Here is a 111,969-nt window from a genome sequence, read left to right on the forward strand (position 1 = left end):
ACCGCCGTGGTCGCCTCGAACAGCCGCAACTCCACCTGGTAGTTGATCTGCGGGGTCAACCGGGCCTGAGCCCAACCGGCGGCGATCGTCAGGCCACCGCGCGCCGACACCGCTGCGGCGGCCACGATCAGCGCCGGCGCGGCCGAGCGGACCCGGTCCGGGGTGGGGCCGGCGGCGAACAGCTCGCGCAGCACGCTGGTCGTGGCGAGCAGGCCGAACGTGGTCATCACCCCGGCGGCGACGTTCAGGCCGATGGAGGCGACAGTGTCCCGACGGCTGGTGGCCCAGGCCAGCGCGACCGCCTCGTGGACCAGGCGGGGCAGCCGGCGGGCCACCGCCCAGAAGCTGGTGTGCGCGAACTCCCTCGCGTGGTGCATCCAGACGGCGTCCTCCAGCTCCGGCAGCACTGAAGGGTCGCCCGGCTGATCGTCGTCCTGGGGAGCGGTGCGCTGGCGGGCCATCGACTCCACGGACCCTCCTCGGGACGGGATCAGAATGCCGCCCGACACTACTGCGCGCAACCGCCTGATGTCTTCAGGTAATGGGCGCGCCGTGCGCCCCTGCCAATGGCGTGTCGATCCGTTCCACGCAGGTGTGCCGCGGGTGGGGTCAGGGGGTCGGGGCCGGGCCCTCGGTGACCGGCAGCAGCACCCGGAAGGTGGTCCGTCCGGGCTCGGTCTCCACCCGGATGTCGCCGTGATGCTTGTGCACCACGATCCGGTACGAGATGTCCAGCCCCAGCCCGGTGCCCGCGCCCACCGGCTTGGTGGTGAAGAACGGCTCGAAGATGCGGGGGCGCACCTCGGGCGGGATGCCGGGGCCGGTGTCGGTGATCTCCACCGCCAGCAGGTCACCGACGCGGCCGGTGCGGACGGTCAGCACGCCCTTCTCCCCCATCGCGCCCAGCGCGTTGTCGATCAGGTTGGTCCACACCTGGTTCAGCTCGGCGGCGTACGCCGGGACCGGCGGGAGGCTGCGGTCGTACTCGCGGATCAGCTTGACCTGGGCCGGGATCTTGCCCTTGAACATCACGAGCGTGGCGTCGAGCAGGTCGTGCACGTCCACCACCCGGTGCGGCGCGCGGTCCAGCTGGGAGTACTGCTTGGCGGCACCGACCAGGCCGGAGATCCGGGTCACCGCGTCGCCGATCTCGCGCATCAGCAGCTCGGTGTCGACGGTGTAGGTGAGCCAGCGGACCGCCGCCTCGAGGTCGGCCGGGCCGACCGCCGCCTTCACCCGCCCCAGCCAGGTCGCGTCGAGCCCACCACCCACCAGGATGGGCGCCAGGTCCCAGGCGCCGCTCACCCCGTGCTCCTCCAGCCAGTCGGTGAGCGTGTCCTCGGCGTCGGCGGTGGCCATCGGGGTCAGCTTCGGCGCGGTGGCCACCCGGGCCACCGCCTCCTCCTGCAACGCGACGAGGCCTTGCAGCGTCCGGCCGTCCAGCCGGCCGTCAGCGATCATGGCGAGCTTGTGCCGCATGCCGGCGACCCGGTCGCGCAGCACCGAGGTGGCCCGCACCGCAGCCGCGGCCGGGTTGTTCAGCTCGTGGGTCAGCCCCGCCGAGAGCGAGCCGAGCGCGAGCAGCCGCTCCCGTTCGCCGACGATGGTCTGGCTGTCCCGCATCCCGAAGAACAGGCCCTCCAGCAGGTGCATCGGCATCGGGAACCAGGACCGCAGGGCGTGCGCGAAGTCCTCCGCCGGCAGCACGAAGAACTCCGCGTCGGTCACCGCCCGCAGACTGTTGCGGTAGACCTGCTCGACCTGGTCTCCCAGGTACGCCTGGGTGGCCCCGCCGTACACCCCGCGCTGGTCGGTGCGGCTGGTCTCGACGTCGTCGCCGCGCACCTGCCGGCTCAACGCCACCGCGCCGCGCAGCAACACGAAGAAGCAGGTGGCGGCCTCGCCCTCGGCGTACACCAGGGTGCCGCCCGCGCGCTGCTCCACCCGGCCGTGCTCGGCCAGCCAGTCGAGCTGCCCGTCGTCGAGGGCCTCGAACAGGAACAGGGTGCGCAGCTGCGCGGGTGTCAGCCGGTCGGTCTCGATGGTCACTCGGACTCCTTCGTTCGCGACTGCGGGGCTCGCAGGCCCGGCTCACTCCTCGCGCTCACTGGGCCTCCAGGTAGCGGTGCACGAGCGACACGGCCATGGCACCCTCGCCGACGGCCGAGGCGACCCGCTTGACCGATTCGGCCCGCACGTCACCGGCGGCGAACACCCCCGGCAGGCTGGTCTCCAGGTGGTACGGGTCGCGCGACAGCGACCAGCCGGCCGGGCGCCGCCCACCGGTGATCAGATCCGGACCGGTCACGATGAAGCCGCGCCGGTCGCGAACCAGCACCCCGTCCAGCCAGTCGGTCCGAGGCTCGGCGCCGATGAAGATGAACAGCCAGGACGTGTCGACCGAGCGGGCCTCCCCGGTGCGGGTGTCGCACAGGGTGAGCCGTTGCAGGTGGTCCTGCCCGGTGCCGCCGACCACCGCGGTGTGCGGGTGCACGGTGATCCGGTCGATGCGCTCCAGCTGGTCGATCAGGTATCGCGACATCGAGGCGGTCAGGTCGGCGCCCCGGATCAGCAGGTGCACCCGGGCCGCGTACCGGGAGAAGTGCACGGCGGCCTGGCCGGCCGAGTTTGCCCCGCCGACGATGTAGACGTCCTGGTCGACGCAGCTGGGTGCCTCGGTGGCGGTGGAGCCGTAGAACACTCCCCGGCCGGTGAAGTCCGCCAGCCCGGGGGCGTCGAGCACCCGGTAGGAGACCCCGGTGGCCAGCACCACGGTGTGCGCGGCGATCTCGCTGCCATCTCCGAAGCGCAGCAGCCGGGCGCCGCCGGCCTCGCTCAGACCGACCACCTCCCGGGCGCTGAGCAGCTCCGCGCCGAACTTCACCGCCTGCCGCCGGGCCCGGTCGGTCAGCTGCGCGCCGGAGACGCCGTCCGGAAAGCCCAGGTAGTTCTCGATCCGGCTGCTCTGGCCGGCCTGCCCGCCGGTCGCCCGCCGCTCGACCAGTACGGTGCGCAAACCCTCCGAGGCGCCGTACACCGCGGAGCCGAGGCCGGCCGGGCCGCCGCCGATCACCACCAGGTCGTAGAAGTCGGAGGCCGGCACCACGGTCAACCCGGCCAGCCCGGCCAGCTCGGCCTCGCTCGGAGCGATCAGCGCCTTGCCCTCGGCGGTCACCACCAGCGGCACGTCCGCCTCGGTGGCCCCGGCGGCGTCGAGCAGCCGGGCGCCCTCCGGGTCGTCGGCCAGCAGCCAGCGGTACGGCACGAGGTTGCGCGCCAGGAAGTCGCGGACCTTGAACGACGGCGCCGACCAGCGGTGCCCGACGACCCGGATCTCGCTGGTCGCCGCGTCCGGGGTCGCCGCCCACGCCTCCAGCAGGCCGTCCACCACCGGATACAGCTTCTCCTCGGGCGGGTGCCAGGGCTTGAGCAGATAGTGGTCCAGGTCGACCACGTTGATCGCCTCGATCGCGGCGTCGGTGTCCGCGTACGCGGTGAGCAGCACCCGGCGTGCGGCCGGGAAGATGTCCATCGCGGCCTCCAGGAACTCGACGCCGGTCATCTCCGGCATCCGGTGGTCCGCCAGCAGCAGCGCCACCTGCTCGCCGCGCAGCTTGACCTCCCGCAGCGCGTCCAGCGCCTCCGGCCCCGAGGCGGCTCGCAGCACCCGGTAGCGGTCGCCGTAACGGCGACGGATGTCCCGGGCCACCGCCCGGGACACCACCGGGTCGTCGTCGACGGTCAGGATCACCGGGTTCGCCATGGCGCCCATGAAACCACCTGCCGGGGGGTCCGCCGCACGGGGCGGGGGCCGGGGCGGCGATACAGGGTTGGCCAGGCGTCGGGCGGGTAAGCCGGGTCGCCGCGCGGGTGGCCGCACACCGACGACCCGCCGGCAGCCGCGCACACCTCCGGGGGGCCCATGGCGGACGCGTCGACGACCGGACCGACCTCGGACCGGGTCGTGGAGCTGCGCGTGCACGGCGTCTCCGGGGCGGGGGCCGACCAGGTGCTCGACCGGCCGCACGTCCACCAGGTCGCCGGGGACCGCAGCGGCGGGTTCTACCGCCCACGTGCGGGCTATCCGGACGCCACCGGTACCGGCGGGGTGACGCTGGAGGCGTACCGCTGGAGCGACCTGCCGTCCGGGACGGCCGTACGGACGCTGTCGCTGGTGTTCCTGCTGCCGTTCATGCTCTGCAACGTGGCGCTGTGGATGCGCCCGCCGACCCACGCCTCGAAGCACGGCATCGTCGCGCTGTGCCGGGTGCTCGCGCTCACCCTCACCATGCTCTACGTGCTTTCCATCGTCGGGGTGGCGTTGGACCTGATCGCCTGGCGCTGCATGGGCACCCCGTCCTGTCTGGTCGGGCGGAGCTGGCTGTCCTGGCTCGGCGGGCGCTCGCCCGGGTTGCGCCTCGGTGTGCTGGCGCTGGTGCCGGTCGCCGCCGTCGGAGTCGTCTGGTGGCTGGGCGCCCGCCCCGGCCGATCGTTCGACGCGTTCCGGACCCGGTCGCCCGCAGCCGCCGGGCACCCCCGGTTGAGCGCGGTCGGCCAGTGGGATGGCGCGCCGCTGGTGAGCCGGCTGCGCTCGGTGCACGTCGCCGGCGCGTTCGCCACGCTGGACGGCAGCCTGCTGGCCGCCCGGGCCAGCGAGGGCGTCACATGGGTGATGGCGGTGCTGGTCGTGGCCACTGGGGCGGTGCTGCTCGCCTGTCTGGTCCTGCTCTCGACGGTGCAGAGCATCGATCAGCCCAGCCCGTCGGCCCGGGTCGACGGGCTCACGCGCGGGCTGCGCACGATCGCCTGCGGCCTGACCATCCTGGTGATCGTGCACACGATCACCAGTCCGGTGCCGTGGCCGCAGGGCCGCGAGCTGCCCGGATACGGAGCGCTCGTGGCCTGGCTGTTCGCCAGCCAGACCGCGCTGCTGGCCGTACTCGCCGCGTTGGTGATCTGGCGCCGGGGCGGTCCGTCGGGCAGCTCGCCGGTGCGCGCGCTGGGCGCGCCGACCTTCGTCACCCTGGCCGCCGGCCTCGCCGTGGCGTTCTCCGCGGAGCTGGTCTACCGGGTGTCGGATCTGCTGGACCGCGACGGGCAGACCGCTGATCGCCTGGCCACCAGCCCGCCTCTGGCGTACAAGTGGGCGATCTTCGGATTCTTCATCGCGGTGCTGAGCGCACTGTTGGTCGGCGGCGTGGTCACGGTGCTGACCCTGCGCCAGCGCAGGCGGGCCGCGGAGGCGATCGTGGCCGCCGACTTTCCGCACGCGCCGCCGGAGGCGGCGGAGCGGCTGCGCCAGGTCGAGCAGGCGGTGGCCCGGGCGCGGTTCACCGAGCGGCTGCCCCCGCTCACTGTGGTGTACGCCGGGCTGGCCGCGCTCGGCCTGGCCGCCAGCGTGCTCGGCCTCCTCCAGCTGTATCCCGGTGACGTGATCCAGCGCTACGTCCGGGTGCCCGCCGACATGGTCAACTTCCTGATCGGGATGGGCAGCTACGCGATCGCCGCGATCGTGCTCGGGCTGGTGATCGGCGGTATCTTCGCGTACCGGACGGCGCAGTTCCGCCGGTACGTGGGCGTTCTCTGGGACCTGGGGACCTTCTGGCCCCGGGCGGCGCACCCCTTCGCCCCGCCCTGCTACGCCGAGCGGGCCGTGCCGGAATTGACCCGGCGCATCACCTATCTGGTCGACGAGGGCGAGTCGGTGCTGCTGGCCGGGCACAGCCACGGCTCGGTGCTGCTCGCCGCCACGGTGCTGCAACTGCCGCCACGGGTCACCGACCGGGTCGCCCTGCTGACCTACGGGACGCCGCTGCGGCGGTTGTACTCGCAACTGTTTCCCGCGTACGTCGACGACGAGGTGCTGCGCGAGATCGGCGAGCGGGTCGGCTGGCGCTGGGTGAACCTGTGGCGGGATACCGACCCGATCGGCGGTTGGATCTTCGCTCCGCACCGCCCCGGGGACCACGGCACGCGTACCGGACCGGAGGCGACGGTGGATCGCCGGTTGATCGACCCGCACGACGTGGTGCCGCCGCCGTACGACAGTGTGCCGCCGCCGATCCTCGGACACTGGCCGTGCGAGTCGGACGAGGCGTTCGTAGCCCTGGAACGGCACCTGGTCGAGCGGCTGCGCGCGGACCGGCGGCGGGCCGACTGAGCCGGCGGCCGGATATCGTCGTCGGGTGACCGCCTCCAGGCAACCCGAACGCCGGCTCATCGCCTCGAACAAGAAGGCCCGGCACGAGTACACCGTGCTCCGCACGTACGAGGCGGGCATCGTGCTGGTCGGCACCGAGGTGAAGTCGTTGCGCGAGGGGCGGGCGTCGCTGGCGGACGCGTTCGCCCACGAGCGCGACGGCGAGCTGATGCTGTACGGGCTGCACATCTCCGAGTACGGCTACGGCAGCTGGACCAACCACACCCCCCGACGCACCCGCAAGCTGCTGCTGCGCCGGGCCGAGATCGACCGGATCCTAGAGAAGGTCCACGAGGGCGGGGTGACCCTGGTGCCGCTGTCGATGTACTTCGACAACGGCTGGGCCAAGGTCGAGCTGGCCCTGGCCCGGGGCAAGCGCTCGTACGACAAGCGGCAGACGCTGGCCGAGCGCGACGCCAACCGGGAGATCGCCCGGGAGATGGGCCGGCACCTCAAGGGCCACCCCCGCCGAGTCTGACTCCGAGTTCGACTCTGCGTCAACGACCTCAGCGGCGCGCTGTGCGGGGCACGAGGACGAGGACGGCAACGCCAAGTGCGGTGGCGCCGACAGCCCACCACCAGAAGAATCCCGAGAAGACCGAGGCGATCAGGAGCCCCATGCCGAGGCCGGCCAGCAGGCCGAGTCCGAACAAGGCCCGAGGGGACAGGGCGAGGTACGGCAGGCGCCGCACCACGAGCACTTCCAGCCAGGTGCCGCCCAACGCCAGCAGTGCCGCGCCGACCATGTCTACGGCGGACAGTCCGTGACCTTCGCTGAGGGGCACCAGGACGCTGCCCTCGCCAGTGGCGGGAACGAAGAGGATGAGCACGCCGCCGACGATGAGCAGTGCGGTGATTGCAACCTGCCTGCGTGGTGCGTCCCTGACCTCTTGCGACATCGATACAGTCTCGGTCATCGGCCATGCTCTCCGCAGGAGCCGTATCGGCGAACATCTCATGCGTCAGGCCCACCCGCTAGCGTGGGCGTGGTGGCAGCAGAGGCAGCGGGAGCCTTTCGTCGGACGGCGATCGAGCGGTCAGATCAGCGCGTCGCATGGGAACGGGCGGACCAGGCCTTCTTCGCCGCCGGAGCGTGTCACATCCTCGCCTGGGTCTGTCGAGATTCGTACCCGGACCGATCGATCGACGTGGCGGCGGTGCGCTTGGCGGGCGAGCTCCAGGTCTTCCACGCCTACGCGGTCTGGGATGGCTGGGCGTTCGACCATTCCGGCTGGAATCCGGAGCCGCAGTTGCTGGCTGTCAACGCAGACTTCGAGGGCCACCCGCTGGAACGCGTCAGGATCACGGTCGATCTGGCTGAATTCTGTGCGGAGTACCACCACCGTATGGCAGACCAGTATTGGCGTGACCCGCTCCCACGTGCTCGTGAGTATGTGGGCCGATACATCCCGCCTTGGGCATAGCACCCGGCAGTCGTTCACGGGCGCCCTGGTACCAGCGGCCGATCAGGATGGGTCACCGTGGCGCCTCGGCTGGCAAGGTCGGCGACGTCAGGTGGCCCCGAGCAGGTCCCACCGGTTGCCGGCGATGTCGAGGAAGACCGCGACCCGGCCATAGGGCTCGACCCGCGGTTCCCGGACGAAGGTGACACCGGCCTCGACCATCCGCCGGTGAACGGCGTCGAAGTCATCGACGCGGAGGAAGAACCCGACCCGGCCGGCTACCTGGTTACCGATTGCGACCCGTTGCTGCTCTCCGTCGGCGCGAGCGAGCAGGATCCCGGTCTGGGCGCCCGGCGGCCGGACGACGACCCACCGTTTGGGTCGCCCGTCATTGGTCAGCGATGGGGAGTCCTCGACGAGGTCGAAGCCGAGTACGTCGGTGAAGAACGCGATCGCGGGATCGTACTCGTCGACGATCAGGGCAACCAGGTCGATCTGCACCACGGCAGCGTACGCGGGACAGCGTCCTGCTGGCCGCCCCCGTGCGCCGACAGCGGCAGATCACTACACCTGACCTTCGTCGACACCCAGCCACGGGTGAGCCAATGCGCCCGGCAGCTATCCGAACGCATTGACATCCACAGGATTGGATACCGGCCGTCTTCAGCCGGTGACGTCGGCGGCGATCAGTTTCCTGATCAGAAGGGGGGTGCGTCCTCGCCCATCAACGCCAGCACGACGCCTCCCTTCCCGCTCTTGAGGCTCTGGACCACGACCTTGCCGGTGCTGCCGTCGGGCAACTCCAACGTGAAGGTCTTCCCCACCGCGTTCTTGGGGCCGTTGCCGGCGCTGTTTGCGGGTCGGAAGTCGCCTGCCCACGGCGGGGTGCCACCCTTGCGGGCGGGCTCGGCGAAGAGCGCGGCGGTGCCGGGGGTCCTGGTGCCATCCGAGGAGAGAAGGACTGAGGCGCTGCGATAGGTAGCCATATGCGCCAAGGCTATCCCGGACCGCGCTAGTTTGCGCCACCGACCGACAGCCCGCCGGCTCGGCCGACGTCTCGCCACCACGTCCGCACTTGCCCGCACCAGGCCCAGACGCTCCGCAGGTTTGCGGCGCGCACGATCGGCGGCACGTCCGGATGTCTGATCGGGGTGTATCGGTGTTCAGCCGGTACTGGCCCGCGAGCAGTAGGTCACGTGCGGGGGCGGCTGGTGATGCCGTCCAGGATGGTGCTCAGGTTGTGGTGGAAGGTTTCCTCGGCGTTGAGGTGGGCGCCGTCGATGACGAGCCGGGCGACGGTGGGGTATCGGCCTGTATCGAGCATGCGTGTTAGGTAGGGTCCGAGGGCGGCCTGCCAAGCGGACACGTCGGTGCCGGTTGAACGGGCGGCGCGTCGCTCGGTGATCTCCCTGCGGAGCGCTCCGACGATGAACGCGTTGAGGGCGCCCAAGGCGCGCTGGAGATCGTCGATACCGCGCACGCCAGGGGCCTGGCTGAGCGCCGCCGCGGTCGATTCGCCCACGGCCAGCGCGTGAGGTCCTAAGTGTGGCCTTGCGCCGAGCAGGTCGGCGAACCACTCATGATCGAGAGCGGCATCGCGGGTCCGGTGAACGATGGCCAGCACCGTGGCGCGCCACTCGGCGTGCTGGCCGGCCTCGGCGATCTGGGCATACACGGCGTCGACCATCAGATCGAGCAGTTCGGATCTGTTGATCACGTAGTCGTAGAGCCGCATCGGACCGACACCGAGCTCTTTGGCGATCTTGCGTACCGACAGCCCGTCGAGGCCGTGTGCGTCGGCGAGCCGGATCGCGGTGGCGGCGATCTTCGCGCGGCTCAGCGGCACGGGCGCCGCCCGCGGCTGGGGCTCGGGCCGTTCCCAGACGGGCAGCGGTGCGCTACCGTACGGCGTATCCATGAGATACAGGGTACGGTAACGGAGATGACGATGCGAATTGCGATCGCCGGAGGTGGCCTCGGCGGCCTTACGCTGGCGCGGATCCTGCACCGGCACGGCATCGACGCGGTGGTGTACGAACGCGAGGCAAGCCGATCCGCGCGATCACAGGGCGGAATGCTCGACCTGCACCCGGAGTCCGGGCAACAGGCCCTGGCCGATGCGGGCCTCACCGGCCGATTCCGGTCCGAGGCACGGCCGGAGGGCGAGGAACATCGCATCCTCGACCCGGCCGGACGCACCCTCGTGCACCACAAGCCACAACCCGGCTCATTCGCCGGACGCCCCGAGATCGACCGCACCGCACTGCGTGATCTTCTGCTCGATTCGCTCCCCGGCGACGCGGTGGCCTGGCAGCACCGGGTCGTCGCGGCGACGCCACGACCCGACGGAGGCTTCGGGCTGACGTTCGATGGCGGCCACAGCGCCGACTGCGACGTCCTCATCGGCGCGGACGGTGCACGCTCGGTCGTCCGATCGCTGCTGACCGACGCGACACTGTCCTCCGTGGCCACCTTGGCCGAGCTCAGCATCAGCGACGCCGACCGGCGCCACCCGGATCTCGCCGAGCTGGTCGGCCCCGGAAACCTCTGGTGCATCGGCGTGAGCCAGATCCTGGCCGCGCAACGCCTCGGCGACGGCAGCATCCGAGTCGGGATCTCCCTACCCGCTGACGATCGTCACCTGGACATCTACCGCAGCAAGCGCGCTCTGCTGGACATGTTCGCTGGCTGGGACCCCAGCCTCACCGCACTCATCGAAGCCGGCGACAGCCCGCCGACCCCACGCAGGATCGAGGCGATGCCCACCCGCACACGCTGGACCCACCAGCCGGACGTCACCCTCATCGGTGACGCCGCGCACCTCATGCCGCCGGTCGGCGAAGGTGCCAACCAGGCCATGCTCGACGCCGCCGAACTCGCCGCCGAACTCGCCACCAACCCCGCCGACCCCGACTCGGCGATCCGGACGTACGAGGAGGCGATGTTCATGAGAATCCACCCGATCGCCGAAATGTCCGCACGAGTCCAGGCAATGATGCTGTCCCCCACCGCAGCCGACGACATCGTCCGCTTCTTCACGCCCACCGAGCCGGCACCGGCAGATTGACAACGCGCGACGCAGCCGGCCTCAACCTTGTAAACGGTCCTGCCCTGGACCGGCGGCTGGGCCGGGCCCGATCAGCGAACGGGACGTGTCAACGTCCGCTTCACTCGCGCCGACTTCGCGAAGTAGACGATGCCCACGACGCTCGGCAACGAGTCGATGACCGTGCCGATCGATGACTTCATCCCCAGCACGTTCCAGGCCACGAGACAACCGATCGAAATCGCGCAGTACAGGTGGTTCTGGAGGATCGCCGCCCGACGCTTGGTGCAGATCAGCCACAACAGAACGAGGATGTAGACGGCGAGGAGGCAGTTCGTCACCACGTAGAAGACGATGTGGCTGTCAGGCCCGAGGTCCGTCATCCCCACCAGGGCCGGGTTCGCGTCGATGACCAGGGTCGCGATCGTCAGACCGATGCCGTGGATGAGCAGCAGCACAAGAACCACCACGTACCCGACCAGGAGGCCCCCGAGGCGCGGGGCCGACGATCGGGCCGGTACCTGCGCCGCGGCATCGTCGGTCGAGTGTTGGTGGTGGAGCGTTCCCTGACTCGGCGGTCGTTCGACAGGTATCACGGGCTTGACGGTAAGAGCTGACGCCCCGGCGCACCATGGTGCTAGGCCCTCGTATCCGACCTCGGGCCAGCCCGACCCGGCCAGGTGTGTTCACAGCGGGTAGCCAGCGAGCCAGGCACCTTGACACGGCATCAGGTGACGCCACGGCGTGGCCCGCCAGGCGAGCGTATGACACCGGTCGCAACTGCGGTCGAAAGGACCCCTGAGAGTACGCAGACGCAGCCCGGCCCGGTCTTTTCTGCTCGCAGGTGCGGAAGCTAGGGTGGGCCGGTGACGATGTTTCGGATCGGCGAGGCGGCCGACCTGCTCGGGGTGAGCGCCGACACGATGCGCCGCTGGGTGGACGCCGGGCGCCTGGCCGCCGGGCGCGACGAGCACGGCCACCGGGTCATCGACGGCGCCGACCTGGCGGGTTTCGCCCGCGCCCAGGCCGCCGACCCGGCCGCGGGCGCCGAGCTCTCCTCCGCCCGCAACCGGCTGCGCGGCATCGTCGTCGACGTGCGCAAGGACACCGTGATGGCCCAGGTCGACATCCAGGCTGGCCCGTTCCGGATCGTGTCGCTGATGAGCCGGGAGGCGGTCGACGAGCTGGACCTGCGGGTCGGCTCGGTGGCCGTCGCGGTGATCAAGTCGACGACGGTGGTGGTGGAGAGGTCCGCACCCGCCGCGCCGGCCAGGGGAAGGTCGGGCGGATGAGGGCGCGGGCGATGCGCACGGCGGTGGCCGCGCTGGTGGCGGTGGCCGGGCTGGCCGGCTGCGGCGGAGGCGACGACCCGGCGCAGGGCAGCACCGGGGACGGCCGGGTCACCGGCACGGTGACCGTGTTCGCCGCCGCCTCGCTGACCGATTCGTTCACCCGCATCGGCAGGGACTTCGAGGACGCGTACCCGGGCAGCAGCGTGACGTTCAACTTCGCGGGCAGCTCGGCCCTGGCCAACCAGATCAATCAGGGCGCGCCGGCGGACGTGTTCGCCTCGGCCGCTTCGCGGAACATGACCACGGTGACCGAGGCCGGCAACGCCGACGGGACGCCGGGCACCTTCGCCCGCAACCAGCTGGTGATCGCGGTGCCCCGGGGCAACCCGACGGGGGTGACCGGGCTGGCCGACCTGACCCGGCCGGGCGTGAAGGTGGCGCTCTGCGCCGAGCAGGTGCCCTGCGGCGTGGCTGCCCGGACGGCGCTGGACGCGGCCGGGGTCGCGTTGACGCCGGTCACCCTGGAGCAGGACGTCAAGGGCGCGCTGGCCAAGGTGAAGCTCGGCGAGGTCGACGCGGCACTGGTCTACCGCACGGACGCGCGCGCGGCGACCGCCGACGTGACCGGCGTCGAGTTTCCCGAGTCGGCGCGGGCGGTCAACGACTACCCGATCGTGGCGCTCAGGGACGCGCCGAACCGGGCGGGCGCGCGGGCCTTCGTCGCCTACGTCCGCTCGGCGCCGGCGCAGGCGGTGCTCGCCGAGGCCGGGTTCCAGGCCCCGTGAGCCGGGTCCTCGACACCGCCGTGCCCCGGCGGCGCGGCCGGGTGCCGGCGCTGCTGCTGATCCCGGCCGGGTTGGGGCTGCTCTTCCTCGTCCTGCCGCTGGCCGGGCTGGTCGTCCGGGCACCGTGGACGACGCTGCCGCAGCGGCTCACCGAGCCGGGAGCGCTGACCGCGCTGCGACTGTCGGTGCAGACCGCCACCCTCGCCACCGTGCTCTGCCTGCTGCTCGGGGTGCCACTGGCCTGGCTGCTGGCCCGGGTCGAGTTCCCCGGCCGACGGCTGGTCCGCGCCCTGGTCACCGTGCCGCTGGTGCTGCCGCCGGTGGTGGGCGGGGTGGCACTGCTGCTGGTCTTCGGCCGGCGCGGGCTGCTCGGCGGCTGGCTCGACGCCACGTTCGGCGTCACCCTGCCGTTCACCACCGCGGGCGTGGTGCTGGCCGAGTCGTTCGTCGCCATGCCGTTCCTGGTGATCGCCGTGGAGGGTGCGCTGCGGGCCGCCGACCACCGGTACGAGGAGGCCGCCGCGACGCTGGGCGCCGGCCGGTGGACCACCTTCACCCACGTCACGCTGCCCCTGGTGGCGCCGGGGCTGGCCGCCGGGGCGGTGCTCTGCTGGGCCCGGGCGCTCGGCGAGTTCGGCGCCACCATCACCTTCGCCGGCAACTATCCGGGCCGGACGCAGACCATGCCGCTCGCCGTCTACCTGGCGTTGGAGACGGACCTAGAATCCGCGATCGTGCTCAGCCTGGTGCTGCTCACCGTCTCGGTGGGCATCCTGGCCGCGCTGCGGGACCGCTGGATGACCGGCCCGTGACCGCGCCGCTGCTCGACGCCCAGCTCGTCGTCGATCGGGGCGCCTTCCGGCTCGAGGTGCCGTTGCGGGTGGCGCCCGGCGAGGTGGTCGCCCTGCTCGGGCCGAACGGCGCCGGCAAGACCACCGCGCTGCGGGCGCTGGCCGGGCTGCACCCGCTCACCGCCGGGCACGTCACGCTCGGCGGCGTCGACCTGGACCGGCCGGCGAACCGGCGCTGGGTGCCCACCGAGCGTCGGCCGATCGGCGTGGTCTTCCAGGACTACCTGCTCTTTCCGCACCTGAGTGCCGTGGACAACGTGGCCTTCGGCCCGCGCCGGCACGGCGTCGAACGGCGGGCGGCGCGGGCCACTGCCCGGGACTGGCTCGGCCGGGTGGGGCTGGCCGGGCAGGCGCGCCGCCGGCCCCGCCAGCTCTCCGGCGGGCAGGCGCAGCGGGTGGCGCTGGCCCGGGCACTGGCCGTCGAGCCGTCACTGCTGCTCCTGGACGAGCCACTCGCCGCGCTGGACGCCCGTACCCGGTTGGACACCCGCGCGGAGCTGCACCGCCACCTGTCCGCGCACCCGGGCGCGACGGTGCTGGTCACCCACGACCCGCTGGACGCGCTGGCGCTCGCCGACCGACTCGTCATCGTGGAGGGCGGGCGGGTGGTCCAGGAGGGCGACGGCCCGAGCGTCACGGCCCGGCCGCGCACCGACTACGTGGCCCGGCTGGTCGGGCTGAACCTCTATCGGGGGCGGGCCGAGGGGCACGGCGTGCGGGTCGCGCCGGAGCTGACCCTCACCGTCGCCGACCGGCTGGACGGCGAGGCGTTCGTCGCGTTCCGCCCGGCGGCCGTGGCCCTGCACCCCGCCCGGCCGGACGGCAGCCCGCGCAACACCTGGGCGGGCACGGTGGCCGGCGTCCAGCGGCACGGCGACAACGTGCGGGTGCAGCTGGACGGGCCGATCGGGGTGGCCGCGGACGTCACCCCGGCCGCCGCCGCCCAGCTGCGGCTGATCCCCGGCCAGCGGGTCTGGGTGGCGGTCAAGGCCTCCGAGACGCACGCCTACCCGGCCACCGGCTGATCCCGGCCCGGCTGCGATCAGCCGACGACGCGGGTCGGCGTGCGCGGTGGGCCGCCGGCCAGAACCGGGGTCAGCCGGCGAGCAGGTCGGCGTGCGCGGCCCGCAGCCGGGCCAGCGCCGGGTCGCTGCCCGGAACGACGCGGCGGTCCAGCTCGGCCCACACCTCGGCCAGCGCCGCGCGGACGGCACCCAGCTCGGCGGCGTGCCGGTGACTGCTGCGCCGGTGCTGCTCGTCGAGGCGACGGGCCCAACCGGCGGTGACGGCGGCGAGGCGGTCGGCGTCGGCGCAGGCCTGTGCGCCACTGCGGGCGGCGGCGGCCGGGACGATCGCGGCGACCGGGCGGTGGTCGCCGTCGCGGGTGACGACGGTGACCGCGTCGGTCAGCTCCGCCAGCGCCACGAGCTGGCTGAACCGGGTGCGCGCCTCGCGCAGCGGCACGGAGCGCGGCGGGTCGGGGTGCGGGGTGAGTGCGGGGACGGCCATGGATGCATGGTGCCGCCCGGGTACGACAGAACCCGCCGTCGTCAGTGGACGGTGGGTTGCGGGACGGCCGGCCCGGCCAGCCACTCGTCGGCGAGCACCGACCAGACCTCGAGGTCGATCCGCCCGTGCGGACCCGGGTAGACCTGGCGCAGCGTGCCGTCGTGGCGCAGGCCGAGACGGCGGGCGAGCGCGATGCTGCGGGCGTTGTCGGCGTTGGTGCGCCACTCCACCCGCTGGATGCCGCGCTCGCGTACCGCCCAGTCGACGATCCGGCGGACCGCCGGCGCGACCATGCCGCGCCCCTGCGCCGAGGGCTCCACCCAGCAGCCCACCTCGCAGACGCCCAGCGCGGCGTCGAACGACACGAACATGACCCCGCCGACCAGCGTGCCACGCCACCACAGGCCCCAGATGCCGCCGGCGTCACGGGCCCAGCGCTCCGCGTACCGTTGGAGCACCGCCCGGGCCGAGGGCAGGTCGGTGGCGACGAAGGACGGCGACACCCAGGGCTGGATGTGCTCCCTGGCCCGGTCCAGATTGGCGAGGAACTCCTCTGCCCGCCACGGGTCCAGCGGGCGCAGCTCGACCTCCTCGGTCAGCGGCAGGGCGAACACCGGGCCTCCACTCAAATGCGTTTCCATGGACGGGAAGCAGACTCGCACAGGCCCACCGGCCGGCCCCGTCGCGGGGGCACGGTCGTACCGGCGCTCAGCCCGGCAGGTGGGTACGCAGCGCGGCGAACTGGGCCACGGTCAGGTACGAGGGGTTCGCCGCCTGTGGCTGGCGGAACACCTCCAGGGCGGCCAGCCGGTCGTCGGCGCGCAGCAGCCGCCGGGGCACCCGGTCCTGCTCGGCGAGGATGGGCAGGTCCAGCGGCACCGACCAGGGTTGTGCCGGCGGTCCCGGCTCGGCCGCCCCGGTGACCCGGCCGACCCCCCACACCCCGTACGGCAGCCGGGAGCGGCTGCCGCTGGCCCAGAACACCACCGGCTGCCCGGCGCGCATCAACCGCGCCCGGTAGCCGGGGCGTACGCACCAGCTGGTCACCCAGGGCTCGCGGGCGAACCGGGAGGTCAGGTCCACGGTGTCGGCGTTGCCCTTGATCAGCCAGGCGCCCAGGTCGTCGAGGCGCACCCGTGGCTCGGTCATCTGCCCATCCTGCCCCGCCGCCCGGCGAGCCAATCAGATGATCATGTGGGTCCAGTAGCTGAGCCAGAGCACGAACAGCGCGCCCTGCACCAGGGCGAGGGCCGCGGTCAGCCACACGTCGACGCTGGCGCGGCGTGCCCAGCGGGCCAGTACCAGGGCCACCGGGAAGGCGGCGAGCAGGTAGCGCAGCAGGCTCTTGTAGACCGGTGGACCCATCGACAGCGGCACCAGCACCATGAGCACGCCATATACCAGGTAGGCCAGCTCCCGGCGGCGGAACCCGGCGACGAGCACGGCCAGCACGGCCACGGCGAACCAGACCCGGGCCGCGTCGCGTGGCTCTCCGGCCAGCCCGCCCAGCAGCACCGGCACCGGGTTCTGCACCCTGATCCCCCACCCGGTCTGCTGGGCGTGCTGGTAGGCGAACCAGTCCCCGCCTCGCCACCGGCAGAACGCCATGAAGGTGAACCAGCCGGCGGGCAGCAGCAGCAACGGCCAGCCGATCCGCAGGTACCCGAGCAGGGCGCGTGGGCCGAGCCGCCAGTCGTGCTGGCGCAGCAGCACCAGCGCCAGTGGCAGGGCGACGACGAAGCCGACCGAGCGGCTCATCGCCAGGAAGTAGCCGAGCACGCCGACCAGCAGCCACTGGCGGCGCTCCGCGTGGTAGAACGCGGCCAGCGCGAGGCAGACGAAGAGCGACTCGGTCAGCGCGGCCTGGAACAGGAACGCGGTCGGCAGCAGCACCAGGTAGCGGGTGAACCGGCGGGCCGCGTCCGGGTCGCCGAGCAGCAGCTCGGCCAGTCGGTAGCCGTACCAGAGGGCCAGCAGGAAGGCGACGTTGCTGATCAGGAGCAGGGCCAGCGCGTTGTCGCCGCCGAGCAGCGCGCCGACCGGCCGGGCCAGGAACGGATAGAGCAGCGGGAAGCCGAAGTCCCGCCACGGCCCGGTCAGCGGCAGTTCGCTCAGCCGTAGGTAGAGCATCGCGTCCCAGGCGAACCAGAGGGAGATCCACCGGTGCCCGGAGATCTCCCGCTGCTGCGTCCACATCAACGTCTCGTCGGCCGGCGGCGCGCCGGGGATGTCGTCCCAGGCGTGCAGGGCCAGGAGCCCGACCAGGGTGAGCAGCAGCTTCGCGCCGAGGAACAGGCCGAGCACGTACGGCCAGGGCGCCGGCACCCGGCGGGCCAGCCCTGCGCCGGCCCGGCCGGCCCGGGCCAGCCGGGCGGCGAGCGCCGTCGCGCGCTCCCGGCCGCTCCGCCACCGGCGCATCCGCCCGCTCCCCCGGTCCGCCCCGGCCCACCCTCCGCGCGGGGGCGCCGCCCTTCCCGTTGTACGCCGCCGCGCGCCCCGCCGGAGCCGAAACCGTCACATAACGGGGCCCCCGCGAGGGTGAAGTCCGCCGCAGAACGGGTACGCGCCGCGCCTCAACCACAGCGGCGAGCAGGGAGCGCGGCGGCATGAGCGAGCAGCACAGCACGGTGGTCATCGGTGCGGGGCCGGCAGGTCTCACGGCGGCGTACGAGCTGCTCCGGCACGGCCTGCCGGTCCGGGTTTTCGAGGCCGACGAGGTGGTCGGCGGCATCAGCCGGACCGTGGAGCGCGACGGGTGGCGGTTCGATATCGGCGGGCACCGGTTCTTCACCAAGGTGCCCCGGGTGGAGGCGTTCTGGCACGAGATCCTGCCGGACGAGGACTTCCTGACCCGGCCCCGGATGAGCCGGATCTTCTACCGGGGGGCGCTGTTCAACTACCCGCTCAGCGCGGCGAACGCACTGCGCAACCTGGGGCTGCCCGAGGCGACCCGCTGCCTGGGCTCGTACGCCCGGGCCCGGTTGCGCCCGCCCCGGGACCAGTCGCACTTCGAGGGCTGGGTGTCGGCCAGGTTCGGCTGGCGGCTGTACTCGATCTTCTTCAAGACGTACACGGAGAAGGTCTGGGGGATGCCGGCCGATCGGCTGCAGGCGGACTGGGCGGCGCAGCGGATCAAGAACCTGTCGCTGGCCAAGGCGATCCGCAACGCGTTGCTGCCCCGGCGGTACCGCACGGACGTGACCAGCCTGATCGAGCAGTTCCAGTACCCGAAGTACGGGCCGGGGATGATGTGGGAGCGGTGCGCCGAGCAGGTGCGCCACCGTGGCGGGGACCTGTCGACCGGCACCTGGGTCACCGCGGTGCACCGGGACCCGGCGCGACGACGGGCGATCAGCGTGACGGTCAACGGAGTGGGCGGGCAGCGCACCGAACCGACCGACCATGTGGTCTCGTCGATGCCGATCTCGGAGCTGGTGGCCGCGCTGCGCCCGGCGCCGCCGCCGGAGGTGCTGGCCTGCGCCGCCGACCTGCGCTACCGCGACTTCCTGACCGTCGCGCTGGTGGTGCCAGCCGAGTTCTCGTTCCCCGACAACTGGATCTACGTGCACGACCCGGGAGTGCGGGTGGGCCGGATCCAGAACTTCGGCTCCTGGTCGCCGTACCTGGTCAAGGACGGCCGCACCTGCCTGGGCCTGGAGTACTTCGTCTTCGAGGACGACGAGATGTGGCGTACCCCGGACGCCGACCTGGTGGCGCTGGCCACCGCGGAGCTGGAGCGGCTGGGGTTGGCCCGGCCCGGCGCGGTGGAGGCCGGCTACGTGGTGCGGATGCCGAAGGCATACCCGGTGTACGACGAGCGCTACCAGCACAACGTGGACGTGATCCGGGCCTGGTTGGCCGAGGAGGTGCCGAACGTGCACCCGGTGGGGCGCAACGGCATGCACCGCTACAACAACCAGGACCACTCGATGATGACCGCCATGCTCACGGCGGAGAACATCGCCACCGGCAGCGCGCACGACGTCTGGTCGGTCAACGTGGAGCAGGACTACCACGAGCAGTCCACCGGCGGCGACGGGCACCGGGGCACGGGCCGGGACGCGCCGGTCCTGCCGAGCCGGATCACCACGGACCCGATCACCGCGCCCGAGGGTGTGCGCCCAGCCGGCGACGGCGGCCGGTCGGCGCAGGCGCCGCTAGCCTGACGAGGTGTTCGACTGATCGACACGCGGCTAGCCTCGGCGACGCCGTGACGTCAGGTCCGCCGCCGCTGCCCGCCATTGCGGATAGTCGAATGCGAATCCGGCGTCGGAGAGTCGACCCGGGGCGACCCGCCGGCTCTTCAACAGCAGTTCGGTGTCCGACCGGAGTGCGAATGCGCCCACCTCAGCCATCCATCGTGTGGCCGGCAGGCCGACCGGCATCCGCCACGCCGAACGCAGCGCCCGCATGAACTCTCCCTGCGGCAACGCGCCGGGTGCGGCCAGGTTCACGGCGCCGGTCAGGTCGTCGCGTTCGAGCAGAAACCGGATGGCACGGACGAAGTCGCGGTCATGGATCCAGGAGACATACTGCCGACCGCCCGCGACCGATCCGCCGAGTCCGAGTCGCGCAAGCCAGCTCAGCACGTCGAACACGCCACCCCGGTCGGGGCTCATCACCATGGCCGACCGCAGCGCAACCTTGCGCGTGTCGGGAGTTGCCGCCCGCTCCTGAGCGTCCTCCCAATTCTGAGCGATCTTGACGCTGTACGCCCAGTACCCTGGCACACCGTGCTCGCCACCGCCGATCAGACCGTCGTACTCGTCGTTGGCGGCATCGAAGCGGTGCGCATAGATCGTCGCCGTGCTCATCTGCAACCACAGCCTGGGTGGCCGGGCCGCCTCGGCGATGGCCTCACCGATCACCCGCGTCGACTCGATCCGTGAGCTCATCATCGCCTCGAGATTTGCCGACGTGTACCGGCAGCTCACACTGCGCCCGGCCAGGTTGACAACCACATCGCTGCCGTCGATCTGCTCGACCCACGGACCAAGCGTGGAGCCGTCCCAACGAACCTGACGCGCGCCCCGAGGTGAGCGCGTCAACAGCACGACATCGTGGCCCGCCGCGGTCAACGCTCGATCCAGGATCGTGCCGACCTGACCGGTCCCGCCGGGAATGACGACCTTCACGATCCCTCCACATCGGAAACTCTGTTTGAACATGTTCAACAATGCCTCGGAGCGTACGACCGGACCGCCGAGCCGTCAAGATCCACACGGAGTGGACGGCGGCGAGCCGGACGCGGGCGATGACGCCAGCCGGCCCGCTGACGCGCAGCAGTTCCAGGACGCCGGGCCAGTCGGTGAGGCCGTACGGACTGACGATGCGGCTGGCGCCTTTGTTGAACAGCGCGACGGCGTTCAGGTCGGTGAGTGCCACCGGACGGCGTACCAGACGCGCCCCACTTTCCCTTACGTGAGGTAACGGCTTCCCCCTCGAAGGGGATCGATCTTCGTCCCGTATCGCCGACCGTGGAGGTATCGCAGGGCCGCGACACCGTGGCCGGATCGGGAGGAAGAACATGCGCAGAACACTCGGATGGGGAATGGTCGCGGCGACCGTCATCGCGGTGGCGGGGGCGCCGGCCGGGGCCGCTGGCAGCAGCCCGGCACGGCTGACCGGCTCGGCGGAGTTCGCCCTTCCGTACGGGCAGGACGACGACGTGCGATCGTTCGCCTTCGACGTCCGGTCGGTGCCGTACAGCCGACCGATCCCGCTTCCCGGCGGGGAGAAGGGCTCGCCGGCAGACGCGACCGGTACGGTGCGCGTCGCGCACCGGCTGGCCACGCAGGAAATCACCGTACGGTTCGAAGCGGCGGTCGACTGCATGATCACGAGCCCTGGTCATGCGACCCTGACCGCCATCGTCACCCGCGCGGACGAGCAGGCCAGCGACTTCCTCGGCAAGCGTGTCGGATTCAGCGTGCAGGACGGCGGTCGCAACCGGGACCGGGTCGGCTTTACCTGGTCGGCGAGCGCCGACCAGAACGAGGCGGGCCAGTGGGGTCCGTCCCGGATCGGTACCTGCCTCGCGCCGGCTGCGTTCGCCACCGTGACGCACGGGGACTACCGGGTGCGGCACGCCGAGCTGACGGCCCCGCCGGCCGACAACTGACCCGGCGGAGGCGGCAGCAGGACCACGGCGGGGCGAGAAGATCGCCCCGCCGTGGCGTCACTCAGACCGGTCCGACGACCCCTTCTTCCCGCCGTCCGTTGAGCGGCGGGCGTAGGAGATAGTGGCCGCAACCAACAGCACCGCCCCGGTGAAGAAGTAGGTGTTGATCCCGATACCGGCCCAGAACTCACCCGTGGAGATGTCCTGAGCCCCTACGAAGCCGCCGCGCCGGATACCCGTGACCATCAGCAGACTCTCGGCCATCCCTGGAACGCCCCTGAGGACGAGCAGGACGCTCCCGAACCACAGCGGTACCAGGATCAACCACTGAGGCAGATGCCGAGCCCACGGGCGGACCGTAGCTCTGACAACGGCTGCCCCGACGGCCGACATCGAGATGAGTACGACGTTGAGGACTGTGTAGGCCGTCATGCCCCACGGGCCGCCACCGGTCGGATCGTCACCGGGAAAGAACACCAGGAGCACATGGGACACAACAAAGAAGATCAACCAGGCCAGGGCGCCGTACGCCCAGCGAGGACCTCTGAAGACGGACATGCCAGCACCCTCGTACGACCAGCGCGACGACGCCTCCCGCCCACGGCGGGTTCGACTCCCCCGACAGAGGGAGAGGCCGCCGCGTCTTAGCTGGAGGCGTCGGCCAGGACAGCCGGTAGCACCTGCGGGCGCCACTCGCTGAACGGGACGATGCCGGCTCGGCGCGGTCGTAGCGCATGGTGGTGGCGGTCTGCACGGCGGGCGCGAAACGGCTGGCACATAAGGTCGGCTCGACACGGCGACGTTCGCGAGACTAGGACGGGCAGGACATGGACCAAGGCACCCGCGACGAGATGCTCGGCCGCCTGACTGAGGCAGTCGGGTCCGTCGCAGTCGCACACCCGACGCGGGTTGCCATCGACGGACCGCCCGCCGCAGGCAAGACCACGCTCGCCGACGAACTGGCCGTCGCCTTGCGCGACCAGGGCCGCGACGTCATCCGCGCGACGATCGACGATTTCCTCTTCCCCCGGGCACAGCGCTATCCGCGCGGCGAGTACTCCGCCGAAGGCTGCTACTTCGACACCCACGACTACGATGCGCTGAACCGGGTTCTGCTCGATCCGCTCGGCCCGGGCGGAGACCGACGCTTCCAACACGCGGTCTACGACCGCACCACCGATACTGCCCTGTCCCCGCCGGTCACGACCGCCCCCGCCGACGCCGTGCTGGTCTTCGACGGCGTCTTCCTCATGCGCCCAGAACTGATTGATCGGTGGGATCTGCGCATCTTCGTGTCGACCACGCTCGAGAAGACCGTGGATCGTGCCGTGATCCGAGAGCGCCAGCTGTCACCTCGGGCCGACGTCGAACGACGCTGGCGCGAGCGTTACATCCCCTCCCAACAGCTCTACTTCGCTACGGTCCGCCCGACCGATCACGTCGACATCATCGTGCACAACGACGAGCCCCAGCAGCCGGTCTGGGAGACCCAAACACACTGACCGTTTGCGGTGGTTGGTTACTGGGCTCTCGTGATCGCGTCATGGGCCAGGGCGTCTCGGGCTATCACGAGCCCAATCCTCCACCGATCCCAAGCAGCACCGGCGGCGTCCTCGATCGCCACCCCCGGCGCTGCACCTCCTCGGCGTCGGCCAGCGGCGGTCGCTGTTCCGGGGCACCTGCGGCCGCCACTCGGTGACCGGGACGATGCCCGGTTCGGTCGATCCGGTCGACACTTCGGCCCTCCGACACATCCGACGGTCCTGCCACGAGACCTCCCCGGGTCGAGTGGACCTCAGCGTCGGACGGGCACGGACCGGGGCAGAACCTCTACACGGTGGTCACCGCGCAGTACACCGACGGCGGTGCGGCCGGCGGCGTACCGGCCCTGACCGGCTCGACCCGGGCGCAGTTGCAGCCCAAGAGCAAGGAAGCCGAGCACTTCACCGCCCATTCGGGCCTCACGGTGAACGACCGGCCGACCGCCCGTGCCGGCGAGCGGCTCGGCGACGTCGACCACAACGACTGGGCGGCGTACGGGCCGGTGGACCTGCGCAACATCGGCTCGGTGACGCTCGGGGTGACCAACGGCGGGTTCGGCGGTGACATCGAGATTCGGGCCGGCTCACCCACCGGCACGCTGATCGGCAGGGCCACCATCGGATCGACCGGCGGGTGGGACAACCTGGTCTCCCCCACCGTCACGCTGACCAACAGGCCCGCCGGCACCACCACGCTGTACGCGAAGTTCGTCAACGCCGCCCAGGTCGGTGGCACCCCGGACCTGCTCTCGCTGGACTGGCTGCGGTTCAACGGGTCCGGCGTCAAGCAGGAGCCCGGCGGGGCGCTCTCTCTCGCCGCCAGCCCCGGCAGCGGCACCGCACCGCTGATTAGCACCCTGACCGCCACCGCGACGGTGCCGTCCGGGCAGAGCATCACCGACTACGCGTGGGACTTCGGCGACAACAGCGCCGTCACGCACGGCGCGACGCTGCGGTCGACCGGCCAAAGCTACCCGCGCAAGGGGACCTTCACCGCCCGGGTGACGGTCACCTACACCAGTGGGGAGACCCGCTCGGCCAACCTGACCATCACGGTTAACTGATCAGTGGCCCCGACGGTGGGGCGGTGCCCATCGGCACCGCCCCACCGCCAATACTGGTTACTGCCAGGAGCTCTGTTGCGTGTAGACGAGGTTGCCGGGGATGACCGTGCCGTTGGTGTTCAACTCGGTGTAGGCCCAGAAGTCGCCCTCGGGCAGCGGCTTGTTCGGTTTCAGCGTGAATCCCTGCGTCGTACCGCGCTCCACCGTGGAGGGGAGCGTCAGCGTGGCGCCCGAATACTTGGCGTTTCGACCGATGATGGCGTGACCCAGTTGGAAGTCGACGACCGGGCCACCGGGCAGCTGTGCGAACACGTACGCGGTGTAGCGCCCCGGCTCGGGCAGGAACTTGTATGCCTGCTCCGCGCTGGTCCAGAACCTGTCACTGCTGTAGATCAGGGTGTCGCCCTTGTACAGGTAGAGGTCGAGGTTCGTGTTCGGGTCGTCGGTGTTGGCTTCGACAATGATGCCGGCGGTGTTCGCTGGCACGGTGAAGTCGAACTTCTTCACCCCGGCCGCGCCCGGGTCGAACACGCCGCCATAGACGCCAGCCGGCATCGAGTACGACGTCCGCTGCATCGGCGTGTAACCGGTGCTGCGAGCGGCAAGTGGTCCGGTGAAGCCAGGCTGGATCGAGCCGGACGCGCCGTTGGTCATCCGCCCGAACTCCTCCCCGTCGTCGCCGTACGGTCGGGGCGTGATTCCCCACGGACGGGCGGCGACCGGGATCCGGGCGCTGTGCGCCTTGCCGCGCCAGGCGATCGACCCGGTCACGTACCGGTCCCAGGGCGCGCTGCCCCGGCGCAGGGTGATGGTCACCGTCGCGGACCGACCCGGCTCCAGCGTCACCGATGCCGGCGTCACGGTGACCTGCATACCGTTCAGGCCGGACACCGACGAACGGTAGGTCTCCCGCGCCTCGCCCACGTTGGTCAGGGTGCGGGTGAGGGTCACCGGGCGGGTCCCGTCGTACTCGCGCAACGAGATGGCCGGCAGGTTGAGACCCTTGCCGTCGGGTTGGGCCGTCTCGCTGAACTCGATCAGGTCTGCCGCCGTCGGCTCGATGACCAGTCCGGGGTCGGTGGCCCCGGCCAGATTGATGAAACCGCTGCCCTGGTCCAGGGCACTGCTGGTGCCGACGGTGTCGGTGGCGGTGGTCCGCAGCGCCGATGCGACCGCGCCTGGTGACCAGTTCGGATGCGCGGCACGCAGGACGGCCGCCGCTCCGGCCACGTAGGGCGAGGCCATCGAGGTGCCCGAGTACGCGTCGTACTGCCGCCCGAAGTTGCCCGGCGGTGCGACTGCGGCGATGATGTTCGAACCCGGCGCGACCAGGTCCGGCTTGAGGATGCCGGTGGCCACCTTGTCCGGGCCGGTGGAGGAGAAGTCCGCGACGCTGGGTACGCCCGGAACGCTGGAGCCGTCACCGCCGAGCCGCAGAGACACCTTGGCGTCGGTGGGGTGGCGCATCAGATAGTTGAACAAGGTGCCGGCCTGCTTCTCGGTCGGCAGGTAGACCACCGGGAAGTTGTAGATCGAGTTGATCCGGTAGTTGCCGACGGGGTCGAAGGACACCATCGCCGCCCCGCCCTTGGCCTTGACCTCGGCGGCAGAACCGAACGTGTCGGACAGCGCGCAGGCGACGACCTTGCCCGTGATCTTGGCAGGGTCGAGGCTCCCCGGTTCGCAGTACACCGCGCCCAGATCTGGCGAGCCGGCCTGCTCGCCGAAGACCATCGGACGCGAGTCGCCACCGGGCAGAGCGTCCAGCGAGCCGCCGACGAGCTTCGTGCCGTCGCCCAGCTTGACGGTCGCCTCGTCGAGGTTCGTCACCGCCGCGCCAACCGTGGTCACCCAGGGCGCCGCGTTGCTGATCGCCCCGCTCACGATTCCGGTGTTTCCGGCCGACGCCGCCACGAAGACTCCCGCCAGCGTGGCGTTGAGGAAGGCGATGCCGATGGGGGTGTTGGCTTCCCAGTCGCCGAGATCGCTGCCGATCGAGAAGTTCAGGACCTGCACGCCGTCGGCGACGGCCGCGTCGATGCCGGCGATGATGTCGGCGTCGTAGCCCATGCCGGCCCAGAGCACCTTGTAGACGGCGATCTGTGCGTCCGGCGCCACCCCGGAGATGGGACCGAAGCCGCGACCGTCGATCGTGACGTTCGACATCGGCAGACCGGCCGCCGTGGACGCGGTGTGCGTGCCGTGCCCGTTCATGTCGCGGGCGGACAGGACCTCGCCCTCGGGCAGCGAGCCGCCGTTGGCGAGCCACGAGTCGGCGAAGTACCGGGCGCCGACGATCTTGCCGTTGCAGTGCTCGGCCACGAAGGACACACCGGTCTGGCAGGTGCCGTGCCAGCTCGCGGGGGCGGGCATTCGCTTGGCGAACGACGCGCTCTCCGGCCAGATGCCGGTGTCCAGGACGCCGACCACGGTGCCCGCACCCGTGCCGGGGCCGGGCTTGACCGGCGTGCCGGCGGGGCCCGATGCCGCCGGCTGGTCCAGCTCACCAGGAGTGGTGGCGGTCGGGGTGCCCGCGGTCGAGGTGGTAGGCGTCGCGGTGGGCGGAGTCGTTCGGGTGCCGAGCGCCCGGGAGGCGGTGACGGCGCGGACGCGTTTGTCCGCCCTCAATGTAATCGCCTGCTTGGCGGTCAGCTGCGCCGAGAACCCGTTGAAGGCGGTGGTGTACATGGCGTTGACCTGGATCCCGGCCGCGGCAGCGACGGCGCTGCGCTGCGCGTCGAGGTGTGCGCGGTAGGCCCGTGACGGTGCCGACGTGACGTCCAGCCGGTGACCCGCTTCCGGGCGGGTTCGCGCCAGCCCGGACACGCCGCCGGCATACGAGGTCAGGGGATCCTCGGCCAGTTCGACGATGTACTGGCCCGAGCCGTTCTCGTCGATGGTGGCTCGTTGGCTGGCCGAGGTCTTGCCGTCGGGTCGACGATCGGCCCCGTCGGTCAGGGTGACCCTCTTGTCGTCGCCGGGGGCGAAGTAACTGACGGCACCGCCGTTACCCGATGGCCCAACGGGGGCCGCCGACGCCGGTCCCGCGACACCGGTCGCGCCGATGACCACGGCGAAGACCAGGGTTGGTATCGCTAATCTTCGCAGCTTGATTCCGCTCGTGCTGGTTGCCACGAGACTCCTCTCGATTGCTCCCTTGGGGAGCTGTCCTGATCGATCGCGACCCGCCTATGGGAGCGCTCCCCACCCAAGCCGTCGGCGGTTGATCGACGGCTTCGCAGTGGTACGGATCGCTGATGCGTATAAGATCACATCGCGTCAGCCGCACGTCAGAGCCGCACCCGGGACATCGGTCCGGCAACCGCCGCTAGTGTCCTGAGTCGTTAATTCGCCGGCAGTACGTGGCGAGGCTGTTGAGGATGTCGTCGGCGGTTCTGGTCCACACGAAGGGCTTCGGGTCGGCGTTCCACGCGTCGATCCAGGTGCGGACGTCCGCTTCGAGTTCGGCGAGGCTGCGGTGGCTTGACCTGCGGAGCTTGCGGTCGGTCAGTTCGGCGAACCAGCGCTCGACGAGGTTGAGCCAGGACGCCGAGGTCGGCGTGAAGTGCAGGTGGAACCGGGGATGCGCGGCCAGCCACCGCTGCACCGCGGGCGTCTTGTGGGTGGCGTAATTGTCCAGGACCAGGTGCAGATCCAACTCTGCGGGCGTGTTCGCGTCGACGACCTTCAGGAACTTGAGGAACTCCTGATGGCGGTGCTTGCGGTGGACCTGCCCGATGACCGTGCCGGTCGCCGGGTCGAACGCGGCGAACAGGCTGGCCACACCGTGGCGGACGTAGTCGTGGGTCTGCCGGGCGGGGACCGTGGGCATCATCGGCAGCATCGGTCGGGTCCGTTCCAGGGCCTGCATCTGCGACTTCTCGTCCACGCACAGGACCATCGCCTTGACCGGCGGATCCAGGTACAGGCCCACCACGTCGCGGACCTTCTCTACGAACAACGGGTCAGCCGAGAGCTTCCACGTGTCCACCAGATGCGGCTTGAGGCCGAACGCCCGCCAGATCCGCGACACCGCGGTCTGCGACAGCCCGGTCTCCTTGGCCATCGACCGCGTCGACCAGTGACTGTCCTGGTTGGACGGCTGCTGCTCCAACGTGCGGACGATGACCTCCTCGACCCGGTCGTCGGTGATCCGACGGGGCGCCCCAGGTCGAGGCTCATCGGTCAACCCCTGCAACCGGCGGTCCAGGAACCGGCTACGCCACTTGCCCACCATGTCCCGCGAGACACCCAACCGCTCCGCGACATGCGTGTTGACCAGGCCATCGGCGCACAACAACACGATCTTCGACCGCAACGCCAACGCCTGCGATGACTTACCCCGCCGCGCCCACCGAGTCAAACACGCACGCTCGTCATCACTCAGTTCCACCACACCACGCGGACGACCAGCCATCCCGACAGCCTACTATCTGCCGACGAATTAACGACTCAGGACACTAGGTCGCGTTTCCCAGCCGCCGCCAGAGCAGGGTGCACGCCCCGGCCAGGGCCAGACCGAGCAACGGAGCGACGCCCACCCCGGCGAGGGTGCAGGCGACCGCCAGCAGCGCCGGCGGCACCCAGCACCAGGCGGGCACGGTACGCGGCGCACGACCGCGCCGACGGGCGGCGGCTTCCGCGGCCATCGGCACCACCAGCACCGGCAGCGCGGCGGCCAGCAGGGTCAGCCAGGGCAGCACGAGGCGGTCGAAGCGCGCCACCGCCAGCACCCCGCCGAACACCGCGATCGCGAGCATGGCCGCGCGGGCCGGGACCCGCGGCGCCAGGCCGCGCATCGCCAGCGCCCCGGAGTACGTGGTGGTCAGCGCGGCGGCGAACACCGCCACGGCGACGAACAGATTCGCGTACGCGGCCAGCCCCGACCCGGTGGCGAGCAGCGCGACCACGTCCGCGGAGCCGGTCCGCAACCACAGGCCGGCGCCGGCGAGCACCCCGAGCAGCGCAGGCCCGATCAGCAGCCCCACGCACCAGGCCAGGTCCCGCCGACGGGCCAGACCGACGCTGAAGTCCGGCGCGCGCAGCGCGAAGACCGCCGCGTACCCGATCAACGCGGCGGCGTCGGCGAGCCCACCGGTGGCGACGCGGACCGGCGCGCCCGGCGGCGGCAGCACGGTCAGGCACCACCCGACCAGCACCACCGCGCTGAGCGTGGTGAGCACCGCGACCCGGTTGCCGAGCCGGGCCGGAGCCCAGGAGACGACGAGGACCGCCACCTCCAGCAACGCCGGCCCGGCCCAGCCCGGAAGGTGCGTCAGCGCGGCCAGCGAGGCGCCACCGAGCCCGACGTTGAACCCGTTCCAGCCGACCATCGACACGGTCAGCACGGCCGCCAGCAGCAGCCGCGAAGTCTTTCCCAGGTACGCGGGCAGCACCGCGGTAAGCGTTCCGCCGTCGCCGAGCGGCCGGCGCAGCCCGATCCGGCCCTGCCCCCAGAGCAACGCGGCCATCAGCACGCCGCCCACCAGCAGCCCGGCCACCGGGACCGCGCCGCCGTGCCTGGCCGCCATCGCCGCGCCGAGTACCAGGGTGGCCGGCGCGGTGCCGATGCCCAGCCAGGCGCCGACCGCCGCGGGCCACCGCCGTTCGGGAGCCTCAGACAACGTGGTGCAGGTAGCCGGCTATCGCGGCGTCCAGCACCTCCGCGCCCGGGCGCGCCCACACCTCGGCGGAGAAGACCTCCACCTCGATCGGGCCGAGGTAGCCGGCCGCGTCCACCGCCTCGCGCAGCCGGCGCAGCTCGATGCAGCCGTCGCCGGGCAGCGCCCGGCCGAGCAGCACCCCCTCCGGCAGCGGGGTCACCCAGTCGCAGACCTGGAAGGCGGCGATCCGCGAGCCGGCCCGCTCGATCTGCGCGTACACAGTGTCGTCCCACCAGACGTGGTACGCGTCCACGACCACGCCCACCACCGCCGGATCGAAGCGCTCGGCGATGTCCAGCGCCTGGCCGAGGGTGGCGATCACGCAGCGGTCGGCGCAGAACATCGGGTGCAGCGGCTCGATGGCCAACCGCACCCCGGCCGCCGTCGCGTGCGGGGCCAACTCGCCGATCGCGTCGGCGACCCGGCGCCGAGCGCCGTCGACGTCCCGGCTGCCCGCCGGCAGCCCGCCGGACACCAGCACCAGCTCGGGTGCGCCTAGGGCGGCGGCCTCCTCGATGGCCCGCAGGTTCTCCGCACGCCAGTCATCGGCCTGGAAGAAGCCGCCCCGGCACAGCGAGGTGACGGTGAGGCCGGCGTCGCGGACCAGCTTCGCCGAGCGGGCCAGCCCGTGCTCGGCCGCCGGCTCCCGCCACAGCCCGATGCCCGGCACGCCGGCCGCCACGCAGCCGGCCACCACCTCGGGCAGCGGCCAGTGCTGGGCGGTGGCCTGGTTGAACGAGAAGCGCTCCAGACTCATTGGCCGACCCCGGCAACGGTGAACAGCGCCCGCGCTCGGGCGGCGGCCAGGTCGGCGTCGGGCAGCAGCCCGGCGGCGTCGGCCAGGGTGAGCAGGGTGGCCAGGTGCGCCGGGGACCGGCCGGACTGCGCGCCGCCGACCATGGTGAAGTGGCTCTGGTGCCCGGCCAGCCAGGCCAGGAACACGATCCCCGTCTTGTAGTGCCAGGTCGGCGCCGCGAACAGGTGCCGGGCCAGCGGCACGGTCGGCCCGAAGATCTCGTCGTACGCGGCCAGGTCGCCCCGGTCCAGGGCGGCCAACGCGGCGGCGGCGGCCGGCGCGATGGCCGCGAACACCCCGAGCAGCGCGTCGGAGTGGCCCACCTCGTCACCCCGGATCAGCTCCGGGTAGTGGAAGTCGTCGCCGGTGTAGAGCCGTACCCCGGCCGGCAGCCGGCGGCGCAGCGCGACCTCCCGCCCGGCGTCCAGCAGGGACACCTTGATCCCGTCCACCCTGGACTGGTGTGCCTTGATCAGCTCGATCACCGTGTCGGCGGCCAGGTCCAGGTCGACCGCACCCCAGTAGCCCGTCAGCGCCGGGTCGAACATCAGGCCCAGCCAGTGCAGCACCACCGGCTCCTCGGCGGCGGTCAGCAGGTCGTCGTACACCCGCAGATAGTCCTCCGGGCCGCGGGCCGCGGCGGCCAGGTGCCGGCTGCACATCAGCACCGGCCGCGCGCCGGCCGCCCGTACGTCGTCGAGCTGCTCCCGGTAGGCCGCGGTGACCTCGGCCAGGGTGGCCGGGCCGGTCGGCAGCTGGTCGGTGCCGACTCCGGCGACGATCCGTCCGCCCACCGCGCGGGCCTCGTCGGCACTGCGCCGGATCAGTTCCCGGGTGGCCGGGTAGTCCAGCCCCATCCCCCGCTGGGCGGTGTCCATCGCCTCGGCGACCCCCAACCCGTACGACCAGAGGTGCCGCCGGAAGGCCAGCGTGGTGTCCCAGTCCACTGCCGCCGGCGCGCCCGGCACGTTCTCCGCGCCGGGATCGGCCACCACGTGCGCGGCGGCGTACGCGATCCGGCTGGTCGCCGGGGCGGCTGGCCGGGGGAACCCGCTCCCCCGGCCAGCCGGTGCCGCCGCCCGCCGGGCAGCACCACCTCGGCAGTCATGAGTTCAGCTCCGGCACCTCGACGCGGACTCCCTCGCGGGCCGAGCGCAGCCCGAGTTCGGCGAGCTGCACGCCGCGCGCGCCGGCCAGGAAGTCCCAGCGGAACGGCTCACCGGCCACCACGTGCCGCAGGAACGCCTCCCACTGCACCTTGAAGCCGTTGTCGAACTCCTCGTTGTCGGGCACCTCGGTCCACTGCGCCCGGAAGTCCTCGGTGACCGGCAGGTCCGGGTTCCAGACCGGCTTCGGCGTGACCGCCCGATGCTGCGCCCGGCAGCGGCGCAGACCCGCCACGGCGCTGCCCTCAGTGCCGTCGACCTGGAACTCCACCAGCTCGTCGCGGAACACCCGCACGCACCAGGACGAGTTGAGCTGAGCGATCACCCCGCCGTCGAGCTCGAAGATGCCGTACGCGGCGTCGTCGGCGGTGGCGGGGTAGGTGCGGCCGTCCTCGTCGACCCGCTCGGGAACGTGGGTGGCGGTCACGCAGGAGACGGCGGCCACCCGGCCGAACAGCTCCTCCAGCACGTAGTGCCAGTGCGGGAACATGTCGACCACGATGCCGCCGCCGTCCTCGGCCCGGTAGTTCCAGGACGGACGCTGGGCCGGCTGCCAGTCGCCCTCGAAGACCCAGTAGCCGAACTCGCCGCGCACCGAGAGGATCCGGCCGAAGAAGCCGCCGTCGATGAGCCGCTTGAGCTTGCGCAGCCCCGGCAGGAAGAGCTTGTCCTGCACCACGCCGGTGCGTACCCCGGCGGCGTCGGCGGCCCGGGCCAGGTCGAGCGCGGCGGCGGTGTCCTCGGCCAGGGGCTTCTCCGTGTAGATGTGCTTGCCGGCCTCGATCGCCTGCCGGATCGCCTTCTCCCGCTGCTGGGTGACCTGGGCGTCGAAGTAGATCTCGACGTCGTCACGGGCCAGCGCCGAGGTGAGGTCGGTGGTCCAGTCGGTCAGCCCGTGTCGCTCGGCGAGCTCGCGGAGTTTCGTCTCGTTGCGTCCGACCAGGACCGGTTCCGGCCAGATGGTCGTGCCGTCGGCCAACGTCACCCCGCCGGACTCGCGGATGGCCAGCAGCGAGCGGACGAGGTGCTGCCGGTAGCCCATCCTCCCGGTCACGCCGTTGACGATGATGCCGATCGACCTGCGGGTCATGATGTTCCTTCCGTCGTGCTGGTCGTGCCGATGCGGGCTCAGTGGTTGGCGGCCGCGCTGCCGAGCAACCCGCGCAGGTCGGTGGCGAGCCGGTCGAAGCGGGGATCCGACATCACCTGCGCGTAGTCGCGGTGCGCCGGCAGGTCGACTGGAAAGGTGCGGATGATCCGGCCAGGCCGGGCACTCATCACCACGACCCGGGTGCCGAGGAAGACCGCCTCGGCGATGGAGTGGGTCACCAGCACCACCGTGGTGCCGGTCTCCCGCCAGATCCGGTGCAGCTCGGCGTTCATCTGCTCCCGGGTCAGCGCGTCCAGGGCACCGAACGGCTCGTCCATGAGCAGCACCGGCGGGGAGTGCAGCAGCGCGCGGCAGAGCGCCACCCGCTGCTGCATACCGCCGGACAGCTCGTGCGGCAGCGCCTTCTCGAAGCCGGTCAGGCCGGTCATCTCGATCAGCTCGTCCGTCCGGCGGGCCGCCTGCGCCCGGTCCATGCCGCGCATCTCGGCCTGGAGCAGGATGTTCGCCCGCGCGCCGCGCCACTCCAGCAGCGCGGCCTTCTGAAAGACGAAGCCGATCTCCTTCTGCGGGCCGCGCACCGGGCGGTCCAGCAGCGACACGTCGCCGCTGGTCGGCCGGACCAGCCCGGCGATGATCTTCAGCAGCGTGGACTTGCCGCAGCCGGACGGACCGACGATGGTGACGAACTCCCCCGGCTGGATGTCCAGCGACACGTCGTCCAGCGCGGTGGTCTGCGACCGTCGGGAGCTGAACCGGACGGTCAGCCCGGACATCCCGATGGCGGTGCCGGCCTGCGCCGGCGCGGCGGTCACCCGGTCACCCCTGGGCCGCGTAGGAGGCGTCCCAGTACGCGTTGGGCGCGCCCGGGTCCTTCAGCTCCGCGTAGCGGGACATCAGGTCGATGGTCTCGGTCCACTGGGCCTCGGTGTTCACCCCGGGCGGGCCGTCGGCGCCGATCAGCGGCAGGTTGAGGGTGAGCTGCTTGGTGAGCACCTCGGGTGCCGGCTCGTTCTCGGCGAGCGCGCTCATGGCGCTCACCGCGCCGGCCGGATCGCGCGCGGCCTCGGCCCAGGACTTCTGCGTTGCCCGGACGAACTTGCGGGCCAACTCCGGGTCCTTTTCCAGGGTCTGGGTGTTGGCGATCAGACCGGTGCCGAGCAGGTTCATCCCGTAGTCGGCGAAGAGCAGCACGTCGACCTTCTTGCCGGTCTTGCTCTCGATGGTGGGCGCCTGGTCGTGGAAGAAGCCCATGATGGCGTCGACCCGGCCCTCGGCCAGCGCGGCGATCTTGCCGGCGGCGTCCACGTTGACCACCTTGACGTCGTCCTTCTTGAGGCCGTTCTTCTCCAGCCAGGCCGGGAAGGTCGCGTAGAGCGCGTCACCGGGGGTGCCGCCGACGGTCTTGCCCTTGAGGTCCGCCGGGGTCTTGATGTTCTCCTCGGTGAAGAACTCCACCGAGGAGGGGCCCTTCTCCAGGTACGCGCCGAGGCTGCGCACCGGCATCCCGCTGGCCACGGACTTGAGCAGCACCGGGCTGTCCGCCCAGCCGAAGTCGGTCTGCTTCTGGGCGACCTGCTTGACCGTGTTGCCGGAGCCGTTGCCCGGCAGGATCTTCAGGTCGATGCCCTCGGCGGAGTAGTAGCCCTTCTGGAGCCCGTAGTAGAACGGGGCGTGCTCGCCGTAGGGCACCCAGTTGAGGGTGAGGGTGACCTGCTTGCTGCCGTCGGCGCCGGTGCCGCCGTCGGAGGAGTCGTCCCCGCCGCAGCCGGTGGCGGCGAACAGCAGGGCGGCGGTGGCCAGGATGGTGGTGGCGGTGCGTTTCATCGGTGCCTCCGTGATGGGGTCGGTCAGGAGGTGGTGAGTGGTACGCCGGCCCGACGGCTGGCGTGCCAGGGAATGAGCAGTGCCTCGGCGATCTCGACCAGCACGAACAGGACGATGCCGATGGCGGACATCAGGATCAGGTCGGCGAACAGCAGCGGGGCGTCGAGGTTGCCGTTGGCCAGCAACAGGACGTAGCCGAGCCCTTCACTGGCGCCGACGAACTCGCCGACCACGGCGCCGACCACCGCGAGGGTGACCGCCACCTTGAGGCCGGCCATCAGGTGCGGCAGCGCGTTCGGGAAACGGATCTTGCGGAAGGTGCGCCACGGCCCGGCGCCCATCGTGGCGGCGAGGTCGAGCAGCTCCGGGTCGGTGGAGCGCAGCCCGGCCACGCCGGAGATGACCACCGGGAAGAACGCGATGAGCACCGCCAGAATGATCTTCGGGGTGAGGCCGAGACCGAACCAGACCACCAGCAGTGGGGCGATGGCGATCTTCGGGATGACCTGTGCGAACAGGACGATCGGGTAGAGCGCCTTGTCCAGGGTGCGCGAGTAGGCGATGGCGACCGCGGTGGCCAGCCCCAACGCGGCGGCCAGCACGAAGCCGAGCACCGTCTCGTAGAGGGTGACCATGGTGTGCCGAGCCAGCTCGGACCACTGGCCGGTCATGGTGGTCCAGACCTGGCCGGGGGTGGGCACCAGGTAGTTGGGCACGTATTCCCGGGCGGCGACGAACCACCAGGCGGCGAAGAACGCCGCCAGCACCAGCGCCGGGCGCCACAGCGAGTCGGCGAAGGCGACTGCCCGCCGGCCGAGGGTCGGTCGTGGCGGTCGGCCGCCCACGCCGGGCGGCGGGCCGACCACGGTGGACGGGGTGGCCGCCGCTGTGGCGGATTCACCGGCCGCCGTCGCGGCGGCGGCCTTCCGGCCCGCCGTGTCCAGAGCGTTCTCGGTCACGCGGAACCTCCTCGGGGCCCGGCACGGCACCCGCGGACCGGGCCGGTCGGCGTATCAGGCAAACGCTTTCCAGGAGCGTAGGCGGCCCCTCGGCACCAGGCAAGGCCTTTCCCCGATCTGTTTCCGCCGCGCCGGCGACCGGCTCAACCTCGGCCCCGGGACCGTCCCGAATGGATGGTCAGACGGTGGCCGGATAGGTGTCGAGCAGGCCGCACATGCCCAGTCGGCCCCGCTCGACCGGCTCGCCCACCGCGTACACCCCGGCCTCGCCCAGGTGCCCGGGATCGCCCCGGTCGAGCGCGTCGAGCTGCTCGCCGGTGCCGGCGGCGGCCCGGCCCGCGCCGGCCGCCCACCGCTCTCGCCAGCGCGCCAGCAGCGGCCGGCGCAGCGCCAGCGCCGCGGAGTGGAACGCGGCCAGCGCCGTCGGACCACCGGCCCGCAGCGCCTGAAAGCCGGTCACCGCCAGATCCCGCCGGCGGTACGCGGCGGTCACGTCGGCGCCCGGCGCTCCCCCGCCAGGCAGTGCCGCGGCGGCGGCGTACGCGGCCGGGTCGGCCAGCACCTCGGGCGGGAAGGTCAGCACCGCGTCGCCGGCCTCGGGCAGACCGCTGTTCTGCATCAACACCACGATGGTCAGTCCGCCACCGTTGACCAGGCGGTGCACGGTGCCCGGCTCGAACCAGACCACCGCGCCCGGTCGCAGCGGGGTCTCCCGGTAGCCGGCGGTGGTGAGGGTCTGCACCGCGCCCTCGCCGCCCGTCACCACGTACCCCTCGGTGCAGCAGAGGTGCACGTGCGGGGTGCCGCCGACCACGCCGTCCGGCGCGGCGGTGTCGTAGACGCGGAGCCGGGAGACCCCGATCCCGCCGGGCAGCGGGGCCGACCGGTCAGGCATCGAAGTACTCGTCGGTGTCGTCGGCCGCCGGCAGCGACACCAGCAGCACGGTGAGGTCGCCGATGGCCCGGTGCCGGCAACCCGGCTTGATCAGGAACGCGGACATCGGCCGGGCCGGGTGGCGCACCCCGTCCAGCTCGACCTCGCCCTCACCGGCCAGCACGATGTAGTACTCGGTGGCGATCCGGTGGTGGTGGGTGACCGCGTCCTGCACCTGGAGCAGGTGCACGCTGGCCTGGCCGTCGCTCTCGGCGATGAAGCCCCGGCGGGTGGTGCCGCAGGAGCAGCGTCTGGTGGGAAGGTCGTCGAGTTGAAGCACCGCGAAGCGTTCGGACATGGCCGGGCCTCCCTGCGGGAAAGGGCTTTCTCTGCGGTACCGTGACGCTAGCCGGCACGGCGAAACGCCGTCAACAGACCGAGGGGGCGGGCCATGGCCACCCTGTCCGACGTGGCGCGGCGCGCGGGCGTCTCGCCCGCCACCGCCTCCCGCGTGATCAATGGCAGCAGCAAGCCCGTCACCGACGAGCTGCGCGAGCGGGTGCTCGCCGCCGTGGCCGAGTTGCAGTACGTGCCGAACGCGCACGCCCAGTTGCTGGCCCGCTCGCACCGCAGCGCGGTCGGCGTGATCGTGCACGACGTCTCCGACCCGTACTTCGCCGAGATCACCCGCGGGCTGCAACGCGTCGCCACCGACCAGGGCCGGCTGCTGATGATCTGCAACAGCTACCGCGACCCGGACCGCGAGTTGGAGTACGTGGAGCTGCTGCGCGGCCACCAGGTGGCGGCGCTGATCCTGGCCGGCTCCGGCTATCACGACGACGCGTTCACCCGGCAGCTCAACGAGAAGCTCGCCGCGTACGAGGCGACCGGTGGGCGGGTCGCGGTGATCGGCCGGCACGAACACTCGGGTGACGCGGTGATGCCGGACAACCGGGCCGGCGGCTACCTGGCCGGTCGGGAGCTGTGCGAGCTGGGACACCGGGCGATCGGCGTCGTCGCCGGCCCGCGCATCCTCACCACCACCACCGACCGGCTGGCCGGGCTCCGGCAGGCCCTCGCCGAGCAGGGTTGCGACGTGCCCGCGCGGCGCATCCGGTACGCCGAGTTCGACCGCGACGGCGGCGCCGAGGCCACCGCCCGGCTGCTCGACGCCGACCCGGAGCTGACCGCGATCGTGGCGCTCAACGACTCGATGGCCATCGGCGCGCTCGCCACCCTGCGGGCCCGTTCCCTGGCCGTGCCGCAGCGCGTCTCGGTGGTGGGCTTCGACGACATGCCGATCGCCCGGGACGTGACTCCGGCGTTGACCACCGTGCGGCTGCCACTGGTCGACATGGGGGTCCGCGCGATGTCCCTGGTGCTCGGCGCGGAGGCGCCGGCGCCCCGGGTCGAGGTGCTCCCCGCCGAGCTGGTCCGGCGGGACACCGCCGGCCCCGCTCCGCAGTCCACACGGGACACCGCCGGTGCGGTGCCGCGTCCGCGTCGGGTTGACGACGCCTCGTGACCGTGACCAGCCCGACACAGCGTCCGCTCACGACGGACGACGTGACCTACCTGGTCCGTGCGTCGTTCGGCCCGCACACGCGGGTACGCGACAGCGGCCCGCTGACCGGCGGCGGCTACGCCACGGTCTGGTGGGCGTTGCTCGACGACGACCGTCGCGTGGTGCTGAAGCTGGCCCCGCCCGCCGGTACGCGCCTGCTGCGCTACGAGCGCGGGCTCTGCGCGGCCGAGGCACGATACTTCCGGCTGGTCGCCGAGCGGGCGCAGGAGGTGCCCGTTCCTCCGGTGCTGCACCACGGCACCGACCCGGCGTACGGCGAGTGGCTGGTCACCGGGATGCTGCCCGGCCGGTCGCTGCGCGAGCTGGCCGAGGCCGGCGCGGCGGTCGACGACGGCCCGGCGCGGTACGACCTCGGGGCGGCCCTCGCCGCGCTGCACCGGGTCACCGGCGACCGGTTCGGTTATGACGGCGACCGGGCCGACGGGTCGACCTGGCGGGCCGCCTTCACCGCGATGCTCGACGCGCTGCTCGCCGACGCGGCCGACTGGGACGTCCGGCTGCCGGTCACCGCGGACCGGCTGCGCGCGCTGGTCGGGCGGCACGCCGGCGTGCTGGATGAGGTGCGCCGCCCGGCGCTGCTGCACTTCGACTGCTGGGACGGCAACGTGCTGACCGCGCCCGGCCCGGACGGCCGGCTGCGACTCCGCGGGCTGGTGGACGGCGAACGGTTTCTGCACGGCGATCCGCTGCTGGACCTGGTCTCGCCGCTGCTCTACCGGCGGGTCGAGGACGAGCCGGAGCATCCGCTGCTGCGCGGCTACCGTGCCGCGGCCGCCGAGCCGCTGGTGCTGGACGACGCGTCCCGCCGCTGGCTCAGCCTCTACCGGCTGCACCTGTACCTGCTGATGACGGTGGAGATGCCGAGCCGCGGGATGACCGCGCTGAGCCATCCCGGGCGGCACTCCCGGCTGGCGACCCTGCTCGACGAGGAGCTCGCCGCGCTCGACCAGGAGTGACCTCGGCATAACGGATTGTCCCGGGCCCGTCCCGGGCTTAACCTCCCCCGGTGCAGATTCGGGAGTTCGTCGACCAGGACTGGTCGCAGGTGTGGCCGATCATCGAGGAGGTGATCCGGGCACAGGAGACCTTCCCCTACGACCCCGCGATGACCGCCGAGCAGTCGTACGGCATGTGGGCGGAGGCGGCGCCGGGGCGGACCGTCGTGGCGGTCGACGGCACGCGGGTGCTCGGCACCGCGAAGATGGGCACCAACCGTCCCGGGCCGGGCTCGCACGTGTCCACCGCGAGCTTCATGGTTGCCGCCGACGCGCGCGGGCGGGGCGTGGGCACCGCGCTGTGCCGAGACGCGGTGGCCTGGGCGCGCCGCCAGGGGTACGCCGGGATGCAGTTCAACGCCGTGGTGGAGAGCAACCGGTCGGCGGTCGAGCTGTACCGCCGGGAGGGCTTCGAGGTGGTCGGCACGGTGCCGGGCGCGTTCCGTCACCCCACCCTCGGCCGGGTCAGCCTGCACGTCATGTACCAGGAGTTGTGACCGGACCTGCGGGTGCGGCGGAACCGCTGGCGGGTACGTGGCACTGCCAGGTGCCTGTCGAGCTGCCCCACTTCTGGGGCCGCTCGACAGGCACGGTGGGACAGGCCGGCTCGACGGATGACCGGGGTGGAGCCGCGGCTAACCGGCCTTTCCCGCCGGAATCGGGACGGGCAACCGACGCGGCTCCGCGCCGGCTCGGCGGATCGGGGTGAACAGCCCGCCGATCGCGACCAGCAGACACCCCGCCCCCGCCACGATGGCGACCGCCGCGACGCCGTAACGGGCCGCGGCCCAGGTCAGCGCGACTGCGCCGGCCGGCCCGAGGGCGTAGTGGGTGCTCCAGAACGCCGAGGTGACCCGGCCGAGCAGATGGTCGGGAGTGATCTCCTGGCGCAGGGACATCGAGCAGATCCCGCCCACGCTCAGGCAGCACAGGTACACGCCGGTCAGCGCGGTGACCATCGGCACGGTCGTCGCGAGGCCGACGCCCGCCACGGCGAGACCGCAGACCGCATGTGCGCCGATCCAGGTGACGCCGAAGCCGCGCCGGCGGCGCAGCGGGGCAACCAGGAGCGCCCCGGCGATGGTGCCGACCGCCGCCAGGCCGAGCACCGTGCCGACGGTGCCCTCGGAGCCGCCGAGGTCGTGCGTGACGTGGTAGATCAGCACGTCGGTGAAGCCGTAGGTCAGGAAGATGAAGACCGACAGCAGCACGGTCAGCGCGCGGAGCACGGGGTGACGCCACAGGAACCGCGCCCCGGCCAGGAACTCGACCAGCGGCCGCTGCCGGGTCACCGGCGCGGCGTCGTCGGCCTGGACGGGTCGCAATCGGATCACCCACAGGCCGATCGCGGAGAACGCGAAGCTCGCCGCGTTGACGACGATCGCCACCGCCGGGCCGAACCGGGCCGACACCACGCCGGCCAGCAGCGGGCCGACCACCGCCGCCGCCGCGTACGTCGCCTGCAACCGGCCGTTGGCCTCGGTGATCCGATCCCGGTCGACCAGGTTGCGGACCGCGGTCACCGCGGCGACCCGGAACACCATCCCGGCCGCCTCGCAGATCGGCAGCACGACGAAGAGCAGCCACACCTGCGGCCCGGCGAGCCAGGCCAGTGGCACCAGGCCGTAGAGCACCAGCCGGGCCAGGTCCGCCGCGATCATCAGGGTCCGCCGGTCGTACCGGTCGACCAGCACACCGCCGAAGATCCCGGCGACGACGGACGCCGCGCCCGCGACGGCGGTGAGCAGACCCATCCGGGCCACCGACCCGGTCGCCTGGAGCACCAGCAGCGGCACCGCGAGGTACGCGAACGAGTCGCCGGCCGCGGAGAGCGACTGCGCGATCCAGTACGTGCCGAATGTGCGGTCCCTCCAGAGCGGAGGCCGGACCGTACCGACAGGTCGGCTCATGGCGACGAGGGTAGTGGGTGTGACCGCCCGGCATCGGCTGTGCCGGGCGTCACACCAACCCATGTCACGAATCGCCGGGCGACGCGCATCTCGTGGTCGTCACACAACGAGAGAGGCCCGACGATGAGCACATCACACGAAGCCGGCACGGCCACCACGCACCGCGTGCTGATCCTGGGCGCGGGGTACGCGGGCATGGCCGCGGCGATCCAGCTCGCGGCCCGCACGAAGCGGCGCACCGACGTGCAGGTGACCCTGGTGAACGCGCAGGAGCGGTTCACCGAACGGTTGCGGCTGCACATGGTGGCGACCGGTCAGCACCTGCACGAGCGGGACATCCCGGCGCTCCTGGCCGACGCCGGCGCCCGGTTCGTCCGCGGGTGGGTCACGGCGGTGGACGCGCACGCGAAGACCGTCCGGATCGACGACAGCCGGGTGCTGCACTACGACACGCTGGTGTACGGGTTGGGCAGCGTGGCCGACACGACGCTGGTGCCCGGGGTCGAGGACCACGCGTACACCCTGGACAGCGCCCAGGACGCGGCGTCGCTGGCCGACCGGCTGGCGCGGCTCGCCGACGGCACGGTGGTGGTCGTCGGCAGTGGGCTGACCGGGGTCGAGTCGGCCGCGGAGATCGCCGAGCGGTACCCGCGGCTGAACGTGGTACTGGCGGGCCGGCAGGAACCGGGCGCCAGCATGAACCCCAGGGCCCGGGATTATCTGCGGGCCGCGCTCGATCGTCTCGGTGTCCAGGTGCACAGCGGGACGGCGGTGACCAAGGTGCTGCCCGACTCGGTCGAGCTGGCGGGCGAGACGAGCATCGCGGCCGATGTCGTCCTGTGGACGGGCGGCACTCGCGTGTCACCGCTGGCGGCCGCCGCGGGCCTGACCGTCGACCAGCGCGGTCGTGTCGTCACCGACGCCACACTGCGGTCGGTGTCGCACCCCGACGTGTACGCGATCGGCGACGCGGCGGCGATCCGCCAGGGCTACGGCAACATGCACGGCACCTGCCAGAGCGGCATGCCGACCGGCGTGCACGCGGCGGTGTCGATCGCCCGCGCGCTGGACGGCAGGCAGCCCAGGCCGTTCCGGTTCGGCTACTACCACACCCCGGTGAGCCTGGGCCGGCATGACGCGGTCGTGCAGTTCACCCACCCCGATGACAGCCCGCGCCGAGTGTGTCTGACCGGCCGCGCGGCGGTCTGGTACAAGGAGACGGTGAGCGCATCCCCCTGGCCGACCTACCTCCGCATGGTGAAGCTGCCCTCCTCCGGCGCGTTCTGGCCGCACGGTGGGCGCTTCACCCGGCTCCGGGACGCGCGGTGACCCGCCCGCAGTCGGACGCCGACCAGGAGATCTTCCACCGCCATCGCAACCTGCTGTTCTCGGTGGCCTACCGCATCCTCGGCTCGGCGGCCGACGCCGAGGACGCCGTCCAGGACGCGTGGATCAAATGGTCCGGGGCCGACCGCTCCCAGGTGGCCGACCCCAAGGCGTACCTGGCGCGCATCGTCTCGAATCTCGCGCTGCAACGTCTGCGCTCCAGCCAGCACCGACGCGAGACCTACGTGGGGCCGTGGCTTCCCGAGCCCGTCCTGACCGAAGGCGACACCGCGGACGCCGTCACCGACGCCGAGTCGGTGTCGATGGCGATGCTGGTGGTGTTGGAAACGCTCAGTCCGCTCGAGCGGGCGGTGTTCGTCCTGAAGGAGGTCTTCGACTTCAGCCATGGCGAGATCGCGGTGGCGGTGGAACGCTCCGAGGTCGCCGTGCGCCAGGCCGCGCACCGCGCTCGGGAGCACGTGCGCGCCCGGCGCCCACGCTTCACGGCGGACCGGTCGCAGCAGCGTGGGGTGACCGAGCGATTCCTCGCCGCGGCGACCGGCGGCGACATCAACACCCTGTTGGAGTTGCTGTCGCCGGACGTCACGTTGTGGACCGACGGCGGCGGCAAGGTCCGCCAGGCTCTGCGCCCGATCGTGGGTGCGGAGACGGTCGCCGCCTGGTTCGCGGCCATCGGCACCGTCACCTACCAGGGCGTCCGGCCCGACGACATGCGCGCCACCCTGGTTGAGATCAACAACGGGCCGGGCCTGGTGTTCAGCGGGGCCGGCCGGGTGATCGCCACCGTCACCTTCGACATCGACGCCGACGGCCGCATCACCACCATTCACAACGTCGCCAACCCGGACAAGCTCCGAGCCGTCGGCGACGGCACCACCCACGACCTCGCCACGAGCTGAGCCGGCCGCGGGAAGGATCCCGCGGCCGGCTCCGGGTCGGTACGAAACGTGGTCAGCGCTGGCGCAGCGGTGCCAGCGCGGTGCTCCAGGCCACGACCTGGTCGAGGGTGACGCCGAGGGCGTCCCGCTGGTGCTCGTTGGGCTTGAAGACGCTGAAGTTCTCGAAGTCGGTGAAGAGCGACAGCGCGACCTGGGACCGCACGTCGGCCATCTGGAGCTCACCGGAGATCAGCCGCAGGTGCTCGACGGCGCGCGCGCCGCCGACCGAGCCGTAGCTGACGAAGCCGACGGCCTTGTTGTTCCACTCGGCGTAGAGGAAGTCGATGGCGTTCTTCAGGGCGCCCGAGGTGGAGTGGTTGTACTCGGGCGTGACCATCACGAACCCGTCGAACGACGCGATGGTCTCGGCCCAGCGCAGCGTGTGCGGCTGGGTGTACTGGCCCATCGCCGGCGGGTACGCCTCGTCGAGGTGCGGCAGCTTGTAGTCGAGCAGGTCGATCAGCTCGAACTCCGCGTCGGAGCGCTGCTTGGCGACCTCGAGGACCCAGCGGGCGACGGCTTCGCCGTTGCGGCCCGGGCGGGTGCTCCCGAGGATGATCCCGATCCTGGTCATGGTTGCGCCTTTCAGAAGGTCCTTGCCTGGCGACGTGAACGCTAGCCAGTTGTTGCTTGGTCAAGCAAACTCTTCCTCCATGTCGAGGATCACAGCACGGGTCGGCAGTTGCTCGGTCAAGCAACTAGGATGGGGGTATGTCCGGCAACTCCGCAGAACCCCTTCGCCCCCTCAACCCCGACGAGGAGGCGCTGGTCCGCTCCCTGGGCCAATTGATGTTCGTCCTGCCTCGGGCCATCGACGCCGACATGACCGGCGACCGTCAGCTACCGCTGACCGAGTACACCGCCCTCCGGGTCCTCTCCGAGGCGCCGGGCCGGCAGCTACGGATGAACGAACTCGCCGCGGAGTGCCAACTCTCGCTCAGCGGGATGACCCGCACCATCACCCGGTTGGAGACGCAGGGCCTGGTCGAGCGGGTCCGCAGCGAGCAGGACGCCCGCGGCTGGAACGCCGTTCTCACCGCCGCCGGCTTCACCCGGCTGGAGGAGTCCTGGCCGAGCCACCTGGCCGCCGTGCGGCGGCGGTTCCTGGACCACCTCGAAGGCTTCGATCTCGTCCAGCTGGCCCGCGCGTTCCGGCAGATCGGCACGGCCGACTGAGCCGAAGCGCGACCGGTGTCACCGGGCCGGCGCGTAGCGGGCCAGCGGATTGGTCAGCGTGCCGACGAACTGGAGGGCGGCCGACGGGTCGGCCAGGTCGATCATCTGCTGGTTGTCGCGCAGTTGCAGCCGGTTGAGGCAGGACAGCGCGAACTCCGGGGCGAACAGGTCGTAGCGGCGGGCCCGCTCGGCCAGGTGCGGCACCCGGTCCAGGTAGTCGGCGGCGCAGGCCACGACCGTGCGCCAGAACACCTCCTCGGCCAGCACGCCGGCCTCGACCAGCACCGCGTTGAGGTGACGCAGGAAGCAGTCGACCACGTCGGTGAAGATGCTCAGCAGCTTGGTGTCGTCGGGCACCTCGACCCGGATCCGCTCCACCGCGGGCGGCAGCTCGACCTCGGCGCACATCACCGCGATCTCCTCGGCGATGTCCTTGAAGATCACCCGCTCGACGGTGTCCCGCTCGTCGAGGACCAGGATGACGTTCTCGCCGTGCGGCATGAAGGCCAGATCGTGGGCGTAGAAGCTGTGCAGCAGCGGGGTCAGGTAGGCGTCCAGGTAGCGGCGCAGCCACACCTCGGGCGCCAGCCCGGACCGGGCGATCAGCTCCGCCGCCAGCGAGCCGCCGGCACTGTCCACGTGCAGCAGCGCGGCCATGGTGGTCAACCGTCGGCCCGGGGCCAGGCCGGGCACCGGGCTCTCTCGCCACAGCGCGGCCAGCATCTTCCGGTACGGCGAGGTGCGGTCGGTGGCCGCCTCGTACTGCCGGTGCCGGTAGCCCACCGCGGCCCGCTCCCGGATGATCGTCAGCCCGGTGCCGGTCAGCACCTCGTCGCCCGCGATCAGGTCGGCCAGCCAGTCGTTGATGGCCGGGGTGGCCGCCATGTACGCGGCCGACAGCCCGCGCATGAAGCCCATGTTCAGCACCGAAAGCGCGGTCTTGACGTAGTGCCGGCCCGGCGCGGTCACGTTGAAGAACGTACGGATGGACTGCTGGGCGAGGTGCTCGTCGGACCCGGGGCCGAGGTGCACGAGCCGGCGCTCGGCCAGCTCGCCGGCGAAGGTGACCGCCAGCTTGTTCCACCACTGCCACGGGTGCGCCGGGATCAGGTGGTAGTCGGCGAGGTCCAGCCCGAGGCCGGCCATCGTGGCGGCGAACCGGGCCCGGGTGTCCGGGTCCAACTCGCTCTCGATCAGGGTGTCGTAGTCGAGGTCGGCGGCGCTGCTGAACGTCGAGTGGTCGCGGTGCGCGGCCAGCCATTCCAGCCGGACCGGGGCGGCGGCCTCCGGGGCGTACCGGTGGTACTCGTCGACGCCGAAGCCGAGCCGGCCGTTGTTGGCCACGAAGCAGGGGTGACCCTCGGTCATCGACGTCTCGATGGTCTGAAAGTCCGCCTCGGCCAGCTCGGCGGCGCTCGGCGCGGGCCGAGCCAGCTTGTACGCGGTGCCGGCGAGGGTGGAGGTGATCTCCTCCAGGTAAACCGGAAGCACCCGCGCGGAGAGCCCGAGGGAGTCGCGCAGCTCGACGATCAGGTCCACCGCGTCGGGTGGGACCGGCGTGCCGTCGCGGTGCCGGGTGATGCTGTCCGCGTCGATCTGCCAGTGCGCCAACGCGAGCACCCGCGCGGCGAACCGGTACGTGACCGTGCCGTCGTCGCTGCGCACCTCGTACCACCGTCGGTCGTCGCCGGCGCCTGGCACGGGCACGGGGGTGATCAGCCGTTCGTGGGTGAACTCGGCGAGCGCCTTGCGGACCAGCAGCCGGTTGGCCCGGGCCCAGAGCTGCGGGGTGAGATGCCCGACCGGGTCGTCGGCGGCCGACCTGGCGGCGGAGGACGGCTGGGTGGGGACGGCGGTGGCGGTCACGCCGGGGCTCCTTCGGTTCGGGTGGCGGCGGCGGGGTCGGCGGCGGCGCGGTCGATGGCGGCGTGGAACTGGGCCCGGGTGCAGACGCTCAACAGCGCCTCCTTCTCGGACTTGGCGACGGCGCCGACGACCTCGAAGCCGACGGCGGCGTTCAGCGCGTGCACGGCGGTGTTGCGCACGTCCGGCTCGACCACCACCCGGCGGGTCGCCGGGTCGGCGAAGAGCCAGGCCATGACGGTGGTGATGACCGCGCGGGTGAACCCGTGCACCGGGGCGTCGGTGGGTGCGCAGAGGAAGTGCATGCCCACGTCGGCGGGCTGGGCGTCGTACAGGCCGACCAGCTCGACGTGGGCCGGGTCGTAGCGTTCGGCCAGGAAGGCGGGCCGCCCGTCGCACAGGCCGAGGTACGCGTCGTGGTGCGGGTGGGCGGCGATCCGCCGGTACTCCTCGGCCACGCCGGCCGGGTCGGCGTCCTGCATCAACCAGAACGCCGCCTTCGGGTGGGTCACCCAGGAGTGCAGCAGCGCGGCGTCGGCGTCCGGGTCGAGGGTACGCAGCGCGAACTCACCGAGCCGATCGTCGACGCGGGTGAAGACGACGGTCACGACGCCACCCCGGCGGGCGCGCCGAACTCCTGGAAGGTGATGCTCTTCTCGATCGGGTAGTGCTCCCGGCCGAGCAGCTCCCGGATGACCCACGAGTTGCGGTACGCGCCCATGCCCAGGTCCGGTGAGGTGATGCTGTGCGTGTGGGTGCCCGCGTTCTGCAGGAAGATGCCCCGGCCGCTGTGGTCGATGCTGTAGTTGCGGGCCACGTCGAACCGGCCGTGCGCGTCCCAGCGGATCCGGTCGCGCACCGGCGTGAGGAATTCCGGCACCCGGTAGTGGTAGCCGGTCGCCAGCACCAGGCCCTCGGTCCGCAGGTCGAAGTCGCGCTCCTGCTCCACCTGGCGCAACCCCAGCGTGTACGCCCCGTCATGGTGGTCGGCGCTGGTCAGCTCGGTGTTGGTGAGCAGCCGGGTGTTCACCGGACCGTCGACGCTGTGCGCGTAGAGCAGGTCGTAGATGTCGTTGATCAGGTCGGCGTTGATCCCCTTGAACAGGCCCTTCTGCTCGGACTCCAGCCGGTAGCGGGTCGCCTCGGGCAGCGCGTGGAAATAGTCCACGTAGTCCGGTGAGGTCATCTCCAGGGTGAGCTTGGTGTATTCGAGCGGGAAGAACCGCGGCGAGCGGGTGACCCAGTTCAGCTGGTAGCCGTACCGGTCGAGGTCGCCGAGCAGGTCGTAGTAGATCTCGGCGGCGCTCTGCCCGCTGCCCACCACGGTGATGCTGCGCTTGGTGCGCAGCGCGTCCCGGTGCTCCAGGTAGCGCGAGTTGTGCACCGCGTCCCCGGGCAACCCGGCGACCGCGGGCGGCAGGTGCGGTGGGATGCCGGTGCCGAGCACCAGGTGCCGGGCACGGTATTCCACCGTCTCCCCCGCGGCGGTGTTGACTCGCACCACGTACCGCTCGTCGACGGGGTCGTACTCCACGGCGGTGACCGTCTGGCCGAAGCGCAGGTTCGGCAGCTTCGCCGCCGCCCACCGGCAGTAGGCGTCGTACTCGCTGCGCAGCGGGTAGAAGCTCTCCCGGATGTAGAACGGGTAGAGCCGGCCGATCTCCTTCAGGTAGTTGAGGAAGGAGTACGGCGAGGTCGGGTCCGCGAGGCTGACCAGATCGGCGATGAACGGGGTCTGCAACCGGGCCGACTCCAGCAGCATGCCGGGGTGCCAGGCCAGGCTCGGCCGGGCCTCCAGGAACACCCCGTCCAGCTCGTCGATCGGCGCGGTGAGGCAGGCCAGGCCCAGGTTGTACGGGCCCAGCCCGATGGCGATGAAGTCGTGGGTGGACATCCGGCCCTCCAGGCGCGGGTTCGGGATCACCGGCATCAGCCGACGTGGCAGGTCAGGTCGGCGGCGGTGTGCTCATGCACGTACCGGCCGGCGTGGGCGGCGATCAGTTCGAGCACGTGGTCGACGTCGTCGACGGTCGTGGCCGGGTTCAGCAGGGTGAACTTCAGGAAGTGCCGGCCGTCCACCCGGGTCCCGGCGACCACTGCGGCGCCGGAGGCGGCCAGCGCCTCCCGGGCGTGCAGGTTGGCCGCGTCGGCCAGTTCCCGGCCCGGGCCGGTGGGCAGGTAGCGGAAGACCACCGTGCTCAGCTCGGAACGGGTCACCACCTCGAAGCGGGGATCCTCGCTGACCAGCTGCCAGGCGTCGGCGGCCCGGTCGACCACCTCGTCGAAGAGCGCGCCGAGCGCGTCCGGGCCCATCACCCGCAGGGTCAGCCAGAGCTTCAGCGCGTCGAAGCGGCGGGTGGTCTGCATGCTCTTGTCGACCTGGTTGGGGATCCGCTGCTCCACCATCCGCGCCGGGTTGAGGTAGTCGGCGTGGTAGGTGGCGTGCCGCAGCACCCGCCGGTCGCGGACCAGCAGCGCGCTGGAGCTGACCGGCTGGAAGAACGACTTGTGGTAGTCCACCGTCACCGAGTCGGCCCGTTCGATGCCGTCGAGCAGGTGCCGGCGGGTCGGCGAGACCAGCAGCCCGCAGCCGTACGCGGCGTCCACGTGCAGCCACACGCTGGCCGACGCGCAGACCCGGGCCAGCTCGGCGATCGGGTCGATGGAGCCGAAGTCGGTGGTGCCGGCGGTGCCGGCGACCGCCATGACCACCAGCCCGGCCAGCCGGCACCGGGCGATCTCGTCACGGACGGCGGCGGGCCGGATCCGTCGCTGCGGATCGGTGGGCACCGCGATCACCGCGTCCGGAGCCAGGCCGAGCAGCTTGGCCGACTTCTGCACGCTGAAGTGACCGGCCGCGGAGGTGAGCACGCGCAGCCGGGGCAGCAGGTCGGCGCGGGCCGCCGGGGTGGTCGCGGCGAGGCACGCCTCCTCCCGGGCCAGCAGCAGCGCCTGGAGGTTGGACTGACTGCCTCCGCTGGTGAAGACGCCGTCGGCGTTCGGGCCGAGGCCGATCCGCTCGGCGGTCCAGTCGATCAGACGCCGTTCGATGAGGGTGGCCCCGGCGCTCTGGTCCCAGGTGTCCAGGGAGGAGTTCACCGCGGTGAGCACCGCCTCGCCGAGCAGCGCCGGGATGGCCACCGGGCAGTTGAGGTGGGCGAGGTAACGGGGGTGGTGGAACCAGACGGCGTCGCGCAGGTAGACGTCCTCCAGCTCGTCCAGCGCGGCGTTGGCGTCGCCCAAGGGACGGTCCAGGTCGACGCGGTCGACCACGGGGGCCAGCTCGGCCGGGGTGATCCCGGTGCCGGGCCGGTCCACGGCGGCCATCCGGCGGGCGACCCGATCGACGCCGTCGGCGAGTGTCCGCCGGTACTGCTCGACCGAGTCGCCGTGCAGCAGGTGGGCCCGCGCGGCGGCCGCCGCCGATGGCGGCGCGATGATCTCGACGGGGTACGTCGGCACGGTCACGGGATGTCCTCCACGTTCTCGACGATGGGCAGCCGGAACCCGCCCCCGGCGCGGTCGCGCCGGGGGCGTGCTGCTTTCGGATGGGTCGCCGGTCAGGCGGTGGCGCCGGCCGGTGCCTCGGCGCGCAGGTCGTCCTCCGAGAGCCCGCCCCGCCGGTAGCCGGCACAGGTCACCCGCCGGCCGACGGGGCTCGCGGTCACGGCGTCAGCTGACCTTCTTCGCGTTCCGGATGGCGGTGGCGAGGTTCTCCAACAGCGGCGCGGAGCCGGCGTACGAGAAGCGGGGCACCGTGTCCCACGGGGTCACCTGGTTGGCCTTGACCGCCGGCAGCTGCTGCCAGGTGGGCTTCGCGGTGAGGTCCTTGGGCTGCAACGCGGTGCTGCGGTTGTCCAGCAGGATCAGGTCGGCCGGGAACTTGCCGGCGTTCTCCCAGCTCAGCGCCTCGAAGTAGTCGCCGGCTTCGAGTTTGGTGGGGACCACGATGTCCACGCCCAGCTCGGCGAAGTACATCAGGTCGGTGCTCACCCTGGGGTTGGAGACGTAGAACAGGTCGGGGCTGCCGGAGCAGGCCATGACCTTGATCCCCGGGTTGGCCTTCACCGCCTGGCGGACCGCCTCGGCACCGGCCTCGAAGCGGGCCTTCGCGTCGGTGACCTTCTTGGCAGACAGGTCCGCGCCGAGCGACTCGGCCAGCGCGGCGTACCGCTCGATCGGCTTGGTCATCGGCACCCGGGCGGTGGTGATCGCCACGCTCGGCGCCAGCGGCAGGATCTTGGCCTTGCTCTCGTCCGGCACGTACCAGAGCGCGTCCGGGTCGTACATGTGGGTGACCAGCAGCTCGGGGCGCAGCGCCGCGTACTTCTCCAGGCTGAACTCGCCCCACACGTTGCCGAGGATCTCCACGGCCTCGATGTTCAGGTCGCCGGCCTGCGGTTCGGCCGTGCCGTCGGCGCGCTTGGTCTCACCGAACACGCCAACGAGGTGCTTGTCGAGACCGAAATCGATCAGGGCGGCAGCCACCCCCGTGAAGGCCACCACGCGGGTCGGACGAGCCGCCGCCTCGACCTTCTGGTTGCGGTCGTCGGTGAACGACCACGGGCCACTTCCGGTGCTGGCAGCGGGTTTCGCGGTGTCGTCCTTGCCGCAGCCGGCGAGCAGGGTGGCCAGCGTGGCGACGCCACCGGCGGCCAGCAGGCCGCGACGGGAGAGGCGACGGGCGGACAGGGCATCGGGCATGGCGGTGTCTTTCGATCAGTGGACGGCCGGGGTCGACCAGGACAGCGGGGTTAGGTTAGCCTAACCTCGTTAGTTGTCAACAGCGGTACGTCGTGTCGCCACACCCCGGAGCCCACACTGGACGCCACACCCTCCGCCACCAGACCGGCACGACCCGTACCGGTCGATGTGGCGGCACCACCCCCCGGACCACCGCCGGCGCGACGCGGTCGCCAGGCGGCCCGCGCCGCCGGCCTGATCGGCGCCGTGGCGCTGCTCGGCGCGGTCCTGCTGCTCAGCATCGCGGTCGGCGCGAAGGCAATGCCACTCGGCGACGTCTGGTCCGGGTTGCTGCACCGCGACGCCGCCGAGTACGCCGTGGTGCACCGGATGCGCCTGCCGCGCACCCTGCTCGGGCTGATCGCCGGCGCGGCCCTCGGGGTGGCCGGCGCGGTGATGCAGGCCCTCACCCGCAACCCGCTGGCCGACCCCGGGCTGCTCGGCATCAACGCCGGCGCCTCCGCCGCCGTCGCCACCGCCGCCGCCTTCCTGGGCGTCACGGCCATCGGCGGGTACGTCTGGTTCGCGCTGCTCGGCGCGGCGGTGGTCACCGCGCTGGTCTACGCCGTCGGTGGCGGGCGCGGCGCCACCCCGGCCCGCCTCGCGCTGGCCGGCGCGGCGCTGAACGCCACCCTCTACTCGTACGTGAGCGCGGTGATGCTGCTGGACACCGCCTCGCTGGAGCGGCTGCGGTTCTGGACGGTCGGCTCACTGGCCAGCGCGGACTCCGTGACCGTGACCCGGGTGCTGCCGTTCATCCTGGTCGGCCTGCTGGTCGCGCTCGGCGCCGCCCGCCCGCTGAACGCCCTCGCACTCGGCGACGACGCCGCGCGCGCCCTGGGCGCCCGACCCGCGCTGATCCGGGCCGCCGTGATCGTCGCGGTCACTCTGCTCTGCGGCGCGGCGACCGCCGCCTGCGGGCCGATCGTCTTCGTCGGGCTGCTGGTGCCGCACCTGGTCCGCGCCCTGACCGGCCCCGACCTGCGCTGGCTGCTGCCGTACTGCGCGGTGCTCGCGCCGGTGCTGCTGCTCGGCGCCGACGTGCTGGGCCGGGTGCTGGGCCGACCGGGTGAACTCCAGGTCGGCATGGTCACGGCCGTGCTGGGCGGCCCGCTCTTCCTCTGGCTGGTCACCCGCGGACGGGTGGCCCACCCATGACCGTCATCCGCACCCCCCGACTCTCCCTGCGCTTCCGCCCCCGCGCGCTGGTCGTCGGCGCCGGTGCCGCACTGCTCGCCGCCGGGCTGGGTCTGGTCGCCGTGGGCAGCGGCGACTACCCGATGGGCGTGGCCGACGTGCTACGCACGCTGACCGGCGGCGGCACCCCCGCCGAGCAGTTCATTGTCGGCGAGCTGCGGCTGCCCCGGCTGGTCACCGCCCTGCTGGTCGGCGCCGCTCTGGCGCTGGCCGGCACCGTGTTCCAGTCACTGGTCCGCAACCCGCTGGGCAGCCCGGACGTGCTCGGCTTCACCCAGGGCGCGTCGACCGGTGCGCTGGTGGTGGTCGTCCTCGGCGGCGGCAGCCTGGCGCTGGCCGGTGCGGCCGTGGCCGGCGGGCTCGGCAGCGGCCTGCTGATCTACGCGCTCGCCTGGCGGCGCGGCGTGCACGGCTACCGGTTGATCCTGGTCGGTATCGGCGTCGCCGCGATCCTCACCGGGGTCAACGGCTACCTGCTGACCCGGGCGCCACTGATGGACGCCGCCCGCGCGGTGCTCTGGCTCACCGGCAGCCTGGACGGGCGGGGCTGGGCCAACGCCGGGCCGCTGCTCGCCGTCACCGCCGTGCTGGCGCCTTTGCTGCTCATCGCCTGCGCCCCGGCGCTGCGCATGACGGAGTTGGGCGACGACACGGCCGGCGCCCTCGGCGTGCCGGTGCGCCGGCTGCGCCTGGTGCTGCTCGCCGCCGCGGTGCTGCTGGTCTCGTTCGCGGCGGCCGCCGCCGGGCCGGTGTCCTTCGTGGCGCTCGTCGCGCCGCACGTGGCGAAGCGGCTGACCCGCGCGCCCGGCCCGAACCTGGTGCCGTCGATGACGGTCGGCGCGGCACTGCTGGTCGGTGCCGACCTGCTGGCCCAGCGGGCCTTCACCGGGCACCAGCTTCCGGTCGGTGTCGTGACTGGGGTGATCGGCGGTGGCTACCTGGTCTGGCTGCTGGCCATGGAACGCCGGGCGGGTCGGCTGTGAACACCCGCGACGCCTTCGAAGGAGCACCCATGCACCCCGGCAGTTCACGGCTCGGCGGCACCGCGCTGACCCTCGCCTACGACCGGCGCACCATCGCCGAGGACCTGACCGTGGCGGTGCCCGACCGGTCGTTCACGGTGATCATCGGTCCGAACGCCTGCGGCAAGTCGACTCTGCTGCGCGCTCTGTCCCGGATGCTGCGCCCGACCGCTGGCGCGGTGCTGCTGGACGGGCGGGACATCCACGACGTACCCGCCCGGAAGGTGGCCCGCACCCTCGGCCTGCTGCCGCAGACGTCGATCGCGCCGGACGGGATCAGCGTCGCCGAGCTGGTCGCCCGGGGCCGGTACCCGCACCAGGGGCTGCTGCGGCAGTGGTCCCGGGAGGACGAACGGGTGGTCGAGGAGTCGATGACCGCAACCGGGGTCGCCGACCTCGCCGACCGGTCGGTGGACGAGCTCTCCGGCGGCCAGCGGCAACGGGTCTGGATCGCCATGGCGCTGGCCCAGCAGACCCCGCTGCTGCTGCTCGACGAGCCGACCACCTACCTCGACATCGCCCACCAGATCGAGATCCTGGATCTCTGTGCCCGGCTGCACGAGGAGCAGGGGCGGACGCTGGTCGCGGTGCTGCACGACCTGAACCACGCCGCCCGCTACGCCACCCACCTGATTGCGATGCGCGACGGGCGGGTGGTGGCCGCCGGCGAGCCGGCCTCGGTGGTCACCGCCGACCTGGTGGCCGAGGTGTTCGGGCTGCCCTGCCGGGTGATCGACGACCCGGAGACCGGCACCCCGCTGGTCATCCCCGCCGCCCGGCACCGGGCCACCGTGCCCGCCCCGGAGCCGGCGTGACCGCCCGGCGGTTCCGCGACCGGTGGGGCGTGCCGCACCTGCGGGCCGACGACCCGCTGGCCCTGGCGGCGGCGCAGGGCCGGGTGACCGCGTACGACCGGGCCTGGCAGATCGAGGTGGAACGGCACCGGGCGCAGGGCACCAGCGCCGCGTTCCTCGGCGTTGACGCGCTCGGCTGGGACCGGTTCGCCCGGCAGGTCCGGCTCGACGACACCGCCCGCCGCTGCCACGCCGCGCTCGACCCGGCGACCGCCGCCTGGGTGGGCGCGTACGTGACCGGGGTGAACGCCGGCCTCGCCGCCGGGGCCGCCCGGGCGCCCGAGTTCGCCGCCACCGGGCTGGCCCCGGGCCGGTGGCAGCCGTGGACGCCGCTGGCGGTCTGGCTGGGCCACCACATCGTGTTTGCCGGGTTCCCCAGTAAGCTCTGGCGCGAGCACGTGGCGAGCCGGCTCGGCCCGGCCGCGATCGGCCTGTTCGCCACCGACGGTCCGGCCGTCGCGGGCAGCAACGGATGGCTGCTCGCGGCCGAGCGGACCGGCACCGGGGCCGCGCTGCTCGCCGGCGACCCGCACCGGTTCATCGAGGATCCCGGCGTCTACCAGCAGATCCGCTTGGCCTGCCCGGAGTACGACGTGGTCGGTCTGGCGATGCCGGGCGTGCCGGGCATCGCGCACTTTGCGCACACCGGCGCGGTGGCCTGGGCGATCACCAACGCGATGGCCGACTACCAGGACCTGTACGCCGAGCGGCTGCGCCGGCGGGGCCCGGTGGTCGAGGCGCTCGGCCCCGACGGCTGGCGACCGGTACCCACCCACGTCGAGACGATCGAGGTGGCCGGGGCGGACCCGGTCGAGGTCGAGGTGGTGGAGACCGAGCGGGGCCCGGTGATCGCCGGCGCGCCGGACGAGTCCACCGCCGTCAGCCTCCGCTACCCACCCCGCGTCCGCGCCGAGCTCGGCTTCGCGGCGCTGCCGGAGCTGCTGCGCGCCCGGAGCGTGGCGGACGTGGACCGGGCGCTGCGGCACTGGGTGGAGCCGGTCAACGTGGTGCAGGCGGCGGACACCGCCGGCGGGCTGCTGCACCGGGTCGCCGGCGCGGTGCCGGTACGGGATCCGGCGAACGGCCGGGGGGTGGTCCCGGCCTGGCGGGCCGAGCACGCCTGGCGCGGCTGGTACGCGCCGCTGCCCCGGGCCGAGGTGGTCGGCCGCGCGGTGATGGCCAACGAGCGGGGGCTGGCGGCACCGCTCGGGGTCGAGTTCGCCCCGCCGCACCGGGCGCGCCGGATCGCCGAGTTGCTCGACGCCGGCCACGACTGGACCGCCGAGCGGCTGGCCGCCGTGCACACCGACACGTACCTGGCGTCGGCCGGTCCGCTGCTGACGGTCCTGGCCGGGGTGACCGGGCTCGGTCCGGATGCCGGCGCGCTGCGTGAACGCCTGCTGCGCTGGGATCGGCGGATGGCCGCCGACAGCACCGACGCCGCGGACTTCGCCATGCTCCGGGCTGCCGTCGTACGCCGGCTGGCCGCCCACCCGGCGCTGGCCGAGCTGGCCGAGCCGCCGGCGTACCCGGAGGTGTTCGCGCCCTGGTTGTCCCTGACGTCGCGGGTCGGCTACGCGCTGGAACAACTGCTCGGCGCCGCCCGGCTGCCCGGCCTGGACGTGGCGGCGCTGGTCCGCGTGGCGGCCGAGGAAGTCGCCGGCGCGGCGGACGGGCGGGCGCCTTGGGGGGACCTGCACCGGTTGGCGCCGTGGCGGGCGCTGCCCGACCCGGACGCCGGCCCCGGCCCCCGCCTCGCCGGCGATCACGACTGCGTGCTGGCCACCTCCAGCGTGCCCGGGGTGACCCACCGGTGCTTCCGCGGGCCGGCCGCGCGTTTCGTCTGGGACCTGGCCCGGCGGGAGGACAGCCGCTGGGTGGTCCCGCTGGGTGCCTGCGGGGTGCCCGGCGACCGTCACCACGACGACCAGAGTCCAGCCTGGTTGGCCGGGGAGCTGTTGCCGGTGACCACGGACTGGGAGCAGCTCACCGAGGAGCGAGATGAGCACTGACGCGACGATGGCCGACTCACACCACTGCCGGCGGAACATCCCCGGTTTCGGGGTGGTGACCATCCGGCCGGTTCGGCCGGACGAGGACGTCGACCTGCTGCACGACTGGGTGACCCAGGAGCGGGCGCGGTTCTGGGGGATGCGCGACGCGAGCCGTGAGCGGGTGCACGAGATCTACGCGTACCTGGACTCGCTGGCCACCCATCACGCGTACCTGGTGCACCGCGACGGCGTGCCGGTGGCGCTGGCGCAGACCTACCAGCCCGAGGCCGACCCGGTCGGCGAGCGCTACGACGTGCTGCCCGGCGACGTCGGCGTCCACCTGCTGATCGGACCACCGGTGACGGTCGAGCGGGGCTTCACCGGCACGCTGTTCGGCGCCATCCTGGATTTCGTCCTCGCCGACCCGGGCCGGTTGCGGGTCGTGATGGAGCCGGACGCCCGCAACGACAAGGCCATCGACCGGCTGTTGCGCACCGGGTTCCGGTCCGGCCCGCTGATCGACCTGCCGCAGAAGCGCGCCCGGCTGCTCTTCCTGGATCGACCGGCGGCCACCGGCTGACGCCGGGCAGCGACCCCGGATCAGCGGGCGGGCACTCGGCGGGCGACCAGCTCGGACAGCCGGTCCAGCTGGTCGGGGTCGGCCAGCGCCGAGCCGACCGCCACCACCCGTACGCCGGCGTCGAGGAACGCACCGGCGTTGCCGGCGTCGAGGCCGCCGGTGGCGACGAAGCGCAACTGCGGCAGCGGGCCGGCGACCGCCCGGAACCAGGCCGGCCCGAGGGAGATCGCGGGGAACGCCTTGAGCCAGGTGAGGCCGTGTCGCAACGCCTGCTGCGCCTCGGTCGGCGTGGCCACGCCGGGCAGGTGCGGCAGGCGGCGCGCGGCGGCGGCGTCGGCGACCGCGAGATCCAGGCCGGGCGCGACCGTGAACGCGGCCCCGGCGTCGGCCGCCGCCGCGACCTGCTCCACGTCGAGCACGGTGCCGGCGCCGACGATCCGGCCGCGTTCACCGCCCGCCTCGACGGCCGCGCGCAGCGCAGGCACCGCGTCGGCGGTCGCCACCGGCACCTCCACCACGCCGATGCCGAGGTCCCAGGCCCGGCCGGCGAGCCGGACGGTCTCCGCCACCGGCAGGCCCCGCAGGATCGCCATCACCCGGGCCGTGCCGAAGACCTGGTCGAAGTCCGCTGTGGTCATGGTCCACTCCATCCGAGATCGCGGGACAGCAGGTCCAGCGGCGACCAGGCCTCGACGGGGGCGTCGAGCAGCTGGTCGAACCAGGCCCACGGCGGCACCGGGGCGTTGTCGCCGCTGCTGCCCAGCGCCTGGGCCGCGACCAGGTGCCCCAGACGCAGCCGCCGTACCGTGTCGACGCCGCGCAGCAGCCCGGCGAGGTAGCCGGCGGCGAACGCGTCTCCGGCGCCGACCGGCTCCACCACCGCCACCTGGGGCGCCGGGACGAAGATCGGATCGGCGTCGCGGCGCAGAGCGGTGGCCCCCACCGCGCCGTCCTTGACCACCACCGTCTCCGGCCTCGGCAGCAGCCGGCGCACCGCCGCCGGGTCGGCGGTGCCCCACAGGGCGTCCGCCTCGTCCTGGCCTACGAAGACCAGGTCGCTGCGGTCGGCGAGGTCGCGCAGCACCGACGCGGCCCGGTCGGCCGGCCAGAGCCGGGCCCGGTGGTTGACGTCGAAGCTGACCAGCGCGCCCGGCAGCGGCCGGTCGGTCACCGCGTGCTCGGCCAACGCTCGGCAGGAGGCGGAGAGCGCGGCGGTGATCCCGGACAGGTGCAGCACCCGGGCGCCGGCCAGCCGCTCGTCGGCCAACGCGCCGGGGTCCATTCGGGAGGCGGCCGAGCCGGCCCGGTAGTAGTGCACCTCGGTCGCCGCCGGGCCCGGGTCCTTGACGTACAGGCCGGTGGGGGCCGCCGGATCCACGGTCACCAGATCGACCCGGACGCCGGCGGCGGCGACGTGTCGCACGACGGCCCGGCCGAAGGGGTCGTCGCCGACCCGGCTGACCCAGGTCGCCCGGTGCCCGAGCCGGGCGAGGTAGCCGGCCACGTTGGACTCCGCGCCGCCGACCGAGACGGCGACCCGCTCGGCGTGCTCGAGCGGCTCGCCCGGCGCGGGGCAGAGCACCACCATGGTCTCCCCCACCGTGGCCACCTCGACCGACGGGGAACCGGCCGGGGTGGACGCGGGGTCGGGTCGGGCGTCGGCGGTCGGCACACGTCCTCCGGGCGAGGGTTCGGGGTGCGCCGAGCCTAGGCGCGCCGCGCAGGACCAGCAACCCGTTGCGCTCCGCGCGACGAGGGTCAGGGCAGGGTCAGCCCGTACGCGGCCAGCACCTCCCCGATCGGCTGTAGTAGGTGGTGCCGCCGGACGTGCAGTTGCCGCTGCCGCCGGAGAGGATGCCGATGATGGTGCCGGTGGCCGCCACGTAGAGCGGCCCGCCGCTGTCCCCCGGCTCCGCGCAGATGTTGGTAGCGGATCAGGCCGTAGACCACGTTGCCGCCGGCGTAGTTGACGGTCTGGTTGAGGCCGGTCACGGTGCCGCAGCGCACCCCGGTGGTGGCGCCGCTGCGGCACACCGCCTGACCGACGTACGCGCTGCCGGCGCCATAGATCGTCAGCAGGCCGGGGTACGTGTAGACCGCGCTGGGATGGGCGATCCGACCGGTGTAGCGGATCACGCCGTAGTCGTTGCCGGGAAAGCTGGTGGCGGTGCGGGTGCCGAGCACGGTGGTCTGCGAGCTGTCCGCGTACCAGGTGCTGGCGACGGTGGTGCAGTGCCCGGCGGTGATCACCTACTAGGTGCTGCCGCTGCGCACGTTAGCGCCGAGCGAACAGCGGCTGCCACCGCCGTAGATGCCCTGTCCGGCGGCGACCAGGGTGCGCAGCGTTCCGGGCTCCCGGCGCAGCAGCGCGCCGGCCCGGTCGGTCACCGTCCGCAGCACCGCCATCCGGGCGGGGGGCACGGTGTCGTCGACGGTGAGGGTCATCCGGCCGGTCGCCTGGTCGAGGCCCCAGGCGGTGCCGGGCGTGCGTACCTCGGCCAGCGCGGCGGCCGCGGCGGCCGCGGCCGCCGGATCGGCGGTGGACGCGGCGGGGAGGGCCCGGTCGGGGACGGCGGCCTGCGCCGCGCCGGGCGCGACGAGCAGGAGTGCGGTCAGGACGAGGGCGACGAGCGGGGAGCGGCGCATCCGAACCTCCGAAGAGGTCGAAGTATATGGATGCCGACTAGCATCACCCGGCGGCTGACGCCATGGCAACCTCGGGCCGAGCATGGGGCCGGCCGCGGTGCGGCACGGGAATCGCCGATTGCGGGACGGGCCGCGCGAGCGCCGCCGATAATTCCGGAGGACACGGCGGGAGGCCGGGCATGACCACCGGAGAAACCCCGGCGCTGGTACGCCGTCTCGACGGGTCGACCCGGGCCACGCTGCTAGAGCTGCTCTTCGACGTGGTCTTCGTGGCCGCGCTCGCGCTGGTGTCGAATCTGATGGCCGAACGCGAGTCCTGGGCCGACGCCGCCCCGGTGCTGCTGATGCTGACAGCGATCTGGTGGACCTGGTCGGTCACCTCGACTACGACCGAGTTCTACGACCCGCAGCAACGCCCCATCCAGGCCATTCTGACGGTGGCCATGGTCGGGTCGGTGGGAATGGCGGCAGCACTGCCGATGGTCGCCACCGGGCACGCGCTGGTCTTCTCGATCGCGTACGTCACCACGCACCTGGTTCGCGGCGTCATCCTGGTCACCACGTTGCACCGGCTGCGGCACCGGGCGGCCGAGCAGCGTGCCGCACGGTTCCTGTTCTGGTTCGTGGTGTCCAGCGTCTTCTGGATCGCCGGGGCGATCACCGGCACGGCGAACTGGCGGCTCTGGACCCTCGCGATAGCCATCGACGTGATCTCAGCCGCGCTGCGGTACCCGACGCCCTGGCTGGGCCGGGTGCCTCTCGACCAGTACGAGCGGACCACCGGGCACCTGGGCGAGCGGTACCAGCAGTTCGTCATCCTGGCCCTGGGTGACATCATCCTGATCCCCACCCTGACGGTCAGCCGGACCGATTTTGATCGTCTCCAGTTCAGCGCGCTGCTCTGCGCGTTCGCCACCATGCTGCTGCTCTGGCAGATCTACGTCTTCCGGGCCGGTGAGTTGCTGAAGGCCGGGGCCAAGACGAGCCGGCCGGCCCGCGTGGCTCCGTACACCCACCTGGTGATGCTGGTCGGCGTGGTCGGCACGGCGGCCGCCTTCGACCTGGCCGTCGCCCGGCCGGACGGAACGACACCGGTGCGCTGGCTGATGCTGATCATCGGCGGGCCGGCACTGTTCGTGATCGGCCGCATCCTGTTCACCGTGCTGGTCTCCCACTCCGTGCCGTGGCGGCGAATGGTGTGGCTGCTCCTGCCCCTGTTGGCACTACCGTGGGCCGGCGGCTGGCCGCCGGTGCTGGTGAGCGCCGTCGTGGCGCTCGGGCTGGCCGGTCACGTCCTGATCCCCGGCCATCCCCGGGAGACCACGCCGGGCCTGCGACTGCGGCGGCGCGGCGAGTGACCGCGACCGCCAGTCGAGGTGTCGACCGGCCCACTCGGCGAGGTCCCGGGCGCAGGCGTCGACCGACTCCCGCCAGCTCCGGGCCGCGCCCTCCCCCGCCTCGTCGCTGACCTGCTTGACCAGCCGGCACGGTACGCCGGCCTGACTGGCGGCCCAGGCGATCGCGTACCCCTCCATGTCGACCAGGTCGGCGCGCTGCGCCAACCGGTCGCGCGCGGCGTCGTCGGCCACGAACGTGTCGCCGGTGGCCAGCACGGCGCCCTGGGTGGCCAGCGGAAGCGGCGCCCCGTAGGTCTGACCGGTGAGCGTGCGCAGCAGGGCGGTGTCCAGGTCGTGCTGGAGCACGGTGGCGACCTCGTGGATGCCGGTCCACCCGGGGCGCAGCGCCCCCGCCGTGCCCAGGTTCAGCAGCAGCGCGGGGCGCGGGCCGGCGGCCAGCACCGCCGCCACCGCGCTGGCGGCGTTCACCTTGCCCATCCCGGTGAGCAGCACCGGCAGCTCCGGCGGGAGGTACCGGGCCTCCTCCTCGACAGCGAGCACCACCAGCGGACGATCGGCCCGGACCGTACCCCGAAGAATCACCGCAGCATCGTACGGGCCGCCCCGACGGCCGGAACGGCGACGTCGGCGGACGTGCGCCCAGCCATCATTCAGCTGGCTCGCAACGCCTGCTCAGCCGGATGCGGCAGGCTGGCCCGGCGAGCCACCGGACCCGTCCGGCTACGCTGCCGCCGACCGCCGGCGACGGCGCCGGACGACGGCGGTCCGGTCCGCCGACGGAGAGGTGACGACGGTGTACGACGGGCAGGAGTTCCTCCGCGACAACCGCTGGTGCCTGAGCAGACGAGCGCTGCTGACCGGGGCCGGTGCGGTCGGCGCGGCCGGACTGCTGAGCGCCTGCGGCGTCGGCGACTCCCCCACCGGTCAGGCGGCTGCCGCCCCCGGCACCGTGCTGGCCCGCACCGGCGACGTGCCGGTCGGCGGCGGCACGGTCGTCGACGGCGTGCTGGTCGTCCAGCCCGAGGCCGGCACCTTCACCGCGTACGACGCGACCTGCCCGCACCAGGGCGTACGGGTCGGCGCACCCCGCGACGGGGTGATCACCTGCCCCGCACACAACTCCACCTTCGCGGCCAACGACGGCGCCCGCCTCGCCGGCCCCGCCACCCGAGGTCTCACCGAGATCCCCGTCCGCATCGACGGCACAAACATCATCCGAGCCTGACCACCCTCCCCACCCGCGCTCCCCCGCCCCCCACCCGCGCGATCTTGCACTTTCGGTCGCCCTATTGTCCGGTTGACCCGATCTTCCCGGGCACCGAGTGCAAGATCGCGGGCGGCTACTCGTCGGCGAAGCTGTACAGGACGAAGTCCTTGTCCGCGCCGCAGGCGATCACACGGATGTTCCACGAGCAGGACGCGCTGCGGACGTCCTGGAGCTCGCCCAGCTCGTCGACCCCGCCCGACTCGGCCCACACGCCGGCCAGGACGCGGTTGTCCGCCACCGTGCTGGGCGCCTTGGCGAAGACCAGCAGGTTGCCCTCATCGAGGCGGACCGCCACGCCGCGGCGGTCGCGCAGCACCGGCTTGCCCTCGGCGTCGAAGAGGGTGACCGTCGACTCCGGACTCTCCCGCTGCGCCAGCAGCTGGGCGCCGAGCGGGACCAGGCCGGTCGCGCCCGGGGCCGACCACCGAACCGGGCTCTCACCCTCGGTCGCCGCCACCACCTCGGTGCGCTCGGCCTCGCTGTTCGGCACCTCCAGCAGGCACGCCCGCCGCTCACCGCAGGCCACCAGCTCCTTCGGGCGGCGCTGATCGTTCCCGGCCCGGTAGAGCACCACGGGTGTGGCGTCGGAGTTCAGGTCGTACGCCAGCAGCTGGTACCCGCCGTCGTTGGCGGCCACGTAGAGCCGGTCCTCGTGCGCCACCACCAGATCGTCGAGGTCCGCGACGTTGCCCCACTGGCGCAGCACGGAGCCGGTGGCCATGTCGAGCAACCGCGCCGACCGGTCCGCACCGATCTGCACGAGTCGCCGCCCCTTGCTCGCCCACGGGTTCCGTGGCGTGCCGTCGAGGAAGGCGGGCCCGCCGGCGGCCTCATCGGTGCCCACCGGTCGGACGACGGTGCGGGCGCCGTCGTACTGATCGCGGGGGTTGGGCTCGGTCCACGTCTCGTGGCCGTCGCTCAAGCGCAGGCCGACCAGTCGGTCGCCGGCCCGGTCCACGAGCACCGCCACGCCATCGGCGAAGTACACGCTGTCGTCGCCACGGATTGCCCGGTTCCAGCGCTGCGCGCCCAAGAGACCATCGAGGACGGCCAGCTGCCGGGGGTTGCTGTCGCCCGGCGCGTCGGCGATGACCGCGACCGCGCCCGGGACGGCCACCAGCCCCGCCCAGTCGTCGGCGGTGATATCGGTCGGCTCGCGCCACAGCTCCTCGCCGGTGCCGGTGTCGACGGCGATGACCTCCAGCCGGTCGTCCGGCAGCGGATACCCGAGGTACGCCCGGTCCTCGAGCACCGCCGTCCACATGCCGCTCGGCCGCTCGGCGCCGGCATGCGGCCGGGACAGCTCACTCAGCTGCCGGAACTCCAGGTCGGGGTAGCGGTCGCGGAGGAAATAGAGCGTCCCCGCGGTGGCCACCCCGGCCAGGGCGAGCACCGCGCCGAGCACCACCCATCGGGCCCGCCGCCAGCGCGTCCCGAGGGCGGAGGTGGGCGTCGGCGGCAGGGTGGCACCGGACCCGCCGACCAGGGTGGCCGGTACGCCCGCCGACTCTGGCACGGTCGGCGTCGGCGTCCCCGGCCAGCCCGGCCCGGACGGCCCCGCGGGCAGGGTCGACACCGGCCCGTGCTGCGACGGCACGGTCGGCGCGCTGGAACCGCCCCCGGCCGGAACGGTCGGCGCGGTCGAATTGGCACCGGCCGGAACAGTCGGCGCGGTCGAGCCGGCTGCGGCCGGAACGGTCGGCGCAGTCGAACCGGCTGCGGCGGTCGAGGTCGCCGCGAACGTGGGTCCGGCCGGTGAGGCAGGCGCTTGCACCGGTACGGCTGGTGCGGCCGGCGCCTGCGCCGGTACGGCCGGTGAGACCGGTGCCGGCGGCGCGGATGCCGCGGGCGGGGCGAGCGGCGGTCCGGCGTACGCCGGCACGGACAGCTGTCGGCGCAGCGGCAGGTCGGTCAGCGCCCCCTCGGCCACCGGCATCTCCGGCTGGTCCAGCACCGTCGGGGCCACCCCCAGCTCGGCGTGCAGCATCCGGGCCACCAGCGGGATCCGCGACGAGCCGCCGACCAGGAACAGCCCGGCGAGCTGGTCGGGGCTGAGCCCGGCGGCGGCGATCACCTCCCGGGCCCGGTCGACCGCGCGGCGCAGCAGCGGCGTGGCCACCCGCTCGACATCCGCCCGGGTCAGCCGCACCGCCTCGGCCACCCCGGGTACGGCGACCGGCGCCACGGTGGACCGGGACAGCGTCTCCTTGGCGCCTCGGACCTCGTCCCAGAGCCGGACCTGGTCGCGGCGCTGCGCCGGATCCGCCGGGTGAATCAGCCGGGCCCACTGCGCGGCGTCACCGACCAGCTCACCGACCCGCTGCACCAGCGCCGCGTCGAGATCCAGGCCACCGAGGTCGGGCAGACCACCGTCGGCCACCACGCTGAAGCCCGAGTCACCCCACGGGTCGGCGCCCTCGTTGCGCAGCACCGCGACGTCGAGCGTCCCGCCGCCGAAGTCGAACACCGCGATCGCGCCGCCGACCGGCACCGGCCGGTGCAGCACCTGCGTGTAGTAGCGGGCGGCGGCCACCGGCTCACGCAGCAGCCGGGTGCCCGGCGGTGTCGGGCCGGCGAGGGTGTGCTCGGCCGCCTGCGGCCAGCCGGCCCGCATGAGTGCGTCGCCGAGCACCTGCCGCCGGGTCGCGTCCCAGGCCGCCGGGCAGGTGACCACGGCCGGGGGCAGGAAGCCGACGGTGCCCACCGCGGCCCGCGCGACCGCCGCCAGCACCGCGGCGAGCAGCTCGGCCGGAGGGTACGAGCGGTCGCCGAGCAGCACGCCCGGCTCGTCGACCCGGCGCTTCGGGTTCGCCTCGAACCGGGCCGGATCGGCCTGCGCCAGCCGCCGGGCGTCCCAACCGGCGTGCAGCGTGCCGTCCGGATGGGCGTACACGGCGGACGGACTGACCGGCTGACCGTCCATCAGCAGCGGACGGGTCCGCCCGTCCGGCCAGCGCAGTACCGCGACCGTGTTGGACGTACCGAGGTCGACGCCGAGGGCGAAGCCCTCGTGCTGGCCTGCCATCTGCCCGATACCTCCGCCACGACGAGGGGAACTGAGCCCCGCATCGTACGCAGCCGGTGCCGACCCGCTGATCACTCGGTCTGGCTCGGGCCGAACCGACCTCCTCGCGAGCGCTCAGACGGTCGTACTGCGGCCACCGCGCACGGCGGTGACGGTGACCTCCAGGCTCCCGGCCTGAGGCCAGTGTCCTTCCGGCGAAGGGGAGACCGGAGGAACCCGACCGTCGGTAGTGCCACCCAGCGTTCGTACACCGAGAGGAAACTTGGCACGCCGTTGAGGTCCTTGCAGTAGTACAGACCGGCCTGCCTGTCGCCGCTGCTGTGCACCGGCGCCAGGTCCAACGGCTGCGCGTTCCAGCCCGCGGCCCGGATGGCCGGCTCGTACATCTCGGCAAGCTTGTCCTGGGCGAAGCCCACCTCGAGCGCGAAGAACAGGCTGACCGTGGTGGTGGTGACGCCGGGACCCACGTCGACGGGCTGTCCCTCGATCCGAGTGCTCCTGCCTTCGCCCACCTGCCGGCAAGCTTTCTCGACCACGGGTGAGCCGACCGCGAGCGCCTCCGGCGGGCGGAAGGCGAAGACCGGTTCCGCCAGGTAGGCGGCGAGTAGGTCATCTTCGTGGGGAGGTGGCTGACAGCCCTTGGCGACCGGAGCCTCATCGGGGCCACCGCTACAGCCGGACACCATGGCGAGCAGGCACAACGCAGCAACGACACCGGACCGAACCGCTCGCGAAGCCATTCGCAGGGACCCAATCATTCGGTGTGCCCCCGGTCTCACTGTTCGACATTCCATCCAAGCGCCAACAATCGGCTAATCAATCGGTTGACATTGAGTGTCCGAAACATCCACAACTCGCCGTGATCAGCGACCTCGAACTCCAAGCCAGTATTTCGCCATCGGCGGATCGCAACCAGGTTGTCGCTTGTGATCACCAAAGTCCCCGCCCAGATCTCTGTGAACGTGATGGAGGTCTGGCCTGCCCGTAGCCTCGCCATCGGCCAGCCAGAGTCGGCGCGAACACCGCCCCCGATTGTGGGGACGACCCGGATACCGCCGCGCACCGAGAACCCGTCCGCACCCATGAACCCCTCGCCCCTTCCGCATCAAGACAACCTTCCTGATCATCGCTGATCGCAATCAAGGCATCCGATCATCCGTACGGCCGGGAAGGCGGTCTCGTCGATCAGCACTGTTGCTGGCGACGAACCGTCGCCTCGGCCAGGATCCCTGCAGGGGATGGCGGTCACCGGGGACGTAAGGGAACCGCAAGATCTGCCGGCTCAGCCCGCCGGTGACGCTGGCTAGGCTGGCCGGGGAGGTGGCCGGTGGCGCAGCGGGTACTCGTGGTCGACGACGACCGGACCGTCAGCGACGTGGTCTGCCGATACCTGGAGCACGCCGGGTACGACGTGAGCCACGTCGGCGACGGGTTGGCCGCGCTGGACGCCGTGCGGGACCACGCGCCGCACCTGGTGGTGCTGGATCTGATGCTGCCCGGGCTGGACGGGTTGCAGGTGTGCCGGCGGCTGCGGGAGCGGCCGGACGGCGTACCGATCATCATGCTGACCGCGCGCGGCGACGAGGCGGATCGGGTGCTCGGCCTGCAACTGGGCGCCGACGACTACCTGGGCAAGCCGTTCTCGCCGCGCGAGCTGGTGCTGCGTGTCGGTTCGGTGCTGCGCCGGGCCGGCGAACCGGCCGGGACCGCTGCGGAGCTGCTGGTCGACGCGGGCCTGGAGGTGGCGACCGGGCCGCGGGTCGCCCGGCTGCACGGCCGCGAGCTGGCCCTGACGCTGCGCGAGTTCGATTTGCTGGCGCACCTGATGCGGCAGCCGAGGCGGGCGTTCCGCCGCACCGAGCTGCTGGAGCGCGTGTGGGGCTGGAACTTCGGCGACCAGTCCACCGTGACCGTCCATGTGCGACGGCTGCGGGAGAAGATCGAGGACGATCCGGCGGAGCCCCGGCGGATCGTCACCGTCTGGGGCGTCGGCTACCGGTACGAGCCCGCCGATGCGTGACCTGGCGCTGATCTTCGGCGCGGCGCTCGCCGCGGCGCTCGGCGTCGGCCTGGTCGGCGCGTTGACCCTGCGGCTGCTGCGCGACCGGTCGATCACGGTGCACGTGTGCGTCCTGCTCACCGTCACCGTGGCCGCCGTGGTGGCCGGGGTGGTGGTGGTCGCCCAGGCGATGTTCCTGTCCCCGCACGATCTCCAGGTCGTGCTGCTCACCGTGGCCGCGGCGGCGGTGGTCAGCCTCGGCGTGGGCTGGTACTTCGGGCGCCGGCTGGCCGTGGCCGCGGTCTGGGCGGACCAGGCCCGGGAGCGGGAACGCCGGGTCGAGAAGGGTCGTCGGGACCTGGTCGCCTGGGTGTCGCACGACCTGCGGACGCCGCTGGCCGGGCTGCGGGCGATGGCCGAGGCGCTGGAGGACCGGGTGGTCGACGACCCGGCGACGGTGGCCGAGTACCACCGGCGGATCCGCGCGCAGACCGACCGGATGACCCGCCTCGTCGACGACCTTTTCGAGCTGTCCCGGATCAACGCCGGGGCGCTGCGGCTGACGCTGTCCGCGGTGCCGCTCGGCGAGGTGGTCTCCGACGCGCTGGCCGGCACCGCGCCCCTGGCCGAGGCCCGCCGGATCAAGCTGGTGGCCGCTGAGTCGGGCTGGCCGACGGTGCTGGCCAGCGAGCCCGAGCTGGCCCGGGTGGTGGGCAACCTGCTGCTCAACGCCGTGCACTACACCCCCAGCGACGGCACGGTCCGGGTGGACGCCGGAAGCGAACGCGACGCCGCCTGGCTGGCGGTCGCCGACACCTGCGGCGGCATCCCCGAGGACGACCTGCCCCGGCTGTTCGATGTGGCGTTCCGGGGGGAGCCGGCGCGTACGCCCCGCTCGGGCGGGGAGGGCTCCGGCGGGCTGGGGCTGGCGATCGTCCGAGGGCTGGTCGAGGCGCACGGCGGTCGGGTGGACGTGCAGAACGTCGTCGGCGGCTGCCGTTTCGTGGTCCGCCTCCCGGCGGCCTGACCTGCGTCCACGGGGCGCGGGCGGTCAGGTGCGGTCGGATACCAGCGGGTGGTCGGCGGTCAGCTCACCGAACCAGCGTTGGCCCCGGCGGAACAGCTCCCGCACGGTCAGGCCGGCGGCGCGGGCGACCGGGTGGACGGCGTGTGTGTCGAGCCGGGCCCAGCGGAACGCCGGGCCGAGCAGCAGCCGACCGGCCCGGTGCGCGGCGGCCACCCGGGCCTGGCCCTGCCACAGCCCGGCGCCGGGCGGCTCCAGCTCGACCAGCACCGTGCCGCCGGGCGCGAGCAGCGCACCGCACCGACGCAGCAGCGCGATCGGATCGCCGCCGATGCCGATGTTGCCGTCGAGCAGCACCACGTGCTCCCACCGGCCCTCAGCGGGCAGCGGATCGAACAGGTTGCCATGCAGGGCGACCGCACCCCGGGCGCGGGTCAGCCGCACCGCCGTCGGGGAGACATCCACACCGACCGCCGTCAGCCCGGCCCGGGCCAGCGCCACGGTGAGCCGACCCGGACCGCAGCCGAGGTCGAGCGTCGGCCCGGCGCACCGGGCGACCACCCCGGCCACCGCCGGCTCGGCCGGGCCGTGCCAGCGGTCCACCGGCAGCCGGCTACGGACACCGTCACCCTGCACCAGCCACCGACCGCCGGCCGGCCGGTCGGCGAGGGCGGCGCCGAAGGCATCGTGGAGCAGTGAGCCCCCGGGCCCGGTGACCCGGACTGCCGTGTCGACCGGGTTCACCGCCGGTCCCCCGGCACCAGGGCGAGTCGAGCCGCCGCGACCTGCCGGGCGAACCGACCCTCGGGCACCTCCATCGCCACCGCGAGGGCGTCGGGCCACTCGTCGACGTCGCGCAGCACCGGCAGCGGCGCGACGCGCAGCCCCCGCCCGGTCAGCGCAGCCCAGGTGTCGTGGCCCGTCGCGGGTGTCGACATCGGTACCTCGCGCAGCACGTCCGCGTACCGGGGATCACGCAGCCCCAGCGACCACCAGCCGCCGTCGCGCGCCCGCCCGAGCACCGCGTCGGCGGTGCACAGCCGGCGTACCGCCGCGCTCAGCCGGGCCGGCGTCAGCTGCGGGGTGTCCATCCCGATCTGGAGCACCGGCCGGCCCGGGTACGCCGCCACCACCTCGGCGTACGCGTTGGCGAGCCGGTCGGCGAGCCCGGTGCCGCGCTGGTCCAGCACCGGCCAGCCGGCCAGCGCGGCGGTCAGCGCGGCAGCGTCCTCCGCCTCGGTCAGCCGGCCCGCGCAGGCCAGCACCGGGGTCACCCCGGGGGTGGCACGGACGGCGTCGAGGGTGTCGCGCAGCGCGGCGGCGGCGATCCGGGCAGCCTGCACGGCGGTGGCCGGAGGGCAGAGCCGGGTCTTCACCGCCCCGGGCACCGGCGCCTTGGCGACCACCAGCAGGACGGTCACCGGGGGCCGCCCATGGTGCGCAGCACGCCGGCGAAGTCGCGGGTGGCGCGCAGGGTGCCCCGGACCGAGCCGGAAACCTTGGACCGGGTACCGGCGGTCCGGGGCGCGTAGGTCACGTCCAACTCCTGGATCCGCCAGCCAGCGGCGGCCGCCCGGATCAGCAGTTCGAGGGGGTAGCCGAAGGCCCGGTCGGCGACGCCGAGGGCGAGCAGCTCGTCAAGGCGGGCCACCCGGATCGGGCTGAGGTCCCGCAGCGGTACGCCCCGGCGCCGCAGCAGCGCCGCGACCAGCGCGGTGCCAGCCCGGGCGTGCCACGGCCACACCCCGGCGCCGACCGGTCGCCGCCGGCCCACGCTGAGATCCGCCGTCCCGGCCGCCACCGGCGCCACCATGGCGGGCAGCTCGCGCGGGTCGAAGGAGCCGTCGGCGTCGAGGACACACACCAGCTCACTGTCGGCGGCCTCCAGGCCGGCGTGCACGGCCGCGCCGTAGCCGCGCCGGGGCTCGTGGACCACCCGGGCACCGTGCCGGGCGGCCACCTCGGGCGAGCCGTCCCGGGAGCCGTTGTCCACCACGATGGCCCGGTAGCCGGGCGGCAGCGCGGTGAGCACGCCGGGCAGGGCGGCCGCCTCGTCCAGGCAGGGCAACACCACGTCGATCTGAGTCGGCATACCGCCGACGCTAGGGCGGCACCGGGCCGGCGGAGGCCGGAATGTGCTTACCGAACGCTTACCACCTGGGCATTTCTTACCGTCCGGTGACGGGCCGGCGGTTCCGCCGACGGAAAGCCGGCTGCCGCCGTACCGTCCGGTGGTCATGACCTCGACCACCGCTCCCGCCGCCGCCCCCGGGCGGACCCCGACCCGCCGATGGCGTGGGGACGTGTTGGTGTTGGGTGTGGAGCTGGCGCTGCTCGCCGCGGCGGTGCTGGTGGGGGCGCTGCTCAACGCGCGCGGCGCCGGCCTGCACGCCGACGCCGCCCCCCTGTACGCGACCTGGCGGCCGCACCTCGGCTGGGGCAGCCCGGCCGCGCTGCTGGTCGCGGTAGCGGTGGTGGGCTGGGGTGCGCGCTGGGCCCGTACCGCGCGGTGGAGCGTCCTGCTGGTCGCCGCGTGGCTGGCGGCGGTGGCCTGGACGCTGTCGTTGGCTTTGGTGGACGGCTGGTCGGCGGGGCTGACCCGGCGACTCACCCCGCAGGCGGAGTACCTGCACGAGGTTCCCCGGGTCACCGACATCCCGGCGATGCTGGCCGGGTTCACCGGCCGGATCCTGGACTTCCAGCCGGACGCCTGGTCCACCCACACCGCCGGGCATCCCCCCGGCGCGCTGCTGATCTTCGTGTGGCTGGACCGGGTCGGCCTGGGCGGGGGCACCGCCGCCGCGCTGGCCTGCGTGCTGGTCGGGGCCACGGTGGCGGTGTCTGTGCCGGTGACCCTGCGGGCGCTGGGCGCCGCCGACGCGGCCCGCGCGGTGACCCCGTTCCTGGTGCTGCTGCCGGGTGCGGTCTGGGTCGGCGCGTCCGCCGACGGCATCTTCGCGGCCGTGGTCGCGGCCGGCCTGGCCCTGCTGGCGGTCCGCGGCCGGGCCACGGCCGCGGCCGGCGGGGCGCTGCTCGGCTTCGCGCTGCACCTGTCGTACGGGTTCCTGCTGGTCGGGGTGCTCGCGCTGGCCGTGCTGGCGCTGCGCCGTACCCACCGCTGGGGCGCGCTGTTCGCCGCCTGCGCCGGGGTGCTCGCCGTGACGGCGATCTTCGTGGCGTCCGGTTTCGAGTGGTGGGAGGGGTACCGGCTGGTGGTCGAGCGGTACTACCAGGGCTGGGCGGCCGACCGCCCGTACGGCTACTGGGTGTGGGCCAACCTGGCCGCCCTGCTGCTCAGCGCCGGGCCGGTGCTCGGGCCGGCGCTGCGCCGGGTGCTGCTGGCCGCCCGGTCGCAGTGGCCGGCCCTGCGCGCCGCGCTGCCGGGTCGCGCGCCCGCGCCGCTGGCGGGGCCGGCGCCGGGTGGCCCGCGCTTCGGTCCGCGCGCGGCGGCGAGCGGGTGGCGGGCCGTCGGCCGGCTGGCCACGCCGGCGGCAGCGGCGGTACGCGCGGCCGGGCCAACCGTAGTGCTGCCGCTGGCCGCCGTGGTGGCGGTGCTCGGCGCGGACCTGTCCGGGCTGAGCAAGGCCGAGGTGGAGCGGATCTGGCTGCCGTTCATCGTCTGGCTGCTGGTGGCCACCGCCCGGCTGCCGGCCGGCTCGCGGCGCTGGTGGCTGGCCGGGCAGGCGGTCACCGCGCTGGCGGTGAACCACCTGGTCTGGACGGTTTCCTAGCCCCGGGGTGAGGCGCCTCGGACGCTGCTACGCGTGGGGCTCCGAGCAAGCGCGACGAATCGGCGCGGTCGCGGCAGCGACGGGTGTGGCGGGTCCGGCAACCGCGACCTGCGCGGCGGGCCCGGCCGCCGTCGACCCGGGCTGGACGCCCCCGACGAGCCTGTCCCGGTTGAGCGTTATGACTGTGAGTCATATTTATGGCTCAGAGTCATAGCGCTCACTGGTGTTACCGCCGCCCGGCCGGCCAGAGCGGCGGCGAGGGCGACAGCCGGTCAGCCCACCAGCGCGGCCGGTTCGCGCAGCGGGTCGGTGGCGAAGTTGGCCACCCCCTCGGCGAAGCCGACCCGGGCGGTGTAGCCGAGCAGGTCGACGGCCCTGCGCGGGTCGGCCACCACGTGCCGCACGTCGGCCGTTCGGGCGCCGCCGACCACCTGCGGCGCCGGTCCGCCCATCGCCTCGGCCAGGGTGACCGCCAGCTCCCCCACGGTGTGCGGCTCGCCCGAGCAGACGTTCACCGGCACCAGCGTGGCCGGCGGCGCGGTGCTGGTCAGCGCCAGCAGGTTGGCCCGCGCCACGTCGGTCACGTGCACAAAATCGCGCCGCTGCCGGCCGTCCTCCAGGACGCGGGGGGCCTCGCCGGCGGCCAGCGCGGACCGGAAGATCGACGCCACCCCGGCATACGGGGTGTCGCGGGGCATCCGGGGACCGTAGACGTTGTGGTAGCGCAGCGCCCAGACCGCCCCGCCGGTCTGCCGGGCCCACGCCGCGGCCAGGTGCTCCTGGGCGAGCTTGCTCGCCGCGTACGTGCTGCGCGGCTCCAGCGGGGCGTCCTCGGGGACCAGCGCCGGGTCGAGCCCGAGGCCGCAGTGCGGGCAGCTCGGGTCGTACCGGCCCGCCTCGACGTCCTCGGCACGCCGGGGTGCCGGACGCACCGTGCCGTGGCCGGGACAGGTGTAGCGCCCCTCTCCGTAGACGACCATCGAACTGGCCAGCACCAGCCGGCCGATCCCGGCCCGGTGCAGCGCCGCCAGCAGCACCGCCGTGCCGTAGTCGTTGTGCGTGACGTAGTCGGGGGCGTCGGACGGGTCCAGGCCGTGCCCGACCATCGCCGCCTGGTGGCAGACCGCGTCCACCCCCGCCAGCAGCCGGTCCAGCAGCGGGCCGTCGCGGACGTCGCCGCGTACCACGTCGTGCCGGCGCGACCAGACGGGCAACTCCCCGCCGTGCGCCTGCGGCAGCAGCGCGTCCAGCGCCACCACCTCGTGCCCCTGCTCGATGAGCAGGTCCACGACCTGCGACCCGATGAACCCGGCCGCGCCGGTGACCAGTACCCGCATACCCGCTCACGCTAGGGCGGACCAATGCCGGGCGGGTCGGTTCGGCCGACCCGTAAGGAGTTCGCAACAGCTCGGCGGGCACGAACGCCCCGGTAAGCGTTCGGTAATGCGGCAAACCCGACCGAGCCGTACCCGCGCGTTCTAGCCTGCCCGCAGTGCACCCGCCGATGACGGCGGCCCGGCGCCCCCGGTCGGGGCGCGGGCGACGCACGACGGCGAGGAAGGAGCGGCGGTGTTGACCAGCAGGCCCGGTCCGAGCACCGGTGGGACCGACGCGCCCGCGCCGGACGCGGACGGCTACGGCGCGCCCCGCCGGTTGTGGCGGGCCCTGGACCGGAACCGGCCACCCGGTGTGGACGCGGCCGACCGGAGCTGGCGCAGTCCGTTGCGCGGCCCCTGGCTCACCGCTGTGTACGGGTCGGTGCTGCTGGTCGCGCTGCCCCTGGTGATCGTCACCGGGCTGCTCGACTACGCCGCCTACGGCCCCCGGTTCGACCAGGCGTTCCCGAGCAACGTGGGCTGGCTGCGGCTGCCCACCTTCGACTGGCCGACGCGGCCGTCCTGGCTGTTCCGGGTCACCCAGGGGCTGCACGTGACGCTCGGGATCGTGCTCATCCCGGTGGTGCTGGGCAAGCTCTGGTCGGTGATCCCGAAGCTGTTCAACTGGCCGCCGGCCCGCTCGCTGGCCCAGGTGCTGGAACGGCTCACCCTGCTGCTGCTGGTCGGCGGGATCCTGTTCCAGATCGCCACCGGCCTGCTCAACATCCAGTACGCCTACCTCTTCGGCTTCGACTTCTACACCGCCCACTACTTCGGCGCCTGGATCTTCACCGGCGCGTTCGTGGCGCACGTCGTGCTCAAGCTGCCCCGGCTGATCACCGCGCTGCGGTCCCGCCCGCTCGGCGCGGAGCTGCGTACCCCGCGCGCCGCGACCCGGCCCGAGCCGCCCGACCCGGACAAACTGGTCGCCGCACGGCCCGGGCCGGCGACGGTCAGCCGGCGCGGCGCGGTCGGTCTGGTCGGCGGTGGCGCGCTGCTGCTGGCCGCGCTGACCGTCGGGCAGAGCCTGGACGGGCCGCTGCGCCGGACCGCGCTGCTGCTGCCCCGGGGTCGCCAGCCCGGTCCCGGTCCGAACGGCTTCCCGGTCAACCGCACGATCGCCGCCGCCGGCGTACGCCCCGAGCAGACCGGCCCCGGCTGGCGACTGATGCTGCGCGGCAGCGGCCGGACGGTGACCCTGGACCGGCCCGGGCTGCTGGCCATGGCGCAGCACACCGCCGCGCTACCCATCTCCTGTGTGGAGGGCTGGTCGACCCGGCAGACCTGGACCGGCGTACGGCTGCGGGACCTCGCCGCCCTGGTCGGGGTCGCCGACCCGGCCGCCGCACGGGTGTCGTCGTTGGAGCGGGCCGGGCTGTTCCGGACGGCGGTGCTCGCACCCAACCAGGTCCTCGACCCGGACTCGCTGCTCGCCCTGCGGGTGAACGGCGTGGACCTCTCCCCCGACCATGGCTACCCGGCGCGGGTCATCGTGCCGGCACTGCCCGGGGTGCACTGCACGAAGTGGGTCGCGGAGATCGACTTCCAGGGCCGGGCCGATGACTGACCTGGGGGCTCGGATGCGCGACGGCTACGGCGCCGGGCCTCGGCACCTGATCGTGGTGACGGCCGCCATCGTGCTCGCCGGCTGGGTGGCGCTGCGGCTGGCCGGGGAGGCGACCGCCGGCCGGATGCTGCTCTGGTTCCTCGGCGCGGTCATCGCCCACGACCTGGTGCTCTTTCCGGCGTACGCGACCGCCGACCGCGTGCTGCGCGCGCTGGTGCGGCCCCGGGCGGGCAAGCGGGTCGCCCTGCTCAACCACCTGCGGGTGCCGGCGCTCGCCAGCGCCCTGCTCTTCCTGGTCTTCGCCCCCGGCATCCTGCGGCTGGGCGAAACCACCCACCTCGCCGCCACCGGCCAGGACCAGCACCCCTACCTGGTGCGCTGGCTCCAACTCACCGTCGCCCTGTTCCTCCTCAGCGCCCTGGCATACGCCCTGCGCGCTCTCCCCCGCCGGCGTCAGTCATCCGGGAAGCGGTCGGAGAGGGCGTAGCGGAGCAGGACCACGTCGCCGATCTGGCGGGCCTCGGCCAGCCTCGCCCGGCGGCCGGGGTGCCAGGGGAAGCGACCCTCGCCGACGAACCGGGGCGCCCGGCCGTCGCCGACGAAGAACGGGGCGACCACCAGGTGCAGTTCGTCGGCGAGGCCGGCGGTGAGGAACTGGGCGTGCACCGTCCCACCACCCTCCACCATCAACCGCCGCACGCCCCGGGCGGCCAGGTCGGCCAGCAGCCATCCGGGGTCGACCGGCTCGCCGGCGTCCACCACCGTGGCCAGCCGGCGGAGCCGTTCCCGGGTCTTCTCCAGCGCGTCGGTGGCGCAGTAGACGAGTCGGTCCGCGTCGCCGGCGGTGAAGAACCGGGCCGTCGGATCGAGGTCGCCCCGGGCGGTCAGGGTGACCTTGACGGGCGAGGCGGGCCGCCCGCACGCCACCCGCTCGGCCCGCCGCCGGGCCGAGCGCACCAGCAGCCGGGGATCGTCGCGGCGGACGGTGCCGGCGCCGACCAGGATCGCGTCGCAGCTGGCCCGGACCGCGTCGACCCGATCCAGATCGTCCGCGTTGGACAGCAGCAGCCGCTGGTCGGAGGCGTCGTCGATGTACCCGTCGATCGAGGTGGCGCAGCTCAGCAGCACGTACGGCCGCGCCAGCGCCGGCCGGCAGCTCACCGGGGGACGGGCCGGTCGGTGGTACGGCTGGCCGGCGCGGGCGGCGGCGCCACCGCCTCCGCCGCCTCGGTCTCCGCAGCCTTGGCCGCCTTCGCCGCGAGGTAGTTGGCGTTGGCCGGGGAGAGGTAGATGCCGGTGGGCACCCGCTCGGCGACCACCACACCCATGCGGCTCAACTGCTCGGCCTTGTCCGGGTTGTTGCTGAGCAGCCGGATCCGGGGCACGCCCAGGGTGGCCAGCATCTGCGCGGCGACGCTGTAGTCCCGCTCGTCCTCGCCCCGGCCGAGCGCGACGTTGGCCTGGTACGTGTCCAGCCCGGCGTCCTGGAGGGCGTACGCGTCGAGCTTGGCGTACAGGCCGATGCCCCGGCCCTCCTGACGAAGGTAGAGCAGGAAACCGCCGCTCTCGGCGATCCGCTGCACGGCCTCGCGCAACTGCGGCCCGCAGTCGCAGCGCTGGCTGCCGAACACGTCGCCGGTCAGGCACTCGCTGTGCGGACGGACCAGTGGCGGCTCGCCGTCGGCGGCGAGCCGGTCCAGCGCACCGGCCCAGTCGCCGAGGCCGAGGGCGAGGTGCTCCCGACCGTCCACAAGGCCCTTGAACGTGAACACCCGGGTGGTCGTGGTGTAGCCGTCGGGGAACGTCAGCGGCACCGTGACCTGCGTACGGACCGTGACGACCGGCAATGTTTCGGGCATGGGACTCCTTTGTCCGGCGTCACCGCCGTGCGGCGACGCGTACCGTCTCACAACCGGATCAACAGCCGCCGCCGGGAGCGGCTTCCCGGGTGGCGGCAGGAATCCGGGCCCGCCGGGCGAGCAGCACCGCGGCGCCGGGCAGGCTGGCAACCAGCACCAGTGCACCGTAGACGGTGGCGGTGGCGACGCCCTCGGTGGCGCTGAGCCCGGCCGCGCCGAACGCCCACGCGGCCACACCCTCGCGCGGGCCGAAGCCGGCGACGTTCAACGGCAGGCCCATGGCGAGCAGGGCGAGCAGGGTGAGCGGCAGCAGCCGGGTCAGCGGGGCGTCCGAGCCGGCGGTACGCGCCGCCACCAGGAAGGTGGCGAGGTGACCGGCGACCATCACGGCGGAGGCGATCAGGACGCCGAACCACGTCCGCCGGGCGAGCAACCCGGCCCGGACGTCCGCCACGGCGGTCCGTAGGGCCCGCGCCCACCGCGACCGGCCGGTCTGCGGCAGGACCCGCGCCAGCAGCACGGCGGCCAACCCACCCGCGACCAGCAGCGCGGCGGCGGCCGGCAGGTACGGCCGCACCGGGGACGGGAACGCGGCGAGCACCACCAGCGCGACGCCCACCAGGACCACCTGGCCGGCGGTACGCTCCCAGACCACCGCGCGGATACCCCGGCTGACGTCACCGGCGTCCCGGCCGTGGCGTAGCGCCCGGTGCACGTCGCCGAGCACCCCGCCGGGCAGGGTGGCGTTGAGGAACACCGCCCGGTAGCAGTGCGCCACCGCTGTCGCCAGGGGCAGCCGCACGCCCAGGCCGCCGGCGACCAGGCTCCACCGCCAGGCCGCGCAGACCGTGGTGAGCACACCGATGAGCAGCGCCGCGGCCAACGCCGGCGCGTCGATCAGCCGCACCCCGGCGAGGAACGGGCCGCCACCCACCTGCCACAGCAGGGCGGCGAGCAGGCCCACCCCGCCGACCACCCGTGCCCAGGCCCAGAACATCGGCGCCGGTCCTCCCCTGAAGATCGTCCACTTGCCCTAGTGCACGTACCGGGAGCGCGAGCGGTTCATCCGCCGGCCAGGAGGTCCCGGTGCTCGACCAGCACCCCGAGCCGGCCGGCCGCCGCGTCGGCCAGCCGGCGCTGGGCGTACGCCCGGGCCGGGCCGGCCAGTTCCGGGCGCTGTTCGCAGGCCGCGCCCAGCCAGCCCCGGAACCACTCGGCGGTCAGGTCGGCCTGGTCCGGGCCGAGTCGCCACGGGCTGGGCCGTTCCCGGACCGGGACGCCCCGGCGGGCGAACGCGGCGGCGGTGGCGGCGACGGCGTCCGGGCCGAGCAGCCGCCGGCCGTCGACGGTGCGCCGCTGGTGGTCGTTGAACGCGGCCTCGATCGTCGGGTCCAGCGGGTCGGCCGGGGTGAGCCGGACCCGCCCGGTGACCGAGATCGCGAACAGGGTGGGCCGGCCGGCGTCGGCGCAGGCGCCGACCACCCGCTCGACCTCCTCCGCGGTCAGCATGTCCAGCAGCGCGGACGCGGTGACGAGGGCGCCGTCGGCCAGGTCGGCGGCGGTGAGCCGGGTGAGGTCGCCGCACCGGGTGCTGACCGTGACCGGTGCGCCGTCGGCGGCGGTGACCCCGGCCATGCCCTCCGCGGCCCGGGCGAGCAGGTCGGCGTCCCGGTCGTGCAGGACCCAGTGCTGCGGGCCGGGCAGCCAAGCCGCCAGCCAGCGGCACATCGAGCCGGTGCCGCTGCCCAGGTCGTGGATCAGGGCCGGAGCGTCGCCGACCAGCCGGGGTCGGATCACGTCCACCAGGTCCTCGGCGCGGGCCGCCGCGTCGGCGGGCTCGCGCAGCCGCAGCCAGTCGGCGAACGGCAGGGTCTCCTCGACGGTCATGCCGCCACCTCCTCGAGCACGGCAGCCAGCAGCGCGGTCGTCACCGGCCAGTCGGTCAGGGTGTCCCGCCGGGCCAGGGCGGCGTGCCGCAGCCGGGTACGCAGGGCGTCGTCGCCCAGCCAGCGCATCAGCGCGCCGGCCAGCGCGGCCGGGTCGTCCGGCGGGACCAGCAGCCCGGGCCGGTCACCGCCGGGGGCCCGGCCGAGCGCCTCCGGCAGGCCGCCCACCTCGGTCCCCAGCACCGGCAGGCCCCGGGCCAGCGCCTCGGTGACGACCATCCCGTACGTCTCGCCGCGCGACGGCAGCACCAGCAGGTCGGCGGCGGCGTACGCGGCGTCCAGCGCGGCGCCGGTCAGCGGGCCGGCCAGCCGGACCCGGTCGGCGATGCCCGCTCCGGCGAGCCGCTGACGCAGCCGGTGCACCAGCTCCGGCTCGCGGGCCAGCGTGCCGGCGCAGACCAGCGTCCACGGCAGCCCGGCGAGCGTGGACAACGCGTCCACCAGCACGTCATGTCCCTTGTGGCGGGTGACGGCCGCGACGCAGAGCAGCCGGTCGCCGGCTACCGAGCCGGGCGCCGGCGGGGCGGGCATCGCCCCCGGCGGCGCGGCCCGGACCCGGTCGGCCGGCAGCGGGTGGCGGGCCAGCAGCCGGCGGCGCGTCCACTCGCTGGTCGTGACGACGGCCCGGGTCGTGGCCAGGGCGCGGGCCTCGGCCTCGTCGTCCAGCGGCAGGTGCACCAGGACGACCAGGCGCAGCCGTCGGGCGTGCGGGACGAGCAGGTCCGGAACGGTCGAGGCGATCAGGCCGTCGAGCAGCACCACGGAGTCGTCCGGCGCGGCGGCCAGCAGCCGGGCCAGCTCCACCCGGTCGGCCGGGTCGGGGTACGGCCAGGCGCCGGGCACCGGATGTTCGTGGACCGACCAGCCCCGCTCGCCGAGCCCCCGGCAGATCCGCCGATCGTAGGAGTTGCCGCCGCTGGGCGTGGCCGGGTCGTCGATGTCGCCGGGCAGGACGACATGCACCGCACGGCCGGGCGAAGCGGGCCGGTCGACCGGCGTCGCCCGGCCCGCCCCGATCACAGCGACCGCTCGTAGCTGGCCCAGGCGACGTGTGACTCGTGCAGGGTGACGGTGATGCCGGCCAGCCCGCGCGCCCCGGCGCCCAGCTCACCGGCGTGCACCCGCTCGGCCAATCGGTCGGCGACGGTACGGGCCAGCACCTCGGTGGTGGTGTTCACCCCGGCGAACGCGGCCTCGTCATCGAGGTTGCGGTAGGTCAGCTCGCCGAGCACGGCCCGCAGTTGCTCGGTGGCCAGGCCGATGTCGACGACGATGCCATCGGCGTCCAGGTCGGGCCGCCGGAACGTCGCGTCCACCACGAAGGTCGCGCCGTGCAGGCGCTGGGCCGGGCCGAACACCTCGCCCCGGAAACTGTGGGCGATCATCATGTGATCCCGAACGGTCACGCTGAACACGGTCACTCCCCGTCGTCGTAGGTGATGAGGTGGCAGAGCGCGGCAAGGTCACCCGCGCTCAGTCGAGCGAGGACGTCGGGCAGCTCCGCGAACCGGGACGCGCCGGTGATCAACGCGTCGAAGGCCGGATCGTCGAGCAGGTCCAGGGCGAGCGCCAGCCGGTCGGTGTAGCTGCGCCGCCCCCGCCGTGCGGGCGCCACCATGCCGACCTGGCTGCTGCGCACGGTCAGCCGTCCGGAGTGGAACGCCCCACCGAGCGACACCTGCACCGGGCGGTCGCCGTACCAGCTCAGCTCGATCACCGTGCCCTCGGGCGCGAGCAGGTCCAGCGAGCGTTGCAGGCCGTCGGCGGTGGCGCTGGCGTGCACGACCAGGTCCCGGTCCCCGGCCGCGTCGGCCGGTTGGGCGAACCCGACGCCGAGCGCGCCCGCCACCCCCGCCCGGCGGGCGTCGGTGTCGACCAGTTCGACCTGCACGCCGGGGAACCGGGCGAGCAGCGCGGCGACGCAGCAGCCCACCATGCCCGCGCCGACCACGCTGACCCGGTCGCCGACCAGCGGCGCGGCGTCCCAGAGCGCGTTCACGGCGGTCTCCACCGTGCCGGCGAGCACCGCGCGGGCGGGCGGCACGTCGTCCGGCACCGGCACCACGGCGGTGGCCGGCACGACGTACGCGCTCTGGTGGGGGTGCAGGCAGAAGACCGTGCGCCCGAGCAGCTCCGGTGGGCCCTGCTCGACCACGCCGACGCTGAGGTAGCCGTACTTCACCGGGCCCGGGAAGTCGCCCTCCTGAAAGGGCGCGCGCATCGCGGCGTGCTGGTCGGCTGGCACCCGGCCGGCGAAGACCAGCGTCTCGGTGCCCCGGCTGACCCCGGAGTAGCGCGCCCGGACCAGCACCTCGTCAGGGCCCGGTACGGGCAACGACACCGGCCGGATCTCCGCCGCGCCGGGCTCGCGCACCCAGCAGGCGTACGCCTCGCGGATCACCGTCGCGCACCTCACCTTTGCTCCGGGCCGAACCGAACGGCCTCGTTTTCCGTGTTCCCTATCGGGGTCGTCGATCATAAACACGGAGGTACGGTGCCCACGATTCGAAGTGGTCCGATGATCGGGCTGAGCGCGCAACTGGTCGTGTTGGCGGCGCTGGCCGTCACGGTGGGGCTGGGCGGCGCGGGCTGGCTGGTCGGGACCGGCTATGCAGTGGTCACCTGCCTCGCGTTGAGCCGGGGCCTGCACCGGGCCGGTGCGTTCCGCCTCGGCCCGGCCGACCGCGTGACGCTGACCCGGGCCGTCTTGGTCGGCGCGGTCACCGCGCTGGTGGCGGACTCGTTCGGCCGGCCCGCGCCGGTGGGGTTGCTGGTCGCCGTGAGCGCGGTGGCGTTGCTGCTGGACGCGGTGGACGGGCAGGTGGCGCGGCGCACCGGCACGGTGAGCGCGCTCGGCGCCCGCTTCGACATGGAGGTCGACGCGTTCCTGATCCTGGTGCTGAGCGTGCACGTCGCGCCGGCCGCCGGCGGATGGGTGCTGGTTATCGGCCTGATGCGGTACGCGTTCGTCGCGGCGAGCGCGGTGCTGCCCTGGCTGGGCGGGTCGCTGCCGCCGCGCTACTGGCGCAAGGTGGTGGCCGCCGCGCAGGGGGTGCTGCTGGCGGTGGCCGCGGCGGAGGTGCTGCCCGAGCCGTGGACCACGCTGGTGCTGGTGGTGGCGTTGGCTCTGCTGGTCGAGTCGTTCGGCCGGGACGTGGCGTGGTTGTGGCGGCGCCGGCCGACGCTCCGGCAGGCCCACCCGGTGCCGGCTGCCACGACAGCGCCGACGGCGCCGCCTGTCATGCCAGCGCGGACCGCGTCGGTACCGTCTGCCGTGCCGGCGCGAACCGCGCCGCCGGTGCCCGCCCCGGTGGCCGGGCCGGTGGCTCTGCCGCCCCTGCTGCCGGTGGTCGTCCGGTCGACGGTGGCACTGCCGCCCCTGCTGCCGGTGCCCGCTCCAGCGCCCGCGATGGCGGCCGGCTCGGGCGGTACGGTCCACTCCGACTGGAGGCTGTGATGACCCTTCCCGCCCAGGTACGCCGACTGCTCGGCCGGTCCGATGCGCGCCGTCCGGTTGCGGACGAGGCGTCGGCGCGTACTCCCGGGGTGTCGGCCGCGGCCGGGCGCGGCCCGGCGCGGCGGGTGGCGGGCGGGGTGGGCAACGCGTTGGCCGTGCTCCTGGTGTTCGCCGTGCTGGTCGGCCCGGACCGGCTCGGCCTGCTCACGCCGGCCGCCTTCCTGCGCATCCCGCTGGAGGGGCTGCTCGTCGCCGCGCTGCTGCTGGCCCTGCCGGCGCGACCCCGGCGGGTGGTGGTGGCCGTGGTCGGGCCGCTGCTCGGCCTGTTCGCCATCGTGAAGCTCGCCGACCTGGGCTTCCGGACGGCTCTCGACCGGCCGTTCGACCTGGTGCTGGACTGGCTGCTGCTGGACGACGCGTTCGGTTTCGTCCGCGACTCGGCCGGTCAGGCCGGCGCGGTCGGCGCAGCGGTCGGCATCCTGCTGCTGGTCGGCGCGCTGCTGCTGGTGCTCACGCTGGCGCTGCGGCGGCTGGCGTCACTGCTGGTCCGGCACGAACGGGCGGCGACCCGGGCGGTCGCCGCGCTGACCGTCGCGTGGGTGGCCTGCGCCGTCGTCGGCGTGCGGGTCGCACCGGGCGTGCCGGTGGCCGACACCGGGACCACCGCGCTGGTCGGCGCGCACGCGACCCAGGTGGACGCGCGGCTGCACGACCGCGAGAGGTTCAATGCCCAGATCAACGCCGACCCGTTCGACGACACCCCGGGCGACCAACTGCTGACCGGGCTGCGCGGCAAGGACGTCATCCTCGCGTTCGTGGAGAGCTACGGCCGCGACGCGGTGGAGGACCCGGAGCTGGCGCCGCAGGTCAACGCGGTGCTGGACGCCGGCACCGAGCGGCTGCGCGCAGCCGGCTACCAGGCGCGCAGCGGCTTCCTCACCTCCCCCACCTTCGGCGGCGGCAGCTGGTTGGCGCACGACACGCTGCTGTCCGGCCTGTGGACGGACAACGAGCAACGGCACCGCACCCTGCTGGCCAGCGACCGGCTCACCCTCAACGGCGCGTTCCGCCGGGCCGGCTGGCAGACCGTCGGGGTGCTGCCGGCGGCCACCCAACCGTGGCCGGAGCAGGGATTCTTCGACTACGACCGCTACTTCGACGCGGAGGCCCTCGGCTACCGCGGACCGAAGTTCAGCTACGCCCCGATGCCCGACCAGTACACAATGTCGTTCTTCCAGCGGCAGGTACGCACCGGCGCCGACCGCCCGGTGATGGCCGAGATCCCGCTGATCTCCAGCCACTCCCCCTGGACTGCGGTGCCCCGGATGATCGGGTGGGACGAGGTGGGCGACGGCTCCATCTACCACGGCTCCGCGGTCGGCGAGGACAGCGGCGACGCCGACGACCGGAACACCGGCCAGATCCGCGGCGGGTACCGGCAGGCCATCGCGTACTCGCTGGAGACGCTGATCTCCTACGTGCAGACCTACGGGGACGACGACCTCGTGCTGGTCTTCCTCGGCGACCACCAGCCCGCCCCAGTGGTCACCGGCGAGGGCGCCAGCCGGGACGTGCCGATCACCATCGTCGCCCGCGACCCGGCCGTGCTGGACCGGGTGGCGGGCTGGGGTTGGCAGGACGGCCTGCGGCCCGGCCCGCAGGCTCCGGTGTGGCCGATGGACACCTTCCGGGACCGGTTCCTGACCACCTTCGGACCGTCGACACCGCCGATCGCCGCGCCCCGTTGAGCTGCTCGAACAGGAGAGGTGCAGGGAGCTTGGACGTCACCGCCCCAGCGGCACCCAGAACTCCACCTCGGTGCCCTCCTGCAGGTCGCTGTGGATGGTCGTCGTGCCGCCGAGGTCGGAGATCCGGCCCCGCATCGACTGAGCCACACCGAGCCGGCCGGCGCGCGCCGCGTCGGCCAGCCGCTGCGGCTCGAACCCGACACCGTCGTCACGGACGGTCACCCGCACCCCGCCTTCTTCGTCCTCCAGCAGCACCCACGCCCGCGCGCCCGGACCAGCATGCCGGCGGACGTTGTCGAGGGCGGCCTGCACCGCCGCGGTGAGCTCGGCGGCGGGGCCCGACGGCACCACGACCGGCTCTGCGGGCGTGGAGACCTCGACCACGGGTGACGCCAGGGCGGTGAGCGTCGCCCGCAGGTCCATGTCACCGTCGGGACGCGCCGGCGCGGCACCGCCAGTGAGCAGGTTACGCAGCGCGACCTCCTGCTCGCCGGCCAACTTGGCCAACTGCGAGCCGGTTGCGCCCAACTGGGAGCCCTGCCGCTGCACCAGCGCCAGCACCTGGAGCACGCCATCGTGGATAGGCCGGGCCAGCCGGTCCCGTTCCGCGGCCGCGGCCTCCTGCCGAATCAGCTCGGCCCGTTTCCGTTCCGCCCAGCGCTCGGCGATATGGTGCGCGACACCCAGCCCGCTGATCGCCGCGCCGGCCGCGAGAAGCAACACGGCCGAGGTGGTGATGTGGAATACCGGGTTGAGGAACGACGACTCCGGTAGGCCATCACGCAGGTACGTCACCTCGACCGCCTGGAGCCCGCCGGCCGCGAGCACACCGACGAGGGGACCGAGAACGGCCGGGACCGCGCCGCGGGGCGCGAGCACCGGCGCGGCCGCACCGGCGACCGCGGTCCCCGCAGCGGTGACGAGGACGAGCAGCAGTAGCGCCGGAACGACGCGCTGCTGTTCGGCCAGTTTCTCGGGATGACCGGTGGTCGCCGCGTACGCGATGAACACCGCCGTCGCCGCGCCCGCCGCCAGGGTGCCGGCGGCCGCGATCCGCCACCGGCTGCTGGCCGCCACCGCGCCGACCGCCGCACCGACGAGCGCACCCAGCCAGCGCACCGGACCCGCCGCGGCGAGCGCGGTGAACGCCAAAATCAGCGGCGCTGCCACCGCCACCTGAACGGTTGCGACCGCGAGCGCCGCGCCCAGAGACCACAGTCCCGCCACGGCGGCCAAGCCGACCGCCAGCACCAGCGTCACCGCACCGGTCATGGCTATGGCCGCCATCTCATGCCGGTACACCGCCGACCGGGTGACGTCCAGCAGCACCGCGAGCCGCTCGGTGGTCAACAGGGACAGCGGAAGCACCAGGCATACCGCCAGCCCGCCGGCGATGACCAGACGCCACCGCCGCCACGACGACGGGCTGGCGCCCGGCGGGCCGGCCGCGGCGGGGTCGCCGCGGCGGAACCCTCGGACCGCGGGGACGATCGCGGCGAGGCCACCCGCGATCATGGCCGCGTGCCAGGCGGGCCGGTTCGGGTCCATGTACAGCCAGCCGGGCCCGACCATCGCCGAGCCGAACAGGCGAGACCCGGTAGCCAGCCCCACCAGGGCCGCGCCCGCACCGGGCGAAGCGTTGCTCAGCAGACTCTGGGCGCAGGCGAGCACGCCCACCACGGCGAGTGGATACGCGGCGGACTGCGCGAGGCTGAAGACCAGCGGGTACGAGCCGCTCGTCAACTGCCCCCACACGGACGGCGCAGCGAGCAGGCCGGCCACGGACAGCAGGTACGGCCACCAGCGCAGCAGGCACAGGCCCACCACGGTCACGACAATGGGGATCAGGGCGAACAGCCACCCCTCACCGTGGTACTCCGGCCGGCGGGGCGTGGCGATGAACGGCCCTGGCCCGCCCGCGTAGCCGGGCGAAGTCGCCACCGTGAGCAACAGGCAACCGCCCAGGCCGGCCAGAGCCTCCCGCCACCACAGCGGCTTTTCCGTCACCAGGATCGCGGCGTGGAAACCCGGCCGTTTAGGGCCGGGAGGTAACGCCGCTCCCTCCCCTCGATGCTCGTCTTGCGTGATGAGTGGATAGAATATGAGGCGTGGGTGAGGTGGTGAAGCGGGCGTACAAGTACCGCTTCTATCCAACCCCTGAGCAGGTTGAACAGTTGAACCGCACCTTCGGGTGCGTGCGCAAGGTTTACAACCTCGCCTTGGAGGCGCGCACCCGTGCGTGGGCCGTTGACCGGCAGCGCAGCACCTATGTGCAGTCGTCTGCCTGGCTGACCGAGTGGAAGCGCACCGAGGAGCTGGCGTTCCTTAACGAGGTCAGCTCGGTGCCGTTGCAGCAGACGCTGCGGCACCTGCAAGCCGGGTTCGCCGCGTTTTGGGGCAAGCGGTCGCGCTACCCGCGTTTCAAGGCCAAGCGCAAGTCCCGGGCGTCGGCGGAATACACCCGCTCGGCGTTCCGCTGGCGTCACGGGCAACTCACCCTGGCCAAGATGGACGCCCCGCTGGGCATCGTGTGGTCGCGGCCCCTGCCCGAAGGGGCCGAACCGTCGACGGTCACGGTGTCCCGTGACGCGGCCGGTCGGTGGTTCGTGTCCCTGCTGGTCGATGACCCCACCGTCAAGGCACTGCCGCCGCTGTTCACGGCGGTCGGGGTGGACGTGGGCATCACGAGCCTGCTCACCTTGTCCACCGGGGAGAAGATCACCAACCCGCGGCACGAGCGCGCTGACCGGCGCAAGTTGGCCAAGGCGCAACGCGACCTGTCCCGCAAGGGCAAGGACACCAAGAACCGGGCCAAAGCGCGACTCGCGGTGGCCCGCATTCACGCCCGCATCGCCGACCGGCGGCGGGATCACCTGCACAAGCTGTCGACTCGACTGGTCCGCGAGAACCAAACGGTCGTGATCGAAGACCTCAGCGTGCGCAACATGCTGCGCAACCACTCGCTGGCCCGCGCCATTTCCGATGCGGCGTGGACGCACCTGCGCAGCATGGTCGAGTACAAGGCCGCCTGGTACGGGCGGCAGGTTATCGCCGTCGACCGCTGGCATCCGAGCACGAAGACCTGCTCGGCGTGCGGGCGGATCAACACCGCGATGACGCTCGGCGTTCGCGTCTGGACGTGTCCCGGCTGTGATGCCGTGCACGACCGGGACGTCAACGCCGCCCGCAACATCCTCGCCGCCGGGCTGGCGGAGAGGTGAAACGCCTGTGGAGGGACGGTAAGACCCGACCCGCGAAAGCGGTGAAGGCGCGGCCCGGTGAAACAGGAACCCCCTCGGGTGACCGAGGGAATCCCCGCCCTTCAGGGCGGTGGAGGATGTCAAGACCGATCCGTCCGAACCACGCCGTCCCCCCGGCCGCAGGCGAGGCTCGCGGTGGCGCCCGGATGCGGCAGGCGGTCGGGCTGCCCGTCGGGACAGTACTCGAAATGCCACCACTCGTTGTCATACCTGCGGTACAGGCCGTACCGCGCGCCGTACCGCTCCAGCCAGTGCGCGCCTTCCGTGGGACGGATGTCGAAGGCGACGCCCGCCACGTGGCGGGACTCGTGTGGCGGAAGCGTCCATCGCCGGGCGGCCTCCACCGACCCGCTGCGCTTGACCTCCTCGGCGTACAGAGCCGCCTGGGTGGCCGCGTCCCGGTAGCCGCAGGTCAGCCCGATCAGCTCCCCGTACCGCCACAACGCCAAGGTGCGCGCGGCCTCGAAGGCCGCCCGGGCCGGTGGCGCCAGGCCGGCTAGGTTCTCCGCCGGGAATCGCAACGCCAGCGCCCACTGGCAGGCCGTATGCCGGGCACGCCCCGGCGTGACCAGGCCGGCCACCGGCGTCAGCAGAACGGCCAGCAGTCTGGTGACGAGGCGGTACACCTGGTCCCTGGTGCGATCGGTCAGAATAGCGCCGGCCCGGCCGGTGGCGTTCACAGACATGCCCACCACGATTTCGATATCGACGGTGGAGAGCATGAGTCCCAGTACTCACCGCCGGCCGGTACGGCGGTGAGTACCGGTGCCGACCTGGCGAACGAAGATCGTCAGGGTCCGCGACTATCGGTTGTCGGACGCGGCGGGGCGGGCGCGGACGTGCAGCCGCTCCCCCTGCGGCCCGAAGAGGTTGAGGACCTCGGTGGTGCCGGGGCCGGGGTTGAACACCCGGTGCGGAGTGCGGGTGTCGAACTCGGCCACCTCGCCCGCGGTCAGCGTCAGGTCGTGCTCGCCGAGCAGCAGGCGCAGCTGGCCGGAGAGGACGTAGATCCACTCGTACCCCTCGTGGGTCTGCTGGGTGTGCTCCCCGGTGGGCGTGTTCGGCGGGAGGATCTGCTTGAACGCCTGCACACCACCCGGTCGGCGGGTCAGCGGCAGGAACGTCACGCCGTGCTGGACGATCGGCTTGGGGCGTACCCGTGGGTCGCCGGTGGCCGGGGCGTCTACCAGTTCGTCGAGCGGCACCTGGTAGGCCCGGGCCAGCGGGAGCAGCAGCTCCAGGGTGGGCCGGCGGCTACCGGACTCCAGGCGGGACAGGGTGCTCACCGAGATGCCGGTCAGGTCGGCGAGCTGGGCCAGCGTGGTCCCGCGCTGGTGGCGCAGGGCGCGCAGCCGTGGGCCGACGGCGGCCAACGCCGTGCTGTCGTCGTTTGCCATAACGGCAAGGATAGTTGCCACCTGGCCGGCGGCGACGGATGGTGGGCTCAGCCGACAACCAAGGAGAGACTCCGGTGGACGAGACATATGACGTGGTGGTGGTGGGCGGTGGCGCGGCGGGGCTCAGCGGGGCCCTGGCGCTGAGCCGGGCCCGACGGTCGGTGCTGGTGATCGACTCCGGCGAGCCGCGTAACGCACCCGCCGACCATGTGCACAACTACCTGGCGCGGGAGGGGACGCCGCCGGCCGAGCTGGTCGCCGCCGGGCGCACCGAGGTCGCCGGGTACGGCGGCCAGTTCCTGGCCGGGCGGGTGGAGGCGGCGACCCGGGACGACGACGGGTTCCACCTCAGCCTCGACGACGGAGGCGCGGTGCGGGCCCGTCGGCTGTTGGTGGCCACCGGCCTCACCGACGAACTGCCCGACGTGCCCGGGGTGGCGCAGCGGTGGGGCCGCGACGTGCTGCACTGCCCGTACTGCCACGGCTGGGAGGTCCAGGACCGGCGGATCGGGGTGCTGGCCACCGGTCCGCTGGCCGTGCACCAGGCCGAGATGTGGCGGCAGTGGAGCTTGGACGTGCTGCTCCTGCTGCACGACGCCCCCGCGCCGGATGAGGAGACGGCCGAGCGGCTCGCCGCCCGGGGCATCGCCGTGGTGCCCGGCCCGGTGGCCGGACTGGAGGTCACCGGGGATGCGCTGACCGGCGTCCGGCTCGCCTCGGGCCGGGTGGTGGCGCTCGACGCGGTGGTGGTCGCTACTCGGACCGCCCCCCGCGCCGGAATGCTGGTGGGGCTGGGTCTGGCTCCGGAGGAGGTGACGATGGGCGGGTACGTGATCGGCGCTCAGATCCCGGCCGACGCCACCGGGGCGACGACCGTCCCGGGCGTGTGGGTGGCCGGCAACGTTGCCGACGTCCGCGGCCAGGTGATCGCGGCCGCGGCGGCCGGCCTCACCGCCGGGGCGGCGATCAACGCCGACCTGATCGCCGAGGACACCCGTGACGCGGTGGCCGCGTACCGGCAGTTGCGGGCCACGGCCTTCGAGCAGCCGGCGTGGGAGGAGCGCTACCGGTCCCGGCCGGCGGTGTGGAGCGGCCGACCGAACCCGCAGCTCGTCACCGAGGCCGCCGAGCTGGCCCCGGGACGGGCGCTGGACGTGGGCAGCGGCGAGGGCGCCGACGCGGTGTGGCTGGCCGAACGGGGCTGGCGGGTGACGGCGGTGGACATCTCCACCACCGCGCTGGGCAGGGCCGCCGGGCACGCCGAGACCGCCGGCGTCGGCGACCGCGTCGAGTTCACGCACGCCGACCTGCGCGAGAAGCCGCCCGCCGAGGAGGCGTACGACCTGGTGTCCGCGCAGTTCATGCACCTGCCACCGGCGCAGCGGCAGGAGCTGTTCGCCCGGCTGGCCGCCGCGGTGGCGCCGGGCGGCACCCTGCTGATCGTGGGACACCACCCGTCGGACCTGTGGACGTCGGCGCACCGGATGCACCTACCGGACATGATGTACACGGCCGAGGAGGTGGCGGCCTCGCTCGACCCGGCCCATTGGGAAGTGCTCACCGCCGAGGCCCGCCCGCGCACCGGCACCGACCCCGACGGCCGTGAGATCACCCTGCACGACGCGGTCCTGGTCGCCCGCCGTCGCTGACCCCGTCCAGCGTCGATCATGGAGTCGTGGTGGGTGACAAGAGCGGCGGATCAGGCTCTTCCGGGCACCACGACTCCATGATCGAGCAGGGAAGGTCAGGTTCCGGGGACGGTGGTGGGGCGGGCCTTCGCATGGCGCCGCCTCGGCGGTAGCGTTGCGCCACACTCACGGCCCGCGGGGCGGTAGACCGCCGGCCCTGGCGCCCCGATCGTACGGAGGATGGTGCATGTCCATCGGCGCTGAGCCGCTCGCAGTACGCGACGACGCGGCCTCGCGGCCGAGCTTCGAGCTCACGCTGCGCGGCTACGACAAACGCCAGGTCGACCGGCACCTGGAGCAGCTCGACGGTCAGATTGCGATGCTGAGTGGGGAGCACGGGCGCTCCGCCGTCCGGGTCCGTGAGCTGACCGCCGAGGTGCAGCGGCTGCGCGCCGAACTGGCCGAGCTGCGCGAGCAGCCGGTGCAGGTGGACCGCGCCTCGTTCCAGGATCTGGGCCCGATGGTCGGCGAGATCCTGGCCCTCGCGGAGAAGCAGGCCGCCATGATCAGCGATTCCGCCACCGACCTGGCCAACGAGCTGCGCGCCGAGGCCGAGCGGATCCTCGCCGACAGCCGCGAGCGGGCCGCGCAGGCGCGCCAGGACCTGGCGGAGGAGCTGGCGGCCCGGCGCGCCGAGCAGGAGCAGGCGCACGAGGAGCGGCGCACCGTGGCCGAGGCCGAGCTGACCGCGATCCGGGAGCACGCCGAGCAGCTACGCGCCGACGGTGAGGCCGCGCACGAGCGCGCGCAGAACGAGGCGAAGCGGATCACCGAACAGAGCGCGCAGCAGCTCAACCAGACCCGGGTCGCCGCCGACGCGCTGATGAAGTCGGCCCGTAGCCAGATCCAGCAGGAGCTCCAGGCGGCCCGGGCCAAGAGCCAGCAGGAGCTGGCCCAGTGGCAGGCCGGGGTCGAACGCGACGTCAACGACCGGCGGAGCGCCGCCGAGCAAGAGATCGCCGAGCAGCAGGCGGCCGCGGAGCGGGAGCTGGCCGAGCAGCGCACCGCGACCGAGCAGCAGATCGCCGCGCTGCTGGCCGAGGCGCAGCAGCACGTGACCGACCTGCGCAACCGGGCCGACGAGCAGGCCGCCACCCACCAGGAGCAGCTCACCGCCCTGCAGCAGGAGATCGAGGAGCGCCGGCAGGAGTCGGCCCAATTGCACGCCGAGCTGGAGACCGCCCAGCAGCAGCTCGCCGAGGTGCGCGCGGAGGGCGAGACCCTGGAGAACGAGCTGTCCCGGGTGCAGCAGCGGCTGGGCGAGGTCCGTCGGGACCTCACCGCGGAGAGCGCTCGGCTGGACGAGGCCCGGCGGGCCGGAGACTCCGCCGAGCGGCACGCCAAGGACGTCCGCGCGCGGGTGCAGCGGGAGGCGAAGCGGGTGGCCGACCTGGCCGCCGCCGCCGTGATGGCCGCCGCCGCGGGTGGCACGGAGACCGCCGAGTACCCGATGGTGGGCACCCGCTCCAGCTCCGAGCGGCCCAGCATGGAGCGGCCCGGCGTCGAGCGGGCGAGTGTGGAGCGGCCGAGCGCCGAGCGGCACGGCGAGCGGCCGGGCGTCGAGCGGCCCGGCAACGACCCGTCCGGCATCGATCAGCCCGGCAATGACCAGCCCGGCACCCCCACCGACGAGCCGGCAGCGGCTGCCGACCGTACGGCCGCTGCGGAGCGACCCACCGGCGACGCCGACCCGACCTTCCCGCGACCCGGCGGCACCGGCGAACCGACGCCCGTGCCGTTCCTGCCCTTCGGGCAGCCGGTCAGCGAGAACGGCGCCGCCCGGACCTGAGCTCGAGGCGGGCCCGACCCGGAGTTGGCGGTTCTGCTCGGAACGGGGCCGATGGTTCGTCGAAGCTGACAGGCTGGTCTGGCCGCCGCCACGGCCGGCGGCACCAGCCCGGCGGCCGAGAGGAGCACCCGGTGACCGACCAACCGGAGGAGTTCGACCTGCTCGTCGTGGGCGGCGGCAAGGCCGGCAAGACGTTGAGCATGGACGTCGCCCGGTCCGGACGGCGGGTGGCGATGGTCGAACGCGGCATGATCGGCGGCAGCTGCATCAACGTCGCCTGCATCCCGACCAAGGCGCTGGTGACGAGCGCGCGGGCGGCCCGCCAGCTACGCGGCGCGGCCGCGCTCGGCCTGGTGGTCGAGGGCGGCCGGGTCGACGTGGACCTGCTCCGCGCCCACAAGCAGGACGTCGTCGAGGGCATGGTGGCCGCCAACCGACAGCAGTTCCTCGAGTCCGGCCTGCACCTGGTGATCGGCCAGGCCCGGTTCGTCGGCCCCCGGACCGTACTGGTGTCGCTGGCCGACGGCGGCGAACGGCTCCTGCGCGGCGCCGACGTGGTGATCAACACCGGTACCCGCCCGCACCTGCCGTCGGTGCCCGGGCTGGCCGAGGCGTCGGTGCTGACCAGTGACACCCTGCTGCACCTGGACCGGCTGCCGGCCCGACTGGTGGTGCTCGGCGGTGGCACCGTCGGGGTGGAGTTCGCGCAGATGTTCGCCTCGTTCGGCAGTGCGGTGACGCTGATCGAGGGTGGCCCGCGGCTGCTCACCCGCGAGGATCCCGACGTCGGCGACGCGGTGACGCGGATCCTGCTCGACGACGGCATCGACGTGCGCACCGGGATGACGGTCGCCCGGATCGACCGCAACGCCGACGGCACGGTCCGGGTGACGCTGGACGACGGCAGCCTGGTGACCGGGGACGACGTGTTGGTCGCGGTCGGCCGGGAACCGGTCACCGACGGGCTCGGCCTGGATGCCGCCGGCGTGCAGGTGAACGACCGTGGCTTCGTGGCGGTCGACGAGTACCTGCGTACCAGCGCCGAGCGGACCTGGGCGGCCGGGGACGTCGCCGGCACCCCGCAGTTCACCCACGCCTCGCTCGACGACTACCGGATCATCCGGGCGAACCTGGCGGGTGAGCGGCGCAGCACCGCCGGTCGGCTCATCCCGTACACCATCTTCACCACCCCGGAGCTGGCCCGGGTCGGTGTCACCGAAACCGAGGCGCGCCGCGCCGGGTACGACGTCCAGGTGGCCCACCTGCCGGTCGCAGCGATCCCCCGGGCCCGCACCCTGCGCCAGACCGAGGGGACGTGGAAGGCGGTCGTCGACGCCGAAACCGACCAGATCCTCGGCGTGGCGCTGCTGGGCGCCGAGGCCGGTGAGGTGATCACCTCGGTGCAGTTGGCCATGCTCGGCGGGATGCCGTGGACCGCCCTGCGCGACGCGATCATCACCCATCCGACGATGGCCGAGGGTCTCAACCTGCTCTTCGCCTCGCTCCAGTCCCGCCCGGTCCGCTAGTCGGGCTGGCCAGCGATCTCGGCGCGGACCCGCCGCTGGAAGGCGCGCGCCTGCGTTCCGGTCGGCGGCGGCCCACCGCGCCGCGCGGCGACCGCCCGGCCGATCACCTCGGCCGGGTCGCCGGCGTCGATCAGGCGCTGCCCGGCGGCCACCTTGGACAGCCAGACGCCGTCGCGGTGGCGCACCAGGGACCGGCAGGCGCCGAGCACCGCGTCCTCCGCGCCGGGCGCGGGTCGGTCGTCCGGCGGCGTCAGCAGGGCCAGCCACCAGGACAGCGCCTCGATCAGCAGGCGGCGCAGGTCCGCCGGGGTCAGGTCGGCGAAGACCTCCCCCGCCGGCGGCCCGAGCAGCGGCAGCCCGCTCTGGTGCAGGATGCTGCGATCCAGCCCGTACCAGAACCGGCCGTCGGCCGCCGGCCGGTCGCCCGGGTCGAGGGTGCAGCGGAACGGCATCCCGGACCCGGTGTTCAGCTCGACCTCGAAGCCGGGCTCGGGACTGCCGGCGGCGGCCACCTCCCGCCGGTAGGCCACCAGCTCCAGCCCGCGCGCCGGGCAGGGCAGCGCCTCGTGCCGCAGCCGCGTCACCAGCGCCCGCTTGTCGGCCTCGGTCAGCGGCCCGGCGCAGAGCAGCGCCACGTCCACATCGCTGCGGCCCGCCTGGTACGCGCCGAGCCCCACCGAGCCGGCCGCGTACGCGCCCACCAGGTTGTCGCCGAGCACGTCGCGGGCGGCGTCGACCAGCTCGTCCAGGTAACGCCGAAGATCCAAATCCACGCCTCATCCTCGCTCCTGGGTCGCACCGCCCCGGAACCGGGTCGCCGGTCGGCGGTGGCCCTATCCGGCGTAGAGCAGCAGCAGGCCGGCGACGGTGTAGGCGAGCATCAGCGCCAGCAGGGGGAGCTGGCCGGCCACGGCCCGGGCCCGGGGAAACAGGTACAGGGCACGGTCGTGGGCGAGCAGCGTGCCGAGCAGGTGCCCGAGGATGATGACGGTGATCTGGAGGGTGGCCACCCCGGACGGGGTGACCAGGCCGGTGTGCGGTTCCCAGCCGGCGGTGCCGAGCCAGTTCGCGCCGGTGTCCAGGGGGTCGGAGAGCAGCGCGACGGTGCGCTGACCCTCCAGGATCAGCAGCGAGTAGTAGTGGGCCACCAGGTAGCCCACCGCGATCGGCACGATCGAGTGGGCGAGTTCGCCGGGCAGCCCTCGGGCGTCGCCGGGCCCGGCGCGGCCGATCCGGGTCGCCGCACCGGTGGCGGCGAGGTACGCCGCGGCGACGGCGGCGATGACCAGGGTCAGCCCGGCGCTGCCGGTGACCACCGGGGGCAGGCCGTTCTCCTGGGTGAAGCGCAGCCAGGCCGGCGCGTTGGAGAGGCTGTCGAACATGGTGGAGCCGAGCAGCACGATCACCACGGCGACCAGCCCGGGGTGTGGCCGCAGCCCGGCGTTCCCGTCGAGCGGGTTGCGCCACACCAGCAGGCCGTCCGCCGCCCGGCCGACCGGGGCGAGGTGGCCGACCAGTGCGCTGTACACCTCGAACGGGTCGGCCCGGTCGAACCAGCCCGCGCCGAACAGCGCAGCCCCGGTCAGCATGACCACGGCGTACCCGGCGAGCCAGGCGGTGATGACCGGCAGCGTGGCCCGGTCGGGTGCGACCAGCTCCAGCCAGACGAACCCGAACAGGGCGACGGCTGCCGGCCAGAGCCCCAGGCCGGCCGGCAGCTCGCGGATGCCGCGCTCCGGGTCCCGGCGCGCCACCAGCGCGGCGAGCAGATGCACTGTACGCAGCGGGTTGACCGCCCGCCAGACGGGGCCGAGCAGCAGCGACACGGGCACCAGCCCGACCCAGAGCAGCACGTAGAGCGCCCCGGCCGTCGGGTTGTCCGGGGTGTCCGGCCCGACCAGCAGGCCCAGGCAGAACCAGCCGGCGGCGACCAGGCCCAGCCCGCGCAGTGCCCACCGGAACGCGGGGGCGTCGACGAGTCGGGCCAGCGGCTCGGGCACCGGCCGTCCGCCGGTGGCGTCCCGGTCGAGCCGCGGCTCGCGCCAGAGCAGGCCCAGCGCGAGGAACGTGACGACCAAGGTGAGGGCCGCGGCGACGACGAGCTGCGGCAGCGTGATCGGCAGGTCCTGGCGGCCACCGACGCCGTGCGCCAGCACCGCCGACGCGCCGGTCATGGGGCTCAGCGGACGACGAGCTGGAACAGCACCAGCTCGGACTCGTGCGTCTCCACCTCGAACAGCCCGGTCTTGTCGGCGCGGAACTCCACCAACCCGGGTGTGCCGGCGGGCAGCCGGGCGCCCAGATCGTAGCCGTGCACGTGCAACTCGTCGGAGACGTCCGAGGTGACCGTGATCCGGACCAGCTCGCCCTTACCCACGGTGACCCGTCCGGTCGGCGGATCGACCCGCCGTTTCGCGATCGTCACGGTGATCCGCCGGTCCACCGCCGGTGTGCTGGGGCTGGCGCTGGGTGTCGGACTCCCCGACGGGGTCGGCGCCGCGGTGGCGGTCGCCGGCGCGGCGGCCGTCGGCGGCGTCGAGGGGGTGACCACGGACGGGTCGCTGTCCTGCCCGCAACCGGTGGCGAGCAGGGCGGTGACGAGGCCGGTGGCGAGAACGGCGGGAACGCGGGAACCGGGGGCACGGACGAACACGGGCGGACTCCGAACGACGCGGGCGGACGGGTGTCGAACTGATCGTCGGGGAGGAGAACTCTACGTCTTGTTCGGCGGCGGGGAAATGACCATGATGAACGGATGCGATCGACGCTCGTCACTGCCCGTCACCTCCTGAGCCGAGCGGTGGCGGCGCTGGCCGTGACCCTGGTTGTGGCACTGCTGCTACCCGCCGCTCCGGCGTCCGCGCACGGCCAGTTGGCGACCTCCACCCCGCTGACCGGCACCGTGGTCCGCGAGCCATTGACACAGCTCGGGTTGTACTTCACCGAGAAGCCGGCCTCCAACGCCCACTTCACCGTCACCGGGCCGACCGGGTCCCGGGTGGACAGCGGTTGGTCGTACAGCGAGCCGAAGCGGCTGGACAAGCCGGTCCAGGAGTACTTCATGGTCAACGGGGTCTTCGAGCCGCGGCTGTACCACACCGGCTTCCCGGCCATGGTGTCCGTCGCGCACTGGCCGGCGAAGGGCCGGTACACGGCCAGTTACCTCTCCGTCGCCTCGGACGGTGAGGCGGTGCGGGGCAGCGTCACCTTCGACTACCAGGGGCCCAGCACGGCGGCACCGGCCGGGTGGACGCCACCCACGGACGGCCCGGCGCCCACCCTGCTCGCCCTGGTCGAGGGCACCCCGTCGGCGAGCCCCGACGCGGCGGGCGCGAGCCCCGACGCGGGTGCGACCGGCGCCCCAGCGAACGAGCCGGCGGGCGCCACGGAGGAAGGGCCCGGCGGTGGGCTGCCGCCCTGGCTGGTGCCGGGCCTGATCGTCGTGGTGGTGGCCGCCGTCGTGCTGGTGGCGGCGCGCCGCCGACCCGCGGCGCGTGGCACGGCCGTGTCGACCCGCCGGGCCGCCGGACCGCCCCGTAAACCCGGCACCCCGGCCCGCAAGCCTGGCAACCGGTCCGGCGGTCCGGCCCGGCGCGGGCGCCGGTAGGGCCCGGACACCTTCGCGCGGGGGCATTCCACGCGTACCACCACGAACTTTCGTACGGACATCGGGAACTTTTGATGTATCGATGCGAAGGCATGGACAGGTCAATCGAGACACCTTAATGTCTCGCCCATCAACCTCGCGTTTCCGAATCATCACTCGTCGGCGTCGAGGACGTTTCGGAACCGGGCCGGCGGCCACCACCCCACCACTGCTCCACGCCGGCCGTCGGCACTCCTATCCCCCTTGGAGGAACGATGGGCACACGGCTGCTGCGCCGATTCCGCAGTCCTGTCCTGGGTGCGTTCGCACTCGTCCTCGCCGCCGGCTTCTGGGCCGACCCGGCCGGCGCCGCCCCCGAGCAGGAACCGGGGGTCACGCTGCGCGTCTTCGACGTGCAGGTGCCGCTCTCCGAGATCTGCACGCTCAAGCCCGCGTAGACCCCGAACGTGGACAAGCTGATGTCCACGATCAACTGGACGTCGACCGCCGACTTCGGCTTCGACAACTACTTCGTCTCGCAGGTGCTCGGCAACATCACCACCACCCAGGCCGGCAGCTACACGTTCCGGCTGAGCAGCGACGACGGATCCAAGCTGTCGATCGACAACTCCGTGGTCATCAACCACGACGGCCTGCACGGCGCGACCCGCCCAAGGAGGGCACGGTCACCCTCACCGCCGGGCTGCACCCGCTGCGCATCGACCACTTCGAGCGCGAGGGTGGCCAGCAGATCACCCTGGAGTGGAAGACGCCCGGCTCGTCGTCCTTCGTGGTCGTGCCGAACTCGGCGTTGAGCACCGACGCCGGAGTGGTCCGGGTGACCGCGCCGGGCCGCAAGGAGTGCGAGGGGGTCACCGACTCCCCCGGCGACGGCCTGCCGCTGACCGGTGTGCACCCCGGCTAAACGCTGACCAACCTGCGACCCACCGGCTTCCAGCCGAAGGTCACCGGGATGGACTGGCTGGCCGACGGCCGGCTGGTCATCTCCACCTGGGGCGGCAGCGACCAGTCCGGCACCTCCCAGGACGGCGAGGTGTGGATTCTCAACAACACCGGCGGCACGACCGGGCCGGGCAACGTGACCACCAAGAAGATCGCTGGCGGCCTCAAAGAGCCGATGGGGCTCAAGATCGTCGACGGGGTGGTCTACGTCTCGGAGAAGCACCGGCTGACCCGGCTGGTGGACACCACCGGCGACGAGGTGGCCGACCAGCTCCAGACGGTCGCCACCTGGCCGTACGGCGGGAACTTCCACGAGTTCGCGTTCGGCCTGCTCTAACAGGACGGGTTCTTCTACCTGAACCTGTCGGTCTCGATCAACTCCGGCGGCGCGACCACCAACCCGCAGCCGGCCGCGAACCGGGGCACCACCCTCAAGGTCAACAAGGACACCGGCGCGGTCAGCTACGTCGCCGGCGGGCTGCGGACGCCACACGGCATCGGGTGGGGCCCGGAGGGCGGCATCTTCGTCACCGACAACCAGGGCGGCTGGCTGCCCGCGTCCAAGCTGGTGCACGTCAAGCAGGGCCGGTTCTTCAACCACTACATGAACCCGGCCGGCCCGTTCGACGCCAACCCGGTCACTCCGCCGGTGCTCTGGATGCCGCAGAACGAGATCTCCAACTCGCCCAGCACCCCGCTGTACCTGACCAGCGGCCGGTACGCTGGCCAGTTCGTCATCGGCGACGTGACCTACGGCGGCCTGCAGCGGGCCAACCTGGAGAAGGTCAACGGCGAGTACCAGGGCGCGCTGTTCCGGCTCACCCAGGGCCTGGAGGCGGGCGTCTCCGAGGTCAACGTCGGCCCGGACGGCGCCATCTACGTCGGTGGGCTCGGCGCGGGCGGCAACTGGGGCCAGACCGGCAAGCTGTCGTACGGCCTGCAGAAGCTGACCCCGAACAGCGCCACCACCTTCGAGATGCTGGCGATGCGGGCCACCACCGCCGGGTTCGAGGTGGAGTACACCCAGCCGGTCTCCGCGGAGACCGCCGCGAACCTGGCCGCGCACTACAAGATCAAGCAGTGGCGGTACCAGGCGACGTCCAGCTACGGCGGCCCGAAGATCGACGAGGAGACGTTGACCGTCACCTCGGCGACCCTCTCGGCGGACGGGAAGAAGGTCACCCTCGCGGTCAACGGGCGCAAGGCCGGCCACGTGGTCTACCTGCGCTCGCCACGTCCGTTCACCTCCACCACCGGCAGTCGCTGTGGAGCACCGAAGCGTGGTACACGCTCAACGCCATCCCAGGCGTCACCCCGCCGCCGACCGGCGGGACCAACCTGGCGCTCAACAAGGCGGCCACCGCGGACAGCTCCTGCTCGGCGACCGAGGGCCCGGCCAAGGCGGTCAACGGCAGCGTGGCCGGCGGCAACGGCGACAAGTGGTGCTCGAAGGGCACCTCGAAGTAACTCCAGGTGGACCTGGGGGCCAGCCACGCGGTGAACCGGGTGGTGGTCAAGCACGCCGGCGCCGGCGGTGAGAACACCGCGTGGAACACCCGGGACTTCACGGTCGCCTCCAGCGCCGACGGCACCACCTGGACCACCCGGGCCACGGTCACCGGCAACACGGCGAGCACCACGACGCACGACGTCACCGCACCCGGCACGCGCTACGTGCGGTTGGCCATCACCGCGCCGACCAGCACCAGCGATCCGGCCGCGCGAATCTACGAGCTGGAGGTGTACGCGAGCACCGGTGGCGGGTCGGGCAGCATCACCGGCGTCGGCGGCAAGTGCCTGGACGTGGACAACGCGGGCACCGCCGACGGCACGAAGGTGCAGTTATGGACCTGCAACGGCACCGCCGCGCAGACGTGGAGCCGGATCGGGGACACCTACCGGGCCCTGGGCAAGTGCCTGGACGTGGACAACGGTGGCACCGCCGACGGCACGAAGGTGCAGCTGTGGACCTGCAACGGCACCGGTTCGCAGGTGTGGCAGCCGCAGGCCGACGGGTCGATCCGCAACCCGCAGTCGGGCAAGGTGCTGCAGGCCACGGGCGCCGGCACCGCCGACGGCACCCAGATCCAGATCGGCACGTACGCGGGCGGCGCCCACCAGAAGTGGGTGGTCAACGGCGGGTAGCTGCCCGACCGCCGGGCGTGGGGCGGGGTCTGACCGCAACCGGTCAGGCCCCGCTCCGGGCCGCCCGGTGCAGATCGTCGGCGACCAGGCCGTGCAGCGCCAGCGCACCGGCCAGCACCCCGGTCACCGGCGACGACGAACCCGCAAGCGCCCCGGCCGTACCTCCACCGTGACCGCTGCCGCACCGCCATCCTGCCCCGGTGCGACCCGCCGCGCGTGCCCGCACGGCCGCGGCGGGCCGGTCAGGGGCCCTGCGGCAGCGGCTGCGCCAGCTCCTTGAGGTCCGCCGGGAGTTGGGACAGGGCGTCCTCGAACTCCCGGTGCCCGACCACCCGGTGCATCGTCTGGAGCACGGCCCGAGAGCCCCGCTCGGCGGTGGGGCGATCGGTCCCCGCGCGGTCGGCGACGCGCCGCAGGAACTCGTCGTAGCCGAACGCCTCGGGCGGCTCGGGCGCCGCGACCAGGAGCGGGCTCAACTCGGCGGCCAGGTGGGGCGCCAACGCGGCCGCCTCCCCGCCGCTGAGCCGCTCAGTGAGGGTACGCAGAACCGCCTCGGTCAGCAGTCGCGCCTGCTCGCGCGGTACGCCCGCCCGTGCCGCAACCTTGTCGACGAACGCCAGCTCGGCCATGCCCCCGCCCTTCGTTCCGGAGATGCGTGGCTACCCGGACCCACCGACGGCAAACCCGGCACCGGCCCCGGTGCGTACCGGCGGGCGTGGGTGTCCGCTTTACCGACCGGAGGGCTGTGCGAGCATGGTTGTCCTCTGTGTTCTCCCCCACCCCCAGCGGAAGGACGCCCGTGGCAGAAACCGCCCCACTCCCGGCCACCGACGGCACCAAGATCGATACGAGCGTCCCCCATTCGGCCCGGATCTGGAACTACTGGCTCGGCGGCAAGGACAACTTCGAGGTCGACCGGCTGGCCGGCGAGCAGGTCCGCGAGCTCTTTCCCGCGATGATCGAGACGGCACGCGAGTCCCGCGCGTTCCTGTCCCGCGCGGTGCGCTTCCTCGCCGGCGAAGCCGGGATCCGGCAGTTCCTCGACGTCGGCACCGGGCTGCCCACCGCCGACAACACCCACCAGGTCGCCCAGCGGGTCAACCCGCAGAGCCGGGTAGTCTACGTCGACAACGACCCCATGGTGCTGGCCCACGCGCGGGCGCTGCTGGTCGGCAGCCCGGAAGGGCTGACCCGGTACATCCACGCCGACCTGCACGACCCGCAGGCGGTGCTCGGACAGGCCCGCGAGCACCTCGACCTCAGCCAGCCCGTCGCGGTTCTGCTGTTCGGGGTGATGGGCCACGTCGGCGACGACGACGAGGCGGTCGCCATCATCCGTGCGCTGCTTGACGCGGTCCCGTCCGGCAGCTACCTGGCGCTGTCCGACGGCACCGACACCAGCGCGGCGGTCGTCGAGTCGCACCGGCAGTACAACGAGAGCGGGGCGCTGCCGTACCACCTGCGCAGCCCGGAGCGGATCGCCCGGTTCTTCGACGGCCTGGAGCTGGTCGAGCCCGGCCTGGTGCCGTTCACCCACTGGCGGCCCGAGCAGGACGGCCCGCCGGCCGACCTGGACGGCTACTGCGCCGTCGGCCGCAAGCCCTGACCCGCGCCACGCCGTGAGCGGCCGACGGCCGCTCACGGCGTGGGACACCGCGAGGACGGGTCTGTTGGTTGCTCCGCGCGGCACCGGCGCCGTCTCGTACCGTGAGGTCGAACGGGGAACTCGGCTGCCCGACGGTGGCCCACGCCGCAGGAGGAGCAGATGGCGGTCGACCTGCCCGACGTGATCGACCGGTACTTCCGGGCCGTCGACGACGGCGACTCGGAGGCCTTCGTCGCCTGCTTCGCGGACACCGCGACCGTGGCCGACGAGGACCGGCTGCACGAGGGACGGGCGGCGATCCGCGCCTGGCGGCAGCGGACGATGGAGGCCTACTCGTACTCGGTGGAGCCGCTGACGGTCACGCCGCAGGCGGGCGACTCGTACCTGGTCCTCGCCCGGGTGTCGGGCACTTTTCCCGGCAGCCCGGTCGAGCTGCGGTACCGGTTCACGCTGCGCGACAACCTGATCGGCGCCCTGGACATCCGCCCGTAGCGACCGATTCGCCCCCTGCGCCGTGACCCTGCCCGGCGCAGCTCGGGGCGTCGGCGACGGGTGGAGCCCGGCCGCCGCCGGGGATCCCCTTCGAGTCGGCACGGCAACTGCCGAACGTCGCCGGACGGAGGACACAGCCGGCGGGCCGGAGGGTGGCATGATGTGCCGACAAACGGCTGTCACGACGAGGAAGGTGCTGCTGCCCGATGGCGCACTTCGAGGCCCGGACGTCCACGGCACCTGGCCGGATCGTCGTCACGCTGTCCGGCGAGTGCGACCTCGCCACCCGGGAGGAGCTGACCACCGTGTTGTCCGCGGCGGTCCGCGGCGCGCCCGTGGTCGTGGTCGACGTGGGCGGGTTGCGCTTCCTCGACTCCACCGGTCTGCACAGCCTGGTCACCGCCCACCAGATCGCCCGCGCGGCCGGTCGGCGGTTGTACGCGGTCAACGCCAGCGGGCCGGTCGCCGCCGTGCTGGACATCACCGGCGTCGGCACCCTGCTGCGCCCGCCCGCCGACGACCCACGGCTGGCGGGCTGATGTCGGCCGGCCGGCGGGAGACCCGGATCGTGGCCGAGCAGTCCGCGTCCGCCCAGGCTCCGGACTCGATGGCGTACCAGGTGGCGACCGACCTGCGAGCGCTACGCGCGTTCGTCTGCACCGGGGCTCTGGCCCGGGGCCTGCCGCCACACCGGGTGGAGCTGCTGACGTTGGCGGTCAGTGAGCTGGCCACCAACACGTTGCAGCACACCACCGGCGGCGGCCGGGTCCGGCTGTGGGCCGAGGCGGACCAGTTGTTCTGCGACGTCATCGACCAGGGGCCGCCGGCGCGAGCGTTCGGCCGGGACATGCCGCCCGCCGACGCGGTACGGGGTCGAGGGCTGGCGATCGTCGAGCAGGTCTGCGACGAGGTCGCCGTGCTGACCGAGCCGGAGGGAACGGTGGTGCGGCTCCGGCTGGGCCTGTGAACCGGGCGGCTCAGGACAGCACGCGTACGGCCAGGGTGCAGGTGTCGTCGTCCGGGCTGGGGTGGTGCAGGAGGTCACGCAGCCGGCCGAGGGTCTGCTCCCCGGGCGCGGCGGAGAACGCCGAGAGCATCGAGCGCACCTGTTCCAGCCGGTCCTCCTCGGGCGCGCGCCGCTCCACCAGCCCGTCGGTGTAGAACAGCAGCAGGTCGCCCGGGCGCAGTCGCGGGGTGAGCACCGGGTACACCGAGTCGCCGTCGGCGCCCAGCAGCAGGCCCGGCGGCCGGTCCAGCGGGCCGGTCTCGCCGGCGCGGGACAGCAGTGGCGCCATGTGCCCGGCGCGCCCCCAGCGAAGCACCCGGGTCTCGGGGTCGTAGACCGCGACCACCGCGGTCCCGGTGATCGCGAGCTGACCGCAGAGCCGGTTGAGATGCCCGAGCAGCACCGCCGGGTCATGGATGCCGATCGACAGCCAGGCCACCAGGGCGAAGCGCAGATGCGCCATCCCGCTGGCGGCGTTCAGCCCGTGACCTGCCACGTCACCGACCGCGAGCACGACCGACCCGTCCGGCAGGGTCTGCGCGTGGTACCAGTCCCCGCCCACCCGCACCGTGCTCTCCGCCGGCAGGTAGTTGACGATCGCCTCCAGGCCGGCCAGCGGGAACGGCGCCCGGGGCACCGGCTGGATCAGGTTCTGCAACTGCCCGGCAAGGCGGTGCTCGGCCAGCGCCGTCATCTCCCGGGTCCGCAACTGGTCACCGAGCTGCTCGATGGCGGTCCGCGAGTCCACCCTGGCCGTCACGTCCTGCACCACGGCGTGGATCTTCAACGGTGTGCCGTCCGCGTCCCGGGAAACGTCGGAGAGGATCCGTAGGTACTTCACCGCGCCCGCCGGCTGGAACCGGACGGTCACGTCCGAGGAGGCTCCGCTGTCCAGCGTCTGCCAGGCCGCCTCGCGCAGCATGTCGTCGTCCGGGAGCACGGCGGCGGACTGCTCGGCTCGCGACAGCGGGCCCAACGCCGGGTCGCGCTCGAAGATCCGGTACATCCCGGGTGACCACTGGCTGACTCCGCTGGCCAGGTCGTAATCCGCCCAACCGAGGCTGCCCAGCAACTCGGTGCGCTCCAGTCGACGCAGGTCCTCGTCGAGCCGTTGCCAGGCCACCAGCAGGCCGCCGAGCACCCGGTGCACGTGCACGTCGAACAGCGAGTCGGCGACGACGCCGACGCGCTTCTCCACGTACCGGAAGTCGGCCATCCGGCCGGGTGAGCCGGTGGCCAGCACGTCGAGGTAGAGCCGCCAGAGCGGACCGTCGACCATGCTCGGATACAGCTCGGTGAGCCGCGCGCCCACCCGCTCGGTCCCCCGGCCGTAGATGTCGTAGCCCTGGCCGCTGGTGGCCGCGATCCGGAAGTCCCCGACCGGCCGACCGTCGTCCGGCACCGGCAGCAGCCACGTGCAGCCGGCCGGAACGACCGCCAGAATCTCCCGCACGACCGCCTCGACCGGCCGCGCCGCCCCGGCGGCGTCCGTGGCCCGCCCGACCTGGTCCGCCATGCCCAGCAGCCTAGCCACCGACTGCCTCACGGCCCACATCCGTCACGTCGGCGCGAGGTGACACGCGCCCGACGCCGGGTGCGACCCGCCGCCGGCCGATCCGCACCCGCTCGGGCCGCGCCGGCTGCCACAATGCGAACAGCCCCGGTGGACGGTGGCCCCGGGTGGACCCCGATCAGGAGGACGGCACCATGCCGGACAGCGAACGCGAGGCGGAACTGCTCGATGCCGAGCGCACCCTGCAGGCGGCGCAGCGGGCCGGCGACGTGGCGGCCCTCGACCAGTTGCTCGTCGACCAGCTGATCGCCATCGGCCCGCAAGGCGGCAAGCACACCAAACGGGAGGACCTGGCCGCGCACCGGGACCGGACCTCGGTCATCGAGGAACTGGTCGAGGAGGAGCTGGACCTGCTCGTCGTCGGATCGACCGGCGTGACGTTCTTCCTGGGCCGGGTGGCCGGAGTGTTCGACGGCGGGCCGTTCGCGGCTCGCCTGCGGTACACCCGGACCTGGATCCATGACGACGCACACGGCTGGCGGGTGCTCGCCGCGCACATCAGCCCGGTCTGACCCGCCGGGTGGTCGCCGGCGCCACCAGCTCAGGTGACGGTCACCGCCGGTCCCTCGCGTCGGCGTCACCGTCGGACTCGTCGTCGAGCAGGCCCTGCTGGTCGAGGAAGGCGAACCACTGGTCGTCGGCGGGGGTCAGGTCGGCGTAGCCCGGGCCGAGCAGGTAGTAGTGCACGAAGGAATCCAGGTCGGGGGCGAGCTCCTCGAAGGCGTCCGACATGAACCACTCGGTGCCGGTCGGCGGGAAGTACCAGATGGCGCCGGTGCCACGATCCATGAGGATCGGCTCGTCGCTGCGGGTGCCGATCACCAGCCAGCCCGCCCGGTCCTCCGGAATGGACGAGAAGTCCGGTGCGTAGTCCAGGTGGTACTGGATGCCGGCGAGGGTGGACGTGGACGCCAGCTCGAGCCGGCCGGCGCGCAGCCCGTCGGCCACCAGCAGGAGGTCCCGCAGGTCGGCCGGAAGGTCCGCCGGCACGGCGTCGGTGGCAGCGCCGTCGCCGAACTGGGCGTACCCCAGGCTTGCCGGCTGATCCTCGGCCAGGTCGGCCCGCAGCTCCTCGATGAGCTGGTGCAGCTCGGGGGTCAATGTCACCACCTCTGTTCGGATCGGGGGACAGCTGCTGAGCCGGTCGGTCAGATCCTTGTCGTCCGGTCAGTACCTGTCCCAGATATGCATTGTGGACCTCGGCGCCTTCCGCGGAGGACCTGACTCGCCTGCATCCGGCGCTACGACGCGGGCGCCCGCTCGACGGTGGCGTCGACCGGGCCGATCCGCAGCACCCCGTCGTTGAGCGGCGTGCAGCGGATGCCGCCGGTGGTGCGCAGCGCCTTCCACGCACCCGGGCCGACGGTGACGTCCATCCAGGCGCAGGGGCGGGCGGCCCGGTTCACCCGCAGGCTGACCGGGCCGTCGCCGGAGTCCAGCACCAGCACCTTGCCGATCAGTTCGTCCACCGCGATGCCGGTGGTCAGGACGTTGCGGCGGACCTCCGCCAGACCGATGCCGGGTGGCAGCGACTCCTGGGCGATCACCGTCACGCTGGCGTCGCGGTGCGCCGGCTGGCCGAAGTACCGGTCGCCGACGATGCCGAGGCCGGCCCGGATCCGCACCACGTCGACCAGCTCACCGGGCGGGGCCGGCGCCGGGCCGTCGGCGGGCCGGCCCAGGAAGCGGTGCACGGGCGAGGCCAACAACTCGACGATCTGCGGCATGGCAGCGATTCTACGAACCGGACGGCGCCCTCCGGGCCGGCTCGGCATTCCGGGCCGATATCGGCGGCGATCCACTGCGGATCGGCGACATCGCAGCATCCCCGACGCTCGGACACCCCGACATCGCCGAACCCGAGTCGATCATTCGCCGCCGCCCCCGCGACCGGATCAGGCCGGCGTGCCGGTGACGGTCAGGTTACGCAGCCGGCCCACGTTGTCGAACGAGCCGAAGCCCACCCGCCCGGAGCCGAAGGTGCTGTCCTTCGCGGTCATCAGCGGGTCCCGTCGCCCGTCGACGTAGACCGCGATCTCGCCGGTCGCCGGCAGGTGCACGACCCGTACGCGGTGCCAGTCGGCATCGGTGATCGCCGGGTTGGCGCCGCGCGACCGGCCGTTCCACTGGTGGTCGATGCGTTCCCGGTCGGCGTTGTCGACCTTGAAGATGCCGTTGTGCGGGTAGATCGTGTTGTCGGTGGAGAGGTGGGCGTAGTAGAACTCCGTGTCCGAGCGCCAGCCGAAGACGACGATCACGTCCCGGTTGGTGACCTCCACCGGTGTGTCGAGCCGTACCCGCGCCTCGACCTCGACCGACGACCAGGCCGGCCCGGCGGTCAGCACGGCGTACTCGAAGGGCCGGCGCGGGCCCGGCCGGCTGACCCCGGCCTCGGCGAGGATGACCTGGTCGTGGGTGAACTGCCACTTCGCCGGGGTCACCGGCGCCCAGTTCGATGCCCCGGCGGTGCGGCGCAGGGTGGTGTTCCCGACGTCGCCGCTGGCGAAGACCCGGGTGCCGGTGACCTTCCAGACCTTCCCGTTGGCCTTGGCGAGCACATAGAGCTCGCCGGCGGCGTCGGTGCCGAAGCGCAGGTCGACGCGGTTGGGGTCACCGGGCGCGCCGGGCCCGGAGAGGTCCCGCATGCGGACCGGCGCGCCCGCGTCGTTGAACAGGGCGAGCTGGTGGATCGGGGCCAGGCCCCGCCCGCGGCGCATCTCGTTCGCCTCGGTGTAGAGCACCCGGCCGTCGACCAGGTCGCCGAAGACGTACTTGCCGCGCAGCGCGGGCAGCGCGCGGCCCCGGTAGACGAAGCCGCCGGCCACCGCGACGCCGACGTCCGCGGTGCAGTTCCAGTCCGCGGCGGGGTCGTGGTCGTACGCGGCGACCGGGTAGGTGTATCCGTACCGGTCGTCGTCGGCGGGGAGCGGGAAGAGGCGGTCGCAGGGGTTGGTGGCCGTCTTGTCGAAGACGAAGGATCCCTCGCGCTCGCTCCAGCCGAAGTTGTCGCCGGCGCGGACCTCGTAGATCGCCTCGATGGCGTGCTCACCGATGTGCCCGAGATACATGCGACCGGTCGCCCGGTCCCAGCTGAAGCGGTGCGGGTCGCGGAAGCCCACGGCGTAGATCTCGCCGAGCGCGCCGGCGCGGCCGACGAAGGGATTCGTGGCGGGAATGCCGTACCGCCCGTTGGCGGAGGTGGTGCCCCGCGGGTCGATCCGCAACAGCTTGCCGTGCGGCATGCCCAGGTTCTGCGGGTCGGTGTTGCGCACGCCCAGACCGCCGTCGCCGACCGCCAGGTACAGCAGGCCGTAGTCGGGATCGTGGCGCTTCGCGGTGGGATTGAAGTTGATCTCCTGGATGCCGTGCACCTGGCCGCCGAAGCCGATGCGCAGGACCTCCCGCCGGGTGCCGGCGAACGTGTCGGCGCTCGGGTCGGTCGCCGTCCACTCGGTGATGACACCGTGGTAGATCGTGCCGGCCTGGGCGTAGTCCGGCGGGGTGGTCGTCGCCGACGCCAGCTCGGTGTGGATGGTGTAGAACCGGCCGTTGGCGCCGAACTCGGGGTGGAAGGCGACGTACCCGAAGCCCTGGCCCAGGCCACGGCCGGAGAAGAACTGCGGCGCGAAGGTCGCCGCCACGTCGAGGTAGACGTGCGGCACGCCACCTTCGACCAGGTAGAGGCTGCCGTTCAGGTCGGGCACCGCACGCCGGCCGGAGCCGTCGGGGACCTCCATGATGGTGTTGATCCGGGCGGTACGCATGAGCCGCTGATCGGTCGGGGCCGGGTTCGGGTGCGACTGCGGGAAGCTGGCGTACTCGCTGAGGACCAGCCCGAGCCGGGACTGGATCGGCATCTCGGGGACCGGGTCGTAGACCGCGTCGGCGGCCCGGGCGGGCGTCGCGAGCACGGTGGACAGGATCAGCACGACGGCGGTGAGGCCGGCCGTCAACACGGATCTGCGGATCCTGCGGGCGCTGTCGTGGAGGATGAGCACGCGTGTCTCCTTCTCGGTGGGACGGTGCCGAGGGTGGTCAGCGGGCCAGGTGGCGGTACTGCCTCCGCACGTCGCTCGCGGAGACCACGCTGTCGAGGAACATCAGGCCGTCCATGCGGCAGTCACACGGGTTCCGCTCGAGCGTGTCCTGAGGGAAGCTCCCGCCGATCTTGATGCCCCGGGGGTCGGAGGCCGTGGTCACGTGCGGGCCGGGCCCGGCCACGAGCCACGGGTCGTCGGTGCGGGTGTAGAAACCCTCCACCGGTTCCCCGTTCCGGTAGAGGGCGAGGGCGCCGGTGCCGAAGTCGAAGGTGGCGGCGAGGTGCACCCACTCCCCCGCCGGCAGCAGGTCCCGCCAGTCCTGGCTGGCCGCGAACGTCTGCGAGTTGCCGCCGTCGAGGCGACGGCCGAGCGCGACCAGGCGCAGCTCGCCGTTGACGTCGATCAGCTCCAGCAGGGCCCGGACGCCGTGGCCGTCGGAGTCGCCGGTCAGCACCCCGGCCAGTCCGATGGCGTTGTACCGGTCGTTCGGGTCGGGGGTGGTGGAGTTGGGCAGCGGGCTGTCCATCTCCAGCTTGAACCAGCCCATCACGGTGGTGCCCGCTGTCGCGCTGAAGGCGCGTAGGGTGCGCACCCCGCTGGCCGACCAGGTGCCGGCCTTCCAGTCGTCGTTGCCGGCCACCGCCGGGTCGACCTGCCGGGTCTGCACCGCGTTGCCGCTGCCCCGGTAGGCGTGGTCCCGCACCCGCATGGCGGCACCGCCGTTGACCAGCTCGATCTCGGTGCCGGACCGGCCCTGGTCGCGCTCGAGCGCGGGGTCGCCCGGCACCGGGTGGTCGAAGTCGTAGGCGGCGACCAAATGCCCTCGCAGGGCGGGGTGGACGTCGGACGGGCCGTTCCGGTCCGCCTGCGCCGGGGGCGCCCCCGCGCCGGTGAGTGCGCCGATCGCCAGGAGGGAGACGGTGGCGACGGCGGCTCGTCTGGCCCTGGACATCGCGTTCACCTCATTTCGCGGCACGTCGGTGCCGGTTACGTAAGCGCTTACGTAAGCGCTTACGTACCCTAGGCTTCGATCAGCGTCACTGGCAATAGATCGGGTGACATGGATGTGCCGGGGAGTTGCGAATGCCCAGGGCTGGCCAGCGGCCGCGCCTCGTCGACGTGGCCGAACGCGCCGCCGTCTCGCTGGCGACCGCCTCCCGGGCCCTCGCCGGCCGCGACGGAGTCAGCGCCGAGGTGGCCGACCGGATCCGCCGAATCGCCCGCGAGCTGGGGTACGTCGCCAACCCGTACGCCCGCACACTCGCTGGCGGCGCCAGCTCCACCGTGGGCCTGATCGTCCACCAGGTCGACGACCCCTACTTCTCCGAGATCGCCGGCGGGGTCATCCAGCTCGCCGCCGAGCAGGGGCTGCTGGTGCAGATCTGCCAGTCCGGCAGGGACCCCGACTACGAGCTGCAACAGCTGCGCCACCTCATCGCCCAGCGGGTCGGCATCATCCTGATCAGCGGTTCCGGGTACGACGACCCGCGGGTGGAGGCCGAGGCCCGGGCCGAGCTGGCGGCGTTCCAGGACCACGGCGGCCGCGTCGCCGCGATCGGGCGGCACGCGCTCGGCGTCGACGCCGTCCTGCCGGACAACGAGGCCGGCGGCAACGCGCTCGCCCACCACCTGATAGATCTCGGTCACCGGCGGATCACGGTCGCCGCGGGCAGCGCCGGTCTCACCACGGTCGCCGACCGGCTCGCCGGCGTCTCGTCGGCGCTGCGGCAGCGCGGGCTGCCCCCGGCCGACCTCGCCGTCGTGCACGGCGACTTCACCCGTGGCGGCGGCCGGACGGTCACCGAGCAGATCCTGAACGAACACCCGGAGACGACCGCGATCATCGCGCTCAACGATGCGATGGCCATGGGAGTGCTGTCGACGCTGCGCTCCCGCCGCATTCCGGTGCCCAGGCGGATGTCGGTCGTCGGCTTCGACGACGTCTCGGTGGCCGCCGACCTCGCGCCGAGCCTCACCACCATCCGGCTGCCGATGACCGAGATGGGCCGTACGGCGCTCAGCCTCGCACTCAAGCCCCGCTCGGCGCGTCCCCGGCGCCGCTCCACCGGGCACCTGCTGGTCGTCCGCGACTCGACCGGCCCGGTGCCGCCGGCCTGATCCGGCCGAGCGGTCGGTCGGATTCGGCGGCAATGCCGCACCGGGCTGCTCCGCTTCTGGCACCGTCGAGGGGTCCGCCCACCCGTGACTGGTCAGGAGAGGCCATGGCCGAGATCGCTGTGCGCCACCGGACGGTCGAGGTCGACGGCATCACGATCTTCTACCGGGAGGCCGGCGCCACGGACGCGCCGGTGGTGCTGCTGCCGCACGGCTACCCGTCGTCGTCGTTCCAGTTCCGCCACCTGCTGCCCGCGCTGGCCGACCGGTGGTGGGGCATAGCGCCCGACTACCCCGGCTTCGGCTACAGCGACACGCCCGACCCCGGCCGGTTCGCGTACACCTTCGACGCGCACGCCGACCTGCTCCGGCGGTTCACCGAGACGCTCGGGCTGACCCGCTACGTGATCTATCTCCAGGACTACGGCAGCCAGTTCGGGTTGCGCCTGGCGATGGCCGCACCGGAGCGGGTCGCCGGCCTCATCATCCAGAACGGCGACATCTACCCGGACCAGCACGGGCCCAAGTACGAGCCGCTCAAACGATTCTGGCGTGAGCCGACCGACGAGGGCCGGGCCCAGCTGGCCGCCGTGATCAACGAGGAGGGCTTCCGGCGCGAGTTCCTGGGCGAGCTGCCGGACCGGCTGGCCGACCGGGTGAGCCCGGACCTGTGGCGGCTCTCCGGGGCGCTGGTCGCGGATCCGCGGCGACGCGACGCCTGGCTCCGGCTCCTCGCCGACCAGGGCAGCACCGTCGGGTGGTTCCCCCGGCAGCAGGAGTACCTGCGTACCCACCGGCCGCCCACGCTGATCGTGTGGGGGCCGCACGACGGCTACATGCCGGCGGGCGCGGCCCGCGCCTACCTGCGGGATCTGCCCGACGCCGACCTGCAACTGCTCGACGGTGGCCACTGGCTGCTCGAGACGCACCTCGACGAGGTGGTGCGGCTGGTCCGCGACTTCCTCGCCCGTGTGCGGCCCTGAGCGGCGAGACGGCCGCCGGCCACGGTCAGCCCCGGGCCCAGCGCTGGTTGGCCGCCCCGTGACAGGCTCAGAGGACCACCTTGGTGGTGTTGCCGGTGGCCGCCCCCGCCACGTCGAGGCAGAGCCCGGACTGCTCGCCCACGATGGTGCCGTCGGCCCGCCACGTCCAGCGCTGGTTGCGCTGCCCGTTGCACGGCCAGATGACTCGACGGTCAAACATGCCTGCCGTTCCCGAACCGCGCTTCCGCGGGGGATGATCCCCGGATGACAGCGACGAGGGGTACGTCCGCATCGCTCGGGGCTCTGTTCCTGGCGGTGGCCACGGTCGGGGTGTGGGTGCTCTGGCTGGGCTGGGACACCGAGTACACCGTCGACCCGCAGACCGGTTC

110 protein-coding genes and 3 pseudogenes (2 of these 113 cut by a window edge) are annotated in these 111,969 nt (G+C 73.0%); 50 read left to right on the forward strand and 63 right to left on the reverse strand.

The features are described from left to right. The 3 genes from BUS84_RS09495 to BUS84_RS09505 form a co-directional block, all read right to left on the reverse strand. Positions 1-461, reverse strand: partial view of an ABC transporter ATP-binding protein gene (locus BUS84_RS09495; RefSeq protein ID WP_074312386.1) — the start only. Its footprint begins 1,474 nt before the window's first position; the window shows 461 of its 1,935 coding nt (coding positions 1-461); its start codon is at positions 459-461; its stop codon lies beyond the left edge, outside the window. Between the two features lie 148 nt (positions 462-609). Beyond that, positions 610-2,049, reverse strand: coding sequence for an ATP-binding protein (locus tag BUS84_RS09500; RefSeq protein ID WP_074310617.1), 1,440 nt, complete (start codon positions 2,047-2,049; stop codon positions 610-612). Positions 2,050-2,104: 55 nt separating this feature from the next. Next, positions 2,105-3,772: an NAD(P)/FAD-dependent oxidoreductase gene (locus tag BUS84_RS09505; protein ID WP_244298449.1), complete on the reverse strand. Its 1,668-nt coding sequence runs from the start codon at positions 3,770-3,772 to the stop codon at positions 2,105-2,107. A 150-nt stretch (positions 3,773-3,922) separates the two neighbouring features. Between BUS84_RS09505 and BUS84_RS09510 the strand changes: the two genes are divergently transcribed. Both BUS84_RS09510 and smpB read left to right on the forward strand, forming a co-directional pair. After that, positions 3,923-6,160, forward strand: coding sequence for a hypothetical protein (locus BUS84_RS09510; RefSeq protein WP_074310619.1), 2,238 nt, complete (start codon positions 3,923-3,925; stop codon positions 6,158-6,160). 25 nt (positions 6,161-6,185) lie between these two features. After that, a complete protein-coding gene (gene smpB / locus BUS84_RS09515; protein WP_074310621.1) occupies positions 6,186-6,677 on the forward strand; it encodes an SsrA-binding protein SmpB in 492 nt (163 codons plus the stop codon). A gap of 28 nt (positions 6,678-6,705) precedes the next feature. Here the strand turns inward: smpB and BUS84_RS09520 are convergent, their stop codons facing one another. After that, entirely contained in the window at positions 6,706-7,116 is a 411-nt protein-coding gene (locus BUS84_RS09520) for a hypothetical protein (protein ID WP_074310623.1), read from the reverse strand. Between the two features lie 72 nt (positions 7,117-7,188). Here BUS84_RS09520 and BUS84_RS09525 point away from each other — a divergent pair, with 72 nt between their 5' ends. Beyond that, positions 7,189-7,623 carry a hypothetical protein gene (locus BUS84_RS09525; RefSeq protein WP_074312390.1) on the forward strand — a complete coding sequence of 145 codons (435 nt, stop codon included), beginning with the start codon at positions 7,189-7,191 and terminating at the stop codon, positions 7,621-7,623. An 87-nt stretch (positions 7,624-7,710) separates the two neighbouring features. Here BUS84_RS09525 and BUS84_RS09530 read toward each other — a convergent pair whose 3' ends face one another. The 3 genes from BUS84_RS09530 to BUS84_RS09540 all read right to left on the reverse strand — a co-directional run bounded on the left by BUS84_RS09530 (position 7,711) and on the right by BUS84_RS09540 (position 9,520). Then, positions 7,711-8,106, reverse strand: coding sequence for a VOC family protein (locus tag BUS84_RS09530; protein WP_084757302.1), 396 nt, complete (start codon positions 8,104-8,106; stop codon positions 7,711-7,713). Between the two features lie 194 nt (positions 8,107-8,300). Next, positions 8,301-8,588, reverse strand: a complete 288-nt coding sequence (locus BUS84_RS09535) for a hypothetical protein (protein WP_074310625.1) — start codon at positions 8,586-8,588, stop codon at positions 8,301-8,303. 206 nt (positions 8,589-8,794) lie between these two features. Further along, complete coding sequence (locus BUS84_RS09540) at positions 8,795-9,520, reverse strand: TetR/AcrR family transcriptional regulator (RefSeq protein WP_167627031.1); 726 nt, start codon at positions 9,518-9,520, stop codon at positions 8,795-8,797. A gap of 24 nt (positions 9,521-9,544) precedes the next feature. Here BUS84_RS09540 and BUS84_RS09545 point away from each other — a divergent pair, with 24 nt between their 5' ends. Continuing rightward, positions 9,545-10,669, forward strand: a complete 1,125-nt coding sequence (locus BUS84_RS09545) for an FAD-dependent oxidoreductase (protein WP_244298450.1) — start codon at positions 9,545-9,547, stop codon at positions 10,667-10,669. 71 nt (positions 10,670-10,740) lie between these two features. Here BUS84_RS09545 and BUS84_RS09550 read toward each other — a convergent pair whose 3' ends face one another. Continuing rightward, complete coding sequence (locus BUS84_RS09550; protein ID WP_074310627.1) at positions 10,741-11,118, reverse strand: hypothetical protein; 378 nt, start codon at positions 11,116-11,118, stop codon at positions 10,741-10,743. Positions 11,119-11,514: 396 nt separating this feature from the next. Here BUS84_RS09550 and BUS84_RS09555 point away from each other — a divergent pair, with 396 nt between their 5' ends. From BUS84_RS09555 to BUS84_RS09570, 4 genes are read left to right on the forward strand one after another with little or no spacing between them, the layout of a single operon-like run. Further along, positions 11,515-11,940, forward strand: a complete 426-nt coding sequence (locus BUS84_RS09555; RefSeq protein WP_074310629.1) for a TOBE domain-containing protein — start codon at positions 11,515-11,517, stop codon at positions 11,938-11,940. Continuing rightward, the gene (gene modA / locus BUS84_RS09560; protein WP_074310631.1) at positions 11,937-12,725 is read left to right on the forward strand and encodes a molybdate ABC transporter substrate-binding protein; all 789 of its coding nucleotides are present in this window, start codon (positions 11,937-11,939) and stop codon (positions 12,723-12,725) included. Before BUS84_RS09555 ends, modA begins: the two co-directional genes overlap by 4 nt. Continuing rightward, positions 12,722-13,537, forward strand: coding sequence for an ABC transporter permease (locus BUS84_RS09565; RefSeq protein WP_074310633.1), 816 nt, complete (start codon positions 12,722-12,724; stop codon positions 13,535-13,537). Before modA ends, BUS84_RS09565 begins: the two co-directional genes overlap by 4 nt. After that, positions 13,534-14,601 carry an ABC transporter ATP-binding protein gene (locus BUS84_RS09570; RefSeq protein WP_074310635.1) on the forward strand — a complete coding sequence of 356 codons (1,068 nt, stop codon included), beginning with the start codon at positions 13,534-13,536 and terminating at the stop codon, positions 14,599-14,601. The genes BUS84_RS09565 and BUS84_RS09570 overlap by 4 nt, the downstream gene beginning before the upstream one ends. A 70-nt stretch (positions 14,602-14,671) precedes the next feature. Here BUS84_RS09570 and BUS84_RS09575 read toward each other — a convergent pair whose 3' ends face one another. The 4 genes from BUS84_RS09575 to BUS84_RS09590 all read right to left on the reverse strand — a co-directional run bounded on the left by BUS84_RS09575 (position 14,672) and on the right by BUS84_RS09590 (position 17,503). Further along, the gene (locus BUS84_RS09575) at positions 14,672-15,085 is read right to left on the reverse strand and encodes a hypothetical protein (protein WP_074310637.1); all 414 of its coding nucleotides are present in this window, start codon (positions 15,083-15,085) and stop codon (positions 14,672-14,674) included. A 41-nt stretch (positions 15,086-15,126) separates the two neighbouring features. Further along, positions 15,127-15,699, reverse strand: coding sequence for a GNAT family N-acetyltransferase (locus BUS84_RS09580; RefSeq protein WP_074310639.1), 573 nt, complete (start codon positions 15,697-15,699; stop codon positions 15,127-15,129). A 94-nt stretch (positions 15,700-15,793) separates the two neighbouring features. Further along, on the reverse strand, positions 15,794-16,234 hold the full coding sequence (locus tag BUS84_RS09585; RefSeq protein ID WP_074310641.1) for an EVE domain-containing protein: 441 nt from the start codon (positions 16,232-16,234) through the stop codon (positions 15,794-15,796). Positions 16,235-16,267: 33 nt separating this feature from the next. Next, the gene (locus tag BUS84_RS09590) at positions 16,268-17,503 is read right to left on the reverse strand and encodes a hypothetical protein (RefSeq protein WP_074310643.1); all 1,236 of its coding nucleotides are present in this window, start codon (positions 17,501-17,503) and stop codon (positions 16,268-16,270) included. Between the two features lie 188 nt (positions 17,504-17,691). On the opposite strand from BUS84_RS09590, the gene BUS84_RS09595 reads away from it, so the two are divergent. Continuing rightward, the gene (locus BUS84_RS09595) at positions 17,692-19,251 is read left to right on the forward strand and encodes an NAD(P)/FAD-dependent oxidoreductase (protein WP_074310644.1); all 1,560 of its coding nucleotides are present in this window, start codon (positions 17,692-17,694) and stop codon (positions 19,249-19,251) included. 27 nt (positions 19,252-19,278) lie between these two features. On the opposite strand, the gene BUS84_RS09600 is transcribed toward BUS84_RS09595, so the two are convergent. Beyond that, on the reverse strand, positions 19,279-20,220 hold the full coding sequence (locus tag BUS84_RS09600; protein ID WP_074310646.1) for a TIGR01777 family oxidoreductase: 942 nt from the start codon (positions 20,218-20,220) through the stop codon (positions 19,279-19,281). A 392-nt stretch (positions 20,221-20,612) separates the two neighbouring features. Here BUS84_RS09600 and BUS84_RS09610 point away from each other — a divergent pair, with 392 nt between their 5' ends. Continuing rightward, positions 20,613-21,206, forward strand: coding sequence for a hypothetical protein (locus tag BUS84_RS09610; protein ID WP_074310650.1), 594 nt, complete (start codon positions 20,613-20,615; stop codon positions 21,204-21,206). A gap of 57 nt (positions 21,207-21,263) precedes the next feature. Here the strand turns inward: BUS84_RS09610 and BUS84_RS09615 are convergent, their stop codons facing one another. Continuing rightward, the gene (locus BUS84_RS09615; RefSeq protein WP_074310652.1) at positions 21,264-21,764 is read right to left on the reverse strand and encodes a DUF3995 domain-containing protein; all 501 of its coding nucleotides are present in this window, start codon (positions 21,762-21,764) and stop codon (positions 21,264-21,266) included. A 269-nt stretch (positions 21,765-22,033) separates the two neighbouring features. Between BUS84_RS09615 and BUS84_RS09620 the strand changes: the two genes are divergently transcribed. Then, positions 22,034-22,708, forward strand: a complete 675-nt coding sequence (locus tag BUS84_RS09620) for a cytidylate kinase family protein (protein ID WP_074310654.1) — start codon at positions 22,034-22,036, stop codon at positions 22,706-22,708. A gap of 335 nt (positions 22,709-23,043) precedes the next feature. Next, positions 23,044-23,811 carry a carbohydrate-binding protein gene (locus BUS84_RS09625; protein ID WP_244298451.1) on the forward strand — a complete coding sequence of 256 codons (768 nt, stop codon included), beginning with the start codon at positions 23,044-23,046 and terminating at the stop codon, positions 23,809-23,811. 57 nt (positions 23,812-23,868) lie between these two features. Here the strand turns inward: BUS84_RS09625 and BUS84_RS40630 are convergent, their stop codons facing one another. The 11 genes and pseudogenes from BUS84_RS40630 to BUS84_RS09680 all read right to left on the reverse strand — a co-directional run bounded on the left by BUS84_RS40630 (position 23,869) and on the right by BUS84_RS09680 (position 36,562). After that, positions 23,869-26,946 carry a S8 family serine peptidase gene (locus BUS84_RS40630; RefSeq protein ID WP_074310656.1) on the reverse strand — a complete coding sequence of 1,026 codons (3,078 nt, stop codon included), beginning with the start codon at positions 26,944-26,946 and terminating at the stop codon, positions 23,869-23,871. Positions 26,947-27,139: 193 nt separating this feature from the next. After that, positions 27,140-28,228, reverse strand: coding sequence for an IS630 family transposase (locus tag BUS84_RS09635; RefSeq protein ID WP_074310658.1), 1,089 nt, complete (start codon positions 28,226-28,228; stop codon positions 27,140-27,142). Positions 28,229-28,271: 43 nt separating this feature from the next. Next, entirely contained in the window at positions 28,272-29,435 is a 1,164-nt protein-coding gene (locus BUS84_RS09640) for an SLC5/6 family protein (protein ID WP_074310660.1), read from the reverse strand. After that, on the reverse strand, positions 29,428-30,231 hold the full coding sequence (locus BUS84_RS09645) for a sugar phosphate isomerase/epimerase family protein (RefSeq protein WP_074310662.1): 804 nt from the start codon (positions 30,229-30,231) through the stop codon (positions 29,428-29,430). Before BUS84_RS09645 ends, BUS84_RS09640 begins: the two co-directional genes overlap by 8 nt. Then, positions 30,228-31,378 (reverse strand): annotated as a pseudogene (locus BUS84_RS09650) (dihydrodipicolinate synthase family protein). Before BUS84_RS09650 ends, BUS84_RS09645 begins: the two are co-directional and overlap by 4 nt. Further along, entirely contained in the window at positions 31,375-32,526 is a 1,152-nt protein-coding gene (locus tag BUS84_RS09655; RefSeq protein ID WP_074310664.1) for a Gfo/Idh/MocA family protein, read from the reverse strand. Before BUS84_RS09655 ends, BUS84_RS09650 begins: the two are co-directional and overlap by 4 nt. 38 nt (positions 32,527-32,564) lie before the next feature. After that, positions 32,565-33,320, reverse strand: coding sequence for an ABC transporter ATP-binding protein (locus BUS84_RS09660; protein WP_074312398.1), 756 nt, complete (start codon positions 33,318-33,320; stop codon positions 32,565-32,567). Positions 33,321-33,363: 43 nt separating this feature from the next. Beyond that, complete coding sequence (locus tag BUS84_RS09665) at positions 33,364-34,371, reverse strand: ABC transporter substrate-binding protein (RefSeq protein WP_074310666.1); 1,008 nt, start codon at positions 34,369-34,371, stop codon at positions 33,364-33,366. Positions 34,372-34,394: 23 nt separating this feature from the next. Then, entirely contained in the window at positions 34,395-35,330 is a 936-nt protein-coding gene (locus BUS84_RS09670) for an ABC transporter permease (RefSeq protein ID WP_208869562.1), read from the reverse strand. Between the two features lie 178 nt (positions 35,331-35,508). Continuing rightward, complete coding sequence (locus tag BUS84_RS09675) at positions 35,509-36,225, reverse strand: cupin domain-containing protein (RefSeq protein ID WP_074310668.1); 717 nt, start codon at positions 36,223-36,225, stop codon at positions 35,509-35,511. Further along, on the reverse strand, positions 36,218-36,562 hold the full coding sequence (locus tag BUS84_RS09680; protein ID WP_074310670.1) for a cupin domain-containing protein: 345 nt from the start codon (positions 36,560-36,562) through the stop codon (positions 36,218-36,220). The genes BUS84_RS09675 and BUS84_RS09680 overlap by 8 nt, the downstream gene beginning before the upstream one ends. Before the next feature lie 93 nt (positions 36,563-36,655). Here BUS84_RS09680 and BUS84_RS09685 point away from each other — a divergent pair, with 93 nt between their 5' ends. Genes BUS84_RS09685 through BUS84_RS09695 form a run of 3 tightly spaced genes read left to right on the forward strand, consistent with a single transcriptional unit; the run spans position 36,656 to position 39,281 of the window. Continuing rightward, positions 36,656-37,729 (forward strand): LacI family DNA-binding transcriptional regulator, encoded by a 1,074-nt coding sequence (locus tag BUS84_RS09685; RefSeq protein WP_074310672.1) that lies wholly within the window; start codon positions 36,656-36,658, stop codon positions 37,727-37,729. Positions 37,730-37,731: 2 nt separating this feature from the next. Next, complete coding sequence (locus BUS84_RS09690; protein WP_074312402.1) at positions 37,732-38,745, forward strand: phosphotransferase family protein; 1,014 nt, start codon at positions 37,732-37,734, stop codon at positions 38,743-38,745. 50 nt (positions 38,746-38,795) lie between these two features. Next, positions 38,796-39,281 (forward strand): GNAT family N-acetyltransferase, encoded by a 486-nt coding sequence (locus tag BUS84_RS09695; protein WP_074310674.1) that lies wholly within the window; start codon positions 38,796-38,798, stop codon positions 39,279-39,281. Positions 39,282-39,419: 138 nt separating this feature from the next. On the opposite strand, the gene BUS84_RS09700 is transcribed toward BUS84_RS09695, so the two are convergent. Next, complete coding sequence (locus BUS84_RS09700; RefSeq protein ID WP_074310676.1) at positions 39,420-40,694, reverse strand: MFS transporter; 1,275 nt, start codon at positions 40,692-40,694, stop codon at positions 39,420-39,422. Between the two features lie 123 nt (positions 40,695-40,817). On the opposite strand from BUS84_RS09700, the gene BUS84_RS09705 reads away from it, so the two are divergent. Both BUS84_RS09705 and BUS84_RS09710 read left to right on the forward strand, forming a co-directional pair. Further along, a complete protein-coding gene (locus BUS84_RS09705) occupies positions 40,818-42,023 on the forward strand; it encodes an NAD(P)/FAD-dependent oxidoreductase (protein WP_074310678.1) in 1,206 nt (401 codons plus the stop codon). After that, complete coding sequence (locus tag BUS84_RS09710) at positions 42,020-42,940, forward strand: RNA polymerase sigma-70 factor (RefSeq protein ID WP_074310680.1); 921 nt, start codon at positions 42,020-42,022, stop codon at positions 42,938-42,940. Before BUS84_RS09705 ends, BUS84_RS09710 begins: the two co-directional genes overlap by 4 nt. Positions 42,941-42,992: 52 nt before the next feature. Here the strand turns inward: BUS84_RS09710 and BUS84_RS09715 are convergent, their stop codons facing one another. Beyond that, entirely contained in the window at positions 42,993-43,553 is a 561-nt protein-coding gene (locus tag BUS84_RS09715; protein ID WP_074310682.1) for an NADPH-dependent FMN reductase, read from the reverse strand. Positions 43,554-43,690: 137 nt separating this feature from the next. Here BUS84_RS09715 and BUS84_RS09720 point away from each other — a divergent pair, with 137 nt between their 5' ends. Beyond that, positions 43,691-44,155: a MarR family winged helix-turn-helix transcriptional regulator gene (locus BUS84_RS09720; RefSeq protein ID WP_074310684.1), complete on the forward strand. Its 465-nt coding sequence runs from the start codon at positions 43,691-43,693 to the stop codon at positions 44,153-44,155. An 18-nt stretch (positions 44,156-44,173) separates the two neighbouring features. Here the strand turns inward: BUS84_RS09720 and BUS84_RS09725 are convergent, their stop codons facing one another. From BUS84_RS09725 to BUS84_RS09745, 5 genes are all read right to left on the reverse strand, one after another. Then, positions 44,174-46,021, reverse strand: coding sequence for an IucA/IucC family protein (locus BUS84_RS09725; protein ID WP_084757304.1), 1,848 nt, complete (start codon positions 46,019-46,021; stop codon positions 44,174-44,176). Beyond that, positions 46,018-46,626 carry a GNAT family N-acetyltransferase gene (locus BUS84_RS09730; RefSeq protein WP_074310686.1) on the reverse strand — a complete coding sequence of 203 codons (609 nt, stop codon included), beginning with the start codon at positions 46,624-46,626 and terminating at the stop codon, positions 46,018-46,020. The genes BUS84_RS09725 and BUS84_RS09730 overlap by 4 nt, the downstream gene beginning before the upstream one ends. Continuing rightward, on the reverse strand, positions 46,623-47,912 hold the full coding sequence (locus BUS84_RS09735; RefSeq protein WP_074312404.1) for a lysine N(6)-hydroxylase/L-ornithine N(5)-oxygenase family protein: 1,290 nt from the start codon (positions 47,910-47,912) through the stop codon (positions 46,623-46,625). The genes BUS84_RS09730 and BUS84_RS09735 overlap by 4 nt, the downstream gene beginning before the upstream one ends. Positions 47,913-47,947: 35 nt before the next feature. Next, positions 47,948-49,486 carry a pyridoxal phosphate-dependent decarboxylase family protein gene (locus BUS84_RS09740; RefSeq protein ID WP_074310688.1) on the reverse strand — a complete coding sequence of 513 codons (1,539 nt, stop codon included), beginning with the start codon at positions 49,484-49,486 and terminating at the stop codon, positions 47,948-47,950. 204 nt (positions 49,487-49,690) lie between these two features. Beyond that, entirely contained in the window at positions 49,691-50,722 is a 1,032-nt protein-coding gene (locus BUS84_RS09745) for an ABC transporter substrate-binding protein (RefSeq protein ID WP_074310690.1), read from the reverse strand. Between the two features lie 246 nt (positions 50,723-50,968). On the opposite strand from BUS84_RS09745, the gene BUS84_RS09750 reads away from it, so the two are divergent. From BUS84_RS09750 to BUS84_RS09770, 5 genes are read left to right on the forward strand one after another with little or no spacing between them, the layout of a single operon-like run. Beyond that, on the forward strand, positions 50,969-51,919 hold the full coding sequence (locus tag BUS84_RS09750) for a FecCD family ABC transporter permease (RefSeq protein WP_074312408.1): 951 nt from the start codon (positions 50,969-50,971) through the stop codon (positions 51,917-51,919). Then, positions 51,916-52,941, forward strand: a complete 1,026-nt coding sequence (locus BUS84_RS09755) for a FecCD family ABC transporter permease (RefSeq protein ID WP_074310692.1) — start codon at positions 51,916-51,918, stop codon at positions 52,939-52,941. Before BUS84_RS09750 ends, BUS84_RS09755 begins: the two co-directional genes overlap by 4 nt. A 29-nt stretch (positions 52,942-52,970) precedes the next feature. After that, the gene (locus BUS84_RS09760; protein ID WP_074310694.1) at positions 52,971-53,795 is read left to right on the forward strand and encodes an ABC transporter ATP-binding protein; all 825 of its coding nucleotides are present in this window, start codon (positions 52,971-52,973) and stop codon (positions 53,793-53,795) included. Next, positions 53,792-55,846, forward strand: a complete 2,055-nt coding sequence (locus BUS84_RS09765) for a penicillin acylase family protein (protein ID WP_074310696.1) — start codon at positions 53,792-53,794, stop codon at positions 55,844-55,846. The genes BUS84_RS09760 and BUS84_RS09765 overlap by 4 nt, the downstream gene beginning before the upstream one ends. Next, positions 55,836-56,408: a GNAT family N-acetyltransferase gene (locus tag BUS84_RS09770; RefSeq protein WP_208869563.1), complete on the forward strand. Its 573-nt coding sequence runs from the start codon at positions 55,836-55,838 to the stop codon at positions 56,406-56,408. Before BUS84_RS09765 ends, BUS84_RS09770 begins: the two co-directional genes overlap by 11 nt. A gap of 20 nt (positions 56,409-56,428) precedes the next feature. Here BUS84_RS09770 and BUS84_RS09775 read toward each other — a convergent pair whose 3' ends face one another. From BUS84_RS09775 to BUS84_RS39735, 4 genes are all read right to left on the reverse strand, one after another. Beyond that, a complete protein-coding gene (locus tag BUS84_RS09775) occupies positions 56,429-57,046 on the reverse strand; it encodes a bifunctional 4-hydroxy-2-oxoglutarate aldolase/2-dehydro-3-deoxy-phosphogluconate aldolase (RefSeq protein ID WP_074312410.1) in 618 nt (205 codons plus the stop codon). Then, a complete protein-coding gene (locus BUS84_RS09780) occupies positions 57,043-58,080 on the reverse strand; it encodes a sugar kinase (RefSeq protein WP_084757305.1) in 1,038 nt (345 codons plus the stop codon). Before BUS84_RS09780 ends, BUS84_RS09775 begins: the two co-directional genes overlap by 4 nt. A gap of 86 nt (positions 58,081-58,166) precedes the next feature. Next, entirely contained in the window at positions 58,167-58,658 is a 492-nt protein-coding gene (locus tag BUS84_RS41190) for a S1 family peptidase (RefSeq protein ID WP_425293426.1), read from the reverse strand. Positions 58,659-58,661: 3 nt separating this feature from the next. Next, positions 58,662-59,054 (reverse strand): hypothetical protein, encoded by a 393-nt coding sequence (locus tag BUS84_RS39735; RefSeq protein WP_244298454.1) that lies wholly within the window; start codon positions 59,052-59,054, stop codon positions 58,662-58,664. Between the two features lie 179 nt (positions 59,055-59,233). Between BUS84_RS39735 and BUS84_RS09790 the strand changes: the two genes are divergently transcribed. Continuing rightward, positions 59,234-60,412 (forward strand): low temperature requirement protein A, encoded by a 1,179-nt coding sequence (locus BUS84_RS09790; RefSeq protein ID WP_074310700.1) that lies wholly within the window; start codon positions 59,234-59,236, stop codon positions 60,410-60,412. Positions 60,413-60,445: 33 nt separating this feature from the next. Here the strand turns inward: BUS84_RS09790 and BUS84_RS09795 are convergent. Beyond that, a pseudogene (locus BUS84_RS09795) lies at positions 60,446-60,994 on the reverse strand (nucleosidase); the annotation flags it as partial. Positions 60,995-61,196: 202 nt separating this feature from the next. Between BUS84_RS09795 and BUS84_RS09800 the strand changes: the two are divergent. Beyond that, entirely contained in the window at positions 61,197-61,637 is a 441-nt protein-coding gene (locus BUS84_RS09800) for a Rieske (2Fe-2S) protein (RefSeq protein ID WP_084757307.1), read from the forward strand. A gap of 115 nt (positions 61,638-61,752) precedes the next feature. Here BUS84_RS09800 and BUS84_RS09805 read toward each other — a convergent pair whose 3' ends face one another. Together BUS84_RS09805 and BUS84_RS37420 are read right to left on the reverse strand one after the other, a co-directional pair. Further along, a complete protein-coding gene (locus tag BUS84_RS09805; RefSeq protein ID WP_074310702.1) occupies positions 61,753-64,704 on the reverse strand; it encodes an Hsp70 family protein in 2,952 nt (983 codons plus the stop codon). 71 nt (positions 64,705-64,775) lie between these two features. Beyond that, positions 64,776-65,171 (reverse strand): hypothetical protein, encoded by a 396-nt coding sequence (locus tag BUS84_RS37420; RefSeq protein ID WP_143728310.1) that lies wholly within the window; start codon positions 65,169-65,171, stop codon positions 64,776-64,778. A gap of 860 nt (positions 65,172-66,031) precedes the next feature. Here BUS84_RS37420 and BUS84_RS09820 point away from each other — a divergent pair. Together BUS84_RS09820 and BUS84_RS09825 are read left to right on the forward strand one after the other, a co-directional pair. Then, complete coding sequence (locus BUS84_RS09820) at positions 66,032-66,724, forward strand: response regulator transcription factor (RefSeq protein ID WP_074310708.1); 693 nt, start codon at positions 66,032-66,034, stop codon at positions 66,722-66,724. After that, the gene (locus BUS84_RS09825) at positions 66,717-67,730 is read left to right on the forward strand and encodes a sensor histidine kinase (RefSeq protein ID WP_074310710.1); all 1,014 of its coding nucleotides are present in this window, start codon (positions 66,717-66,719) and stop codon (positions 67,728-67,730) included. Before BUS84_RS09820 ends, BUS84_RS09825 begins: the two co-directional genes overlap by 8 nt. 24 nt (positions 67,731-67,754) lie before the next feature. Here the strand turns inward: BUS84_RS09825 and BUS84_RS09830 are convergent, their stop codons facing one another. The 3 genes from BUS84_RS09830 to BUS84_RS09840 are packed head-to-tail and all read right to left on the reverse strand — an operon-like array spanning position 67,755 to position 69,819. After that, a complete protein-coding gene (locus BUS84_RS09830; RefSeq protein ID WP_074310712.1) occupies positions 67,755-68,471 on the reverse strand; it encodes a class I SAM-dependent methyltransferase in 717 nt (238 codons plus the stop codon). Then, positions 68,468-69,148, reverse strand: coding sequence for a TIGR04282 family arsenosugar biosynthesis glycosyltransferase (locus tag BUS84_RS09835; RefSeq protein WP_074310713.1), 681 nt, complete (start codon positions 69,146-69,148; stop codon positions 68,468-68,470). The genes BUS84_RS09830 and BUS84_RS09835 overlap by 4 nt, the downstream gene beginning before the upstream one ends. Beyond that, positions 69,145-69,819 carry a glycosyltransferase family 2 protein gene (locus tag BUS84_RS09840; RefSeq protein WP_074310715.1) on the reverse strand — a complete coding sequence of 225 codons (675 nt, stop codon included), beginning with the start codon at positions 69,817-69,819 and terminating at the stop codon, positions 69,145-69,147. Before BUS84_RS09840 ends, BUS84_RS09835 begins: the two co-directional genes overlap by 4 nt. A 145-nt stretch (positions 69,820-69,964) precedes the next feature. Between BUS84_RS09840 and BUS84_RS09845 the strand changes: the two genes are divergently transcribed. After that, a complete protein-coding gene (locus tag BUS84_RS09845) occupies positions 69,965-71,458 on the forward strand; it encodes a hypothetical protein (protein ID WP_074312416.1) in 1,494 nt (497 codons plus the stop codon). 272 nt (positions 71,459-71,730) lie between these two features. Here BUS84_RS09845 and BUS84_RS09850 read toward each other — a convergent pair whose 3' ends face one another. After that, positions 71,731-72,795, reverse strand: a complete 1,065-nt coding sequence (locus tag BUS84_RS09850) for an NAD-dependent epimerase/dehydratase family protein (protein WP_074310717.1) — start codon at positions 72,793-72,795, stop codon at positions 71,731-71,733. A 232-nt stretch (positions 72,796-73,027) separates the two neighbouring features. Between BUS84_RS09850 and BUS84_RS09855 the strand changes: the two genes are divergently transcribed. Together BUS84_RS09855 and BUS84_RS09860 are read left to right on the forward strand one after the other, a co-directional pair. Beyond that, entirely contained in the window at positions 73,028-74,401 is a 1,374-nt protein-coding gene (locus BUS84_RS09855; protein ID WP_425293427.1) for a molybdopterin-dependent oxidoreductase, read from the forward strand. Then, positions 74,394-74,888, forward strand: a complete 495-nt coding sequence (locus tag BUS84_RS09860) for a hypothetical protein (protein ID WP_074310719.1) — start codon at positions 74,394-74,396, stop codon at positions 74,886-74,888. The genes BUS84_RS09855 and BUS84_RS09860 overlap by 8 nt, the downstream gene beginning before the upstream one ends. Here BUS84_RS09860 and BUS84_RS09865 read toward each other — a convergent pair. The 7 genes from BUS84_RS09865 to BUS84_RS09895 all read right to left on the reverse strand — a co-directional run bounded on the left by BUS84_RS09865 (position 74,855) and on the right by BUS84_RS09895 (position 80,607). After that, positions 74,855-75,562, reverse strand: a complete 708-nt coding sequence (locus tag BUS84_RS09865) for a RibD family protein (protein ID WP_208869564.1) — start codon at positions 75,560-75,562, stop codon at positions 74,855-74,857. The genes BUS84_RS09860 and BUS84_RS09865 overlap by 34 nt on opposite strands. After that, complete coding sequence (locus tag BUS84_RS09870; RefSeq protein WP_074310721.1) at positions 75,559-76,260, reverse strand: GTP cyclohydrolase II; 702 nt, start codon at positions 76,258-76,260, stop codon at positions 75,559-75,561. Before BUS84_RS09870 ends, BUS84_RS09865 begins: the two co-directional genes overlap by 4 nt. A 58-nt stretch (positions 76,261-76,318) precedes the next feature. Next, positions 76,319-77,257, reverse strand: a complete 939-nt coding sequence (locus BUS84_RS09875) for a lysylphosphatidylglycerol synthase transmembrane domain-containing protein (protein WP_074310723.1) — start codon at positions 77,255-77,257, stop codon at positions 76,319-76,321. Positions 77,258-77,322: 65 nt separating this feature from the next. Then, complete coding sequence (locus tag BUS84_RS09880; protein ID WP_074310725.1) at positions 77,323-78,147, reverse strand: methyltransferase domain-containing protein; 825 nt, start codon at positions 78,145-78,147, stop codon at positions 77,323-77,325. Beyond that, positions 78,144-79,223, reverse strand: coding sequence for a glycosyltransferase family 4 protein (locus tag BUS84_RS09885; protein ID WP_074312422.1), 1,080 nt, complete (start codon positions 79,221-79,223; stop codon positions 78,144-78,146). The genes BUS84_RS09880 and BUS84_RS09885 overlap by 4 nt, the downstream gene beginning before the upstream one ends. Further along, on the reverse strand, positions 79,223-79,621 hold the full coding sequence (locus BUS84_RS09890; RefSeq protein ID WP_074312424.1) for a 6-pyruvoyl trahydropterin synthase family protein: 399 nt from the start codon (positions 79,619-79,621) through the stop codon (positions 79,223-79,225). Before BUS84_RS09890 ends, BUS84_RS09885 begins: the two co-directional genes overlap by 1 nt. Positions 79,622-79,623: 2 nt before the next feature. Beyond that, entirely contained in the window at positions 79,624-80,607 is a 984-nt protein-coding gene (locus BUS84_RS09895) for a zinc-dependent alcohol dehydrogenase (protein WP_074310726.1), read from the reverse strand. A gap of 93 nt (positions 80,608-80,700) precedes the next feature. Between BUS84_RS09895 and BUS84_RS09900 the strand changes: the two genes are divergently transcribed. Next, complete coding sequence (locus BUS84_RS09900) at positions 80,701-81,663, forward strand: CDP-alcohol phosphatidyltransferase family protein (RefSeq protein WP_074310728.1); 963 nt, start codon at positions 80,701-80,703, stop codon at positions 81,661-81,663. Positions 81,664-81,707: 44 nt separating this feature from the next. Beyond that, positions 81,708-83,411, forward strand: a pseudogene (locus tag BUS84_RS09905) (sulfatase-like hydrolase/transferase); the annotation flags it as partial. Between the two features lie 36 nt (positions 83,412-83,447). Here the strand turns inward: BUS84_RS09905 and BUS84_RS39740 are convergent. Next, on the reverse strand, positions 83,448-85,418 hold the full coding sequence (locus tag BUS84_RS39740) for a sensor histidine kinase (protein ID WP_084757309.1): 1,971 nt from the start codon (positions 85,416-85,418) through the stop codon (positions 83,448-83,450). A gap of 101 nt (positions 85,419-85,519) precedes the next feature. Here BUS84_RS39740 and BUS84_RS09915 point away from each other — a divergent pair, with 101 nt between their 5' ends. Beyond that, positions 85,520-86,632: an RNA-guided endonuclease InsQ/TnpB family protein gene (locus tag BUS84_RS09915; RefSeq protein WP_074310732.1), complete on the forward strand. Its 1,113-nt coding sequence runs from the start codon at positions 85,520-85,522 to the stop codon at positions 86,630-86,632. Positions 86,633-86,751: 119 nt separating this feature from the next. On the opposite strand, the gene BUS84_RS09920 is transcribed toward BUS84_RS09915, so the two are convergent. Beyond that, positions 86,752-87,357, reverse strand: a complete 606-nt coding sequence (locus tag BUS84_RS09920; protein ID WP_074312428.1) for a D-alanyl-D-alanine carboxypeptidase family protein — start codon at positions 87,355-87,357, stop codon at positions 86,752-86,754. A gap of 117 nt (positions 87,358-87,474) precedes the next feature. Further along, entirely contained in the window at positions 87,475-88,068 is a 594-nt protein-coding gene (locus BUS84_RS09925; RefSeq protein WP_074310734.1) for a helix-turn-helix domain-containing protein, read from the reverse strand. Positions 88,069-88,106: 38 nt separating this feature from the next. On the opposite strand from BUS84_RS09925, the gene BUS84_RS09930 reads away from it, so the two are divergent. From BUS84_RS09930 to BUS84_RS09940, 3 genes are all read left to right on the forward strand, one after another. Further along, positions 88,107-89,717, forward strand: coding sequence for an FAD-dependent oxidoreductase (locus BUS84_RS09930; protein ID WP_074310736.1), 1,611 nt, complete (start codon positions 88,107-88,109; stop codon positions 89,715-89,717). 226 nt (positions 89,718-89,943) lie between these two features. Beyond that, on the forward strand, positions 89,944-91,545 hold the full coding sequence (locus BUS84_RS09935) for a coiled-coil domain-containing protein (protein WP_074310738.1): 1,602 nt from the start codon (positions 89,944-89,946) through the stop codon (positions 91,543-91,545). A gap of 131 nt (positions 91,546-91,676) precedes the next feature. Then, positions 91,677-93,071, forward strand: coding sequence for a dihydrolipoyl dehydrogenase family protein (locus BUS84_RS09940; RefSeq protein ID WP_074310740.1), 1,395 nt, complete (start codon positions 91,677-91,679; stop codon positions 93,069-93,071). Here BUS84_RS09940 and BUS84_RS09945 read toward each other — a convergent pair. The 3 genes from BUS84_RS09945 to BUS84_RS09955 are packed head-to-tail and all read right to left on the reverse strand — an operon-like array spanning position 93,068 to position 95,724. Continuing rightward, positions 93,068-93,844, reverse strand: coding sequence for a nucleotidyltransferase (locus BUS84_RS09945; RefSeq protein ID WP_074310742.1), 777 nt, complete (start codon positions 93,842-93,844; stop codon positions 93,068-93,070). The genes BUS84_RS09940 and BUS84_RS09945 overlap by 4 nt on opposite strands. A gap of 60 nt (positions 93,845-93,904) precedes the next feature. Further along, positions 93,905-95,245, reverse strand: coding sequence for a hypothetical protein (locus BUS84_RS09950; RefSeq protein WP_074310744.1), 1,341 nt, complete (start codon positions 95,243-95,245; stop codon positions 93,905-93,907). Positions 95,246-95,250: 5 nt separating this feature from the next. Continuing rightward, positions 95,251-95,724, reverse strand: coding sequence for a cupredoxin domain-containing protein (locus BUS84_RS09955; protein WP_074310746.1), 474 nt, complete (start codon positions 95,722-95,724; stop codon positions 95,251-95,253). 102 nt (positions 95,725-95,826) lie between these two features. Between BUS84_RS09955 and BUS84_RS09960 the strand changes: the two genes are divergently transcribed. The 6 genes from BUS84_RS09960 (at position 95,827) to BUS84_RS39765 (ending at position 99,765) form a co-directional block, all read left to right on the forward strand. Then, positions 95,827-96,678, forward strand: a complete 852-nt coding sequence (locus BUS84_RS09960; protein WP_084757310.1) for a copper resistance CopC family protein — start codon at positions 95,827-95,829, stop codon at positions 96,676-96,678. 254 nt (positions 96,679-96,932) lie between these two features. Beyond that, positions 96,933-97,115: a hypothetical protein gene (locus BUS84_RS39745; protein ID WP_244298455.1), complete on the forward strand. Its 183-nt coding sequence runs from the start codon at positions 96,933-96,935 to the stop codon at positions 97,113-97,115. A 9-nt stretch (positions 97,116-97,124) separates the two neighbouring features. Continuing rightward, positions 97,125-97,472 carry a PA14 domain-containing protein gene (locus tag BUS84_RS39750; RefSeq protein ID WP_244298456.1) on the forward strand — a complete coding sequence of 116 codons (348 nt, stop codon included), beginning with the start codon at positions 97,125-97,127 and terminating at the stop codon, positions 97,470-97,472. A 158-nt stretch (positions 97,473-97,630) separates the two neighbouring features. After that, positions 97,631-97,957 (forward strand): hypothetical protein, encoded by a 327-nt coding sequence (locus tag BUS84_RS39755; protein WP_244298457.1) that lies wholly within the window; start codon positions 97,631-97,633, stop codon positions 97,955-97,957. A 231-nt stretch (positions 97,958-98,188) separates the two neighbouring features. Then, on the forward strand, positions 98,189-99,121 hold the full coding sequence (locus BUS84_RS39760) for a PQQ-dependent sugar dehydrogenase family protein (RefSeq protein WP_244298458.1): 933 nt from the start codon (positions 98,189-98,191) through the stop codon (positions 99,119-99,121). Continuing rightward, positions 99,094-99,765 (forward strand): ricin-type beta-trefoil lectin domain protein, encoded by a 672-nt coding sequence (locus BUS84_RS39765; RefSeq protein ID WP_074310750.1) that lies wholly within the window; start codon positions 99,094-99,096, stop codon positions 99,763-99,765. The genes BUS84_RS39760 and BUS84_RS39765 overlap by 28 nt, the downstream gene beginning before the upstream one ends. 242 nt (positions 99,766-100,007) lie before the next feature. On the opposite strand, the gene BUS84_RS09975 is transcribed toward BUS84_RS39765, so the two are convergent. Then, positions 100,008-100,394, reverse strand: a complete 387-nt coding sequence (locus tag BUS84_RS09975; protein WP_074310752.1) for a DUF2267 domain-containing protein — start codon at positions 100,392-100,394, stop codon at positions 100,008-100,010. 170 nt (positions 100,395-100,564) lie between these two features. Here BUS84_RS09975 and BUS84_RS09980 point away from each other — a divergent pair, with 170 nt between their 5' ends. The 4 genes from BUS84_RS09980 (at position 100,565) to BUS84_RS09995 (ending at position 102,830) form a co-directional block, all read left to right on the forward strand. Beyond that, positions 100,565-101,371: an SAM-dependent methyltransferase gene (locus tag BUS84_RS09980; RefSeq protein WP_074310754.1), complete on the forward strand. Its 807-nt coding sequence runs from the start codon at positions 100,565-100,567 to the stop codon at positions 101,369-101,371. A gap of 159 nt (positions 101,372-101,530) precedes the next feature. Further along, positions 101,531-101,863: a nuclear transport factor 2 family protein gene (locus BUS84_RS09985; protein WP_074310756.1), complete on the forward strand. Its 333-nt coding sequence runs from the start codon at positions 101,531-101,533 to the stop codon at positions 101,861-101,863. Positions 101,864-102,069: 206 nt separating this feature from the next. Next, positions 102,070-102,402, forward strand: coding sequence for an STAS domain-containing protein (locus BUS84_RS09990; protein WP_074310758.1), 333 nt, complete (start codon positions 102,070-102,072; stop codon positions 102,400-102,402). After that, positions 102,402-102,830, forward strand: a complete 429-nt coding sequence (locus BUS84_RS09995; RefSeq protein ID WP_084757311.1) for an ATP-binding protein — start codon at positions 102,402-102,404, stop codon at positions 102,828-102,830. Before BUS84_RS09990 ends, BUS84_RS09995 begins: the two co-directional genes overlap by 1 nt. 10 nt (positions 102,831-102,840) lie before the next feature. Here the strand turns inward: BUS84_RS09995 and BUS84_RS10000 are convergent, their stop codons facing one another. After that, positions 102,841-104,385 carry a PP2C family protein-serine/threonine phosphatase gene (locus BUS84_RS10000; protein WP_074310760.1) on the reverse strand — a complete coding sequence of 515 codons (1,545 nt, stop codon included), beginning with the start codon at positions 104,383-104,385 and terminating at the stop codon, positions 102,841-102,843. A 164-nt stretch (positions 104,386-104,549) separates the two neighbouring features. Here BUS84_RS10000 and BUS84_RS10005 point away from each other — a divergent pair, with 164 nt between their 5' ends. Beyond that, a complete protein-coding gene (locus BUS84_RS10005; protein ID WP_244298459.1) occupies positions 104,550-104,954 on the forward strand; it encodes a nuclear transport factor 2 family protein in 405 nt (134 codons plus the stop codon). 40 nt (positions 104,955-104,994) lie between these two features. On the opposite strand, the gene BUS84_RS10010 is transcribed toward BUS84_RS10005, so the two are convergent. The 4 genes from BUS84_RS10010 to BUS84_RS10025 all read right to left on the reverse strand — a co-directional run bounded on the left by BUS84_RS10010 (position 104,995) and on the right by BUS84_RS10025 (position 109,434). After that, entirely contained in the window at positions 104,995-105,543 is a 549-nt protein-coding gene (locus tag BUS84_RS10010) for an SUKH-4 family immunity protein (RefSeq protein ID WP_074312434.1), read from the reverse strand. A gap of 140 nt (positions 105,544-105,683) precedes the next feature. Beyond that, a complete protein-coding gene (locus BUS84_RS10015; RefSeq protein WP_074310762.1) occupies positions 105,684-106,169 on the reverse strand; it encodes a molybdenum cofactor biosysynthesis protein in 486 nt (161 codons plus the stop codon). Between the two features lie 168 nt (positions 106,170-106,337). Further along, complete coding sequence (locus tag BUS84_RS10020) at positions 106,338-108,440, reverse strand: PQQ-dependent sugar dehydrogenase (protein ID WP_244298460.1); 2,103 nt, start codon at positions 108,438-108,440, stop codon at positions 106,338-106,340. 37 nt (positions 108,441-108,477) lie between these two features. Next, complete coding sequence (locus tag BUS84_RS10025; protein ID WP_208869566.1) at positions 108,478-109,434, reverse strand: LamG-like jellyroll fold domain-containing protein; 957 nt, start codon at positions 109,432-109,434, stop codon at positions 108,478-108,480. Positions 109,435-109,565: 131 nt separating this feature from the next. Between BUS84_RS10025 and BUS84_RS10030 the strand changes: the two genes are divergently transcribed. Further along, on the forward strand, positions 109,566-110,600 hold the full coding sequence (locus tag BUS84_RS10030; protein WP_074310766.1) for a LacI family DNA-binding transcriptional regulator: 1,035 nt from the start codon (positions 109,566-109,568) through the stop codon (positions 110,598-110,600). Between the two features lie 104 nt (positions 110,601-110,704). Further along, the gene (locus BUS84_RS10035; RefSeq protein WP_074310768.1) at positions 110,705-111,580 is read left to right on the forward strand and encodes an alpha/beta fold hydrolase; all 876 of its coding nucleotides are present in this window, start codon (positions 110,705-110,707) and stop codon (positions 111,578-111,580) included. 67 nt (positions 111,581-111,647) lie between these two features. Here BUS84_RS10035 and BUS84_RS36590 read toward each other — a convergent pair whose 3' ends face one another. Beyond that, positions 111,648-111,800, reverse strand: a complete 153-nt coding sequence (locus BUS84_RS36590; protein ID WP_244298461.1) for a ricin-type beta-trefoil lectin domain protein — start codon at positions 111,798-111,800, stop codon at positions 111,648-111,650. A 44-nt stretch (positions 111,801-111,844) separates the two neighbouring features. On the opposite strand from BUS84_RS36590, the gene BUS84_RS10045 reads away from it, so the two are divergent. Beyond that, on the forward strand, positions 111,845-111,969 hold the 5' portion of the coding sequence (locus BUS84_RS10045) for a hypothetical protein (RefSeq protein WP_074310770.1). The gene runs 280 nt beyond the window's last position; 125 of the gene's 405 nt are visible here — the first part of the coding sequence; its start codon is at positions 111,845-111,847; its stop codon lies beyond the right edge, outside the window.

The sequence above is a fragment of the Micromonospora cremea genome (assembly GCF_900143515.1).
In the GTDB taxonomy this organism is placed as follows: domain Bacteria; phylum Actinomycetota; class Actinomycetes; order Mycobacteriales; family Micromonosporaceae; genus Micromonospora; species Micromonospora cremea.

Excerpts from the sequence above, each read along its gene's own strand:
- BUS84_RS09920 (WP_074312428.1), bottom strand. The coding sequence starts at position 87,357 with ATGTCTGTGAACGCCACCGGCCGGGCCGGCGCTATTCTGACCGATCGC.
- BUS84_RS09840 (WP_074310715.1), bottom strand. The coding sequence starts at position 69,819 with ATGCCGACTCAGATCGACGTGGTGTTGCCCTGCCTGGACGAGGCGGCC.
- BUS84_RS09675 (WP_074310668.1), bottom strand. The coding sequence starts at position 36,225 with ATGCCTGACCGGTCGGCCCCGCTGCCCGGCGGGATCGGGGTCTCCCGG.
- BUS84_RS09665 (WP_074310666.1), bottom strand. The coding sequence starts at position 34,371 with ATGAAACGCACCGCCACCACCATCCTGGCCACCGCCGCCCTGCTGTTC.
- BUS84_RS09745 (WP_074310690.1), bottom strand. The coding sequence starts at position 50,722 with ATGCCCGATGCCCTGTCCGCCCGTCGCCTCTCCCGTCGCGGCCTGCTG.
- BUS84_RS09880 (WP_074310725.1), bottom strand. The coding sequence starts at position 78,147 with ATGACCGTCGAGGAGACCCTGCCGTTCGCCGACTGGCTGCGGCTGCGC.
- BUS84_RS09770 (WP_208869563.1), top strand. The coding sequence starts at position 55,836 with ATGAGCACTGACGCGACGATGGCCGACTCACACCACTGCCGGCGGAAC.
- BUS84_RS09635 (WP_074310658.1), bottom strand. The coding sequence starts at position 28,228 with ATGGCTGGTCGTCCGCGTGGTGTGGTGGAACTGAGTGATGACGAGCGT.
- BUS84_RS09925 (WP_074310734.1), bottom strand. The coding sequence starts at position 88,068 with ATGGCAAACGACGACAGCACGGCGTTGGCCGCCGTCGGCCCACGGCTG.
- BUS84_RS09575 (WP_074310637.1), bottom strand. The coding sequence starts at position 15,085 with ATGGCCGTCCCCGCACTCACCCCGCACCCCGACCCGCCGCGCTCCGTG.
- BUS84_RS09735 (WP_074312404.1), bottom strand. The coding sequence starts at position 47,912 with ATGTCCACCCACGACTTCATCGCCATCGGGCTGGGCCCGTACAACCTG.
- BUS84_RS36590 (WP_244298461.1), bottom strand. The coding sequence starts at position 111,800 with ATGTTTGACCGTCGAGTCATCTGGCCGTGCAACGGGCAGCGCAACCAG.
- BUS84_RS09825 (WP_074310710.1), top strand. The coding sequence starts at position 66,717 with ATGCGTGACCTGGCGCTGATCTTCGGCGCGGCGCTCGCCGCGGCGCTC.
- BUS84_RS09720 (WP_074310684.1), top strand. The coding sequence starts at position 43,691 with ATGTCCGGCAACTCCGCAGAACCCCTTCGCCCCCTCAACCCCGACGAG.
- BUS84_RS09950 (WP_074310744.1), bottom strand. The coding sequence starts at position 95,245 with ATGACCGGCGCGTCGGCGGTGCTGGCGCACGGCGTCGGTGGCCGCCAG.
- BUS84_RS09960 (WP_084757310.1), top strand. The coding sequence starts at position 95,827 with ATGCGATCGACGCTCGTCACTGCCCGTCACCTCCTGAGCCGAGCGGTG.
- BUS84_RS09655 (WP_074310664.1), bottom strand. The coding sequence starts at position 32,526 with ATGACCCGCAGGTCGATCGGCATCATCGTCAACGGCGTGACCGGGAGG.
- BUS84_RS10035 (WP_074310768.1), top strand. The coding sequence starts at position 110,705 with ATGGCCGAGATCGCTGTGCGCCACCGGACGGTCGAGGTCGACGGCATC.
- BUS84_RS09775 (WP_074312410.1), bottom strand. The coding sequence starts at position 57,046 with ATGACCACAGCGGACTTCGACCAGGTCTTCGGCACGGCCCGGGTGATG.
- BUS84_RS09985 (WP_074310756.1), top strand. The coding sequence starts at position 101,531 with ATGGCGGTCGACCTGCCCGACGTGATCGACCGGTACTTCCGGGCCGTC.
- BUS84_RS09595 (WP_074310644.1), top strand. The coding sequence starts at position 17,692 with ATGAGCGAGCAGCACAGCACGGTGGTCATCGGTGCGGGGCCGGCAGGT.
- BUS84_RS09870 (WP_074310721.1), bottom strand. The coding sequence starts at position 76,260 with ATGCCCGAAACATTGCCGGTCGTCACGGTCCGTACGCAGGTCACGGTG.
- BUS84_RS09930 (WP_074310736.1), top strand. The coding sequence starts at position 88,107 with ATGGTGGGCTCAGCCGACAACCAAGGAGAGACTCCGGTGGACGAGACA.
- BUS84_RS10030 (WP_074310766.1), top strand. The coding sequence starts at position 109,566 with ATGCCCAGGGCTGGCCAGCGGCCGCGCCTCGTCGACGTGGCCGAACGC.
- BUS84_RS09645 (WP_074310662.1), bottom strand. The coding sequence starts at position 30,231 with ATGAGTCTGGAGCGCTTCTCGTTCAACCAGGCCACCGCCCAGCACTGG.
- BUS84_RS09685 (WP_074310672.1), top strand. The coding sequence starts at position 36,656 with ATGGCCACCCTGTCCGACGTGGCGCGGCGCGCGGGCGTCTCGCCCGCC.
- BUS84_RS09995 (WP_084757311.1), top strand. The coding sequence starts at position 102,402 with ATGTCGGCCGGCCGGCGGGAGACCCGGATCGTGGCCGAGCAGTCCGCG.
- BUS84_RS09510 (WP_074310619.1), top strand. The coding sequence starts at position 3,923 with ATGGCGGACGCGTCGACGACCGGACCGACCTCGGACCGGGTCGTGGAG.
- BUS84_RS09680 (WP_074310670.1), bottom strand. The coding sequence starts at position 36,562 with ATGTCCGAACGCTTCGCGGTGCTTCAACTCGACGACCTTCCCACCAGA.
- BUS84_RS09520 (WP_074310623.1), bottom strand. The coding sequence starts at position 7,116 with ATGACCGAGACTGTATCGATGTCGCAAGAGGTCAGGGACGCACCACGC.
- BUS84_RS09615 (WP_074310652.1), bottom strand. The coding sequence starts at position 21,764 with ATGTCCGTCTTCAGAGGTCCTCGCTGGGCGTACGGCGCCCTGGCCTGG.
- BUS84_RS09805 (WP_074310702.1), bottom strand. The coding sequence starts at position 64,704 with ATGGCAGGCCAGCACGAGGGCTTCGCCCTCGGCGTCGACCTCGGTACG.
- BUS84_RS09850 (WP_074310717.1), bottom strand. The coding sequence starts at position 72,795 with ATGCGGGTACTGGTCACCGGCGCGGCCGGGTTCATCGGGTCGCAGGTC.
- BUS84_RS09535 (WP_074310625.1), bottom strand. The coding sequence starts at position 8,588 with ATGGCTACCTATCGCAGCGCCTCAGTCCTTCTCTCCTCGGATGGCACC.
- BUS84_RS09610 (WP_074310650.1), top strand. The coding sequence starts at position 20,613 with ATGCGCAGAACACTCGGATGGGGAATGGTCGCGGCGACCGTCATCGCG.
- BUS84_RS09540 (WP_167627031.1), bottom strand. The coding sequence starts at position 9,520 with ATGGATACGCCGTACGGTAGCGCACCGCTGCCCGTCTGGGAACGGCCC.
- BUS84_RS10000 (WP_074310760.1), bottom strand. The coding sequence starts at position 104,385 with ATGGCGGACCAGGTCGGGCGGGCCACGGACGCCGCCGGGGCGGCGCGG.
- BUS84_RS09990 (WP_074310758.1), top strand. The coding sequence starts at position 102,070 with ATGGCGCACTTCGAGGCCCGGACGTCCACGGCACCTGGCCGGATCGTC.
- modA (WP_074310631.1), top strand. The coding sequence starts at position 11,937 with ATGAGGGCGCGGGCGATGCGCACGGCGGTGGCCGCGCTGGTGGCGGTG.
- BUS84_RS09860 (WP_074310719.1), top strand. The coding sequence starts at position 74,394 with ATGACTGACCTGGGGGCTCGGATGCGCGACGGCTACGGCGCCGGGCCT.
- BUS84_RS09545 (WP_244298450.1), top strand. The coding sequence starts at position 9,545 with ATGACGATGCGAATTGCGATCGCCGGAGGTGGCCTCGGCGGCCTTACG.
- BUS84_RS09935 (WP_074310738.1), top strand. The coding sequence starts at position 89,944 with ATGTCCATCGGCGCTGAGCCGCTCGCAGTACGCGACGACGCGGCCTCG.
- BUS84_RS09705 (WP_074310678.1), top strand. The coding sequence starts at position 40,818 with ATGAGCACATCACACGAAGCCGGCACGGCCACCACGCACCGCGTGCTG.
- BUS84_RS09845 (WP_074312416.1), top strand. The coding sequence starts at position 69,965 with ATGACCTCGACCACCGCTCCCGCCGCCGCCCCCGGGCGGACCCCGACC.
- BUS84_RS09760 (WP_074310694.1), top strand. The coding sequence starts at position 52,971 with ATGCACCCCGGCAGTTCACGGCTCGGCGGCACCGCGCTGACCCTCGCC.
- BUS84_RS39735 (WP_244298454.1), bottom strand. The coding sequence starts at position 59,054 with ATGCGCCGCTCCCCGCTCGTCGCCCTCGTCCTGACCGCACTCCTGCTC.
- BUS84_RS09700 (WP_074310676.1), bottom strand. The coding sequence starts at position 40,694 with ATGAGCCGACCTGTCGGTACGGTCCGGCCTCCGCTCTGGAGGGACCGC.
- BUS84_RS39755 (WP_244298457.1), top strand. The coding sequence starts at position 97,631 with ATGGACTGGCTGGCCGACGGCCGGCTGGTCATCTCCACCTGGGGCGGC.
- BUS84_RS39745 (WP_244298455.1), top strand. The coding sequence starts at position 96,933 with ATGGGCACACGGCTGCTGCGCCGATTCCGCAGTCCTGTCCTGGGTGCG.
- BUS84_RS09790 (WP_074310700.1), top strand. The coding sequence starts at position 59,234 with ATGACCACCGGAGAAACCCCGGCGCTGGTACGCCGTCTCGACGGGTCG.
- BUS84_RS09585 (WP_074310641.1), bottom strand. The coding sequence starts at position 16,234 with ATGACCGAGCCACGGGTGCGCCTCGACGACCTGGGCGCCTGGCTGATC.
- BUS84_RS09660 (WP_074312398.1), bottom strand. The coding sequence starts at position 33,320 with ATGTCCGGGCTGACCGTCCGGTTCAGCTCCCGACGGTCGCAGACCACC.
- BUS84_RS09975 (WP_074310752.1), bottom strand. The coding sequence starts at position 100,394 with ATGGCCGAGCTGGCGTTCGTCGACAAGGTTGCGGCACGGGCGGGCGTA.
- BUS84_RS09590 (WP_074310643.1), bottom strand. The coding sequence starts at position 17,503 with ATGCGCCGGTGGCGGAGCGGCCGGGAGCGCGCGACGGCGCTCGCCGCC.
- BUS84_RS09620 (WP_074310654.1), top strand. The coding sequence starts at position 22,034 with ATGGACCAAGGCACCCGCGACGAGATGCTCGGCCGCCTGACTGAGGCA.
- BUS84_RS09755 (WP_074310692.1), top strand. The coding sequence starts at position 51,916 with ATGACCGTCATCCGCACCCCCCGACTCTCCCTGCGCTTCCGCCCCCGC.
- BUS84_RS10025 (WP_208869566.1), bottom strand. The coding sequence starts at position 109,434 with ATGTCCAGGGCCAGACGAGCCGCCGTCGCCACCGTCTCCCTCCTGGCG.
- BUS84_RS09875 (WP_074310723.1), bottom strand. The coding sequence starts at position 77,257 with ATGTTCTGGGCCTGGGCACGGGTGGTCGGCGGGGTGGGCCTGCTCGCC.
- BUS84_RS10015 (WP_074310762.1), bottom strand. The coding sequence starts at position 106,169 with ATGCCGCAGATCGTCGAGTTGTTGGCCTCGCCCGTGCACCGCTTCCTG.
- BUS84_RS09715 (WP_074310682.1), bottom strand. The coding sequence starts at position 43,553 with ATGACCAGGATCGGGATCATCCTCGGGAGCACCCGCCCGGGCCGCAAC.
- BUS84_RS09505 (WP_244298449.1), bottom strand. The coding sequence starts at position 3,772 with ATGGGCGCCATGGCGAACCCGGTGATCCTGACCGTCGACGACGACCCG.